The sequence below is a fragment of the Agrobacterium sp. SORGH_AS 787 genome (assembly GCF_030819035.1).
Lineage (GTDB): Bacteria > Pseudomonadota > Alphaproteobacteria > Rhizobiales > Rhizobiaceae > Agrobacterium > Agrobacterium larrymoorei_B.
In genome coordinates this window covers 461,371-576,713 of sequence record NZ_JAUTBG010000001.1, presented here as the reverse complement: position 1 = coordinate 576,713, position 115,343 = coordinate 461,371, and the positions used below count along the sequence as shown (strand labels likewise).

Sequence of the window (115,343 nt, the reverse complement as noted above, 5' to 3'; positions counted from 1 at the left end):
GCCAACAACTACGATAGCGATGCCCATGCCTGGAAGGGGCGTGGTGATCCTCGCCACAAGCAGGGGCGCAACCTCGGCGGCAATATCGAAATCATCGGCTCGCCGGAGCAGGTGGTCGAACAGCTCGTCGCCCTGAAGATGGCTGGTATCGACGGCGTTCAGATCAATTTCTATGATTTCCGTGACGATCTGGACTATTTCGGGAAGCGAATTCTGCCGCTGATGGAAGAGGCTGGCCTGAGAGTTTAGACCCCATCCAGCACTAGGACCCGGGGGGTTAGCAGAAACAACTGACGTTTCCCGCTGCCTCGACCTTCCATTTTCGAGACTTGCAGTTCGCAATCATCTGGTTGCGAAACAGAGATCCATTACCTTGAGGAAATGCCGTGACCATTGCCGTCGATCCTGTGAAAACGCCCGGTCCTATCGTTATCGACCAGATCGCAACCTACGTTCCAGAGCTTGTTTCCATTCGCCACTATCTACATCGACACCCGGAGGTCGGTTTCGAGGAGGTGAGAACGTCCGGTATCGTAGCTGAAAAACTCAGCTCCTGGGGTATCGAGGTGCATCGCGGCTACGGCAAGACCGGTGTGGTCGGCGTGCTGCGGGGGCACTATGACGGCAATCGCTCGATAGGGCTGCGGGCAGACATGGACGCCTTGCCCATGCCGGAGGAAACAGGCTTGCCCTATGCGTCAGTCTATCCCGGCAGGTTCCATGGCTGTGGGCATGATGTTCATACGACGATCCTGCTCGGTACCGCCCGTTATCTGGCAGAAACCCGTAACTTCGCTGGCACAGTGGTGTTTATTTTCCAGCCGGCCGAGGAGGGGCTAGGAGGTGCGCGCGCCATGATCGCGGACGGGTTGTTCAAGGATTTTCCTGTTGACGAGATTTACGGGTTGCACAACTCCACCCATGCCGCTCCCAATCATCTGACGGTTTCGCCCGGCACCGTTCTGGCAGGGGCCGATTTTTTCGATATTCGGTTGAGGGGCAGGGGTGCTCACGCTGCCCATCCAGATGCGGCCCTTGATCCGGTACCGGCGACAGGCGAACTTATTCAGGCCTTGCAGACGATCGTCAGCCGCAACATCTCGCCGACGGATCCCGCGGTTTTATCAATCACCCGCATCGAAGCGGGATCGGCCTATAACGTCATCCCCGAAACGGCCGCGATTGCCGGGACGGTGCGGGCCTTCTCGGACGATGTCCGCGAGACCATCCGGCAGCGAATCCGCACGATTTCGGATCACATTGCCGCCGCTCACGGTCTTACTGCCGAGGTGGATATTCGCGATATTTTCTCGGTTCTGACCAATGACGATGCATCTGTTGAGATCGTCGCCAGCGTGGCGCGGGAAGTCCTCGGAAACGAGCGGGTTTCGACAGAAGCGCGCCGCTTCATGGGAAGCGAAGATTTCGCCGATTTCCTGACACATGCGCCGGGCGCATTTTTCACCCTCGGCCATTCCGGCACGGTGCCAGCCCATAATCCCCGATTTGTCGTTGACGATGCCATCTTGCCGGTTGGCGCAACCTTGTTTGCCCGGCTGGTGGAAACCCGGCTGAAGGCCGACTGAAAACCAAAAAGATATTGGAAGGACACATTCATGGATTTGACAAGACGTACAGCATTGATTTTGAGCGCGTCTCTGGCGGCAAGCATCTCATTGGCACCCTTGCCCGGCCTGGCAACGGAGACGCCTAAAAAGGGCGGTGTCGTGACGCTGGCAGCGCCCGGTGAACCGACGACGCTGGTGCCACTTTTCGATTCCAACACGCGCACGCGGGCCATTTCCACAAAAATACTGGAGGGACTTGTCCGGTTCGACGGCGATTTCAAGCCTCATCCGGTTCTGGCTGAAAGCTGGGAAACCTCTGCTGACGGCCTTCGTTACACGTTTCGGCTACGCAAGGGCGTCAAGTGGCATGACGGCAAGGATTTCACCTCTGCGGACGTGAAGTTTTCGCTACTCGCTTTCAAGAAGGTCGGCCCACGCGGGCGCATCACCTTTGCCAACATCGCTGATGTCGAAACGCCCGATCCGCTGACGGCTGTGGTGGTGCTGTCCAAACCGGCACCCTATCTTCTGCGCGCCTTGACCGGCGGCGAAACGCCGATCCTGCCCGCCCACGCCTATCCTCCCGAGAACCTCAAGGAGAGCCCCAATGGTAACGCGCCTATCGGCACCGGGCCGTTCGTCTTCGAGGAGTGGCAACGCGGCAGCTATGTGAAGCTGAAAAGAAACCCGAATTACTGGCAGAAAGGCCTGCCTTACCTTGATGGTTTTGTGGCGCGCTTCGTGGCCGATGCGGCGTCCACCACGATTTCGGTCGAAACGGGAGAGGCAGATTATACCGCCGATGTCTCCTATAGCGATCTGGAGCGATTGAGGCAGAACCCCAAACTGGCTGTGGAGGTGTACACCGACGCTTATCTCAACAACGCCGCCGTTTTCGAGTTCAATCTCGAGAACCCGATACTGGCAAAAAAGGAGGTTCGTCACGCATTGGCCCATGCCATTGATCGTGATTTCATCAACGATGCGATTTTCTTCGGCACCGCCAAGCCGGCGGGCTCGAATATTCCCGCGGTCTTCACCGCCTATAATGATGAAAAGCCGTTTACCTATCCCTTCGATCTCGCCAAGGCGAATGAATTGCTGGACGCGGCCGGTTATCCGAAAGGCGCCGATGGCACCCGGTTTTCGCTAAGGCTCACGTTCCTGCCATCGGATGTCTTCCGCAAGGCGGCGGAATATTTGCGTTCGACCTTCGGCAAGCTCGGCGTCAAGGTGGAGATCGTTGAAGGCGATCTCGCGACCTTCATTAAGCGCGTCTATACCGAGCGCGGGTTCGACCTGAATGTGAACGGCATTAGCCGCCTTTTCGATCCGACAGCCGGCGTGCAGCGTCTCTATTGGTCCGATGGCATCAAGAACCCCGCGCCCTATGTCAACGCGGCCCATTACAACAATCCGGAGGTGGACGCTCTGTTCCGCGCGGCGGCCATCGAGGTGGATGAAACGAAGCGGGCAGAACAGTTTCGCAGAATCCAAGAGATTACCGGAGACGATCTGCCGAATTTCTCGATCGTGGCTTTGCCGACGGTCATTTTGCGTAACACCAATCTGAAGTCTCTGGTGACGACGATCGATATCGCCTATGGCGACCTCGCGACGGCGTGGAAAAGCCAATGAGGTTTTGGTGACGCGGTTTTACCGTTCACTTCGGTGTCGACAACGGGAGATTACAAGCAAAAACCGGCGGTATGGCCGGTTTTTTTGTTGCTCGAAAGGGAGATGGGGACGTTTGTGAGTGTCGCGTGACCGACGCATTTCGCGCAAAAACATTGCCCACGGGAGATGGTGCCGGGAACGGAAGTGCCGACGATCGAAATTAAGAAAAAATCAGTTTCATCAATAATTTATCAGAGAGAAATTCTTCGTATTGGAGCAAGAAATGCTTTCTGGACCAAGGTGTTGGATCACTGCACGGTGAAGTCGAAAACGCTTCTCGCAGGACTGACGCCATGGCCAAGGATACGCTGTTTTTGATCGCTCCGGGTTTTGAAGATCCAAAGCACCCCGGTGTGCGCTTCGTCTGCCCACATTGTAACCAGATCGAAGGTCTGCTGGCTGCCTTCCCGGAATTCGCGGCTGGTATAGATGTTCGTCGTGTTGCTTTCCAGCGTCCGCGTGAGGCTGTCATTGCCGTTGTCGGGGAGGAGAACCAGTCTCTGCCACTCTTTATCTTCGCAAGCGATCCGCCGGCTGACGCAAAGATCAAGGGCGATGTCCGCTTCCTTCAGGATACAAACCGGATCTTGCAAATCCTTGCCGAGCGCCACGGGTTCCCGCAGCTCCATTGAGTCGGCGTCCTAAACAGAACATTTATTGGAGACACACATGACTATTTCAAGACGCCAGTTTCATAAGATCGCACTTGCTGCCGGTGCCGTGCTGGCACTCCCCGGTGGCTCCTTCGCCGCAGCCGAAGAGCCCGTTTCGGGTGGAACGCTGAAGATCGTGTATTTTCCCGAGCCCACACAACTCGTGGCAATCAACACAAGCGCGGGCGGACCGCAATTCATCGGCTCGAAGATTTACGACGGTCTTTTGACCTATGATTACGACCTCTCACCGCGCCCAAGTCTAGCGAAGGAATGGAGCGTCTCTGCGGACGGTCTGGAGTATGTCTTCCACCTGCAGCCGAATGCAACATTTCATGACGGCAAGCCGGTAACATCGGCCGATGTGGAATTTTCAATTCTGCGGTTGAAAGAGGCTCATCCTCGCGGCCGTGCGACATTCGCCAATGTCGACAGGGTCGAGACATCGGACCCGCTCGTCGCGAAGGTCAGGCTTTCCAAGCCCGCGCCCGGTCTGATCTCCGCGCTTGCTTCTTCTGAATCGCCGATCGTACCAAAGCATATCTTCGAGACCTTCAAACCGACTGAGAATCCCAAACCTGGGCAGATTATCGGCAGCGGTCCATTCGTGCTGAAGGAATGGGTGCCGGGTAGCCACATCCTGCTGGAGAAAAACGCCAGCTACTGGGACGCGCCACGCCCTTATCTGGACCGCGTGATCATTCGTCTCATCAACGATGCGGGTGCACGCGCGGCTGCGCTGGAAACGGGGGAAGGGGATATCGGCCCCAACCCGGTGTCGCTTGCCGATCTGGAGCGGCTGAAGGCCATTCCCACATTGAAGGTGGATGACCGCATCTATGCCTATGCCGGTCAGCAGAACCAATTGGTTATCAATCTCGAGAACAACTATCTCAAGGAACTGAAGGTCAGGCAGGCCATCGCCCATGCGATCGATGTTCCGGCATTGATCGACACCGTTCTTTACGGTTACGCCGTCCCATCACCGACACCGATCAGTCCCGGCCTAGCAAAGTTTCACAATTCCGATATCGGCTTTGCAAAATTCGATCCGGTTCTGTCGGAAAAATTGCTGGATGAGGCGGGTTTTCCGCGCAAGGATGGTGGCAAACGCTTCAAGCTTCGCGTCACCAACAATCCGTTCAACCCTCAGACCTATTCGGACTTCGTGGCACAGGCGCTATCGAAGATCGGTATCGAGGCGGATATCCAGAAATTCGATTTCGGCACCTATGTGAAGGTCGTTTATACTGATCGCGCTTGGGACCTGTCGGTCGAATCCCTCTCCAATACCTTCGATCCAACGGCCGGTGTACAGCGCGTCTACTGGAGCAAGAACTTCAAGATCGGTCTGCCTTTCTCCAATGCCAGCCATTATTCCAATTCAGAGGTGGATCGGCTGTTGGAAGCGGCAGCGGTGGAGCCCGATATCGAAAAACGCGCCGCCTTTTTCAAGGAATTCCAGGTCATCGTTGCGCAGGATCTTCCCGTCATCAATCTCGTCGCGCCCATCCAGCCCGTTGTCGGCAGCGTGCGCATCAAGGATTACGCGATAGGTGCCGAGGGGCTCGGCGGCAATCTTGCCAGAGCCTGGGTGACGAAGGAGGCGTGAGCGTTGTCGGTCCTTTGGTGCGCGCCGGCAGACAAAAAGATGCATCGAATTCTTGAAGTAAGAGCGTCCTAAAAGCATGGCTCTTTGAGTGAAGAGGAAATCATTGCCATGAGCAAAAAGGCCGAGAAGCTCATCCTCAACGCCTTCATCTACCCCGGCGGACATCACGAAGCGGCGTGGCGGCATCCGGATTCGGAGCCGTTGCGGGTTGTCGATATCAAACTCTATCAGGATATCGCGCGCAAGGCAGAAGCGGCGAAGCTCGATGCGATCTTCTTCGCCGATGCGCCAGTATTGGATGCAAACATCCGTTATGCAGCCCGCCACCGTTTGGAGCCGATCACCATGCTGGCGGCACTCGCGAGCGTTACGGATAAGATCGGCTTGATCGCAACTGCCTCCACCACCTATTACGAACCCTACAATCTCGCACGATTGTTTGCTTCGGTTGATCACATCAGCGGTGGACGGGTTGGATGGAACATCGTCACGACTTCGGCGGATGCGGCAGCAAGCAACTTCAATCTGGACAAGCACCCACCGCATGCCGACCGCTATCGACAGGCGAGAGAGTTCGTTGATGTCGTGACCAAGCTTTGGGACAGTTGGGAGGACGACGCGATCGTTGCGGATAGGGAAAGCGGTGTCTTCGCCGACACCGACCGCATCCATCCCGCCAATCATGACGGCGAGTTTTATCGTGTGCGGGGTGCGCTCAACGTTCCGCGTTCCCCTCAGGGCCGTCCAGTCTACGTGCAGGCCGGATCGTCAGAGGATGGACGCAGTTTTGCGGCTGCCTACGCGGAGGCAATCTTCACTGCGCATCAGACGCTGGAGAGTGCGCGGTCATTTTATTCCGATATCAAGAAGCGCGTTGCCGCCAAGGGACGCAATCCCGCTCATGTAAAGATCCTGCCGGGCATTAGCCCGTTTATTGCGTCGACCGAAGAGGAGGCGCGCAAGCTTGAGGCTTCGTTTAACGACCTGATCCAGCCTGCTTTCTCATTGCGTCAATTGCAGCGCATCACCGGGATCGATCTGTCATCCGCCAATCTCGATCAACCCTTGCCGAGAGAGGCGGTCGAAGCCACACGCGCCCAGGCCGACAGCAGCCGCCATCAGCTCGTACTTGACGTCATAGACCGGGAAAATCCGACGATCCGGCAATTGCTGCATCGGATGGCCGGCGGACGCGGCCACAAGGTCATTTCTGGAACGCCTGATCAGGTTGCGGACTGGATAGAGACCTGGTTCCGCGAGGGTGCCGCTGATGGCTTCAATATCATGCCACCATGGTTGAACCGAGGGTTCGATGTCTTCGTGGACGAGGTGGTGCCGATTCTGACGCGACGTGGTTTGTTTCGTGAGGATTATGAGGGAAGTACACTACGCGACCATTACGGGTTGCCAAGGCCGAATAATATTCACACTTTCAAAGCGTTGGACGTTGCGCGCGCATAGATGTGAGCTTTCAGAAAGAAAGTGATCTCGGTTTTGCGCTCCCGACTACTCAATCTGGTGCAAAGTTTGTTCAGGCGGCTTCTTCGAGCGCGCCACCATCATCACGCAAGATTGCGAGGAGAGACGAGACCTCGGGTCGCCGCCGCCTGTCGAGACTGGTCAGAAGGTGATATTGGCTGGTTGTCGGTTGGGGCGTACCAAAGGGGCTGATGAGGCGACCGCTCTTGAGTTCACCTGCTATCAGCGAATGACGGACAAGCCCGATGCCGTGGCCGTGGGAGATGGCCTCTATCAGAGCAGTTTGGCGTGAGAAACGAGGACCTGTTGCAGACAGCCGCAGAGGAATGCGGCAGGCGCGTAACCAATGGGTCCATTCGAAGGCCGGATCCGGACCATTTCCACGCAGCATAGCAGAACCGATACTCCGCAATTGACCGGGATCGCCGTTCAGTCCGTGGCGGGCAGCAAAGTCGGGTGTGCAAACCGCGCTTACGGTGTCAGGGAAAAGCGGTTCATGAACCAGACCCGGCATCTGTGCGTCTATAGCCATAATCGCGCAATCGGCGTCGAAATGACTAAGGTCCATTGTTCCGCTTTCGAAGGATTCGAACGAGAGTTCGACATTGTCCAATACCGGAAGAATTGTACCCAATCGTGGCGCTAGCCAACGTGCCGCGAAGCAACCTTCGACGAGAACACTCAACTGCGGCCTGGCCTTCGAGACCATCAAGTCGGACAGGCTGCCGATCATGGTGTCGAAAGCATCTGCAAGGCCGGGATAGAGCGCCGTGCCGGCATCGGTCAGACGCAACTCGCCACGCTGGCGGCTAAAAAGTGACTGCCCAAGATGCGTTTCAAGAATGCGAACCTGTTGGCCGATGGCGGCAGTCGAGACGTGGAGTTCCTCCGCCGCCCGCGAAAAGCTGGCATGCCGGGCAGCAACGACAAAGGCGCGCAGGGCTGTCAGTGGCGGTAGTCTTGACAGCGTTGGAAGGCGAAAGGCTGCGCCGCTGCCGGTTAAGGTGGCAAACTCAGTTCTCATGGCTGTTTCTCCATTACGGCCCCACGATCCGGGATGGTCAGAATACCCGGCCTTCCTTTAGGTGGGTCGCCGTGCCGTTGAGGACATAATCCCCGACCACCCGCGCCTTGTGGGCGAGCGGATTGTGATTGTAGACGGTACGGATGTTGCGCCAGTGCCGATCGAAATTGCGATCGCTCGATGTTGCCGATCCACCACCCAATTCGTAGAGATTGGTGGCGACCGTCAGAGACAGCTGCGAAGCGACGATCTGCGTGCGGGCGGTGGCAAGCGCCCCTTCAATAAGTGCTGCTTCGATGGACTCTTCATCGCCGCTGGCGAAGGCGGCGGCAGTGCGGTCCAGCGTTCTCGCGGCTTCGCGGATGAGGGTTTTCACTGCAAAGGCGCCGGCACTGATGTCACCCAGCGTCTTTTGCACGAAAGGATCTTGATTGGCAGTTTCGGCGCTGCTGTGAAGCGTGGTGCGCGCTTGGCGCAATACATAGTCCACCCCATCATTCAGCGCCCCCTGAACGGCGCCAGCGGCCGACGCGGCCAGATGCAGTTGCCGCAGGGCCGAGCTGTGCCGGCCGATCTGGCTGCCGAGTCTGCGGGTCGTCAGCTCGTGGGACAGAACTTCCACATTGTCCAGAAGCACGCCGCCACTCGCTGTCATGCGCTGGCCCATGCTGTCCCAATCATCGAGAATGGTGATGCCTGCGCGATCGAGCGGAATGAGCACGCCGATAGGCTGGTCGTCGTCATCGATGGCGCTAAAGGTGCCGAAGTCAGCGAAGGCGGTGCCGGTCGCATACCACTTGCGACCGTTCAAACGGTAGCGGTCGCCTTCAGCACTCAGGCGCGTGGCGATCTCGCCGGGGCGTTTCGTCCCCTGTTCGGTACTGGCGCCGGCGAAGAGCTTGCCGGCAAGCACGTGCTCGAGATGCCGTCTGTCTTCCAGCTCAAGCGGAGCGAGTGCGAGATTCTCGGTGAAGTTGAAGTGGCTGCGAAGCGCATGCGGAATATTGCTGTCGGCTTCCCCTAGGATCATCAGGACTTCGATGTAGTCGGTGATCGAGCCACCCGGACCGCCTTTGGCTTCTGGAACGCGCAACGTGCCGATCTTCGCTTGCTTGATCAGAGCGAATATGTCGAAGGGCAGTTCCCGTTGACGTTCGCGCCGGGCTGCATCCTTTGCCGCGATGGCCGCGATCTCCTTTGCTCGGACGAGGATCTCATCCCGGCTCGGAACGCCGGCATCGTTGGTCGTGATTGTCTGCTGTTTGAGATTGGACATTGCGGGTGTTCCTGAGCGGATGTGGGAGCCTGCCGCGCTGTCGCGCAACAGGCATTTCTGCGGGACGATCAGGCAACTGCGCGCGGCTTGATCGTCGGTCGGGGCGCAGGCTCGAGATTGCGCGGCAGGCGACCTTCCACGGGATGACTCGGGTCGTTGAAGCCGGGGGTCGAGGGATGGCCGGTTGTCACAAGGCTATCGACCAGCGCTTCGTCTTCCGCATCGATTTTCACATCCAGCGCACGGATATATCCGTCCCAATGGTCTTCGGTGCGGGGGCCGGTAATTGCGGCCGTGACGAGCTTGTTATTCAGTACCCAGGCGAGCGCGAAATCTGCGGCTGAAACACCCTTCGATGCGGCGTGGGCGGCGATCTTCTGGGCAATCTCGACCGATTCAGGACGCCATTCCGTTTCTAGCACACGTTTGTCGCCACGGCCGACGCGGGTATCCGCGCCCGGTTGTTCGCCCGGCTGATACTTGCCAGTCAAGACTCCGCGCGCAAGCGGCGAGTAGGACACGACGCCCAGACCGTAATGGTGGGCCGCCGGAAGCTGTTCGGCTTCTGCAGTGCGATTGACGATGTTGTAGAGCGGCTGGCTGGCGACGGGTCGGTCGATCCCGAGCTGGTCGGCCAGGTGCGAGATTTCGGCGATACGCCAACCGCGGAAATTCGATACGCCGAAATAGCGCAGCTTACCGGCGCGGATGAGATCGGCAATCGCGCGCACCGGCTCTTCCAGAGGCGCGTCGAAGACAGCGCGGTGGAAATAGAGAATGTCGATATAGTCGGTATTGAGCCGGCGCAGCGAGTTTTCCACAGTCTCGATCACCCACTTGCGCGAATGGCCGCCAAGATTTGGGCCTTTCGTATGCGAGTTGACGAATTTGGTCGCTAGCACCCAATGATCGCGGCTCGCTTTGATGCCGCGGCCAACGACCTCTTCCGACTTTCCGTCGTGATAGACATCGGCCGTGTCGATGAAATTGATCCCCTGTTCGCGCGCCTTATCGATGATGCGGAAGGCAACCTCATCCGGTGTGGGTCCTCCAAACATCATCGTGCCGAGACTGAGCGGCGAAACCTTGAGCGCGCTGCGTCCTAAATAGCGATAGTCGACCATTATTGTTGCTCCTTCATATTACCGGGTATGGTGTTACTGGGCATGATGGCAGGCCACCGCGTGGTTCTTGCCAAAAAGGGTGTAATCCGGTGCTTTCTCCCGACAGAGATCGGTGGCGAGCGGGCAGCGGGTGTGAAACCGGCAGCCGGAGGGCGGGTCGTGCGGGCTTGGCAGATCGCCTGAAATGGGTGCTGCCTGTTTGCGCCGCGCGGGATCGGGAACAGCGGCCAGAAGAGCGCGGGTGTAGGGATGTTTGGGGGAAGCCCAGAGTTCCGCCGTCGGGGCGCTTTCCACGATCTTACCCAGATACATGACCAGCACGCGGTCGGAAAAATAGCGCACCACGGATAGATCATGGGACACGAAGAGATAGGACAGAGAGAGCCGCTTCTTCATCTCTACCAGAAGATTGAGGATTTGCGCCTGGATCGAAAGGTCGAGAGCCGAGACCGGCTCGTCGCAGACCACCAGTTCGGGTTCGAGGACCAGAGCGCGGGCTATGCCGATGCGCTGGCGCTGGCCACCGGAAAACTCATGAGGGTAACGATCGAGCGAGTCCGCCGGCAAGCCAACCTGCGCAACGATCGCTTCCACGATGTCTCTCTGGTGCTTCCTGTCGCCGATGCCGTGTACCTTCAGCGGTCCCGTCAGAATGGTGCGAACGGTGTGGCGGGGATTGAGCGAAGCGAAGGGGTCCTGGAAGATCATCTGAATGCGGCGACGGATGCCGCGCAATTCGGATGACGTCATGGCCGTGACATCGGCGCCCTTGAAGGTGATCCTGCCGGAAGACGGTTCTACGAGCCGCATGAGCGATTTCCCGAGGGAGGATTTGCCGCAGCCGGATTCCCCCACCAGCGCAACGGTCTCGCCCGCTTCTATATCGAGTGAAACGTCATCCACGGCCCGAACCGTGCCACGCCCGCCGCTGTAATGGGTGGAAAGACTATACACCGACAAGAGTGCCATCGGATACCTCCTGAGATGTGGGGTCGACGAAGGGGCAAGCAGCATAGCGCCCGTTCGATACCTGCCTGAGCGGCGGTACATATTGCCCGCAAAACCCGCGGGCGCTCGGACAGCGCGGGCGGAATGCACAGCCACGTTCTCCGGTTGCGGAAACGATGGACCCCGGAATTTCGATAAGCGGACCATCGCGATAATGCTGGCCGTCTTCTGCGCGGGGCGAAGCCGCAAGCAGGCCTCGCGTATAAGGATGATAAGGATTGGAAAACACAGGCTCCGGCAATCCCTCCTCCACCTTTCGTCCGGCATACATGACCATCACCCGGTCCGCCCATTGCGCCACGATGCCAAGATCGTGGGTGATGAGGATGACGGCCATATCGAGATCGCGGCGCAGATTGTCGAGCAGTTGCAGGATCTGTGCCTGTATCGTGACATCCAGCGCGGTGGTCGCCTCGTCGGCGATCAGAAGTTTGGGATTGCAGGCGACCCCGATGGCGATCATCACACGCTGGCGCATGCCGCCGGAGAGCTGGTGCGGATAATCATCCACACGGCGGTGTGCATCGGGAATATTGACGAGATCAAGAAGCTCGATGGCGCGATTGCGCGCCTGATGCCGGTCGATCCTTTCATGGATGCGCAGCACCTCGATGATCTGCTCACCCACGGTGAGGACGGGGTTGAGGGAGGTCATCGGTTCCTGAAAGATCATACCGATATCCCGGCCGCGAATGCCGCGCCATTGCCTCTCTGACAGCGACAAAAGATCGCGGCCTTCGAACACAATCCGCCCGCCGGTTTTGGCGTGGCTGGGCAACAGACGGATGAGGCCGAGTGCCGTCAGCGATTTTCCGGAGCCGCTTTCTCCGACAATCGCCAGCATCTCGCCAGCGCTGACGTCGAAACTGACACCTTTGACTGGCTGCGCCGAACCGAAGCTGACGGAAAAATCGTGAACTTCAATCAGTTTGCTCATCGGCGTTCCTCCGAAAAGCGCGGGTTGAGTGCATCATTGAGACCATCGCTGATGAGGTTCAGGGAGACGACGGTAAAGACGATGGCGAGCCCCGGCAGGGCGGTCAGGTACCATGCCGTCCTGATGACATCCCGGCCGGAGCCGATCATCGAACCCCAGGAAACGCGATTAGGATCGCCGAGCCCCATGAAGGAAAGCGCTGCTTCCATGAGAATAGCGCCAGCCACCATGACGGAGGAGGTCACAATGATCGGCGGCAGCGCATTGGGCAGGATTTCCTGAAACACGATGCGCGCATGGCCGTAACCCAGGCTTCGGGCGGCGAGTACATAGTCCTTCTCACGGATGCCGCGAAACTCGGCCCGGGTAAGACGCGCCACCAGCGGCCATGTGATGATGCCGATGGCTGTGGTGACGGTTGTGACCGATGGCTGGGCGATGGCGACGAGCACCACGAGCAGAACGAAATTAGGCAGTGTCTGAAAGATTTCGATCAGCTTGACCAGGATATCATCGACAAGACCGCCGAAATAACCAGCGAAGGCGCCAATAGCGATCCCGATCGTGAGGCCGATCAGCGTTGCCACCACACCAACAGTCAGCGAAATGCGTGCGCCATGGACGATACCCGCAAGCACGTCTCTACCCATGGAATCGGTGCCGAGCGGATAAGCCGCATTTTGTCCGGGCCAGAGGAAGGGGCGGGCCACCATTTCCAAGGGATCCCCGGGGTAGATCAAGGGGGCAGTCAGCGCCGTCACGATAACGGTCGCGAGGAAAAGCAGGCCGACGATCGCATTGGGGTTGGTGAGGAATATTTTCAGTTCCCGCCGCAATCCGCGACGAGGGACGGAAACAGATCTCGCCGATAGAGCGTCTGGCGCATGGATGAAAGGCCAGACCTTTTCTTCCGGCTTTGCCGGCTTGGGCTCTACCGCTTCGCCGCTAAGTTCGGCCGTTTCGAGGATGGCTGAGTTATTGGAGGAATTCATCGGCTAGCTCCGATGCGGGGGTCGAGCCACGCCTGCAGCACGTCCACGACCGCATTGACAATGATGACGACGAGGGAAGAAAGGAGGAGGATGCCCAGCAGCACGCTGAAATCCCGCGCCATCACCGCTTCGAAGGCGAGGCGACCAAGGCCCGGCCAGCTGAAGACAGTTTCGACCACAACCGCACCTCCGAGAAGACCGCCGATATGCATTCCGGCCATGGTGGTGATCGGGATCAACGCATTTCGCAGGACATGGCGCGTGGTGAGCCGAAAGGGCGAAACACCCTTGGCCCGTGCCGTGCGCACATAATCCTGCGACTTCACCTCCAGCATCGCTGCCCGGGTCAGGCGTGCATAAATCGCTAGGAAGTAAAGCGCCAATGACAGGGCCGGGAGTACGATGTAACGCAGCCTGTCCAGCACTGCGGCAAAACCGGTCAGGCCGCTGCCGATCGTGCTGTCGCCGCCAGAGGGAAGCCAGCCGAGCTTGACGGAGAATGTCAGGATCAGCATCAGGCCGATCCAGAAGCCTGGCACCGAATAGAAGATCAGCGAGCCGATGGAGATGATCCGGTCTGGGAGCTTGCCGGAAAAAATTGCCATGATCGAGCCAAGGAAAACGCCAACGAGAATGGCAATTCCAAGGGCGGCGCCCATCAGCGCCAGCGTTCCAGGCAGACGCTGGCCGATCAGATCCGCTACGGGCATGCCGTAACGGGGCGAGAAGCCGAGACTGAAATTGGCGAGGTTGCCGAGATAGTTCATAAGCTGATGAAAGACCGGAAGATCCAGGCCGAAACGGCTGCGTATTTCGGCCATGGTCTCGACCGTTGCCGAGCCGGCCTCGGCGGCCAGCACATCGGCGGCGTCGCCCGGCGCCAATTGCAGCAGGAAGAAGTTCAGGATGACGATACCGAGGACCGTTGGAATGGCCTGAAGCGCGACGCGCCTTGCCTGCGATAAAATCCGTTTCGAATTCGACATTGGCTCAGTCCGTATTCCCAGACGACAAAAATTAACGTTAGAGGTTGCGGCCATTAGTTGACTAATTTTATGGAATTTGTCAAAGAGTAATAGAATTATTTTCTGGAAATTGCCATCAAACTCGCAAAATAGAAAAGAAAATTCCCTAAAAAGACGTGTTTTGGTGGGTCATGCCAAACTCGCTCTTACGAGTGGAACGATCTTCTTCCTAACTGCGGCGTTTCAGTTTCGCCGGTCTCGGCCGGCTCAATCTTGGAGAGGATGATCGCATGACTGTTTTGAATCAGACGACCCGGCGCGGCTTTCTTCTGGCTTCGGTAGCGCTAGGTGTTGTGTCGCTGCCGGGAGTGAAGCTCAAGGCGGCGGAGCCCGCCTCCGGTGGCACTGCCACGCTTCTGATCTCGTCGGAACCGCCGGTGCTGACAACGATCGCACATACGGCCTATAATTCCGTCTATATATCGCCGAAGGTCACGGAAGGTTTGCTGACCTACGATTTCGACCTGAACCCCAAGCCGCTTCTTGCCCAGTCGTGGGACGTAAGCCCGGATGGTCTCCGCTATACGTTCAAACTGAGGCCGGCAGTCAAGTGGCATGATGGCAAGCCCTTAACCTCCGCGGATGTGGCATTCTCCATCAACACGATCAAGGAAGTGCATCCTCGCGGTCGCAACACATTCTTGAATCTCAAAACTGTCGAGACGCCGGACGACCTCACTGCGATTCTCGTTCTTTCCAAGCCAGCGCCATATTTGATTACGGCACTGGCTGCCGCAGAGACGCCGATTGTGCCCAAGCATCTCTATGAAGGCACGAAGGTAACGGAAAACCCGATCAATCTCGCACCCATCGGCACGGGACCGTTCAAGTTCAAGGAGTGGGTGCGGGGTAGCCATATCGTTTTCGAGCGCAATGCCGATTATTGGGACGCACCGCGCCCCTATCTCGACAAGCTGATCGTTCGCTTCATCCCGGATGCCTCCGCTCGGGCGATTGCGATTGAAACCGGCGAGATCGACCTCGCCCCCGGCACGCCGGTCGCCTATAGCGATCTCGACCGGCTGAAGGAACTTCCCGGCCTCGGTTTTGAAACCAATGGTTATCAATATAGCAATTCGGTGAGCCGCGTGGAGTTCAATCTCGAAAGGGATGTCTTCAAGGATGTTCGCGTTCGTCGCGCCTTCGCGCATGTGATCGATCGCAACGTCATCTTCAATACCGTCAATTACGGCTACGGGGCGACGATCAGCGGACCGATCAACCCGAAACTGACGAAATGGTTTGTCGGGGATCTCAAGACCTATCCGATCGATTTGAAAGCGGCCGAGGCGCTGTTGGACGAGGCGGGCTACAAGCGTGGCGCAGATGGCATTCGTTTCAAGCTCAATCTTGATTATGTTCCGAGCAACGATGCCTATCCGCGCGGAGCGGATTACATTCGTCAGGCCTTGGCGAAGGTTGGCGTGGATGTGACGGTGCGGACCCAGGATTTCGCCACCTATACCAAGCGCATCTATACCGATCGTGATTTCGATTTCGCCTATGAGGGCATGAGCAATCTTTTCGATCCGACGGTCGGCGTGCAGCGGCTTTACTGGTCTAAGAACTTCAAGAAGGGCGTACCCTTCTCCAATGGTGCTGCCTACAACAATCCGAAGGTTGATGCGCTGCTGGAGGCTGCCGCCACCGAGATCGATCCGGACAAGCGCGTCGCGCAATGGAAGGATATTCAGCAGATCCTTGTCGAGGATCTGCCGGCTATCGACATCGTCGCGGCGCCGGAGATCACCATCTTCAACAAGCGCATCTCGGATCATACCGTTGGCGCCGAAGGTGTCGCGGGTAGCCTCGCTTTCGCGCATATCGCCGCATCCTGATCGCTTCCTCTGATCCGGCCCGCTTTTGCGTGCCGGACGTTCTTTCCGTGAGGCCCACATCATGAGCACGACACTTTCCGAAATCTGGTACACGCGCTGCCCCGTCCCGACACCCGTTGGTCTGGCGGTGCAGCTTGGTTATCTCGAAGAAACATTCAAAGAAGCCGGTATTGCGCTGAAATCGATCATCGATTCGCCAGATCGTTCCATCCGCCAGAGCCATTTCAACCATACGCTTGAATGGTCGTTCCGTCATGGCGGAAACGTGCCGCCCATCCGTGCCAGGTCCGAGGGGCGCAATACGCGCCTCGTCGGGATCACCTGGACGGATGAATTCCAGGCGATCATCACCTTGCCTGAAACCGGCATCCGCTCCGTTGCAGATCTTGCAGGTCGCCGCATCGGCGTTCCGCGACGACCGGAAGGCATCGTCGATTTCATGCGCGCGACGGCGCTGAAGGGCATCGTCTCCGCGCTTTCGCTGGAAGGGCTGACGATTGAAGATATCGCTCTGGCAGATATTGCAATTGCCGACTCTGTGCTTGCCACCCAGGAGGGGCCGTCCCTGTTCGGATTGAGGCGAAGGCAATCCTTTGGTGAGGAGATCATTGCGCTGCTGCGGCGCGAGGTCGACGCAATCTTCGTCAAGGGAACTGCGGGGATCGCCGCGGCCAACCTCATCGGCGCGGTTCAGGTCATCGAGTTCGGTTTTCATCCCGACCCGAAGATACGCATCAATTCCGGCTCACCGCGCGTGCTGACTGTGGATGCGCGACTTGCCGACGAACGTCCCGATCTGGTGGAGCGGTTGGTTGGTGCAATCCACAGAGCTTCGCTCTGGGCAGAACAGCATCCGGACGAGACGCGCCGCTTTATCGCGCGCGAGGCGGGAGCCACGGAAGAGCAGGTTCTAGCGGCGAACGGGCCAGAGGTTCACCGTCATCTGGGACTTGGGCTTGATGCAGAACTTGTCGCCGCTGTCGGAGATTACAAGGATTTTCTCTATCAGCGGGGCTTTCTTGAAAACAATTTCGACCTCAACGATTGGATAGACGGCCGGTTCGTCGCGGCAGATGAAAGGGCGGTCGCATGACGGGTTCAGTTTCCGCCGCCCTAAACCCAGAGGAGGCGCGCCCCGATCCCGTCGCTCTGGCAATCTCGCTGGCGGAGCGCTTTCGTGTGACCGCTTCCCAGTACGACAGGACCGGGGAGTTCGCCACTGGCAATTTCCAGGCTTTGTTTGAATCCGGCCTACTCGGTCTTGTCACGGCTGAGAAAGATGGCGGTTGGGGAGAGGGTATCGAAACGGCTCATGCCGTCATTACCGCCATAGCCAAGGGGGATCCCTCGACCGCGCTTATTCTTGCTATGCATTACAGCGTTCACGCAGCGATCCGACGCGGAAAGTGGCCCGCAGACGTTGCTGCCAAAGTTCTGGCCGCCAACAGGAGAGGGACGGCGCTTATCAATAATGCGCAGGCGGAGCCAGGCGTGGGATCGCCAGCCCACGGTGGGCTGCCCGAAACGACGGCTCGTATCGAGGGCGACGTCTGGGTCGTCAATGGCCGAAAGAGTTTCGTCACCGGCCTGCCAGGGCTTAAATGGGCGGTCGTGCTTGCAGTAACCACGGAGGAGACGCCGCGCCTCGTCCAGCTCCTCGTGCCGCTGGATGCGCAGGGAATAGCGCAGGAGAAGGCCTGGGATGCGACGGGGATGTTTGCGACCGCCAGCCACGATCTCGTGTTGAAAGAGGTACGGGTGCCTTTCACCGATATTGTCGCCGAACAGCCGGCAAGCGAGCCGTTACGCCGTGACGAGGCGGACGGTTACAATTTCTTCATTTTGCTCGCTTCGGTCTATCACGGGGTTGCGCTCTCGGCGAGGGATGACCTCCTCCGCCATCTGAACGGACACGTGCCGGCAAGCCTCGGCGCACCTCTCTCGTCAATTCCGCGTATCCAGGAAGGCCTTGGCCAGATCGAGGTTCTTCTTGCGGTCAACCGGCGCCTGCTTCTGTCCGTGGCCCGTGATGTCGACACAGGGGAAAAGGTGGGGACAGACGCTCTCGCCGTTCGGCACGTGGTGATCGACAATGCCGTCACCGTGACCGACATGGCGCTCGATCTTGGCGGCAATCGCGGCTTGCGCAGGGACTACAACCTCGAGCGCCATCACCGGGATGCCATAACGGCAAGGGCGCATGCCCCACAGAACCATATGATCCGAACGACTCTCGGTCGACAGGCGATACACGGTGTTGGCAAGGCTCAACAGTAAGATGCGGTCGCCCGCCGTCATTAAGTCAGCGTCGGCGTGATGTGTCGGCCCATGGCACGATGCGGCGCTCGATGAAGCGGGCGAGCCACTCGGGTGTGAAGGCAACGATGGCGATCACTGCAATTCCCGGGATGACAATATCGGTGACGGTTACCAGCAATTGCGCAGCTGACTGGGTGATGAAGCCGAGAACGTGCCGAGCGCAACCTGGATGCCGGTCAGGATCGACGGCGCGAATGGCGGCAACAAAATGCGCGTGAGAACCTGGGTGCGGATGGCTCCGAGGAACTGGCGGCCTTGACGAGATCCTTTGGTACGGCTTTGACACTTGCACTCGTCAACAGGATGATTGATGGCCGCATGAAAAGGACGATCACTGTCACCTTCGGGGCTTCATCGTGTTAACCCAGATGATGATCAGCGCGAGGTAGGCCAGTGGAGGCAGTGGTCTAAAGAATTCGACAATCGGGTCGAGCACGCCACAATCGACGCGGCTGATAGCGGCTGATGGTAGCCTTGGATCAGGTGAGAGTTTCAGCGGTTCTCAACGCTGTCTCCATCCGGTCCAATCCCTCTACGAGGAGGGCACGCGGGCATGCAAAGTTCAGTCGAACGTAACTGACGTAATCTGTCCCGAATTCGGAGCCAGCGCTGAACCCAACCTTACCGTGCCTGAGGAAAAATGATTGAGGGTCTGGGCTCAGGTCAAGTTCGCTGCAATCCAGCCACGCGAGGAATGTACCTTCAGCCTTGACTATCCGGATCGAGGGAAAGCGGCGATTAATCTCGTCTTGCAGAAAGTCCCGGTTGGCTTCGAGGTACTGAAGCATTTCCGCCTTCCATTCGGAAGCTTGTTTATAGGCCGCAAGTGTCGCTTCGAGGCCGAGAATATTCACACTGTCCACCATGCCAAGACGCGAGGCTGAGAATTTCTCGCGCATTTCCTTGTTTTTTATAATGGCGAAGGCAGTTTTCAGTCCGGCAATATTATAGGTCTTGCTTGCTGCCATGAGCGTGATGGTTCGCTGGGCAGTGTCATCCGATAGAGATGCAAATGGAACGTGGCGGCGGCCATCGAAGAGAAGTTCGCAATGGATTTCGTCCGATATGACCAAGAGGTCGTGTTTCCGGCAGGCGTCGGCCATTGCCATAAGGTCTTCGCGGGTAAACACCTTGCCCGTAGGATTTTGTGGGTTGCAAAGGAGAAATGCCGTCGACTTTGCAATCTTAGTTCGAAAAGCTTCAACATCCATTTCCCATCCTCGCTTACCTGGGGTGAGAGCCGCTTCGTGACGAGTGAGACCCCAGTGGCCGGGAGCGTTGAGGATAGGGCGGTAGACAGGCGTCTGGACGGTGATCCCATCGCCAGGCTTAAGGAACGCCTTCATCGCCATGTTGAAACCAGGCTCGACGCCTGGAAGGAAAACGATCTCCTCTGGAGCGATCTCCCAGTCATATTTTGATTTAAGGTCCTCAATGACGGTATTGCGCAATTCATCCTTCGCGACGCCATATCCAAGAAAAGGGTGCGCGAGCCTTCGCGTGATTGTTTCGATGATCTCGGGTGCTACCGAAAAATCCATGTCCGCAACCCACATAGGCAAGACATCGGGTGCGTATTTACTCCATTTCGAGCTACCTGTGCCGAGGCGGTCATGCACCTGATCGAAATCCGTCATCGAAATCAAAGTCCTTTGATCATCCCGCCATCGACGCGGATGGAGGAGCCTGTAACATAGCTTGCTTTCGTGCTGGCAAGGAAAGTTGCGACTGACGCAAACTCTTCCGGCTTGCCGTAACGACCGACAGGAATATCTTTCTTTGAAGCATCCTGTACCGCTTCGATGTCCGCACCCGTGTTTTTCGCCTTGATGCCATCGAGTTCGCGAACGCGGTCTGTGTCGATACGTCCCGGTAGGATCATGTTGACCGTGACCCCGTGGTGAGCGACTTCTGCGGCAAGTGTCTTCGACCAGCCTGCCACCGCTGCGCGCACGCCGTTGGAGAGCGCAAGGTTGGGAATAGGCTGCTCGACGCCGGATGAACCAATGGTGATGATGCGACCCCATTTGCGTTCGATCATGCCGTCGAGCATTGCGTCGGTAATGGTGAAAATGGAGGTGGCCATCATCTCGAAAGCAGACATCCAGTGGTCGGCGTCCTGGCCAATTGCGGGACCGGCTTTTGGGCCGCCGCTATTATTGACCAGAATGTCGACACCGCCGGCTGCTCTGAGCGTCTCGATCAAGGCAGCAACGGACGCCTTGTCCGAGAGATCTACCGTGAGGGGCACCACGTTTTCCGAATTCTCAATTTTGTCAGCGCTTCGTGCGGCAGCATAGACCTTCACGCCTTCGGCAGCGAGGCTGGCGGCGATCGCGGCGCCCAGACCGCGGCTTGCGCCGAGAACGAGTGCCGATTTGCCCGAAATTCCAAGGTCCATTAGTTCAACAACTCCAGTTTCTTCGTCTGCCGCTCGATCAACCTTTCAACTTCAGCTGTCGCTGTCCTGCTCAGTGCAGCACCAGGGCGACGCTGCGCGGCGCTTGCTATGGCTCCACGTTTCATCAGAATGTATTTGCGCACAGCAAGGCCAAGGCCCGGCTGCTGCTCGTAGCGCATTAGCGGAAGGTAGGCGTCGAACAAATCCTGGGCGTCGTCGAACCGGCCCTCGTGGCTCAGGCGGCAGACGCCGACCATCATTTCAGGGTAGGGGAAGCCAGTCATTGCGCCGTCTGCGCCCCGCTGCATTTCTTCGGTGAGAAATACACCGGCATTGCCGCAGAGAATTGAGGTGCGTCGGCGTCCGCGGGCCTCGGCCTCGCGAAGATCGGTTATCTTTTGAAGTCCAGGCCAGTCCTCGTGCTTCACCATCACGATGCTCGGGTGCGCCTCAAGAATAACCCCGAGAGTTTTCGATGCGATTTGTACTCCGGTCGAAAGCGGGAAATCCTGCAGTACAACCGGAACATCGGTGCCGACCGTTTCCACGACATTGCGATAATAACCGATGATCTGCTCATCCGTTTTAAGCGAAGGCGGAGGCGCAACCATGACACCCGCAGCACCCAGATCCATGACCGCTTTGGTCAACTCGCCGATGGCGGCGAGACCGGGGGCCGACACGCCGACAACGACCGGTCTGTCTGCGGACCGATTTATCGTCTGTCGCGCGACCTCAATCGACTCCGCCTGCGTGAGCTTCGGCGCCTCGCCCATCATGCCGAGGATCGTCAGACCGTCCGCGCCTTTTTCATAATAGAAATCCACCATCCGATCGACGCTGGCATGATCCAGCGAACCGTCCTCGTTGAATGGCGTGACGGCAATGACGAAGACGCCTTTGGTCGAAGAATTGATAAGGGACATTTTCGATGATCCTATTCAAACCAATTGGATTGGCCGCGGCGGACATATTGGCCCGAGCCAGGTTGATTGAGGACGTCCCTACCATCCCAGGCCAGTTGGCCGGAAAGATAGGTACGGACGACCTTGGCCGAAAATTCGCGGCCGTCGAACGGGCTCCAGTTCAGCTCGTCATGAGCGTTGGATGAATTCCAGACATTTCGCTCGCGTGACAGGATTGCGAGATCTGCATCGCCGCCGACGCGGATTGAGCCCTTCTCTGGCCACAGGCCGAAGAAACGTGCGGGTCGTTCGCAAAGCTGTTCGACCGTCATTTGCGGCGCGTCCAGTCCGCGCTTCTCGGCAGCCGTATAGAAGGCAGGGAGAAGCGTTTCGAGGCCGGGAACGCCGGCGCCTGCTTCGAAGATGGACGGCGTGAACTTATTGTCGATTGGCCAGCTGGAGTGATCCGAGCTGACGAAGGCGACACGGCCAGCGACGATTTCGTCCCACAGTGCATCTATCTGGCCCGGACGGATGGGCGGGTTGACCTTCATCTTGGCGCCAAGCTCCGAACCGTCCTTATCGGGATCGAACCAGAGATAGTGCACGCATAGTTCGCCGGTGGCAGCGTAGCCATCGGCCAGATAATTATCGACGAGTTGGAAGCCACGCGCCGTGGTCAGGTGAACGATGTGCGCATGGGCGCCGGCAGCGGCTCCCAGCTCAAGAAACTGCGCCGTTGCCGCCAGTTCCGCCGCAGGCGGACGGCTCTCTGAGTGGGCTTCGATGCCATCGCGACCGGCAGCTTTCGCCGCAGCGATATGGGCGCGAACGATTTCTTGGTCCTCGTTATGCACGCCAAGGGGAATGACGGTGTCCGACAGTGCCTGAAATGTCGCAAGGATCTGCTGTGCGGCGATACGCGGAAAGCGTGTTGGACTACTTTCGAATGTCGAAATCTTGAACGCGACCACGCCCGCCTCGATCAGGGGCTTGATGTCGTCGGTTGTTTGGTCGGGAACGATCGTACCGTAAAGTGCGACATGGGCATGCGCGTGTTCGCGTATTGCCGCGACCTTGTCGTTCAACCGCTCGACAGTGTTAAGGGGAGCCGGGTTGTCATAGGGCATATCCACAATGGTGGTGATGCCGCCCGCAATTGCGGAACGCGTCGTGGAGCGAATGCCTGGAAGCCCACCATAGGAGCAGGCATGGGTCTGGCCGTCTACAACGCCGGGAATGATAAGGTTATCGCCCGCGTCGTAAAGTTCGGCAGATGGTGGGGCGTCGCCGGTCCCAATGGCTTTGATTTTGCCATCGTCGATGCCGATCCAAGCGTTTTCGAGGGGGCCTTCAGGCAGAACTGCGGTGCCGCGGACGATCAGGTCGAAGCTCATCGTCTTGTCCTTCCATATGCCAAATCAAGGTGAGTGAGGGCGAGGGCCGCCCCTGCCTGAACCGGGTCAATGACCGGGATACCAAGGTTCTGCTGAAGAGCATCCCTGTAACTGCCGAGACCGGCGCAGCCGAGAATGACGACATCAGCACCGTCCTCGTCCCGCAGCAGACGCGCGGTTTGCGAGACGATGTCGACGACGTTTGCAGCGACAAGCTGGCTGACCGCTCTGTCGATCGAGCGATCGCCCGCCAGCCGTTGATCCAGCTTGAGAGCCTTCAGGTAACGAAGGTGGCGGTCGATGGAGGATTGTCCAAGCGAGATGATCCCGAAGCTGTTGCCCAGCGCATGGGCAGCTAGATACGCGGATTCCGCGATGCCATAGACCGGGCGGTCCACATGCTTGCGGACCTCGGCTATGCCGGGATCGGAAAAGCAGGCCAGAACGAAGGCGTCAGCCTGCGATGTTGACACGACTTCAATGATGTTTGGTATCACTTGCGCGACATGATCGTCAGTCTCGATACCCACCGGAGATTTTGCCAGCTCGATGCACTGAATGTCGTGAGAGGAATTGAACCGAACCGGCTCCAAGCAGGCTTCCATAGATTGCGTGACTGTTTTTGAGCTGTTCGGATTGATGATGAGGATTTCTGGCACACCTACACCTGCGACATGGCACACCGTGATGGTGTTGCAGATTTAAAATATACCACGTAGTATATTACACATCTCATGCTGTCAAAGCGAGTTTCTCTCGGTGTGGAAAAGCGGGTCGGGATTTGAAATCCTTTGACTTGCGGCCTTTACATAGCTGACAAAGACAAAAAGCGCGCTTTGCGCATGGAGGCATTTTTGAATATTTCTGAAAAGTCTGTCCCTCAGGAAAAGCGGGCGAAATCGCTGACCGAGCAGGCTTATGTCACGCTGCGCGAACGCATCATCATCGGTGAACTTGCTCCAGGCGTAGAGGTCTCGGAGCCGGAGCTTGCAGAGCAGCTCCAGATGAGCAAGACGCCCGTGCGGGAAGCGCTGGGACGTCTGTGTGTCGAAGGCTTGATGGAGGCGTTCCCGAGACGCGGTTATCGCGTCACACCGGTAACATTGAAGGACGTGAACGATCTCTTTGCCATCCGCGGCGTGTTGGAAGGAATGGCCACAGCTCTTGCCGCGCAAAATCTGACGGATGAGGAATTGAGCGCGCTCGATCAACTGGCGCAGGCGAATTACGTTGTCGGTGAAGATGTCAGCACCAAAACCTTCGTGACGTCCAACGAGTTGTTCCACGCTGCAATTGCGAAGGGGTCGCGCAATCCGCGCTTAGCTTCGCTCGTCATCAGCCATCTCGAAGAATGCGCACGGTTCTTCTATATGGGTACGCGGGTGCGCGACCTTAATCCTGAAACGGAAGCGGACCACCTGCGCATCGTGGGCTTCTTGCGCAAGCGGGAAGGCGAAAACGCCAAGCAAGCCATGTTGGACCACAATGAAAACACACGCAAAGGCTTGCTCGATGCGCTGATATCCAATTCGCAGGTCAGGCTGTCGCTATAAAGCATCTCGCACAGAAGTGTGAAGCGGGTCCGCGATAACGACATGCTGCAAAGCAGGCACTAAACGCCTAAGATTCGATTTCGGAGATCACGATACGCTTCAAGCCCCTTAAAGCTCCGCATCATGCCGTAGGACAATCGAACGCAATTTCCATGCGGACGCGTCAGTTTTGCTTGACCAGATGTCCCGGTGCTGCCTCGCGATATAAGACCTTTGCCGGTACATAATCGACCGGGCGAACCGCGCTGCCGATCTCCATGCCAGTCCGCAGTTTGCGTTGCTGGCGTCTGTGCGGATCCGCAACCGGTACGGCGTCCAGCAACCGTTTGGTATAATCATGTTGTGGATTGCCGAAAATCTGCGCGCGAGTGCCGATCTCCACGATTTCTCCGAGATACATGACTGCGACCCTGTGGCTGACGCGCTCCACAACGGCCATGTCGTGTGAAATGAAGAGATAACCGATATTGAGCCGCTCCTGAAGCTCCAGCATCAGGTTCACGACTTGCGCTTTTATGGAGACATCGAGTGCCGAGACCGCCTCATCTGCAACAATGAGGCTAGGATTGAGGGTGAGCGCGCGAGCAATGCTGATGCGTTGGCGCTGGCCACCTGAAAATTCGTGCGGGAAACGGTCCGCCATGTCCGGCTTCAAGCCAACCTTTTCCAAAAGGTCTATCGCTCTGTCATGCGCTTCCCGCTTACGGCAGATGCCGTGGGCAATCATCGGCTCGGCAATGGCGTCACCAATGCGCATACGCGGATTGAGGCTCGAAAACGGGTCCTGAAAAATCATCTGCATTTTTCGGCGCGCGCCGGTCAGATGCTTTCTCGGCATTGCTCTCACATCTTCACCATCCACCTTGATCGTGCCGCTGACGGGCTCCACAAGGCGCAGAACCGAGCGACCCGTCGTGGATTTTCCACAGCCGGATTCACCGACCAGAGCCAGTGTCTCGCCCGCTTTCAAGTCAAACGATACGTCTTCCACCGCGTGAATGCGGGAGGTGATGCGACCGAGAATCCCAGATCTGATGGCAAAGCGCGTCACCAGATTGCGGACCTCTAAAACAGGCCTTTCGAGGGGTGGTGACGTCAACTTTTCCGGGATGATCTGGCCGGTTTCGACATCGACCAGCGGAAAGGTGGCGGGCAATGCGTGATCCGCCATCGAGCCAAGTCTTGGCACGGCGGAAAGCAATGCGCGGGTGTAGCCATGGACAGGGTGGTCGAAAATGTCTTCGGTGGGGCCAGCCTCCAATGCTCTGGAGCGGAACATGACCAACGTGCGGTCCGCAATCTCGGCGACGACGCCCATGTCGTGCGTGATGAAAAGCACGCCCATGTTCTCTTCATCCTGCAGCACCTTGATCAGCTCCAGAATTTCTGCCTGAACGGTCACGTCCAGCGCCGTCGTCGGCTCGTCAGCGATGAGCAGCTTGGGGCGGCAGGAAAGCGCCATGGCAATCATGATGCGTTGTAGCGTGCCGCCCGAAAGTTCATGTGGATACTCATCGAACCGCTTCGTCGACGAGGGAATGCGAACACGGTCGAGGAGCTTTATTGTTTCCGCTCTGGCCTCGCTCAGCCCAATGTGGCGGTGCCGCCGCATCGCTTCGGCAATCTGTCTCCCCACGGTCATCACGGGATTGAGTGAAGTCATAGGCTCCTGAAAAATCATGGCGATCTGATTGCCGCGAATATCTTGCATGTGTTTTTCGGGAAGCGTTAAAAGTTCACGGCCATCGAGTTTGACGCTGCCGCTTACGCGTGAGTTCTTCTCAGGCAGTAGTCGCATGATCGACATTGCCGTGACGCTTTTGCCCGAGCCCGATTCGCCGACAATCGCAACCGTTTCGCCAGCATCGACGGTGAAGCTCACATCATTGACGACGGGCGTCCAAGTGCCATTCTTCCGAAAAGCTGTCGTCAGATGTTCAACGGCGAGAATGGACACGTCGGCTACTCCGAACTGATAATAGATTATCGGTTCAAGCGCACCGATCTTGTGATATACTACGTAAGATATTTGCGCTTGCCAAGCTTGTTCTGGTGGCCGAGGATACAGGCATGTAGCGCGCCTCAAGGAGCTAAGGTGACATGGCAGACGACATCCGCAAATCCGTTCTTCTGACACCTCTGGAGCTGCAGGCTCTGCGAGACACGGGTCAGGACGTTACTATTTTGGCGGTTCATTCCATCAATCCCTACACCGGCGAGTCGTCTTTCAAAGGATCTCGCATCGAAGGCGCGATCGATACGCAAGCCTACACCGACTTCCAGTCTCCGGCGACGGCCGAGGGCGGCCAGCGACCCTTGCCTGATATCGAGGCATTAGTGCAAAAAGCGCGGCGCTGGGGATTGCGAAAAGAAAGCACGATCGTCGTCTATGACGGCGATCGCAGTATGACGGCCGCGCGGGCTTGGTGGGTCCTAAAATGGGCAGGATTACCAGATGTGCGGGTGCTGGATGGCGGCTTCCGTGCCTGGCAGGCGGCTGGGCTTTCCATCACTGAGGCTGAAGCTACGCGCACTCCCAGCGATATCGAACTCTCCTCCGGACATATGCCTGAGCTTGATGCCGATGGCTCTCTCAGGCTTGCGAGGGATGGTGTCCTGCTCGATGCCCGAATCCGTCCGAACTACATCGGTGGGTCGGCGTCGGAAGGGCAGCCACCCAGAGGTCATATTCCCTATGCGGTCAGTGCGCCAGCGCCCGATAACGTTACCGATTACGGCAATTTCACAGATAACGCGACACTCAAAGAAATGTACCGAGCGCTCGGCGTAGATGGCTCGAAAGAGGTGGGCGTTTATTGCGGGGCTGGAATGTCTGCTGCCCATACAGTGCTTGCGCTAGCGGCAATAGGCGTTCGTGCCTCTATGTATCCTGGATCTTGGTCAGCATGGATCTCGGATCCGTCACGGCCTGTGGTGGTTGGCGCAACTCCAGTGTGACAGGCTGCTTCGGTGAGCGGTTACGTCCACAAAACGGATAAAAGAAGAGCAGGATATTCCTTGTTTTGCTTATAAAACAGGCGAATTTTCCCTCTGTTTAAACGCCAGGCGGATTACTTTACAAGCCACATTCGCGCTGATATATCTCGTAGTATATTACGATTATGAAGCGCGATTGAACGTGTTCAAGGTGGGAACGGGGCTGGTGCCCCATGCTTGGAAAGGGCAGGCAGATGAATATCTGGAAAGGATTTACAGCCGCTGCTGTGGCTTTGCCGATTTTGGCAGGTGCAGCTGTTGCGAATGCGCAGGAACAACTGAAGACGCTGGTGGTGGCGGTACCTTCCGATCCGGTCAGTCTGGAGCCCGGCACCAATAAGGCCGAGCCGATCGGCAGTGAAATCATCCTCAATGTCTTCGACACTCTGGTCGCGTGGACGGCGCCGGATTTCACCAAAATTGAGGGGCGGCTCGCCACCAATTGGACAGTATCGCCTGATGGCAAGGAATTCAGCTTCAAGCTTCGCGAAGGCGTGAAGTTTCAGGATGGAACACCCTTCGATGCCGCTTCCGTCAAATTCTCGCTGGAGCGCACCAAGGCTTCCAACCCCTACGTTAAAGCGACATTCGATCTGATCAAGGACATCGCCGTTGTCTCGCCGACGGAAGTCAAGATCACGCTATCAGCGCCATATCCGGCGTTCCTCTCTATTCTGGCGCAGCCACAGTCTGCGATTGTCAGCCCGACGGCGGTTGAAAAATTTGGTGATAAGTTCGCGTCTAACCCTGTCGGCACTGGCCCCTTCGTCTTCAAGGCCGCCCAAGCAGATACCAATGTCGTGCTTGAGGCCAATCCTGATTATTTCCGCGGTGCGCCTAAGCTTTCGAAGATCATCTACCGCGTCATTCCGGATGCTTCCACGCGCCGGTTGGAGCTGGAGAGCGGCGGTGTTGACGTCGTCCAGCAGCAGGGGCAGCTATCGGCAATCGCAGCCGAAGATATCGAAGCCTTGAAGTCCAATAAGGACGTGAAGGTCATCGAAAGCCCGAGCCAGATCATCCGTCAGCTTGAGTTCAACAACAAGAAAACGGACGGGCCTTTCGCCAATGTGAAGGTTCGGGAAGCGATTACCCACGCCATTGACTACGACGGGCTACTGCAGGGCGTTTTCGGCGGAACGGCGGAGCGCGTTTATGGACCGCTCACGTCCAACAGCTGGGCCTTTAATCCAAAAATGAAGGAGTTGGCACCGACTTACGATCCGGACCTGGCCAAGAAGCTGCTTGCCGAGGCAAAGGTCGATCCATCGTCGATCTCTCTCAAGCTCTACAGTTTTCAAGGCCCACTCTGGGGGGCGGTTGCAACCTTCGTCCAGGCAAACCTTGCGGATATCGGCATCAACGCAACAATCGAGCAGACCGAGTTCCCGGCTCTTCGCGCGTTGCAAACCTCCGGTCAGTTCGAAGTGGCTTTGGATGGACGTCAGCCTTGGTACAACGATCCTGACGCACATATCACCATCGGCTACCTGTCATCGCTTGCGGATACGGCCATGACGTTCCGCATGCCGCAGGATAAGGCGCTGGATGACCTGATCCTCAAGGCGCAGCAGACGCCGGATATGGAAGGCCGTAAAGCCCTTTACTTCCAAGTGCAGGAGGAAATCGCCAAGCGCGTGCCGGCAGCCTATCTTTTCAGCCCCAAGCTGATCGTGTTTGCGCGTGCCAATGTCGAAGGGCTCGTCATCAACAGCGCCCCGCCTCTCAACGAATACTGGTCGGTCTACAAAAAATAACCAGAGATGGGTGGCGGGCGCTTTGGGTGTCCGCCGCATCATCATGGCCGAATGACGTCGAGCGCAGATGACTTGTTCCAATATTGAGTGAAGCAGAATATGGCGAGTTTCATCATACGCAGATTGATCGCGTTAATACCTGTGATGTGCATCGTGCTGGTCATCGTTTTTTCGCTCGTTCGCGTGATACCCGGCGATCCGGCAGTCACTCTCCTCGGGCCTGGCGCGACGCAGGAGCAGATTTCAGCGCTTCGCGCCCAGCTCGATCTCGATCAGCCCGTCATGCTTCAATTCGTCCATTATGTCCTAGGGCTCTTTCAGGGCGATTTTGGGCTCTCGCTAAAAACTGGCCAGCCGGTTGCGCATGAAATACTTTCCCGTCTGCCCGCAACTATCGAGCTTTCAGTTCTTTCGGTCGTTGTGGCCATCGTCGTCGGTATGCCGCTTGGCGTTCTGTCTGCTACACAACCCAACTCGATTTTCGATCATGTCACCCGTGTTGCATCGCTCGTCGGTGTTTCGATGCCGGCCTTTTTGCTGGCGCTTATCCTACAATTGGTCTTCGGCACCTATTTGGGGTGGCTCCCTGTATCGGGCCGGATGAGTTCCTTTATTACGGCCGAACGCGTAACCGGGTTTGCCATTCTGGACGGGGTCATTACCGGTCACCTTGATGCAGCGTGGAGCGCGGTCCAACACCTCATTCTTCCGACCGCCGTTCTCGCGGCGTTCCTCGCCGCCACGCTTGGCCGCTTCGTGCGCAACACAATGCTGGATGTGATGGGTGAAGATTTCATCCGCACCGCAAAAGCGAAGGGCTTGCGGCGCAGCGATGTCGTTCTCAAGCATGGCCTACGCAACTCGCTGTTACCTGCCGTTACCATCATAGGCCTGAAATTCGCCGAAATGCTTGGCGGCGCCATCCTGACAGAAACGATCTTTGCCTGGCCCGGTATCGGACGATACATGTTCGAGGCGATCAAGAACCGAGATTATCCTGTCATTCAAGGCACCACGCTCGTGTTCGCGCTGCTTTTCGTGCTGACCTCCATCGTGGTGGATCTTTTCTACGGCGTTTTGGATCCGCGCGTGCGGAAGAAGATGAAGTAGAGCCATGCGCGACGTTGTACTATTTCTAAAAAGCAACACGCTGGCAGTCGTCGGTCTCCTGATACTCGCGATGTTGATCCTTGCCATCGCCATCGGACCATGGATCACGCCTTACACGCCGACGAAGCTCGATATTCTACACAAGCTTGAGGGCCCAACATTCGCCCATTGGCTTGGAACCGATGCGTTCGGTCGCGACGTGCTGACGCGTATCATGTATGGCGGGCGCGCAACGCTGACCATCGGGGTTGGCGTCGTCGTCATCGCTTTCGCAATCGGCGTTTTCTTTGGCATGCTGGCGGGCTTTGCCGGAGGCTGGATCGATAGCATCATCATGCGCATCGTTGACGCCATTCTGGCATTTCCAGCCTTGGTGTTGGCCATCGCGCTCGCTGCGGCCTTTGGGCCAAGTCTGCAAAACGCCATGCTCGCTGTGGCGATAACGCTTGCCCCGCAGTTCGCTCGCGTGGCACGAAGCCAGGCTCTCAGCATCTCCGTGAAGCCCTATGTCGAAGCCGCAGTCTCGCTCGGCTTGCCAGCCCACCGCATCCTGTTACGCTACATTTTCGTCAACGGCCTCGGCCCACTTTTGGTGCAGTCCACCCTAGCACTGGGCAGCGCGATTTTGCAGACGGCGAGCCTTGGCTTTCTTGGTCTTGGCGCGCAGCCACCGATGGCGGAGTGGGGCGCCGACGTTTCCGCCAATCTTCAATATGTGCGAAGCGCTGCCTGGGTCGCTTTGGCACCCGGCATGGCAATCCTTCTTGCGGTTCTGTCCTTCAATCTGATCGGGGACAGTCTTGCAGACTGGTTCAATCCGCGTCGGCGTAGCGAGCTCGAGTAATACCAGCAATGTTGACCATAAGCCTCGAAAAAATCGACTTCCTGCCGCCGACACGGGTGACGGACGATACCAGCGTGCTGACGCTTAAGAACCTCGTATTCGAGCCTTTGCTGCGATGGGAAAGCGGTCCGGTGCGACCAGGGCTGTTTTCGCGGTGGACGCACACGGAAGACGGTTGCAACTGGGCTTTTCACATTCGGGAAGGCGCTGTCTTCCATGACGGTAAGCGATGTGTGGCCGATGATATTATTTCGTTCATTGATGGCATTCTCGATGCGGTCGATACGTTCGGAATGAAATGGTCCTATGCCCGCTACCTGCAAGATGCGCGGATATCTGCAGACGGCGATACCATCGTGCGTGTCGCCAATCCGAAGCCCATTGCCGATATCCTCGACATCTTTTCGGAGTTCTACATCTGTCGCTTCGATGCTGCAGGCCGCCCGATTCTCGGCACGGGGCGCTACCGTGTTCTGGACTATGAGCAGCAGTGTAGCGTCATTCTTCAGAGGGAAAAGGGCGCAGTCGGACCCGAACGAATTACGGCAGTAGCAGAAAAACAGGCGGCTATCCGCTACCAGCAATTGCGCTCAGGCCTTGTAGACGCGGCATCCAATCTGGAGCGCGTGGAAGGCCGTCTCGATTTTTCTGAGAGTTATCAGTGGGGCAGAGCCGTTAATACCCTGTCGGTAATGTACTATTTGAATTGCAGCAAAGGCATTTTCCAATCGCCCGCAGCAAGGCTTGCCGTCAATCATGCGGTGGATAAGCAAGCCATTGCAGACGACATCTTCCATGGCTTGGCGGTTCCATCGTCCACAATCGTCAGTCCCTTTCACATTGGTTCCGCTAGAGCCAACCTTTCGCCCATTCCGTTCGACCCGGAAAAAGCCAGACGTCTGTTGAAGGGGGTGGATACGAGTACCGAAATCGAGCTTCGCACGCCGACCTTCATGCCCGAAAAATCTCCGGAAATCAGCCAGTTTGTCGCTGACTCGCTTGAGGCGGTTGGCTTGACGGTGAGCGTCAGGACAGAGCTGGACAGGCCAGAATACGCCCGCCAAATCGGACGCAAGGACATGGGCGATATGGCGATTTTTGACTCCTCGCCACATAGCACCTACCGCATTCTGAACGACAAGATTTCCAGCGCTACCAGAGCCGTCTGGTGGCAGGGTTATGATGACGACGAGACGGAGGCGCTAATTGCTACCGCGAACGCGGCAGTGGAGAATGCTGACCGGGAAGAGGCTTATGCCCTCTGCCTTAGGCGCCTCCACCAAAATCCGCCTTGGCTCTATCTCGTCCATCCCATCGATGTGTTCGCCGCGCGAAAGGATCTGCCCGGCCTGTCAATCGATCACAAAGGCACACTCAAGATTTTCTAAAGGACGCAGTACGTGGAAAAAGACTACGCGATCACCTTCTTCTATTACGATGACATCATGTCCGTAGTGCCGTTCTATGAAGAGATTATGGGCTTCGAACTGGTGCTCGATCAGGGAATGGCGCGGATCTATCGTATCGCGGGCAAGTGCTATTTCGGCATCGTGGACGGAAATCGCGGCCACCTGAAGCATCAGGAAAAGAGCGCCGTCTTGCTGACGATCGTCTCCCAGAATGTGGAAGGTTGGCACGAACGGTTGAAGCAGGCTGGCGTCAAAGGCCAATCAGATCTGCTGCGCGGCCGCTTTTGCGAACATTTCTTCTTTGAAGACCCCGCTGGATACGCCATCGAAATCCAGCGCTTTCATAACCCGGACGTTGCAAAGCTGTTCTGATGATGACCGAGACAAAAGGCGATAACGCAGCTTCGCGCAAAAGACTGCTGTTGATGGCGAAAGCCTTCGGGGAGGAGCCGCTCTTATCGCTGCCGAACGGCGCGGTCGCGACGCTGGAGGAAGGCTATATTCCGTTACTCGTCAATTTCAGTTTTGAGGACAAGGCCGCGAAGGGCCTGCGCAAACTGAAAGACCAGGCGGAGCCTGAGCCCGCTGTCTATTTCTCGGCGCTGGAACTTGTGCGGGATAACGCGACCCTTGCGCTGATCGGCGAGACGGGAAGCGGCAAGAGCACGTTCGCCAAGCATCTTGCCTTCTCCCTTGGCCAAGGCGACATCCCGCACAATGACGTTGTGCGGAACGATCACGGCGTGGTTCACACGGAAGAATGGGGTTCAGAAAAAGTCTTCCCGGTTTTCCTCACGGTTACGAAAGGCTTGAGTTTTAACGCTCTGCTCGCTCGCCTTACGCCGGATTTGAGCGCCTTGCATGGAGCCGATGAGACGTTGCTTCTCATTCTCGATGGTGTCGAAACGGCAGGGCAGGAGGCATCGGTCCTTCTGGAAGCGGCGGTCGCTTTTCAATCGCGCCACCCAAAGATGCGTATCCTCGCGCTGATCGAAACACAGGCCGCAAAACGCCTCTCGCTCCCACCTGCGTTCGCCTGTCACGAATTTCTGCCTTTGTTGAAGGCTCAACGGCGTCGGGCCGTGATCCGCTTCACTGGACGTGCTCCGGCTGATAACGCAAGCGTGCTTTCAAAAGGGGCCTCCAACCCTGCCCAGTTCGTCATGGCACTGAAGGGTGCAGGGCAAGAGGAGACTGCGGAAGGCATCGTTGATCGCTGGGTCGAAAAGCTCGCAGAAGATGCAGAGACCGCGGATTTCCTGTGCGGTCTAGCTTATGACGCCCTGGCTGGACAATCAGAGGATGGCAACCTTTTCCCGGTTGTTCGCGCCAGCCAATTGCTTGCCGCACGACATCTCGCCAAAAAACCGCCCGAGATCGCCGCTTCGCAGTTCACCAAGAATCCTGATCTATGGACGCCGGTAATTCGGAGCCTTGCGGAACGTCTTAACGCAAAATCGACGACTGGCGGTCTTATCGAGGCCTTGATCGACAGCGGCGATCTCCGCGGCGTGCTTCTGGCGGCCGGATTGCTCAGTGAGCCAAGCCTGTTGCAGGAGAAGATCATGCCGCATCTTCTCGATATTATTGAACGGGGCCTCCTCAGTGCGGCCGAGCGGGAGATGGCAGGCCGGATCGTGTCGCGCTGGGGTGATCCCCGCGATCTGGAAGCCTTGGCCGACGTGCCGGGCGGAACATTCACCTTCGGTTCGTCGACGCATCTCAACTCCGCGCCACCGCATGGTATCGAGGTCCAAGCATTTAAGATTGGCATGTATCCTGTAACGAACCGTGCCTATGCGTCCTTCGTAATGGAGACCGGGCGCTTATGGCGAAGCGCCGATCGCTTTGTCGAGGAACGGCAATCTGCGCCGGCGACGGATTTGACTTGGCGCGATGCACGGGCCTATTGCGAGTGGCTGACTGAAAAATGGCGATCTGATGGGCGTATCGGGAAGGATGAGATCGCTCGCCTTCCAACCGAACCTGAGTGGGAACGTGCCGCGCGAGGTGACCAGCCGGACCAAGACGGGGCAATCGTCTATCCCTGGGGTGATGGCTGGGCAGAGGACGTTGCCAACTCCGAAGAAGCCGGTTTTAACGATAGCTGCACCGTCGGGCTCTTCCCAAAAGGCCGCTCGCCATACGGCTGTTACGATATGGCGGGTCAGGTTTGGGAGTGGTGCACCACATTGTGGGGCGATGGGATGGCGACGCCAAGCTTCCAATATCCTTATCGAGATGATGATGGTCGGGAAGATCTTGACGCGGCTCCATCCATCCGACGGGTGCTAAGAGGAGGGTGTTTTTCCAGCGGAAGACTGAAAGCCTGTTGCACCTATCGTGGCAGTCTGGAGCCGGATGGTTTCTGGCGGGGCAATGGCTTTCGCATCGTTGTCGCCAAAGAACGCTGGGTCGCACCTGATGACGGTATATCCTGCCATACATCGCCCGCATAACTCCAATCTCGGCTACGCGGTCGGCGGCATCCGCGGTTCTTGAGTCTCGTCGTCTTACTAAGTTGCAGGTGGTGCATCCCCGCGAGATCATCCTCGGCGATGCCGCCGGCGTCTTCGTGCGCAGCGATGCCGTCAACGCACCTAACCTGCATATCGATCAACAGATCATAGATGCCGTTGGCCATCTCGACATAACGACGCTGGCGCCACAAGAACGAGAAAGTCGAAAGCATCGGCTGAATGAAACCTTCGATCATCAACTCTTACCTTGGTCGATTGCTCGCATAGCTTTGAACTTGACCGTCGTCGATTTCGATCCGAATCAAGAGTTGCAAAAGTGCTAGCACCTGCTGTCGGTTGGACTTCTCGCGGCTGGTCACCTACTAGCCTTTGACGCCGCGAGCACTGTGCTGGCAATAACCAAGATAGAAGCGACGATGGTCGGAGGCTTCGTTTTGATCTGCGGCTGCCTTTGGCTGCTCGCTGCACTGATGCCGACAAGTTGGATAAGGCAAGGAAAATGAAACCCTTAGGAAGTAGTTGCTGGCTCCGTGGGGCTCGACGTTGGACAGGAATCTCGGACGAGCAAGCCGTGCGAGTTCAGACGCGCATTGACGATCCGCTGGTGGATGAATCTCCGACGTTTGCACACCACCTCTTCCGGCAATTGAAGAGGCGGTGAACCCATAAACGGGGTACCGGATTACTGATTGTCTCGACCGGTCAAATCCGGTGCTACATCAAAGGATGGCGCTATCGGTCTGAGGCTTTCTTCCAGGTCGACGTTGGTCATGTCGAAGGCAACGAGGGGATAAGGCGCATTTTCCCGCAAGTCGAATGCCATGGCTTCGCCGCCACCGTTGCCGCCGATCACGAACAAACCCCGGAAGAATTCTCGGAAAGTCCCGTCCCGTTCAATCTGAGCAGCTTCCTCGGCGGGATACAGTTGGAACCAAAGCGGCTGAACCGCTAGCGGTCCTTCCCCGCCATTACTGAAAGTCAGCAATGCGTAATAACTCTCAGGAAGATTGACTGGGCAAGCGATTTGAGCGCGGCGATTGCGTCTGCTGAGGCTCCACCGACTTTATGCCATTCTCGATTTTGCAGCACGCGGCCTCCACTTTCACTTTCCTGAATGATGACGGCTTCCATTACAGATCAAAAGCTGATTCAGCGCCAGCATGAGCCGATATGACCTGGCCGATTTTGAATGGCACGTGATTGAGCCACTTTTACCCAACAAGCCAAGAGGGGTGCCGCGCGTCGATGACCATCGCGTGCTGAATGGAATCTTCTGGGTGCTACGATCCGGTGCGCCGTGGCGCGAGCGGTGCGACAACGACGGCATCACGCCGCCGTTGCCTTCACGTTCGCTGAATGCTCACTTAGCCTTCTTGACCAGACGATAATAAACGAAGTCGGAATTTGCGCCGTTGATGTAACCTTCGACCTTGGGGCTCATCGCCACCTGCTTTTGAGCCTGGAACATCACGATGATGGGCGAGTTTGCCTGCACCTTCTTCTGAAGGTCGACATAAATCCCGTTGCGCTTGACCGGATCAGACTCAGCTAGCGCCACCTTTGTTTCTTTGTTCAGTTCATCCGGAACCGCCCATGCATTCCGCCAAGTGGTGGTGGACTGGTATTTGTCATCCGCATTGTCTTCGTTATAGGCGAAGGCCTTCGCGTTGGAATGCGGGTCCATGAAATCCGGGCCCCAGTAGAGCAGCATCGCCTGATGCGTACGGGCGCGGTACTTGGTGATGACCTGGCTGCCGGTGCCGGGCAGGATCGCTAAGTTGATTCCGGCTTGTGCGAACGATGCCTGCAACGACTGCGCCATGTCTGTGAAGGGGGTTGAATTGATCACATCGAGCGACACGCTGATCGGCGTCTTAACGCCTGCGTCGGCGAGGATTTTCTTGGCCTTTGCGGGATCGAAGCTGTAGGGATTGTCATCGAGTGAGCCGGGGAAGCCCTTTGGCCAAAAGGCCTGGTGCGTTTCCATCTGTCCCTTCAGGAAGGAATCCGTCATGCCCTTGTAGTCCACAAGGTAGCGTGCCGCTTCCCACACCGCCGGCGGCGTCAGCGACTCTGTCTTCTGGTTGAAGGACAGGAAATGCACTGCCGCCTGAGGGTAGGTGCCGATCTTCACATTGTCGCCAAGGCTGCCAACCTGGTCAGGCGTCAGGTTTTTCGCTATGTCCACGTCGCCCGACTTCAGCATCAGCTGCTGAGTCGCGGCTTCCGCCACATGGCGGATAATGACCTGGCGCATGGCCGGCGCACCGTGGAAATAGCCGGGATTTGCATCGAGCGCCATCAACTCGCCGGCGCGGTAGGTTTTAAGCTTGAACGGTCCCGTGCCGGCCGAATTGGCGTTGAGCCACGCATTGCCGAAGTCGCCGCCAGTCTCATGGGCCTTGATGGTTTCCGCATCGACGACCGAGCCAGGACGCGCAGCGAGAACGTTCAGCACGAAAGCCGACGAGAAGTCACCATCATACTTCACGACGACTTTATTCGCCCCATCCGCGGTGACCATCTTCTCTATATTATCAGGTGTCCAGCCGAGCTGGGTCAAGATAAAGGCAGGCGCCTTGTTGAGCGCGACCACGCGCTTGAACGAATAGATCACGTCCTCCGGGCGTAGCGGATTGCCGGAATGGAACTTGACGCCGTCACGCAGTGTGAAGGTGATGGTCTTTGCTTGGTCATCCGCCATCCAGTCCGAGGCGAGACCGCCGACGAGCTTTGTCGTATCTTCGGCATCATACTGCACGAGACGGTCATAGACCTGCGTCACATATTCGCCGGAAGAAAATTCGTAGGCCTGCGCCGGGTCGATCGCGACGATGTCATCGATATTCTGCGCGATAACGAGGACATCTGCGGGTGTCGCGGCGAGGCTGCCCGAGGCCATAGGCAAGGAGAGAGCCGTGGCGAGTAAAGCTGCCCGGAAGAAATTCATGTGCTGTTCCCTTTCTTTCTGGAGGTTTTGGTGCGTGTAGGAGGCCGCACTTCGTTGGAGCTATCGACATCCGGCAGGCGGACGATTTTGCGCGAGTGGAATATGGAGAGTGTTCCGGTACTCAGCATCTTGGCCGGTGCTCCGCTGTCGTTCCACCAGACATGTGGACTGTTGCCGCGGAAATGCAGGCTATCGCCGGTCGAGATGGTGGAGACGGTGGTGTCGACCTTCAAGGTAATCGTACCCTCAAGCATGAAGAGAATTTCTTCGCCCTCGTGGCTCACCACTTCGGACCGGTAGCCAGGCGGGATCGTCAGGATGAAGGAGGAGAGCACGCTTCCTGGGAATTCAGCACCGATACGTTCATAGATGATAGAGGAACCGCCGACGGAAAATTTCTGCCGCTCGCCGTTACGGGTAAGCGCGTCCTCAGCGCTTGGCGCGGCTATGAAGAATTCAATGCCGACATCCAGCGCCCGACTGATCTGCGCCAGCGTTCCAAGTGAAGGCGTGGAATGATCGCGCTCCACCTGGCTTAGATAACCGACCGAGATGCCGGAGGCATCGCCGAGCTGCTGCAACGTCATCTTCATCTGACGGCGGCGGGCGCGAATCAGCACGCCGACTTTCGGTGCGCCGTCCGTTTCGGATTTCGATACCGGGTCAGTCATGGAGTATGCACCTCACAAAAATTTTTTTGATATAACCAAAAAAATATGTACTATCGCAAGTGAAAAATTCACAAGAAGATTGTCAACGACGCAAGAGACAAAGGGGAACCCGGCGCGTGAGCTCGAACCTTCAGCCAATCACCGAATCCAGTGAAAAGCCGATGGCGCCCCAATTGCGAAGACAGGGTAAGATCTTGCTCCACCTGCGCGGGCTGGCAGGTTTTGGGGCTGCGCTCGCCTTCACCTTCCTTGGACTTCTCGCCATTACTTTTTTCATCGGCCGCATTGTTCCGATCGATCCGGTACTTGCGGTCGTCGGCGATCGCGCGCCGCAATCCGTCTATGAGCAGGCAAAGGTTGAGATGGGGCTGGACCGGCCGTTGCCGGTGCAGTTCATCTCCTATGTTGGCAAGGTTCTCTCTGGCGACTTGGGTCGATCGGTGTCGACCAACAATTCTGTCGTCACCGATCTGGCGCGGGTATTCCCGGCAACGCTGGAAATGGCAACGCTCGGTATTATGATCGGCGTATTACTTGGCATCCCGTTCGGCGTTCTCGCGGCAAGCCGGCAGGGCTCGCTCATCGACCAGGCTATCCGCGTCGTAGGCCTGTTGGGGTACTCCGTTCCGGCCTTCTGGCTCGGCCTGACGGGACTTGCACTGTTTTATGCGCATTACGGCTTCGTAAGCGGTCCCGGTCGCATTGATATCTATCTCGACGGCACGGTACCCACCGTTACCGGTCTGTTGCTTGTCGACAGCCTGATCGCCGGCGATATGGAGGTATTCACAAACGCGCTCTCCCATATCGTCCTGCCTGCGACGGTGCTCGGCTTTTTCAGCCTTGCCTATATCGGCCGTATGACGCGTTCCTTCATGCTCGATCAATTGAACCAGGAGTTTATCACCACCGCCCGCGTCAAGGGCGTGCCGGAGCGCACCGTGCTCTGGCGCCATGCCTTCAAGCCGATCCGGGTGCCGCTCATCACCGTCATTGGCCTTTCCTATGCCGGTCTTCTTGAAGGCTCTGTGATGATCGAGACGATTTTCTCGTGGCCGGGTATCGGCAATTATCTGACCGTGGCGCTTCTTAACGCGGACATGAATGCCGTCCTCGGCTCGACTCTGGTTATCGGCGCGGTTTTCGTCGGCATCAACAAGCTGTCAGACTTCAGCTACCGCATCCTCGATCCGCGCGCCCGATAGGAGAGCTTCGATGGCAAATGTAACAGAATGGCTCCTCGACGATTCCCCGGCATCACGAATGCAGGCACGACTTGGGCGCGGCTACCGCATCCTCCTGGCGCTTGCGAGGAGCCCGCTCGCCATGCTCGGCGCGATCATCGTCGCGCTCCTCGTCATCGCGGCACTTGCTGCGCCGCTAATTGCAACCGCCGATCCGATCGCCCAGAACCTTTCGCAGCGGCTGCTCCCACCCAGCGCACAACACTGGATGGGCACGGATGAGCTTGGTCGCGATATCTGGTCGCGTGTTGTCTTCGGGTCTCGGATCACGCTTACCATCGTGCTTCTCGTAGCGGTCATTGCCGCACCAGTCGGATTGATTGTCGGTGCCGTTGCCGGTTATTTCGGCGGCTGGACGGATCGGATACTTATGGGCGTAACCGATGTCTTCCTGTCTATGCCGAAACTCATTCTCGCGCTTGCCTTCGTCGCGGCGCTGGGCCCAGGTATCCAGAACGCCATCATCGCCATCGCCATTGCCGCCTGGCCGAGCTATGCGCGCATCGCCCGTGCCGAAACGCTGACCTTCCGCAATTCGGAGTTCATCGCTGCAATCCGACTCCAGGGTGCTTCGGCCACGCGGGTGATCTGTGGCCATGTCCTGCCACTCTGCACCTCTTCGATGATCATCCGTCTGACGCTTGACATGGCGGGCATTATCCTGACCGCAGCCGGTCTCGGCTTCATCGGCCTCGGCGCTCAACCGCCTCTTCCTGAATGGGGGGCGATGATTTCGCGCGGGCGCAACTTTATCCTCGACCAGTGGTGGGTCGCCACCATGCCGGGCTTTGCGATCATTCTCGTCAGCCTCGGCTTCTGCTTCCTGGGCGACGGGCTTCGCGACGTTCTCGATCCAAAGCAAGGAGAGAAATGATGAGCACGCTTCTCGACGTGAAGAACCTCCGCGTCACATTCCCTACGCCGAGAGGGGCGGTGGACGTCGTGCGCGGCATCTCCTTCACGCTGGGCCGCGAGCGCCTCGGCATTGTCGGCGAAAGCGGGTCGGGTAAATCTATGACCGGCCGCTCGATCCTTAAACTCATCCGCGCCCCTGGCATGGTCACGGCGGATAGGCTCACCTTCGATGGCATAGACCTGACAACACGTAGCGAACGGCAGATGCGTGCCATTCGCGGCGCGCGGATTTCCATGGTCATGCAGGATCCAAAATTCTCGCTCAACCCTGTCATGACCATCGGCGAGCAGATTGCCGAGGCTTTGCTTACCCACCGGAAGCTGCCGCGCGGAGAAAGCCGCACTCGCACGCTTGCCATGCTGGAATCGGTGCGCATCAATGATCCAGAGCGTGTAGCCAGCCTCTACCCCCACGAGGTTTCCGGCGGCATGGGCCAACGTGTCATGATCGCCATGATGCTCATCCCCGAACCGGATCTCCTGATCGCGGACGAGCCGACCTCGGCGCTCGATGTATCGGTACAGGCCCAGGTGCTCGACATCATCAACGAGCAGATCGCCGGTAAAGGCATGGGCCTCATTCTCATCAGTCATGATCTCAACCTCGTCTCCAGCTATTGCGACCGCGTTCTCGTCATGTATCGCGGCGAAGTGGTGGAGGCGTGCAGAACCTCGGAGCTGCACAATGCTAGGCACCCCTATACGCGCGGGTTGCTTGCCGCTATGCCGCGTATCGATGAAACCCGTGACGAGCTTCCCGTTCTCGACCGCCGCGCATGGAGCATTGCATGACCGCCATATCGCTGAAGAACGTCGATATTTCCTATGGCGCCACGCAGATTACCCACCGCGTAACGCTTGATATCGCCACCAGCGAGAGCTTTGCCCTCGTCGGTGAAAGTGGATCGGGAAAATCAACGGTGCTGAAAGCCATCGCCGGCCTGGCGCCGGAGTGGAAGGGAGAAATTGCGGTCGATGGGAAATTGCGCAGCCATGGCATCGATCGGGCGTTTTCAAAAACGTGTCAGATGGTTTTTCAAGACCCCTACGGCTCGTTGCACCCGCGAAAGACCGTTGACGCTACCCTCTCGGAACCTCTGCTGATCCACGGCCTCGGCAATGCCGGCGAGCGGGTCGAAGCGACCATGGCGACTGTCGGCCTCGACCGTCGCTTCCGCTTTCGCTTTCCCCATCAGCTTTCCGGTGGCCAGCGCCAGCGCGTGGCAATCGCCCGTGCCCTCGTGCTGGAGCCGCGTATCCTCCTCCTAGACGAGCCGACCTCGGCGCTCGACGTTTCCGTGCAGGCGGAAATCCTCAATCTCCTCAAGCGCCTGCGCCGCGAACAGGGGCTGACCTATCTGATGGTCACGCATAATCTTCCCGTTGTGTCCTTCCTCTGCGATCGGCTTGCGGTCATGCGCGGCGGCCGCATCATCGAAGTCGCGGACGTCGCCCATTTAAAGCAGGGAACTCTTTCCGACCCCTATTCACGGGAATTGATCGCCGCTCATATGACCCACATCGCAACTTTTCAGGAATGACCGTATGAACCCGGACCACATACTCGCGCTCGCCGACTTCGGTCAGGCAATCGCCAACGAAAATCAGGACGTATCCGCTTACGCCGCGCTTGAGAAACTCACGCAGGCCGTGGTTGGGGTGAAGCTGTTCACGGTCATGGAAGCTGACATGGAGGCTGGCATTTCGCGCCGCAGCTATTCGTCCGATCCAAAAAGCTATCCCGTTTCTGGCAGCAAGCCAATCAACCGAACGCATTGGTTCGACATTGTACATGTCGAACGCCGCCCATTCGTGGCCAATACGATTGCCGAGATCGCCACCGTGTTTCCCGACCACGATCAGATATGGTCGCTGGGCTGCGGTTCCGTCGTCAATCTGCCGATCTTCATCGCAGGAGAATTCATGGGAACCGTCAATCTCCTTCACGAAGAGCTTTTTTACAATCCCGAACGCGTGAAGCAGGTGACCGATATGTTGCAGGTGCCATCAATGCTGGCACTGATGACAGTCAGACACCTTCGTGTCGATTCAAAGACTTAGCACTGCGCCTGCTGAAGGACGCACGGTGCCGCAATCAAATTGACGTGCTCCCAGTATTTTAGGCCATTTTGAACTGGAATTCTCCTCTTCTTCCCCTCAGGGATTATAAGTGGAAAATTTCAATTCCAATGGGTCTAAGTTATTGGGGCGCGCATGGTCGGATTGCCAGGCGTTCGCTTCTGAATGCGTTTGGGATGCGCCATGCCTTGCCCTTGAAGTTGACGTAGCCTTTGGTGGAACTAGCGCTGCGGACGATCTCGCTTCTGGCGTAGACGGGCTCTGGAAGCTGGTGAGGGAGCATGCGCGGAGACGTCTGATAGCGGCCTACAGGCACGGCCATGCCGATCGCTCCATGCGGGCGATGGTGATTGTAAATCTCACGCCACCGGTCGAATGCTCTCTGAGCATGCACCTGATCGCTCAGTGGGGCGAAGATTTGTCACTTCTGCCTTGAAGCTACGATGGGTCCACGGGGATGACATTACGCGGGCGCAGGAATTTTAGCTGTCGTGGGAACAGGAGATGCGATGACGAGACGACCACGCCGGAACCATAGCCCGCGAAAATCTCCGAAGCCTTAGTAGCTAATTAAGTAGAATCTATCGGACGATGGATCGGATTAGATTGCCGAGGTGGTTCAGATCATATGGTTTGGGAACAAAGGTGATACCGTCTGATAGATCCTTTGCGATTGGCATTACTCGGCCGGACGTGACTATGATTTTGATCGGCGGCCACCTATCACGCACAAACTCAGTCAGCGTCAGACCATCCATCGAACCAGGCATGTCTATGTCCGTGAAAATCAGCTGGATATCAGGATGTTTTTCTATGACGCCAATTGCAGTCGCGGCACAGTCCGCGCCAAACACAACGAACCCATCGTCTTCGAGGGCATCAACGGTTGCAAAACGGATCAACGCCTCGTCTTCAACGACGAGGACCTTCACTTGGGCATGCTGCACGAGTTATCTCAATTTTGTTGGAGGCAATTGGCTGTGCATGAGCATGCCAATGTCAGTGAATCCGAGAAACAGGATCAGCACGAAAATAGATCTGGTCAAAGACGCAATCCCAAAGGAGAACCAGTTCAGGAGCCGTTCGATTGGACAGTATCTGGCTACGCAACATCTGTCTCATCGAAAGCCTCACGATCAAGGCGGTTGGCCTCCAAATAAGGTGTCGACGGTGGCGCGATAACAGGACCACCAGGCTCGAAGTGTTACTCCACGCAATGTGCCAGACCCGCTCCGGCTCCTTCCTCCAGGAACAACTATTGTCAAAACGATCAGCGCGCAGGACAGGAGGCCCGTCGTAACTTTCGATGATCCCTCTCTCATAGCCTTTGATCGTCAACTTGACGTGCATAGAGGAAGGTCCCATCAGATCTCCGAGGATGTCCTTCGCGCGCGTTGTGCAATGATGTAGTTGGACTTGTGGATGATCCGGACGGGTTGTCAACGGATCGATCCGGGTGAGGCGATGAAGGGCATGGTCGAGCGCTTCGCGATCGCAGGGGTGAGAGGATATCCCCAGATCCAAAAGGGAGTCTCCCGACCGCGAGACCTCATCTTTTTCGACAAGCTTCCATTGAGATTGGGTCCTCATTTCTCCACCAAATCAACAGAGAAATGCTTTTTCGAGATTTGGCGCCTGCTCGAACGGGGGGAGCTTTTAACATGCGGCTCATTGGTAGTGAGCAGGCTCGCCGGCAACTCATTGGCGGGATCGTACACGCTCGGACGGCCTAGATAATAGCCCTGCACCCATTGGGCGCCAGCGGTATGCGCAAATTTCATGTCACCCTCGTCTTCGACACCCTCCACGACGACATGGGCGGCCATACTCGCAGACAAAGCGATCAGACTTGAGAAAAACTGGTTACCGAAGATGCGGCGGCGAGCATGCTTGAGAAACTGGCGATCAATCTTGATTATATCGGGCCGCAGCGCCGCAATCCGAGCGATAGAACTGTAGCCGAACCCGAAGTCATCGACTGCCACCTGACATCCAAGAGCACGAAGACGCTGGGTGAATTCTCTTGCGCTCTCCGGATCCGCTGCCTCAGAACTTTCGGTAATTTCGATGACGAGACGGGAAGCGATCGAAGGATCAACAGCCAACAAATCGAAGGTCATCGACCAGTACGCGTCACATACTGCACTCTGCGCCGAAATGTTGCAGCCCAATCGGCCTCTAGCGCCCTGCTGCAGGAGACGAATAGCTTCGAGCACCATGGAACGATCAAGCATGCGCGACAAACCCAGTCGCTCGATCGACGGAATGAAGGACGAATGAGCAGCGAAATCCGGCTTATCCGGCGCCATCCGCATCCGCGCCAACCCTTCGTGGTAAAGCACATCACCATCTTCAATGGCGCGAATTGGCTGCCACACCACCACAAGGCGGTTTTCTTCAAGAGCCCGGAAAGCTTCGACAGCCTCCGCCATCGCCTGTCTAGAGATCTCCGGGAGTGGAAGGTGAGTGTTCGATGGCGCGACATTCGTCGATTCTCGATCGTTCTCGGACGACAGAGAAAGGGCGACGAGAATCGGGGTGCCATCGACGATATAGGGAGTGCTGCCGAGCTGCACCAGCAATGCCTCATGTTCGAGATTCTGGGAGAAAGAACGAATCTCACGAGAAAAATCGCGACGAACCAGAATCCGCCCATCACCCTGCTGCGGGATCACCGCCCGCCAGCCACAATCAATATGTTCGCTGGCCTTCAGGTGGACCTGTTCCACGACTGCTTCAGCGACGTCGCAGCCGTAGGTGAACTTGATATGAGCAAAGTTGCGGATGCAAAGCACCAAGGCGGAGCTATCATCTTCCCGGCTATGGGTGCCTGTATCAGGGAGGATCTCGGACGTCATAGCAGATGCCTCCCTTCGCCGGAACCCTGCGCCAAGCAGCGAGCTTGTACCGCGCATAGGAGGGACAGAGAAACCGTTGACGAAAGAACAAGATATCCATCGACTGCGAAGCCACCAATTGTAGCCGAAACACCGGCCGCGACGGCCATAAAGATAGCTTCGGTTCGCCACGCGTCCGGCGCGCGGAACGCCGTTTCCTTGCTCCGAAGGCTTTGGTCGTCACCACGCATAAAGAGATCCGTTCTCGGCCTGCCAACATCGAGAGCTATTGAAGCGGGATGCTTTTGCGCCAACCAAGCGAACGCGGCCCCACCGTCATGCGCATCAATCGCTGTGGTGATGGCGTTTTCCGCAGTGAACCTCAGTGAGGTTCGAATATCTGTATCGTCATCACCAACCAGAACGTTCAGCTTCAAAGTTGCTCTGCCTCTCTGAGCGATGCGGCCGTAACCGTCGATTTAAGTCGGCACTTAGCAGGCCAAACGTGCCTTCGATCGAACAGCCTCAGTGCCCTTCGGCTTGCATTGAAGGGTCCCCGACAACAGGGCTATTGGTCGGACAAAATTGCCCTGAAGATGCGCGCACGTCTTCGATATGTTGCAGCGAAACTAGGGCATTGAAACTCAATGTGTCTTTTAGAAATCCTTTTTTTTTTTGTAGAAATCAACGCATCTCAATGACTTGGTTGTAATCGTGGCCAGATACGAGGCTGACGCGCAAATCCCCCCCCCCATTTGTACAAAAAAGACAATTCCCTTCAGCCACTGATTGTGTCCTTGACATTTGCTCGCGATAAAATCCATTCTGGATCGCAAGCGTTTTTTCGGCAATTCGCTATCGCGTGCCTAAACCGCCCATTTCCATCTCAGGGAGACTGGCCTTCTTTTACGGGAAGCGCCTGTGAGGTGGACGTGTCAAAGCCAATTGCCCGAATTGGTTCGCTCGCACTGCGTCACTTATGCAGAAGCCGGAATGCGGAGGAGTAACATTGGCATATTATCGTGAACTGAAACTGGATAATCTCGATGACGTCCAGAATTTCATCCGAATTAATGACAGCATCGACAATCTATTCGAGCCTCTTGGGATGGAGCGGAAGGTTTCAGGATTTCTACGAGTTGCTGATAGCGATGCGTTCAGCCAAAGTGTATTTCGTCTGAACTCAGGATATCGTTTCACAGCCCGTAGAAGAGATACCTATGCAATCATGTCATGCTTAAGCGGAAACATTGCGTTGGAGAGCGGAATTGGCGCTCCCAATATGAGAAGTGGTCAGGTCGCATGCGTTTCTCCCGAAACACATCTTGAAAAGACGTGTTCAACGGGCGTTGAAATGGTCATGACACGAATTGACTCTCGAAGTGTCTCAAAAATCTGCTCGTCTTGGTTAGGGACAGAAGTTGACGCCTGTCCTGAGCTCGCGCTTCATCCGTTTTCGCCATCACTGCAGAGGAAATGGGAGAACGTAGTCAGATCCATTGATCTTATGCACCAGACGGAGACAGAGAACGATATTGTGTCTAAGTCACTTGAGGAATTTGCAGTTAGTCTTTTGCTCAACTGTCATCCTCACAGTCTCAGCGGCTACTTTAAAAGCGCGATGACTCTCGGTGCGGCCACCGTCGCAGACGCAGAAAACTATATTCGCGAGCACTTAGATGAAATCAAGTCGCCTTCTGACGTGTCGGCTTTCTTCGGATGCTCGCTCAACGCGTTAAGTAAGAGTTTCAAGGAGCATCTCGGAATTTCCATAGGTGAATGTATTTTTGCTGCGCGAGAAGCTCGAGCTAAAAAACTGCTTTTAGAGGGTGACCGAGAATCCTACTTCCATCTCTTGCGCAGCCATGGACACCTTAAAACGCAAATCTCTGAAATGCTCGTCCAGCCAAGCGAAGGATTCACTTCACGGCGGGTAGCGAACCCCAACGATGTGCGAGCGCCGGGCACTCTATCACCTGACAGCGTAGACCTGCTTCGGAAGCATGTTGCGGATAAATTGCCGGACCGTATCAGAATTTCTGAGCTAGCATGTCTAGTCGGTATGAGTGACACCTCTTTTCGTTTGGCCTTTAAAGAAGCCTTCGGAATGTCTCCATCTCGCTACATTATGTTGGAACGTCTGCATCGCGCCCAGTCACTTTTGAAAAACAGCAAACATAAAATAGCGGCGATCGCTGTCGCGTCAGGTTTTACCGACCAAGCCCATTTTACAAATGTTTATAAGCATGTTCACGGTGTGACCCCCAGCGAATTCAGAAGGAGCATTTACAGGCATTGAACTGACAATACACTATTTCCGGTAATCACGGGATCACTGGTGATAATCTATGTTCTTGTATTTGCTGCATTGTCCGACGCCGAAGCGATTACGCTTCGGCTGGAAATGCCCTAAGATTTTTCCGCGTCATGGAATACAGTCTGGGCCGTCTCCCACAGAACCCCTTGTTCACTGGTCCTATCGGCAAGACAGGCCATATGAACCGCAACGGTTTGGCTGAAGCATTTCGTTTGACGTGTGCGGCCATGCCTCACGTGTGCGGCATGGCGAAATACGGCTCGTCAGAATCCGTGGCTGCTGTACCTCCCTGGCTCAAAAGCCTGCGCCAGGGGTAAAACAGATCGGACGCAGCGCCATCTCGGCGAGCGGACGAACAGAACGCCTCACCTGTTTCGAAACTCAGCTCGATGATTGTCAGTTTCTCTTCGGTTGTCCATTGCCTGCGGTGGACATCACCGTCGGCAATTCAACATGTCGATATTCGTTAGACATAAGTCTGTGCCCAAGCCTTTTTTGCTTAGGCCGACCTCGCCCTTTCCAAACGGGATAGCTCACATTGGAAAGTGTCGATTTCTACAAAAAAAATGCTGATTTCTAAAAGACAGGCGCAGTCCTGATGCCGCACCTTCCCTAAGCATATCGAAGAGCCGCATACATCTTTAGCGCGAGTTTCGTCTGCCCAACAGCAATAGTGTTGGGCACCTTCTGATGCTGACCGAAGCAGAGCGGGGGTTGTTTGCGTTTTTTCAAGAGCGAGTCATCTGCAACGCGTTTTCAGCGCTTCTCCAAATTTTGGGGACGTATTTGCGACTTAGGAGAGGGAACATATGCAATCGAATTATGTTTGGTCAAAATCTTTATCCGGAGGGCCCCGGTTCATTTATTCGTGGCTTCCTTCCGGCACGGATAGCCGAACCCATCGTCGGAGACTGATGGCGGTTTTACGAATGGCATTTCGGGTGATCGGCATGGGCCGGGGCCGGCTAGGGGTCGGGTGTTTTTCTGTCTTTGGTGTTGCGATCACCGGCGCCATGGTTCTCGGTGACGCGCCAGAGGCGCTCGCGGGTACTTGTATCCAAGGAACGTCTATAAACACAACGAACACGGGTGGAAATTCCCCGGCAACGTGTGACCAATTCTCCATTGCCATCGGGGGAGGCAGCGGTGCGACGGCAACTGGCATCAGTGTTGCGATAGGTGATGCAGCGGGGGCGACGGGTGAAAATTCAACAGCGCTTGGACGTCAGACGAAAGCCTTAGGAGACTTCAGCGTTGCTATAGGACAAGGTAGCAACGCAACCGAGACAAATACCATCGCTATCGGTCGCATATCGCGCGCTACTGGAACTGGTGCGACCGCTCTCGGTGCCAACAGCAACGCGGCGAACACAAATGCCGTCGCCGTGGGTCTGAACTCGTCCGCCACAGGTTCTTCCTCGCTGGCCTTGGGAAGTTCGTCTTCGGCAAGCGGTCAGGGTGCAATAGCTCTAGGCAATGGCGCTAGTGCTGCGAATGCAGGCGCAGTCGCGCTAGGCCAGGGCTCCACTACCGCCGCCGCTATCGCGACCAGCGGCACAACGATAGCTGGACAGAATTACTCTTTTGCCGGTACGGCGCCGACAAGCACGGTGTCGATCGGTGCGGTCGGTGCTGAGCGCACACTCACGAACCTTGCCGCCGGCCGGCTGAGCTCTACATCGACAGATGCAGTAAATGGCTCCCAACTATTCGCGACCAATCAGGCTGTAAACAAGGTGGACGGCAAGGTGGACACCATGGGTAATTCCGTCGCCAGTGTATTCGGAGGTGGCACGGTTTACGATAGCGCAACCGGAAAGATCACTGGCAACTTTAATTATGCTGGAAGTTCCTATGGGAGCGTCCAAAATGTCTTTGATCAGATCAACGGATCGATCAACGGTGGTTCCGGGATAAAATACTTTCATGCGAACTCAAGCCTTGCTGACAGTGTTGCAACCGGCACGAATAGCGTGGCGATCGGCCCGCAGGCTTCGTCTGGAGGGGCCAACAGTGTTGCCCTTGGCAACAATGCTCAGGCCAATGGCACGAACTCGGTGGCGCTTGGCGCTAATTCGGTAGCGGGCAACGCTGTTGCGACCACAAGCACTGTTATTAACGGCAAGACATATGATTTTGCAGGTGGCGCGCCAGTCGGCACGATTTCGGTTGGCGACGCTGGCAGTGAGCGTACCATCACCAATGTTGCAGCAGGCCGTGTTACAGCCGATTCAACCGATGCAGTAAACGGCTCGCAGCTGCATGCGACAAATTCAGCTGTTGAAGCTCTGGCGCAGGATGTCGGGAGTATTGGCGAGATTGCCGAAAATGCGGTTGTCTACGATAAGAATGCGGATGGAAGCCGGGCAAACTCAGTTTCTCTTATTGGAGGCGACCCGAATACTCCAGTGGTCGTCCGAAACGTTGCGGCCGGTACGGCGCCCACAGACGCGGTTAATGTCGGCCAATTAACCGATGGCCTTTCCAGCACTCTCACTCAATCAAAGACTTATACGGACCAGGTCGCTGGCCGAACGCTTGATCAGGCTAACGCCTACACTGATCAGCGTTTCAATCAGCTTAGTGCCGATGTGAGCGGCGCTGTTTCAGAGGCCAGGCAGGCCGCAGCGATCGGCCTTGCAGCAGCGTCGTTGAGATACGACGACCGTCCCGGAAAACTGAGCCTTGGTGTCGGAGGTGGCTTTTGGAGAGGGGAAGGGGCGCTCGCCTTTGGTGCCGGCTATACAAGCGAGGATCAACGTTTCAGAACAAACATCTCCGCAACAACATCGGATGGAAACTGGGGTGTTGGCGCGGGTCTGACGATGACGTTGAACTGAGTAGGCTTCATTTGTCTAAACTCTACGCTTTGTTCCTCTTGGCGTTGCCCGTCCTGTTCGGTGGAGTTGCATCCGCCGAACAGGCGTCCATGACACTTAGGATCAAGGAACCGGACGTGAAGGTTCCCAAAGGATTAGACCCAGGGGAGTTCAGGCGGATAATTCAGCCATTCGAGAACTGGACATTGATTTGTGACGAGAACCTCCGGGACAAAACTCGGATTTGCAATGTGACCCAAACAATCATCGATCAAACCAACAGGGTCGTGTTTAGCTCGTCAATAGCTGCAACCCGTGGAGGTCAACCCTTCATGATCATACGAACTCTCCCGGGGCTCGACGAGAAGGCCACCATCACCTTAGACGTTCCTGATGGGAAAGGCCTTCTGCACATCAGCCTCGATGGGTGCACAGAGAGCGTATGCGTGGGGAAAGTCCCCGTGGGCCCTCGGCTTCGTCCTCAAATAGATCGGGGTAACAGTATCCGCTTTTCTTACAGCACTCCCGATAAGCATACGGTTTCAGTCTTAATTCCGCTGAAGGGTATCAATGATGCCGTCTCAGCTATTCGATAGGTTGATGAAATGATTACGCAGGAAGAACCCGCAGACTCGCAGAGACAGCTTCGCATTTATCGAAGAAGTGTCATCGCCCTCTCTCTCCTCTCCATTATACTTGTATTCTCATTTTTTTTCAGGGAGGAGGTATTCAAATTCATCAATCCAAAGGAATCAGTGAAGAGTGCCGCTGTTGGAAATACGCCATTTGACCGTCATGTCGCGGAGGCGGGAATTTCAACGTGCAAAAAAGCCTTCGCTGATATGGGGAAACTGTTAACTCAGGGATCGCAATACAAGATAATGAGTAAATGGAGTACGGATGGTCCGGATCGAAACATTGTCAATGCTTTGATCGGAATGGAGTTTAAAACGAAAGAATACACCGGGCCGGCTATAGGTCTACTCATGGCTGCACCGGTAGACAGTTCCTGCCAAGGAACGATGGTACGCGTAACGCCCTTCGAAAAAACTTGCGATGACGTCGTTAAGTCATTTCTGGGCGACGGCATTCCAGGCGAGCGTCTACAAGGCCTGCAAACATATTCGCTTCCAAATGGGGGTGATGTGGCAACGCTTCCGATCGCAGGCAACTGTGTGACCTTATCTCTAGCATACTCTGGTATATGATGAAGGTCAGGGCTGCCTATGATAAGTTTCACACTGGGTTGAGCGTTTCTGACCAATGCGTCAGCGTGGGGTGCGGAAAAATGTGATGGCCCCGTGCGATGTTGCCATTTGTTGAAATGCTCTGTTTTCTTAAAGCAGCTCACGCATTTTGAATGGCGGTGCATGGGTCGCCTCCAGCAGCGAAAATGACACTGAGGCTGGTCGTTCAAGAGAAGTCGAGCCGGTTGCTTAATGGCAAGTTTGACGTTTCTGCCACCAAGCGTTTAGAGGGAAGAGAGGTGTCTGGGTGTGTCGTAAGGTTTTAGATCAGTTACAGATGTCTAGATATGCCGTAGGCTTGTACTCGTTCCGTCATCCGGTACCCCATCGTGAAACGGAGAGCATTAACATGAGCCATTGTCGAACGGCCTGCATGCCAGGGAAAAGCTATGGGATTTGCTCTTAGACTGGCCGGGGCCGCAATCGGTCATCACTCACCCGTTCACGCAGAGAGGCGGGTTTACTTTTGAAGCCGATCATTCTCGTTGTCGATGACGATCCGGATATCCGGACTGTCATCAGAATTGCCGCCGAAAACGCGAATATGACCGTGATTGATGCGCCTGACGGGCGCATCGCGCTTGACGTGTTAGAGCAAAAGAATCCCGATTTAGTAATTCTCGATGTTGGGATGCCAACAATGGACGGCTTTGAGTGCTTTAAAGCAATCCGTGGGAGATCAAGCGTCCCAGTTCTATTTTTGACTGCTCAGGATGATGAAGTAAATCGAGTTTTAGCGTTCGAACTGGGTGCCGATGATTATGTCAGCAAGCCTTTTTCACCGCGGGAGCTGGTGCTGCGGATCAAGGCTATTCTCGCTCGATGTAAGGCGGTCCCTGAAACAGATCTTAGGCACGGAGATCTGGCGATTGATTTCCAGCGGCGCACATGTACGCTGGGTGGTAAGATCATGAATTTGACAGTAACTGAATTCGCGCTCCTCCGCGCACTGCTGTCCCAGCCCGGATTTGTGATAAACAGGGACGCACTGATAGACGTCGTTTATGCTGGCAATACGTGGCTATCGGGGCGTACCATCGACAGCCACGTTCGCAATATACGCTCCAAAGCGGCACTGCTGGGATATCACGATATCGTGGAAACGGTTCGAGGCGTAGGTCTCAAACTCGGGGCATGCACTGGCGAATCGAGAACGGATTGACCGAGATCGCGCACAAATGGCGGCCCCCTCTGGCGCTGATCGTGACGGGGGTTTGTGCCAGTCTGCTTGCATTGCCGCTCGTTGCAATTATTGCTTTGCAGATTGGCACGAATTGGTTTGTCCAAGAAACAGAATCCTCGCTCATAAAACAAGCGGCTATCTACGCAAGCGCCTATTCACTGGCGTTCGAATCCGAAGCGAAACACACGCCGGTTTCCGGATACTACTTGCCACCGGACAAGCGCGTGTTCTGGAACGCCAGGGTACGAACGTTCCGCTCAATTCTCGATCTTCGTAGCAGTCAGGTAGAGCCAGCACTACCAGACCCACTACAAAGCGATGAACCTCTTGATGCAAAATACAAAAATATTGCCCGCACTCTCGGACCTCTGGAAGACACGGCTAGTCGTGTAACCCTTTCGAAGGCAATCTTCCTCGATTTCCAAGGCCTCAATGTATTGAGTGAGACCCCGACGAGTTATGCCAATGTGCCAGAGGTACAGAAGGCGCTGCGGGGTGAGGTAGGAGCCGCTTTACACTGGCGCAGTCTTGCTGAAATGCAGGCGCCATTTTTGTCATTCGTTCGCGGCGCAGGCTTTCGAGTCGTCGTGGGCTATCCGGTCATAAGTTATAACCGTGTGGTCGGCGCGATCTTTATTACGCGAACACCTATGCAGCTCGACAGTTATCTTTCGAGAGAAAGCCTCAGTTTTCTCATCCTTATTTTAGTGACATTGTTGGGAGCATTGATAGTTGCTGGGCTTCTCGTTCGAATTGTGCTGAAGCCGATACGGGCATTGCGAGATCAGTCCCGGCACGTTGCCGAAGGCGCGCATGATGACTTAGCCGCACTGAACCACTACGGCATCCGCGAAGTCGCCGAACTTGGCAATGCCGTGATGAAGATGGCCGATAGTTTGTCACAGCGCACACGTGAAATTCAAATCTACACGGACCACGTGACCCATGAACTGAAATCGCCGGTCACAGCCATCGTTGGCGCGGTCGAGTTGCTGGAGGATGGCAACTTACCACAGCCTGCAACGCAAGAGCTGTTGGTTACGATAAGGTCACAGAGTATTCGCATGAGTAGGTTGCTTAGCCATCTGCGCGAAGTGAACCGGCGTCGTCGGAATATGCCTGGCGAGCCGGGTTCACTACGGAGCATGTTACCCGACATACCTGGGCTCACAATTAAATCAGCCGACGGAGATGCAAAGCTTCCCCTGTCATCTGAACACGGCAAAGTTATTTTGGAGCACATGGCTCAAAATGCGGTCAATCACGGCGCCGACCTGTTGGAGCTCGAGTGGAGTGGTCGAGTACTCCGCATTAGTGATAATGGGCAAGGGTTTGAAACGGTCAACCTTGATCGTTTAGGCGAGCCGTTCTTCACGACCCGGCGGTCTGAAGGTGGCACGGGCCTTGGTCTCGCTATCGTTATAGCCATTCTCGACCTTTATAACGCCAAGCTCACACCTATTCGAGGCGCCACCGGTGCCGTTTTTGATATTAGCTTCCGCTGAAAAATCTGCACCCAACTTGCACAATGTCTGCACCACACCGCAGGCGAACGCCTTGGTTATTATATGTATATGATTGCCATAACGCGGTTGTTTGCCTGATTAAATCAAAAACAAGACCTGTCCGCGAGCCGAAGTCCATCGCGTGAGAAGCTCGCGGGCGCGTAATCCGCATTCACATTAGAACCATAGATCGGTGTAGATTGTGCGGCTTTTTTCGAGAATCGTTTCATTTCCAAACACAATCCCATTGTCGCTCACGCTTCAGGCAGCGACAGCAGGAATTGTTGGGGCAACCTCAATACTCATTTTAGCAATTCAGTTGTCGACAAATTCTCTGGCGACACGAACATTGGTTTCCAGCAATGCACATTGGTTGATGGCTTCGGTCGAGAATAACGTAACTAATCTGTTTTCACCCGTCGAACGCCAAATCGGCTTCTTGGTGAAAGGTGTGAGCAAGGACGAGGTCGATCCAAAGAAAGAAGAACAACTCACTTCAATCATGACGGGAGCGCTTGCCTCTGTGCCTCAGATACGCGTGCTGTCCTTTATCGGCGCAGACGGCAGCATTTTGGGTGTCGCACAAGGTCCTGACGGCGTGTTCCCGTTTTCCGATGTGGTGAGAACTGACGATGAGCGTAAGGAGATTGATCAAGCTCGTACTCATCGCGATGCTCGGTGGGGCACCCCATACTTCGTCGGTGCAGACACAATAAAAACAACCGTCGTCAATCTTCGCCAGTCGGCGTTTCAGGGGGAAGAGTTTAAGGGCTTTTTCAGCGCGACTATCACAATCGATACATTATCTGAACAACTGAAAGCACTCCGTCCCATGATGCAGGGTATCACTCCTTTCATCCTCTACGGTGAAGATCGAGTGCTGGCTCACCCCAACATTGCGCGCGCTAAGTTCGAACTCTCAACGGAAAAAACTCTCCCGCGCAGCGCTGAAATCGGGGATCCTTTTCTCCAAGGCTTTTTGGGAAAAAGAGAAGCAATCCATCTGGGGGATTTGCAGGCGGAAATCGTTGACCATGATGGAGATCGCCGTGTGATCATCAGTCGTGATCTTGGTCATTATTCGCCAGCCCCTCTGACGATTGGCTTGGAGCTACCGCCGGTCCTCCTAAAGCCCCTAAGCTGGCTGTGGTGGGCACTCATTGCCTCAATCGTGTCGCTCGTATTGGGTGTTACGATCGCGGTGAAGGTTAGCCAGATGCTAGCCCGGCCTATAAAAATGATGGGAAAGCAGGCGAGCGGCGATGCGGCCCCCGGATTAAATGTTCGTCCACCGCTGTCACCAAGTATATTTTCCGAGTTAAACACACATATTCAAGCGTATAACAACATGCTGGCTGGCTTGAAAAGGCTGGAGGTCTACGTGCCGAATCTCTGGGCGCGACGAATTACCGAAAATGCGAGTATTCACAAAGCAGAGCCTGAGGAATGTATAGCGACTGTGATGTTTGTCGACATTGCTGGCTTTACCGCTGCGAGCGAGTCTTTACGGCCAAGCGAGGTTGCACAATTTCTTAACAAGTACTTCGCGCTGGTTGGCGATTGCGTCGAAAAGCAGAACGGCACCATAGACAAGTTTATCGGGGATGGCCTCATGGCTTTTTGGGGAGCCCTCGAGAAACGGCCCGACCATGCCGATCGTGCGGTCAATGCAGCTGAACTTATTGCAGTTGCTGTCGAGGAGGAAAACCAAAAAAGGCGTCATATGGGGCTGTCTGAATGGCGAATACGAATCGGTATTCATAGCGGCATGATTAGGGTGGGTAATATCGGGATACCCAATCGTCTCGCATTCACCATTGTCGGTGATACGGTGAATATCGCGAGCCGCCTCGAACAATTGGGTAAGACAGTAGACAACCCCGGGCCGGTAACGGTAATCGTCAGCGCTTCAACGCACAAACTCCTTGCTTCTCATCCATTGGTTTTCGAGCCACTGGGGTTTCATGAACTCTCCGGCCGCAAGGAGGAGGTAGAAGTCTATCGCGGTTTCTTAAAAACGGATTGAGAGCTTAGAGCGTCTTTAAGTTGCGGCGAGCGTGGCTGATCTTTCATTTGATCGATGTAATGCTTGGAGGGCGGAATGCTCGGCATCACCCGGTCGGACCTCACATTGCACCGCGAGCAAATATAGCTTTCAAGGCAACAACATTGTTCAGCAAATCGGTACCGTCCACAATGGCCGCCGTAGAGCGCCGTCGGCGCCACTAACGCGAAGATAGAGAGTGGCCTAGTCGCTGCCTGCTTTGAACCCGAAGTGGTGATCTCTGAGAGACCTACGAAGCCGGCATGGGGGAACATTCGTTACAGCAAACTGCACGGAGTCTGCACCAAATGTGCACTACTCCACACGGGACGCTCTATGGCGCAGACGCTATGAATGAACGTGATGGAGCAGTCCGAAACTGCTCCGTATGCGAGGTAAATCTCAGTCCAGCGGCCTCTCTGCCCTCCGAACGATGTGGGCTACCAAACCTTTAGCGGACTGGATTGATGTGTCGATTTGCAAAGGAGACTCTTAAACTTGCGCCAGATCACACTTATTATGTTTTCACTGCTAGTAAGCTTCCCTGCCAATGCGGCAATCGTGCTGAAAAACGAGCAATGGGCGGTCGCTCTTGAGCCTGGGACGCTCGCTATTGATGCCAAGCCAGCGAAAGGTGGATCGGTTAACCTGTCTTCCGGCGTATCCTCTCATCTCGTGGGAAACCTCCAGACAGGTTCCGATAACGCGGAATGGAATTGGGACAACGGCTCATATACAATTTCGGCCCGTCTTGACGGTGCCGACCTCTCCCTTTCCATCTCTGCCAATGCAGAAGGAAGCCTGGAAGTATTAAGGCAACCATCAACTGCGTGGGGAAGGGGGATGGTCTTTCCACTCGCCGAGGGTGCCTACATACCTGCAGATGATGACGTGTGGCGGAACTTTTTGCTCGAACGCATGGCGGAGTTCAACACGACGCAGGACATCAGCCTTCCGCTGTGGGGTCTAGACCATGAAAATTTCTCGCTTTCGTGGCTGTTCACCAACCCGTTTAATAACAACGTCCGTCTGACGCGTGACGATGGCGGGATAGCTATCGCGTTCACACATGACTTCACCAGCCTTGATTTCAAAACGCCGATGACAATGCTCCTCCATCTTGGCGATGCAGATCCTTTGGCAGGCAGTAAACGCTACCGCGAATGGCTTATTTCAGAGGGAAGATTCGAAACACTCAAGTCTAAGATAGCGGCGACGCCGGAAGCTGAGAAATTATTGGGCGCAACCCACACTTATCTCTGGGGAAGCGGCCTTATTTCTGCTGATGACGTTCAAGACTGGAATAGGTTCTTGGCGGTGCTGAGAGGCGAAAGCAAATTGTCTTCCGACATCCGCCATCGCTTTGAAAGCGAAGCTCTGTCAGTGCTGAAGGAGACAAAAGGAAAACCTTATCGCTACCAGCAACGCGTTCTCGTCAGGGCTTTCAACGCGGCGTTGGATGCACTTGCGAGAGAAAGCTGGCAGGTCGCTAACCCGGATATGAATGTTTTGACGCAGCGTTATGGCATCTTGCGGAAAGAAGTCGCCTCGACATTCACTGATGCCCTCAGGCCAGACCCGTCCCAATGGGGCGACGGTATCTCGGTCGCAACCATAAAGAAGCTGCGTCAAGCGGGATTGGAGCGTCTATGGATAGGTCTCGGACAGGGTTGGGAAGGTGGCTTATGGCATCCTGAGGCTATTAAGGCCGGTGTAGATGCGGGCTATCTTCTCGGTCCGTATGATTCCTATGAGACCGCACTGCAAAAAGGGGATAACCCAAGCTGGGCAACTGCGCATTTGGGCGATACTGCCTATCGCGATTGCGCTATCAGGCAAAAGGACGGCTCATTAAAAGCGGGCTTCCAACAAAGTGGGCACTATACGCAGCCCGATTGCGTCCGTCCCCTGATGCAAAAGCGAATACAGGCGCTCTTATCAGCAGTTCCTTTCAACAGCTGGTTTCTTGACGCCTATGCAACAGGCATGGTGTTCGACAGCTACCCGCCGGCAAAGAAAATTACTCAGCAGCAGTACGCGGCCGGTAATGAAGAGAATATGCGCTGGGTTGGTGAAAAGCTTGGGCTTCCAATCGGTTCGGAAGATGGCAATGCGACGACCGCGCGGGGCGTTCTATTCGCTCACGGGATGCAAACACCCGTGATCGGTTGGGGTGATCGGGACATGCAGCACGACAAGACGTCACCCTACTTTCTAGGACGTTGGTATCCGGAGGAAAGGCCCGAAACCTTCTTTAAAGAAGTACCCGTGAAGCAAGTATATGAATCAATTCATTTTGATCCACGGACCAGATTACCGCTTTATCAAGCTGTATTTCATGGTTCAGTCGTGACCACGCATCACTGGCTCTTTGACAATCTGAAGCTTAAAAATGTTCGTTCAGAGAACGAGCTCACCCAGCTTCTTTACAATGTACCGCCGCTCTACCATCTAAGCGCGGATACGCTTACGGAGCGCCTTCCAATCATCACACGCCATGACTCTTTCTTCCGCCCTTTACATCAGAGACTGGCAACCCAGATGATGATTGATTTCAAATGGCTGACGCCGGACCGTTTGGTTCAGCAAACGACCTTTGAGGACGGCACCAAGCTCGTCGCAAATTTTGGTCAAGAACCGTATCGGTATGGAAACATGGTTGTAAAAGGCCATTCAATAATCGCGAATGTGCCAGGACAAACGCAACCCACGAGCTATAACATCAGTGATCGCAAGTCACCTCGTGACTGAACCGCCCCGCCTTTGCCGGAGACACCAACTCGTGAGAAGTGGGGTCTCCGGCAAGCACGACGACAACATCGATGCAAATGCTCGCACGCCTAGCAAATGGACAGGCTAGCAGCAAAATCCATACCCCTATCTCGTGGGTTAAGGCTTGAAGGGCTCATATGGTCGCTTGCAGACATGCAAAGCTCGCGGATCTGCAATGCCGACGCACACCCCCAAAGATCGTATGGCGTTGGCTTGCCGCTTACACCTGCTCCTGGATAACGTCGAGATAATGCCTTTGTTCAAGACCGTATCGACGGTTTCAAGGCCGGCATAACGGCTCACCGCCTATATGCAAAGATTGCATACCTATGAAATGCTGCCATGCATTTTGTACGAAACGTTAAAACTTCGCCGGTATCGGGGTACTATCACGACTTGGACTCGATGAGGAGAAGAGGCCATTCCTAGTCGGCAACCACCGGTCTGTTACCGGTTGATTTGCCGCTCTCTCAACGAATGAGCGAGCCTCGTGAATGCTGATTTTCGTTGTGATTCGCTTTCTTCATGGGGAAGTCGAGCCGCTTTTTAAAGAAAGACGCATTATGTCTATTCTCAACGATACAAAAATTCGTACGAAGATTCTCTCAGTCCTATTGCCAGTATGTCTAATCGGTGTAGCTGGCACTGCTTTTATTTCTTATCAGTTTAAAGTAGCCGGTGGCATTTATTCTGACTTCATATCAAAAGATAATATGTCGGCAGTCGTGATCACCCGTATGCCGTCACAAATGATTACGGCGGGTTATTCCGCATATCAGGTCGTTACGGCGCCATCAGGTTCGTTGAGCGAGCGTGAATCCAAAGCGGCCTATGACGCTGCCAAAGCAAATTTCACGAAACAGGCTGAACTGGCACTTACGCTCGTGCCGCAAAAATCTGACTTAATCAGGGCGTCGCAAGACGGGGCTAAGGCCATATTTGCAAAAATCGATGGCGCACTCTCTTTGCATTTCGAAGGCAAGCAAGATGCGTCGCTTTCGACGCTTGATGGAGTGCGCAGCGATATCGTTGCCTGGCGCAAGACCATCGGTGGCTGGAACGACGCAGGGCTGCAATCAATTGTCGAAGAGACGGATCGGCTTGCCGCGAACACGAACAGCATGATCTTGAACTCACTCATTTCTATTGCGGTGCTTTTTTTCGCAGCGATCGTAGCGTCTCTCTTCATCGTCTCTCGTGGCATAACAGGCCCGATAGACCAACTTCGCGCGCGCATGTTGACGCTCGCTAAAGGTGAGACCGCCCACCAGATTCCCGGGCTCTCCCGAAATGACGAAGTGGGTCAAATGGCAGCCGCTGTTGAGGTGTTCCGTAACAATGCCATCGAACGGATCCGGTTGGAGCAGGAGACGGAGGCGAACCGGTCTCTTTCGGAGAAAGAGCGGATCGCACGTGAGAAGGAGAAGACACAGGAGGCCGCCGAGGTGCAATATGCAGTCGACAATCTGGCCACTGGCCTTTCAAAGTTGTCTGATGGCGACGTGTCCTATCGCATCAATAAGCCATTCGCTGTTAAGCTTGACACGGTACGCGGCGACTTCAACCGATCCGCAGAAAAGCTCGAGCTTGCTCTGACTAGCGTGGCGCAGAATGCCCGCGGTATCGATGCCGGCGCCAACGAGATTAAGTCCGCAGCCGACGATCTGGCCAAGCGTACCGAGCAGCAGGCTGCTGCCGTCGAGGAAACGGCCGCAGCCTTGGAGCAGATCACAACGACGGTGAAGACATCGACCCAGCGCGCCCTGGATGCCGGCCAACTGGTATCGCGCGCCAAAGCGGGCGCTGAACAGTCTGGTCAGGTGGTGCGCCGCGCAGTTGCCGCGATGGAGCAGATTGAAAAGTCATCCGGTGAAATCTCGAATATCATTGGCGTGATTGATGAAATTGCATTCCAGACGAACCTTTTGGCGTTGAATGCCGGTGTCGAGGCAGCCCGCGCTGGAGACGCCGGCAAGGGCTTTGCCGTCGTTGCCCAAGAGGTTCGCGAACTCGCTCAACGTTCTGCCAGCGCCGCCAAGGATATAAAAGGGCTCATTACCACCTCGAATAATCAGGTTCGCGAGGGTGTTCAACTGGTTGGAGATACGGGTAAAGCGCTGACAACGATTGTGGCCGAAGTGCAGGAGATCAACCGACACGTCTCGGCGATTGTTGAATCGGCGCAGGAGCAGGCATCTGGTCTCCATCAAATCAACACCGCGGTCAACCAAATGGACCAGGACACGCAGAAGAACGCAGCGATGGTCGAGGAGAGCACGGCAGCCAGCCACAGCCTCGCTAGAGAGGTGAGCGCGCTCAACCGGCTTCTATCTCAGTTCCGCTTCTCGCAAGATGCTCAACAGCGCAGCGGTTCCGACCAGATCCGCGAGGCGCAAGGTCGCGACCTTCCTGTTCGCTCGCCGGCACTCTCACTTAACCGCAGGCTCGCATCGGCCTTTTCCGGCAATGCAGCGGTTGAAGCCAGCACAGATGGATGGGAGAATTTCTGATGAACACGAGATTCTCCAGCAGTCGCGACGGGCTTAAGATTATCGCCTTCGTCTTGCATAAGCGCTGGAGCGTTTCCCCTTCAAGCTGGATCATATCCACATGAGTTGAAATAGTTCCGGGCCTCTTGTGGCTGGACCTGACGAATCAGCGTGCCGAGGCGATCCCATAGGCCGGTTACGGTTCCTCGGCAGCTTTTCGCAGGCGTGCCCTCAGCTTGGAGAAGGCCTTTTCTATGGGATTGAAGTCAGGGCTAGATGGCGGAAGGGCCATCATGGTCGCACTTGCCGCTTCGATCATTTCTCGCGCTGCAGGTTGTTTGTGGCTGGATAGATTACCGAAAATGAAGGGCTGACTTGCTCGCGATGATCCCCTGAGCTGCAAGAGCGTCACGAAGCTCAAACAACGTCCCATCCCGGTGCTCTGCAAGCCAGGCCATGATGAGAGGGCATGAGCTTCGATCTTGTGGGAGCTGCGGTCGCCACCAAGCAGACTGGAACGAACGTTCCCCTACCGGATTTGCAGCCTATGCCAACGGCTTGCGCTGGCCGCACTGACGCCGAAACCCTCGGCAGCCTCCCTATGCGAAGCGCCGCCGTCAACTGCGGCAAGCACGCGCATGCGAAGACCAACGGAAAGGGCTTTCGCCATATCTGCCGACCTCCATCGGCAGATAGTTTGAATCAGAATGAAAGTGAGTTGAGAATCAATTTGATTCAATCCGTCAGCGAAACGCTCTAGGCGCGACGTTAGTGCGATGCTCCGGAGATGAAGCTCGGCACGTAATCCCCCTCACCGGTGCCTTCGGCACCATCCACTCCGCGTTTGCTGATTTCCTCAACCAGCGAACCTAAAGCCAAATCGAGGCAGTAGGTCGGAAACTCAAGCTCGAGTTCCTTGGCACTGTTGCGCGCATAAGTGACAAGCCGAGCAATCGAAACCAGCTCGTGTGCGATATCGCCGTTTTCGCCAGTATTTTTTTCAAGAGTGTCGAGCGCCATCATTAATCCTTCATTCCAAACCGAAATTCTACGACAAAGGATAAATTAGAACTTCTGCGATTGCGCGTGACATAGGCGTGACACAGCTTGGAGTGCCGTACAGGATCGGATTACAACCGGCCACGCTACAGGATCTTCCGCCACTGCATTGTCGAGGCGAAGGTCCAGTCCGCGGGAACTTGCACGCACTTGTCGTCAGCCGCCGCTATGGCGTCCAGCAATTTTAATCCATCGAGCCTTTTCTGGTTGATAGCGTTAGTCCGCAACAACACTTCTAGGCGTTCTCGCGATGAATGTTCCGGCAGGTTGGCATTGGCGACGATCGCCCGGTAAGTTCGCTCCTTAAAGAACATGAGTTCAGCGCTTGTCCTGAGGCTCGCATATTCCGCGTGGTCAAGTTCACGCCGCAACGACAGGTCATCGAGTGTTGCGAAGACATTCACCAAGGGCTCGGACAGCGACACATAGTTCATCTCCCGTGGACCATGGATTTGGGCGACATCGGAATCGTCAACCAGTTCGCCACTGGCATAACGGCTATAAATTTTACCAATCCCGATCATCCCGAATGCTGCACATTCCGCAGCCCTCAGAGCGCCCATACTGCTTGAGCCATAGACGCGAGCGCCCTGCGAGAGAGCAAATAGGATTTCCTTATGCCAGATCGGAGCTACATCCTCAAAATTACCGTCGATCAGGCCGATCACAGTCGCGCCGTCATTAACCGCGGCCAGGATATCTCTGTGCTTGGCCGGCCCGCGGACTTCGACGTCCGCCGGGACCAAATTCACTGCATCCGGAAGCGTGGGGCCGACAAAGACAAGCTTCATAGTGAAAATAGCGCCTTCGATATGCCCCTAGCCCCAAACCGTCTTTTTCGCTCTCCCGGCGGATTCTCGAGGTCGGGCACCAAGACTTTGGCGACTGAGAATGGAAAGTCCGTTGGTGTCAGAGGCACGACGATAACAGAATCAATAGATGCAGCTTTAAGATGCTTGAGCACGGTATCGAACATGTCTTCCAGCGGTCCAAGGCCAATCGTCTTGCGGGAAGGGAGAGGCTTCGGCTCAGCTTTCATGTAGCTCAAAATCTCCCGTGGGAGGGGGCGCTCGAAAGTGTCCGGATAGATGTCATCCCTCGCGCCGCTGATATATGTGAGGCGGGATTGAATCGCTTCCGTGATTGCCCGGATCGCGGCCCGCGCAGGATCCAGATGCGCACCACTTCCCTTGGTTACGTCGATAAAGCGCGAAGTGCTTCTTGATGTGGTTGAGGTCGGCCCCAAAAACGCTACAAAACATGCGATGCCGATGTCGCTGGTAATGTCGAATAAACGGAGTTTCAGATCCGCGGTTTCAATCTTGGTGATGAGCCCATCTATAATTGGATCCAGAAGGCTGCGGGGGTCGAGGCAGGTCTTAAGGCGCTGTTCCGCGTTCGCTATGTTCCACAAAGTTTCCGCATCGCGTTCGATGCGTTCCAGCACTCCATGGAGGCTTGCCTCCAGGAGCGTATTTCCAGATGCAAGGCCATCAGAAGACTGCCAGAACCGAGGTGTCTCGGGGGTGCGATCCAGGATGACAGCTTCATAGGGAACCCAGGTTTCAGCTTTGGATAGAACATTTCGTCCCTGAACCCATGTTAGCATCTCGTCGTTAGCTACGTCGTTCTGACCTTGGGCGATGAGACCCGCGAGGTTATCGACAACCCGCCCTTCCAGTTCGAGGCTTGCTTGTGTTGCAGTGACCGTGTCGATCGATGGACTGCCGGCGATGGCGCGCTCAAGCGCCTCCATCGTCGCAGACACTTTAGCATCAGCATCAGTGATGCCCTTGCCGTGATGGATGACGATCGAACGAGCGTTTGGAGCGACCGCGCTCCAGACAGGAACCCCGATGTTATCGAGACCGGTCAATCGAGATACGCGAGTGATCCCGTAGCGTGGCAGGAAGGATGCGACCCGACCCAGCGTCTCTTCGGGGGTGCAGAGACGGGCCGAGTAAGTGGAGGAGCGGGCCTCAGGAAGTTCCGGCATTTGATCGTTTAACAACACTGTCTTCCCGAGGCCGCGTCATTGGCTCAATTATCCGTCGAGATGACCGGAGAACGCGTCGTCTGCTGATTTCACGGCGACAGCGAAATCCACGCCTTTGATGATCGCGGCTCCACCAGCGCGCAGTTTAGTCGCCGCCTCCAGCGCGCTTCCTGCCGGGGGCTGAAACGGTTTGACAGTTCCCGCATCAAGATCTGCAACCCATAGGCCAGACTCCCCTGGCGCTCCGATAACGAAGATTCTTGCCATGCTAAAAATCCTTCTTTTGGCACATTTGCTTCAAAACCCTGCTTTACGCAGGCCATCACGGTAGTGATCTTTTTGCCATTGCTCCTTAAAAGGCACGGCGGTCAGCCAGGTATCCACATCGAAGTCGGGATTGGTTTCCCGAGCTTTGCGCACGAAGCTCTTCGCCCGTTTCTGGTCGCCAATCATCGCCCAGCTTGCAGCGGACAGGCGGTTAGCAAGCCCACTGTCGGCCATTCGTTTGATATAGGATAAGGCTTGCTCGTACTCTTCCAAGCAGTAGCTCGCGCCGGCTGCTGTCCAAAGGTAGACATCGGGGCTCAAGGGGTTGAGCTCGATAGCTTTTTCGATTTTCTCAAGTGCCAGGCCGGGCTTGGACGCATGGACAAGCGTGTCAGCGTAGTCGGCGGTGACGTCGGCATAATGGGGGCTCAGCGTCTCGGCCAGCTCCAAGGCCTCGACGCTTTCATCGATGGCGCCTAAGAGCATCTTGGCAACACCCAGTTCTCTGTAGCCCCCGACCATGTCTTGGCCGGCCGCGATCGCCTTGTTGGCATGTTTCTCGGCTTCTTTGAGGAGTTCAGTGTCTCCGCGCGCCGTGATCAGCCATTCCCTTGAATATGTTCGAGCAATACCGCTCAATGCTGGCGCGAAATAGGGAGCGTGATTAAGCGCTGTTCGGAATTCTTTGCGTGCACGGCGAATCTCTGGAAGACCAAGGTTCTTGAGATGTCGCTGTCCGAGCAGGTAGTGGTGGTATGCGGCCGGGATTTGCTCAAAATATTCTCGTGCCAGCTCGTTGCGTTCTATCTCTCCGGTGATCGCCATGGAAATTCGGCGGGCTATCTGCCGACGCTGGACCGCCAGACTATCTTTGTCCATGTCGTAACGGTCCGCCCAGATGACCTCATCGTTTGCGAAGTAAACCAGCTGTACGAAGAGGCTGCGTTGGGCGCCGCGGCCTGAAAGCCTGGTATCCAGCACGTATGAGATGGAATGCTGCGCGATTGTGTTGGCCTTGTCCGAATGCCGCCCGATCTGGGCGGCTGTGTAGGGAGCGACCACAGACACTGAGGTCAAGGAACACAGCGCGATGGTGACGTCCTCGATAAGGGCATCAGCGAAAGGGAGAAACGGCAGGTTACGGGTAATGCTCTCCACCGGCGGCAGGAGCACAAGTCTCGGGATGGGCCGCTTAAGACCTGCGTCTGCTTTAGCGCCCGACCGGTCCTCAATCCCTTGCTGCGGAATGGAAATAAGACTGCGCTGCTTCTCAAAGACTTTTTTGACGACATTCAAGGCATGAACATCAGGACCAAGCGTCAGGTCGCCCCACAGCTTCTGTTTCTGGCCGTCATAGATGTTTCGGAAGGCCTCTACCTTTCCCTCGGTGGAGTAGGTCTCCGCGAGCAAGCTGACGATCATTTCATCGTCCGGGTCGTGCTGAAATATCCGTAGCGCCGCATCCTTGACGAGCGCGATATCTTGCGTGGATTTCACGACCGGTATCGCCGTGATCAAGGCTTCCCGTAACCGGGACAGGTGTTGTGCCCTTTGCTGCCCAATCCAGGCTGAAAGTGCGGCTCCTGTGCTGTCAACGTTTTCGAGAAACACGTGACTGAAGAGGCCAATCAACGCGCGCAGATCAATCAGAGGGTCCGAAGAAGTCGGGGCTTGCAATCCCGCGATGTCGCAATCGATCGCCTCGGCATTGAGCTTTACATCGGAAGTAGTAATTTCAACGAATTGCTGACCCAACTCCTGTTGGCGGCTGTCTATCCTCGATAGTGACTTGCGCATATTGGTATATGCCTGCGCCGGCTCGACCGCATCCCATAGCAGCTTCGACAAAGCCGCCCGCGATTGAGCGGGTTGCAGGTGAGCAAACAGATAGGCAAGGATGATCAAGCCCTTTTCGGGGAAGGAAACAGCGTTCCCCGAAGGATCGAGGAGTCTCAACTCTCCTAATGTCAGCAACCTGAACGCCATTGCTCCCCACTACAGTTCGGTGATGGTTGTCCGAAAGCCCAGCTCTGCGATCTAGCTGTTCAACCTGACTTCCACCGATGAACGCCCTTCAGGGGCAATCGTTACAAGCTCGTCCATCTCGGCCATAGCCTTTACGAGCGCCACAATCTTTTGGCGGACGTTTGCATCGGGAATTTTTAGAAACGACTGGTTTAGGGCCATACCCTCGCGGGATTGAAGAAATTGCGAGACGTAGCTCATCGCCGTAAAGTCGCCGATCCCTGCCATAGTGACCGGTTCTTCACTCTCCTGATTGAAGAAGAAGCTTGGTGGAACGCCGAGCACATTTGCGATCTTTTGCAGGCGGCTTGCGCCAACACGGTTCGTGCCCTTCTCGTATTTCTGGACCTGTTGAAACGTCACGCCGAGCTCGTTCGCCAACTGCGTCTGGCTCAACTTCAGCATTATGCGACGCATCCGGATGCGTCCGCCGACGAAGACATCGATCGCATCGGGACTTCTTTTTGGGGCCATGGATGAACTCCTAACACGACACGGTTTTTATGTTGCAGAGAAACGCCGTCGGCGTAGCTCGGGAAACACGAATTTAATACACAGCTTGTATTGAAAGGTAGTAAAATTTCAATCTTTAGTATATGCACATTTGGGAATTCAACAAAAATTACTTAAGTCTAGCAAGCGCTGCTCTGACGCTTCTGGATGAGAACGGAGGCGATGGGCTGCTGGTCTCGGCCGCAGAGAGGCTAAATTTCTGGAATGAAGGCCCAGGGTGACGGAGGCCGTTGTGGCACCACCCTCAAGTGGCAACCCAGCTTGGGAATTAGGTTCGAGTGCCATCACTTAACGGGGGTAGGGGTTGGTGCATGTTCAAGGCGCTCTCGTCCAGCGCCACATCCAATCAGGATGCTCCCGTCGCCACTACCCGCAACTGATGATGCAGGGGATCGGCTGAAGGGTGCAGCAGCAACTCGTTCGGCGGTGCGGTCTCAACGCGATTCCGCCCAAGGGTTTTTGCCCGGTACAGCGCGCCATCGGCGCTTGCAAGCATCTCGGCGAGGTCGTGGCAGTCCGGTGCCGCAAGGCCGATACTGACGGTGGCCCGGGTTTTCAAGCCCTCTGCCTGAGCGGCTGCTTTTGCGAACCGGCTTGCGATCGCCGAGGCGCGACTGAGAGCTTGGGAATTGTCGCACCCTGGCAGAAGCGCAGCGAATTCCTCACCGCCCAGCCGGACAATAAGCGCTTCGGGCCCCGCTTCTTCGCGGGCGGTTTCGGCGAACAGCTGCAAAACCTTATCTCCGGTTGGATGTCCATGACGGTCGTTGATCGCCTTGAAGTGGTCGAGGTCGAAGGCGAGCAAGGAGACGGGGTCACCATGCCGCTCGCGGAGGATCCGAGATGCCTGCTCAAAAAAGGCGTGACGGTTTGCAAGCCCTGTCAACTGATCGGTTTGTGACATGCGGAGCAGGTGGAGCTTTTCCTCCTCTCGAATAATCATCAGAAAGGACATCGGCATCGCTACCGAGTACAAGGCAGCCTCGTACATCGTCGCCTTTCCGATGATGGAGATAATATCTTGCCCGTACCGCTCAAGGAGGACAGGGGCAATGAACGCCCGGCCAAGGTAGAACAGGGCGTGGAAAGCCGAGATCGATACGGCGATCGGACGTGAGCGCAATCGCTGGACCGTGCGGCTACGCAGAAGTATCCATGCTGTCAGGCCGCAGGTCAGGGCGATGGGGATAGACGAGACATGGTTCCAGAAGGCGGCAGGGAAGTGCGTGCCAACGATCGCCCAGGCGATGGCCAGGAAGCTTAGCGCTGCGGCGGACGACCAGAAATACCGGTGACCGTCAAGGCCAGCGAAGGCATTAAGGACCAGAAGGTAGCCCAACATCATTAGGATGTTGATCGTCCCCATGCCGAGCGCGACCGGAAAGTGGCTGCGATTCATTGCAAACATGCAGCCGAGAACAAACACGAAGAGTGCCGCGACCAGAACATCGAGCACGCGTGCGCGACCTGGATGAGCCTGCCTTTCCCAAAGGAGAAGCGACGCTGACACCAGGAGCGTTCCGACAGTTAAGTACCAAAGGGTTTGTAAATCGATCTGCATTGCTCTGCCTGCCTTACGTCAAAGCCTACAGGGTGATCTTTATAAGATTCCTTACATCGCTTCTCATATTGCCGACATGGTTGGCGTAACGTTAAGCGTGTTGTTGAGTGCCGGCATTAAATCTAAGGGTGCGTTTCGCAAAAGGGCTTACCGGCTGATCGAATGCGACGGTACACGCGGGCCTGTCTCGCGAGAGTCGTATCGGTGCTTGGACTATCGCCAGATGCGGGGAAGCCCCTTGCATTCGCTTGCCGAGTCAGTCCGCGCATTTGGCGCTGCCTCCACAATCGGCAGGGAATGCGCAGGTTTCGCGAAGACTATGGTGATAAGCAGGACAGTCACATAACCGCGATACAGTGCGCCCGATGTTGCTCCATGCGTCTCGGAGTTGGGAAACAAAAATCCCGTATTCTGTTGAAGCATGGATCACATCGATCCCGAGAAGGGTTCCGCAATTCCCCGCGAGTGAAGCAGCGGCATTAGAGCCAAATTTCAGGAGCCTGATGAGCGAAGAGATTGTGATGAAGGAGCAGTTTCAGTCCACAATAAATCGTCCTTAAAGTGCTCCTGTGGAGTGACGGGCTTTCATCCTCTGATCAACGAACTGGAAGAATTGTTGGTTTCGCTAGAGGCACTCGCCAAGCCAACCGACGGCGCCAGCATCCTGTGAGCTCGTGAAGTCGATGGGTGTGTGCAGTCTGAAGCTTCACATGTTTTTTGGGGGGGACGTCTTTATCCTCGCAATAAGCAGCGCCGCGAAAGGCTGTGATGAAATGTGCCTGTGCCCACTCGTGAGGGGCCGGACAAAATATGATTATAAAAATCTACTTTATTGGCAATGTCGAAAAACTGCCTTAAGAAGCCTCGAATGTTTTTGTCGAGTACGCTTCATGACGACCTCCGATGACACGATAATTAAGCTGTTTTTGAATGCTCAAGTCCGTATTAAACGCTATTTTTTCAACAAGACTCAGTCGCTACAGGACGCTGAGGATTTGGCGCAGGAGGCCTGGATCAAGTTTGCCAGAAACGAGGCCGTCTCGGCTCTTTACTTGGATGGATATCTTGGTGCCATCGTCCGCTCTCTCGCCATCGATCATGCGCGCAAGAAAAACCGACGATTGTCTCAGATTCAGATCGACGAGATACTGGACATACGGGACCAGCAACCTGATGTTGAGCGCGAGTTGATTGATCGGGAGCAATTGAACCGGTTGCTGGAGATCATCGGACAACTCCCCGAACGTCAACGAGAGGCGTTCCGACGATCGAGGGTGGATGGCCAACGACACTCCGAGATCGCCGCCGCGCTTGGTGTATCAGTCAGAACCGTCGAGATGGATATTCGCAAGGCTCATGATTTCTGCCGCGAGACTTTGGCGCGCTTCAACCGGAAATAATTGCGGGCTTATGGTTCACCAGCGTTAAAAGGGATAAAAAGCGTCGGTTCGAAGCAGCAAAGCCGTTGGAGAACAATGTGGACGAGCGGTCGGAGGCACTGAGGCAGCAGGCTTTGACGTGGATTACCCGTCTGAGCTCGGGAGAGGCAACACAGGAAGATGCGAAGGCCTTGGCTTCGTGGCGGCAGCGCAGTGCAGAGCACGAAGCCGCGTTCCGCGATCAAGCCAGGCTTTGGCGCGACATGGGACACGCGCTGGAGATCGAGCGGGCGTCAAAGCCGGTATTCTCTCGCCGTGCCGTTATGACAGGCGCGGGCGTCGCAGCAAGTCTTGCGGGTGTTGGTTTCGCAGCATCCTCATTCGGTCTCCTACCGTCGATCTGGTCGCGTAGTCCGGACTATCTCACCTCGACCGGAGAGCAATTGACGGTGACATTGCCAGACAACTCGCGTGCTTTTCTGGATGGGGGCACCAGCATGTCCTTAGATTTCGGCGGGGAGAAGAGGGGCGTCGAACTGATGTCTGGCGCAGCGGTTTTTGAGGTCGCCTCAGAGACTATGCGACCGTTCACCGTCACCGCCGGACCCGGAAGGCTGGAGGCTGCCGAAGGATCATTTTCCGTCTCTCTCGATACAGATGACGTTTCGGTGCAGTGTCTGTCGAAAAGGGTTACGGTCCACTGTCTTGGAAGCCAGCTTCTGGCGGAGAGTCATGGCTTAACATATTCGCAGGATGGTCTTGGCTCCGTCTCCGACATCGATGTCGCGACAGCGGCAGCATGGCGTCGGGGGCTACTGGTGTTTGAGAATCGCGCATTGGAAGACATCGTTCTGGACATCAATCGCCATCGCCCAGGAAAAGTGGTTATCGCGCGCCCCAGATTGAAAACGCTTCGCATGTCCGGTGTTTTTCATCTCAACCGACCGGACGAGATTCTGGCGCAACTGACGCAGACGCTGCATGTCGAAAGCTTTCATCTCATGGGCGGCGTCGTAATCCTGATATAAAAAATCAACAAATTTTTCGGGTTTTTACGCCGGCATCGTTTTCCCCATTGAGGGGTACATAAGTCTGTACCCATTCTTCAATGGGGATTGGAATGCATCATCTTTCAAGGGACGCAAAAGCCGGACGGTCTGTCGGGAGAGCAGGGTTCGGTGCTCTTTTTCTAATGGCGAGCGTATCTTGGACTGCCCTTTTACTGCAGCCTGAAAGACTGGAGGCGCAGCAAGCTGTCATAGCATACGATATTCCGGCTGGACCGCTGGATAGGGCGTTGACGCGCTTTGGCTCGATCAGCGGGCTTCAGCTCCTTTATCAAAGTAATGTCACGACCGGCAGAAGGACTGGCGGCGTCAAAGGCAGTCTCGATGCCAGAGCAGCACTCGCGCGCATCATGGCAGATACAGGCGTCGCCTATCGCTTCACTGCGGCGAACCGAGTTGAGATAGGCAGCGGGCAATCGGACGCTTCCGATACCAGCGTCGCAGGAGCTACCGTTCTCAGACCGATTGTCATCAGCGGAAAGTCAGACCGATTGTGGGGTAGGGAGGCCCCTTACTACACCGATGCGCCGACAAGCTATATCGGTCAGGACGATATCGAACATTTCCGTGGATCGAGCCCCGCCGACATCTTCAGAGGAACGCCAGGCGTCTCTTCGGGCGAGGCACGAAATGGCGCAGGCTCTGTCGATGTGAATATCCGCGGGATGCAGGGAATGGGTCGCGTCGCCGTTACCGTTGATGGCGCTGAAAACAGCCTGCAGATTTATCAGGGGTATCAGGGCATATCGAACCGGACCTATGTCGATCCAGACCTGCTTGCCGGCGTAGACATCACGAAAGGCTCAGATGTGTCGTCTGGTGGCATCGCTGGTACCGTTGCTATGCGGACCCTGAGCGTGGAGGACGTGATAGAGGATGGAGAACGCTTCGGCGTCAGACTGAAAGGAGGTTTCGGTACCAATACGACCAGCCCTCAGGACGGAGCGTTGGGAGGATATAGCATTCTCAATCGTGCTGGTGGAACAGCTCTGGTTACGGCCTCTCCAGACGGCTTAGATCGCTCGCCGTTTCTGCAGCCTACCGATGGTTCGGGCAGCGTCGTCGCGGCAATACGCGATGAAACTTTCGATTTCCTCGCAGGGTATGCCTATCGTAAACGTGGAAACTATTACGCGGGCTCGCATGGAGATAGCGCCAATCCAGAAAGTATTGGGCCGCAACCATTTTGTTACTCTTCAGGGCTTTGCATTCCGTCTCTGGATTACAAGGACTATGTTATCAACACGGGTTTGAGTAGTTATCGCGCAGGCGAAGAGGTTCTCAACTCGCAATTGGAAACGAAATCCTTTCTTGCCAAGGCGACCATACGCTTTGGCGAAGGGCAAAGTTTGCAAGCTGGATATACCGGGTTCAGGAGCGAAGCAGGGGACCGTCTTGCGTCCCGGTTCGCCGGCACTACCGCTCAGGCACAGCAACAAGCCCTCACATCGGGCGCGAAGGTTGATACCGGCACTCTGAAGTATCGGTTAAATCCCGAAGATAATGATCTGATCGACCTCCAGGCCAGCCTGTATCTCACGCGGCTTGAACAACGCAATCCCATACGGACTGCGTTTGGTACTCCTCCTTCCGACCGTAGTGGGTCAGATACGACAATGTGGGGCGCAGCAGTTGATAATAGCTCAACTTTTGCGACGGATGCGGGTTCTCTGGATGCGACGTATGGCCTTTCCTACAAAAGCGAGGACACCGTTCCTGGTCCCATGACAAAGGAGCTTGAAACTTGGCTGGATTATCGTGACGGCGAACGTGAGGAAGCGGCGGCTTATGCCAAGGCTGATTGGAAACCATCGGACTGGCTCAGTTTGAATGGCGGGCTTCGTTATACCCATTTCTGGTCCAAGGATCGCAACAAGCCTTTGTGGGAAAGGGGATACAATTACACCAACGAGCGAAACGAAGGTGGCTTTAGCCCGACCGTGGGCGCAACCTTGGAGCCTTGGGACGGCACACAGTTCTACGTCAAATATTCGAATGCGCTGCGCATGCCGAGCCTGTTCGAGTCCGTGTCCGCTTTCACGATGGAGGTCAATCCTAATCTAAAGCCGGAGCGTTCGAGCAACTGGGAATTGGGGACGAACTTTGTTCAGGAAGGGATCTTCGCTCATGACGACACGGCAATGCTGAAGTTGGGATTCTTTGACTGGAACGTAAAGAATTACATTTCCCGAGAGTGGTATACGGCCCCTGACAACGTCAGCACCATGCGCATTCACAATATAGACAGCGCGCACTTTCAAGGACTGGAACTTTCCAGTCGGTACGAACGCGGCGGCTTTGCTGCCAACCTCACGGCCAATTACTACCTTGATGTCGAGTTTTGCCGAACAGCGTCGACTTGCTCGAATAAGTCACTCTATGCAGATTATGCAACCAACCAGGTGCCGCCGGAATATTCTCTAGGCCTGACGCTGACACAACAGCTTTTTGAGGAGCGCTTGACCCTGGGTACCCGAGTTTCTCATGTGGGGCCACGGGCTATTGGACATGGCGATGTGACGGCCCAAGGGGCGTCGCAGTTTATCTCGCTCGTAAACTGGAAGCCTTATACGTTAGTGGATGTATTCGCCGATTACAAAATCAACGATAACTTCACTGCGACGTTCCGTATAGAAAATCTAACGGACCGCTACTATGTCGATCCGTTGAGTCTGGTTACAATGCCTGGGCCGGGGCGGACATTCTACGCCTCGCTGACGGCAAAATTCTAAACAGTGACATTGTGATTTTAGGGGTGGTCTTTGCGGAAAGCGATGCGCGTTTGTAACAAGCAGCGTCGGTGTGTGGCTTGCAATTAGAGCGCTCCCCTTGAGGGCAGGGGCTGCGCTTCACAAGTCCATTCGCCAGTTGAAAACCGACTCTCCGACAGGAACTTTCTCGGATGTGCCGCCCGAAGTGTCTCAACGACGATATAGGTCTTTGTCGCTGCTCCATTCTATGATGCAATCCACCTGCCGTATGCTAGTCTACGTGTGCGGTTTGACGTTGCCCCCAAGTTTTATCCAGTTTTGAGTTCGCTCCAGCGGTTTTGGGTTGCTGTATTCGGGGCGGTAGCGGCGGGTTGCGGTGCGGAGCCATTCCGGCTGCGCAGCACCGCATCACGTCGCGGGTTGATTGTCTAAGCGAACTCGGCAGGTGTCATCCAGCCGAGGCCGGAATGCGGTCGGTGATCGTTGTAATCGCTGCGCCAGTTTAAGAGCGCTGATCGAGCTTGGGTCAGTGACGAGAATAGAGTTTCATTCAAGAACTCGTCTCGCAGCCGCCCATTGAAGTTTTCGATGAAGGGATTCTGGATCGGTTTGCCCAGTGCGATGTAGTGCCATTCCACCTTGGTCCGATCTGTCCATTGCAGGATCGTGTTGCTGGTGAACTTGCTGCCATTGTCGCTGACGATCATCTTCGGCTTGCCTCGTCCCTCGATGATCCGGTCCAGCTCACGGGCAACCCGCAGACCGGAAAGCGACGTATCGGCGACGAGGCCCAGGCATTCCCTGGTGCAATCGTCGACGACCGTAAGCACCCGGAACCTGCGACCATCGGTGAACTGATCCGATACGAAGTCCAGCGACCAGCGATCATTGACGGCAAGCGGGATCAGCATCGGTTCTCTTGTGTCGATCGCTCGTTTCCGACCGCCGCGCTTGCGCACCGTCAGCTTCTCTTCCCGATAGAGCCGGAAGAGCCGCTTGTGGTTCACAAGGTGACCCTCACGCCTGAGCAGCACATGAAGGCGTCGATATCCAAAGCGGCGGCGTTCATGCGCCAGCGCCATCATCCGCTCGCGAAGGTCATAGTCATCGCTGCGTCTGGTTTCGTAACGGATCGTTATCCGGCAAAAGCCGATGGCTTTACACGCCCGCCGTTCGCTCATCTGGTGGTGGTCCATTAGATGCGCGACAGCTTTTCGCCTTGCTGCGGGCGTCACCACTTCTTTCCCAAAAGGTCTTTCAAAGCCGCATTGTCCAGCATCGCATCTGCCAGGAGCCGCTTCAGCTTCGTGTTCTCGTCTTCCAGCGTCTTCAAGCGCTTGGCTTTGGATACGTCCATGCCGCCGAACTAGGCCTTCCATTTATAGATGCTGGCATCGCTGACGCCGTGCTTGCGGCAAAGCTCCGAAACCGGCGTGCCAGCCTCGTGCTCCTTCAGAATGCCGATGATCCGTTCGTCTGGAAAACGATTGCACTTCATTCCCTGGTCCTCTCAATGGGCCAGACCTTACTTCAAAATGGATTATTTCAACGGGGCAAGGTCAGTCTTCGCAGACCACGCTCGCTGCGCTGTAGATCGCGCGGCCCGACGCCGCCGAAGCGTCGTCGTTTGCGGCGATGTAAGCGCCACAGGGACCGCTCTGACGACGGTGCTGCCATTGGCCGCGCAGGTTTGTGGATGATCCCTCTTACGCCAAATCGATGACGATCTTGCCGAAGGCGCCCAGGTCGAGATGATCGAGGGCTGCGGGAAGCTCGGAGAGCGGATAGCGTTGGTCAATCACTGGCTTGATGCCGGTGCGGTCGACCGCTGCAACCAGATCTTCCAGAGCCCGACGGTGGCCGACGCCAATGCCCTGAATCGTGAGGTTCTTCAGCATCAGGGTGCCGGCGGGTGCCGCGAGTTCGAACCCTTCCAGCACACCGATCTGGTGAATGTGGCCACCGATTGCCGCCGCCTGCACGGCTTTTGCGAGATGCGCCCCACCGACGATTTCCAGGATATGATCGGCACCATGGTCGTTGGTGAGCTGATAGACGGTCTCCACCCAATCTTCCTCCGACCGATCTATGCCATGATCAGCGCCGAGGATCTTGGCACGCTCCAGCTTCTCTGCATTACCTGAAATTACGATGGTTTTTGCACCGTGGACCTTGGCGATTTGCAGGCCGAACAGGGCGACGCCGCCGGTGCCCTCGACCAGCACGATCTCGCCTTGGCGGAGGCGGCCTTTTTCGATCAGCGCGAACCAGGCTGTCAGGCCCGCACAGGGCAAGGTGCTGGCTTCGGCGTCATCCAGCGTCGACGGCGCGCGCACGAACCAGTCCTCCGGAAAGACCACATATTCGGCGAGCACGCCCGGATAAACTCCGCCCAGCGACTTGTAGGGGGGCACCCTGCCGTTGCCGTTTGGCCTGCCGTCGATCCAGCCCGGCGCGAAGGTGGAAATCACCCGGTCACCCTCGGCAAACCGCGTCACGCCGGAGCCGACCGCCTGAACCGTCCCCGCCAGGTCGGAGCCCGGCGTGAAAGGAAAGTCGAGCGGCAAGCCCATGCCATTGTCGATCATCAGCTTGTCACGATAATTGAGTGACACTGCCGCCACCTTCACCAGCACCTCGCCATCAGCGGGTTTGGGAATGGTGACCCTCTTCAGAGCCAGCCTGTTGCGCCCGATCCCATCCATTTCCCAACGCTGCATCGTGTCCGTCATACTCTGTTCCTTCTCGGTGGATTTACACTCAGCGCAACATATCGTTGAATTCAGGGAGCCAGTGTTGATATGTTGTCCGCATATAGGTTCCGATTGGACGACAATCATGAGCGAAATGCTGAGCGGGTTGGATGCTTTTGTGGCAGCGGTGGAAACAGGGAGTTTTGCTGCGGCGGCTGAGCGCCTCCATCTGACACGATCGGCTGTCGCCAAGACCATTGGTCGGATCGAGGCACGGCTCGATGTGCGCCTGTTCCATCGTACCACCCGCACCCTGGCGCTGACCGAAGACGGACAAGGCTATTACGAACGTTGCGTTCGGGCTCTGGAAGAATTGCGTGCTGGTGAAGCGGCTCTTGACTCAGGTCGAAAGGAAGTCGTGGGGCGTCTGCGTGTCTCTATGCCGGTGTTGTTCGGACGCCGCTGCATTGCGCCCGTGCTGGCGAGGCTGGCGGCAGAACATCCGAGGCTTGAACTAGACCTGTCGTTCAGCGATCGTCCCGTGGACCTGGTCGAGGATGGTTTCGATTTGGCGATCCGCAATGGCGCGGTGGGTGATGGCATTGGGTTGATGACACGCACGATCAGTCTGCAACGCATGACCGTCTGCGCTGCACCGTCCTACCTTGACGCTCACGGCCGGCCGAAAAGCCTTGACGAGTTCGCGAACCATAGCGCGATCACCTATGGCCGGTCGGGCCGGATCAGGGCATGGCAATTTCCGATCGGTAACGGAAACCGAGTGGAGGCAACGCCCCCAAGCCGTCTGCGCTTCGATGATCTCGAAGCCATCGCAGACGCTGCAGAAGCGGGTTTCGGTCTCGCCTGGCTACCCTGCTGGCTGATCCGCGAACGGGTGCGAGCCGGCATGCTCGTACCGCTGCTCGAAGATGTCCCACGCCTCGTGTTCTCTACCCATGCGTTGTGGCCAGAGACGCCGCATTTGCCACTGCGCGTCCGGTACGCCATAGATGCGCTTGCGACAGCATTGCCGGGAAGCGCGGAACTGTGAGGCAAGTTGGGCAACGGGGATAAGGAAGGCGTCGCACGCCCTCGTTTAGCACTCGGACCGGTGATCTTTCCTGAAAGCCACCATCAAGGTTTCATATGGCAGTGTAACGTCGCTGCGGCCCGCAAGCTCCGGCGTTTCGGCAATGAGATCTCGTAGACGCCGCTCGACGTCGGCACGCTCTTCTGCCGGCAGCGCGGCAATGAAACTCGTGGACAGGGCGCGGTCGATAATCACCCGATCCGGGCTTCCCGTGTGGGCATTGGTAGCGTGCCGCTCGGGTAAGGGCGTTAAGCCTTCTGCCGGAAACACGGTTCGCCACCGTCCCGTCTGAAACCGAGGTGTGTCTCCCTCATATCGGTCCAAATTGCTCCCATCGAAGCCACCCATGGAACTCCCACGTCCCGGCCGTTCCAGATCAAACCCAGCACACCGCCGGGCCTCAGCACGCGTCGTATCTCCGTAACGGCCTCGGCCGTGGCAAACCAGTGAAAGGCCTGGGCGCAAACGACAGCGTCGACAGAGGCGTCAGGCAAGCCAATCTGGTCGGCAGAACCGCCCAATGTCCTGACATCGAATGCGCTGTCGATCTTGGCCCTCATGGCGTCCACCGGCTCAAGCGCGATAATCTCTGCACCGGTTTCTTGGAGAAGCGGCAGGAACTTGCCGGTGCCTGCTCCTACCTCAAGAACGGTTCGTCCAAGGCGAAGTCCAAGCGTCTTTCGCAACCAATCGACAGCCTCTGGTGGATAACTTGGCCGTCCGCGGACATAAACGTCAGCAGCTGTGGAATAACCGTCCGAAGCGGCGCGATGAACCAAAGCCTTGTCTCCTTGAGAGTACGGTGACTGCCAATATTCGTAGCTGAGGCTCGCCCACACTGTCAAAGCCTCGATCAACAGAAGAGATGTCTTCGAAGCATCCAGTGCATCAACGTTGAGCAGGTGATGGTTCGAGTCCCATCAAGATCTCTGATATTTTAGATACCGTCGTACTGCATTCGGAAGAGCTGCGTCGAACGCTGAATGGCCGAGAGAACTCTCTGGTTATCAAGGAGGGTGCCGACAGGTCAGAGCAATTATCGCTGATCGGTCTCAAGCGCGGCTGCTTTTTCAAGCCAGTAGAATAATGCCTGGCAACCTAACGCCTTTGGATGATGCGGAGACTGGCTTGAGTAGCTAGCCAGGCGGTGATCTCCCAAATTTCGCTCGCCGACAAACAAGGCTGCTCTCCGGTGGTAGTTCTAAGGATTTGCTCAAATCGGCGTGTGTCGTCTTCAAGCCGATGGTCTTGGTCTGGGGGCGTTGCTGAAACGGCGCGCTGTTTGACACTGTTCCAACTGCTTCAGTGAATTGCGCAACAGGGCTAATGCACAAGAATGAATTCCTCAAACTGCGCTCAGTTTGGAATACACACCTTTGATAATCTATCAAAACAATAGAAATTGAAGGCAATGAATGTGAGGCGAGAGATGAACATACTCGGCATAAGCGGCAGCGTAAAACAACCGTCACGCACGGCGCGTGTTGTCTCGGATATTTTAGCGTCGATCGAAAGACGAGTAAGCGCTTCCGTGAACACGATCGATCTGGCCGTGGCAGCACCGATCCTGTTCAGAGCCCTGCGCGCCGATCAACTGGATGAGGCAGGTCGCAGGATAATCGATGCCGTGGAGGCTGCCGATGTGCTTGTTGTCGGTTCGCCGGTGTACCGCGCATCCTACACTGGGGCGTTGAAGCATCTCTTCGATCTGGTCGACTTCCGTGCGCTCCAAGGCAAGCGGGTCATCCTTGCGGCAACGGGCGGTACGCCATTGCATGGTCTGATGCTGGAGCACCAGTTCCGGCCGCTATTCGGTTTCTTCGGCGCCGTTACCGTGCCGACGACGATCTATGCCGTTGAAGCGGACTTCACCGAATACACGCTTGCGAACCCAGCGGTCGAAGCGCGCATCGAGCGTGCTGTCGCCGAGTTGGTCGACCTTCTACCAGCAGCGAGCCCTGTGGCCCGCGATCACCATCCGACCCTTCATGTCGTTTCGCGCGAAACGGCCGCCAACTAACATCAGGAAAGAGGACCTGCCATGACTGATTACCGCGCCGAGCCCGTGAAATTCGCCTATTGGGTGCCGAATGTTTCCGGTGGCCTCGTCATCTCGAACATCGAACAGCGCACCAGCTGGACCATCGAGTATAACCGCAAGCTGGCGCAGATCGCCGAAGCCAGCGGCTTCGAATACGCGCTCAGCCAGATCCGCTTTACCGCCGGTTATGGCGCCGAGTTCCAACATGAATCCGTGTCCTTCAGTCACGCTCTTCTCGAATCCACGACGACTCTGAAGGTCATCGCCGCCATCCTGCCCGGCCCGTGGAACCCGGCGCTTGCCGCAAAACAGATCGCCACGATCAATCACCTGACCAACGGTCGCGTCGCCGTTAACATCGTGAGCGGCTGGTTCCGTGGAGAGTTCCACGCCATCGGCGAGCCGTGGCTCGACCACGACGAGCGCTACCGTCGCTCGGAAGAGTTTATCCGGGCGCTGCGTGGTATCTGGACGGAAGACAATTTCACCTTCCGGGGTGATTTCTACCGCTTCACCAATTATTCGCTGAAACCGAAGCCGATCGATCCGCAGCCGGAAATATTCCAGGGCGGTTCCTCACGCGCGGCCCGCGACATGGCGTCCCGCGTGTCCGACTGGTACTTCACCAACGGCAATACACCCGAGGAAATCGCCAAGCAGGTCAATGACATCCGGGTTAAGGCCAAGGAAAACAACCACTCGGTCAAGGTTGGCGTAAATGCTTTCGCGATCGTGCGCGAGACTGAGGAAGAGGCTAAGGCCGTGCTCGCCGAGATCATCGAGAAGGCCAATCCGGAAGCGGTCAACGCCTTCGGCCATGAAGTGAAAAATGCCGGAAAGTCTTCCCCCGAAGGTGAGGGCAACTGGGCAAAGTCCAGTTTCGAGGACCTCGTCCAGTATAATGATGGCTTCCGCTCCAATCTCATCGGTACGCCGCGGCAGGTGGCCGAGCGCATCGTGAACCTGAAGCGCTCCGGTGCCGACCTCATTCTCTTGGGCTTCCTGCATTTCCAGGAGGAGGTGGAATATTTCGGCAAGCACGTCATACCGCTCGTGCGCGAACTGGAAGAGGTGGAAGCAGGCGCGGCAATCGCCGCCGAGTAAGTCTCGCAAAGCTGAAGGGGCAGCGGCTTCGGCTACTGTCCGCAACGCGGGCGTGATGGCGTCCGTGATCGAAAACCTGTGTCCGTTTGGGCGAAGCATGGATTGAACGATGTCGGCATCGAATTTTCTGCCTGTAAGTCTCGGCGGCGAGGTGGCGGTGTCGCCGGATATCCGTGAACACACCGCCCTTCATCGCGAGCGCGTCGAGCACGACCGCAGCGCGTCGCTTCCTGCTCAAGGGCTTGCGCTGGAGCTGCGCGGTATCGACCTTTCCTTCGGAGGCGTCGTCGCTCTGCAGGATGTCGATCTTGCCGTGCGGCATGGCGAAATCCGGGCCATCATCGGGCCGAACGGTGCGGGCAAGAGTTCGCTGATCAACGTCATCTCCGGCGTCTATCGCCCGGATCGCGGCCATGTTGCGATCAATGGGACAGCCTATCGAACCGTACCGACGCAAAAGCTCGCTCGCCTCGGTGTGGCGCGGACGTTCCAGAATCTCGCCCTGTTCAAGGGTCTCAGTGTTCTCGACAACGTCGCTACCGGGCGGGCCTATGTCGGGCGGGCGAATTTTCTCAGCCAGATCGCAGGTTTGCCGCGTGCGGTTCGGGAGCAGGCCGATGCCCGCGAGCGGGCGCAACGCATCATCGATTTCCTGCACCTGACGGCTTATGTCGACCGGCTTGCCGGCACGCTGCCCTATGGCCTGCAGAAGCGGGTCGAGCTCGCCCGCGCCCTTGCCGCCGAGCCGCGCATCCTGCTGCTCGACGAGCCGATGGCCGGCATGACGGCAGCAGAAAAAAACGAACTTGCTGATTACGTGCGGCTTGCGCGCGACGAATATGCCATCACCGTCGTCCTGATCGAGCATGACATCGGCGTAGTGATGGGGCTTTCCGACCGGATCGCGGTTCTCGACTACGGGCGCAAGATTGCAGATGGCACGCCTGGGGAGATTGCCAGCGATCAGCGCGTCATCGATGCCTATCTCGGTGTTGCGCCGGAAAATGAAGGCGGGGAGGGTATATGATGGCCGAGTTCGATTGGCTGTTCTTTACCGAGGTGCTGGTCGGAGGTTTGCTCTCCGGGGTCATGTATTCGCTTGTCGCGATCGGTTTCGTGCTGATCTACAAGACATCGGGTGTCCTGAACTTTTCGCAGGGCGCGCTTCTCCTGTTTGCGGCGCTGACATTCGTGAGCCTTGTTGAGCGTGGCGTGCCTTTCGCGGCAGCCTTTGTCATCACCTTTGCCATCATGGTGGTCCTCGGCATCACGATTGAGCGCGCGGTGCTTCGTCCACTCACGAACAGGCCGCCGATCACCCTGTTCATGGCGACGCTCGGCCTGTCCTATGTTATCGAAGGAGCGGCCCAGCTTCTCTGGGGCACGCAGGTTCATGGGCTCGATCTCGGTATTGAGGACATTCCCTTCGATGTCGGCGGCGTCTTCATCAGCCAGTTCGATATTTTTGCCGCTCTCGTGGCGGCCGGCATGGTGGCAATCCTTTCGGCCTTCTTCCGGTACACCCGCATTGGCCTCGGCTTCCGTGCTGTCGCCGATGACCAGTTCGCGGCCCTGGCCGTCGGTCTCAAGCTGCCCTGGATATGGGCGAGTGTCTGGGCGGCAGCAGGTCTCGTTGCTCTGGTTGCCGGGCTGCTCTGGGGCGCGCGGCTCGGGGTGCAATTTTCGCTGTCTCTGGTGGTGCTTAAAGCGCTGCCTGTGCTGGTTCTCGGCGGCTTCGATTCCATTCTCGGAGCGATCATCGGGGGCTTGCTCATCGGCGCATCTGAAAAGCTCGCCGAGGTCTATATCGGCGAGTATTTCGGCGGCGGTATCGAGGGCTGGTTTGCCTATGTTGTGGCGCTTGCTTTCCTGCTGATCCGCCCATCCGGCCTGTTCGGTCAAAAGCTCGTGGAAAGGGTCTGATATGTCCGCTGTTACAGCCGATCTTTCGCCAGCGTTTTCCCTGCCGCGCCATGCCGGCGTGGCCGCGGTGCTCGCCATCGCCTATCTCGTCATGCCGTTCATTGGCACCAGTTACCTCTTCGAGGCAATCCTGCTGCCGTTTCTCGCGCTCAGCCTCGCCGGGGTCGGTCTAAACCTTTTGACTGGCTATGCGGGGCAGGTGTCGCTTGGGTCGGCCGCATTCATGGCCGTCGGTGCCTTCGCGGCCTATAATTTCAATCTGCGGGTCGAGGCGCTGCCGCTTATCGTTTCGATTGCGCTCGCCGGTCTTTCCGCAGCAGCCGTTGGCATCGTCTTCGGCCTGCCGAGCCTGCGACTGCGTGGCTTTTACCTCGCGGTTTCCACTCTCGCGGCGCAGTTCTTCGTGCAATGGGCGTTGACGAAATTCAGCTGGTTCTCCAACGAATCCGCCTCCGGCGTGATCGATGCACCGGCGCTCTCACTGGCCGGGATTTCCTTCGAAGGGCCGGTCGGGCGTTATCTCTTCGCGCTGACCATCGTTGCCGTCCTCACGTTCCTCGCCTATCGCCTTGTGTCGTCGCAGACAGGTCGCAACTTCATCGCCGTGCGCGACAACGAGACCGCCGCACGCATCATCGGCATTCCGGTGCTTCGCACCAAGCTGCTCGCCTTTGCGATTTCATCCTTCATCATCGGCGTTGCCGGAGTAATCTGGGCCTTTGCATACCTGCGGACTGTGGAGCCGGCTGGCTTCAATCTCGACCGGTCGTTCCAGATACTCTTCATCGTCATCATCGGCGGGCTTGCCTCGATACGGGGCGCCTTCTTCGGCGCGGCTTTGATCGTCGTCTTTCCGCTCGTCCTGTCACGGCTTGGCTCTTGGTTGTTGGGCGATGTCTTTAATTCCGGCGTGCTCGATATGACGCAGAGAATCGTTCTCGGCACCTTGATCATTCTCTTTCTGATCCTGGAACCTGATGGCCTCGTGTCATTGTGGGATCGCTTGAGGTCACGCATTGCAGCCGCCGTCAGGCGGGCGTGAGGGACTCGAAGCCCCAGCCGCGAAGGCCGAAGGGCTTCCAACAAGAAAAACCCAAACAAGAAACGCGCATGAATCCCTGAAATCAGACCGGATGGCAGAGCGCCAGCCGACAGACGGAGTGTGTCCAGATATGACCTTTTATACGAAAATCAAAGCCGCGGCCTTCGCTGCCGGAATCAGCCTCGCGTCCATCGCCGTCCCGGCCTTGGCCGATGAACAGTACTTTCCCCTCCAGAGTTACCGCGTCGGCCCCTATGCCGCGGGTGGCACGGGCTTTTTCGGTGGGTTCATCGATTATCTCAACCTCATCAATATCAGGGACGGCGGTGTCAACGGCGTCAAGTTGACCTGGTCCGAGGCCGAAACGCAGTACGAGGTCGAACGAGGTGTCGAGGCATATGAACGACTGAAGAGCAATCCCGGTGTTGCTGCCTGGAACCCGCTGTCGGTCGGCATCGCCTATGCCATGATCGATCGCATCACCCAGGACAAGGTGCCGCTCATCACCATCAATCACGGTCGCACGGATTCGACGGATGGCCGCGTTTTTCCCTATGTCTTCCCGTTGCTGCTCAACCCCTACAGCGAAACCTCCGGCATCGTGAATTACATCGCCTCCAAGGAAGGCGGGCTTGAGGGACTGAAGGGCAAGAAGATCGTCGTGCTCTATCACGGCTCGCCCTATGGCAAGGAAACGATCCCGATCTACGAGCTTCTGTCCAAGAAGTATGGCTTCGACCTCCAGCAGATCGAAGTCCCGCATCCGGGCAACGAGCAGCAGTCTCAGTGGCTGACGATACGCCGTGCCAAGCCGGATTACGTCGTGCTGCGCGGTTGGGGCGTGATGAACCCGGTGGCGTTGAAGACGGCGGCAAAGACCGGTTTCCCGGTCGATCATATCATCGGCAATGTCTGGTCCAACTCGGAAGAGGACGTCATTCCAGCTGGAGATGCGGCCAAGGGCTACACCGCCATCACGACCCAGGCATCCGGCGCCGAATATCCGGTGGTCAAGGAAATCGTGAAGACCGTCTACGACGCCGGCAAGGGCAACCTTGATGACAAGAGCCGTATCGGCTCCGTCTACCACAATCTCGGTATCGTCAACGGTATCCTGAATGTCGAGGCCGTGCGCATCGCCCAGGAGAAATTCGGCAAGCGGACATTGACCGGGGACGAGGTTCGCTGGGGCTTCGAGCATCTGCAGCTCGACCCGGCCCGTGTGGAGGCATTGGGTGCTAAGGATCTCTTCCACTCGATCAACGTCACCTGGGACAACCATGAGGGCAACGGCTACGTGACGTTCCAGCAGTGGGACGGCAAGAAGTGGAATGTGGTTTCCGATTGGATTGCGCCGGACTGGGCTCTGCTACGCCCGATCATCGAGAAGTCCTCCGAGGCCTATGCAGCGGAAAAGGGCATCAAGCTTCGGACCTCGGAAGATGCGAATTCCGTGACGAACTGATGTTCGCGTGGCCGGGCCAGCTTCCTCACGGTCCGGCCACAACGTTCGAAACGCACCAAGGAGATCGTGATGACCAACGCGAACAGGCTGCTCACTGTGGAGGGTCTCCATGCAACCTACAATCATGCCATCACCGCATTGCAAGGCGTCACGCTTTCGCTGGGGCGAGGGGAAATTCTTGCCCTCCTCGGTGCGAACGGTGCTGGCAAGTCGACGACGCTGAAGGCGGTTTCCAACCTCCTTCCGGCTGAACGCGGGCAGGTGCTTGCTGGCCATATCCTGTTTGACGGGCGTGATGTCACGCGCGAAACTCCGGCAAGCCTCGTCCGTCTCGGTCTTGTACAGGTGCTCGAAGGTCGCCATTGTTTCAAGACGCTGACGGTCGAGGAAAATCTGGTCTCCGGCGGTCTTGGCCGGTCCGCCACGCGCACCGAAATTGCGACCGATCTCGAGAAAATTTACGCGCATTTTCCAAGGTTTAAGGAAAAGCGCCGGGTGCTTTCCGGCCTTACTTCGGGCGGCGAGCAGCAGATGACCGCCATCGGTCGGGCGCTGATGTCGCGGCCGCGACTGCTGGTGCTCGACGAACCGTCGATGGGGCTGGCGCCCCTTATCGTGCAGGACATTTTCCGCACGCTGAGGCGTCTCAATCGCGAAGAAGGTCTTTCGATTCTGGTTGCCGAACAAAACTCAGCAGTCGCGCTGACCTATGCCGACCGTGCCATTGTTTTGGAGAACGGGGTGAGCGTGCTGTCCGGCACGGCTGCCGAACTCAAGGCGCGGGATGACGTGAAAGCTTTTTACCTAGGCCAGAAGCCGGCCGCGCCTGTCGCACACATTCACTGAAAATCAAAGGAAAAAGGAGACGTGGCATGACCATTTCTAACATCAAGACGAAAGATGCGGCTCAAGGCGTTCCGGCCGTGTCGCGGCCGAGCGAGCCGGCACACATCATCAAGAGCGACGCCGAGGCGATCGACGTCGCGAAGAAACTGGCCGCCGAAATAGCCCCGGGTGCAGCCCTTCGCGACCGCGATCGTATCTGGCCGGTGAAGGAACTCGATGCCTTCTCGCAGAGCGGTCTCTGGTCGATCAACGTGCCGAAGGCATTCGGCGGCCCGGAGGTCTCCTATGTGACGCTCGCCAAGGTGATCGAGATCGTCTCTGCGGCGGATTCTTCGATCGGTCAGATCGCGCAGAACCATCTCGGCGTCGTCGCGGCGATCCGCACGGTTTCCGACGAAGCGCAGCAGAAACTGCTGTTCGCTGAGGTATTGAAAGGAACGCGCTTCGGCAATGCCTTCTCTGAATTCGGCTCCAAACGGGCGGCGGATTTCGAAACGAAGTTTGTCGATGCTGGCGACCATGTGATCGTCAACGGCCAGAAATTTTACTCCTCCGGTGCGCTTCTCGCCCATCTCGTACCGATCGTTGCGCTCGATGATGAAGGCCGGGCCTGGTATGCGATTGCCGAGCGCGACGCACCCGGATTGACCGTGATCGATGACTGGTCGTCCTTCGGGCAGCGGACCACGCTGTCCGGCACTGTGATCCTGAACAATGTCAAAGTGCCCAAGACCCATCTGGTCCCCGGCTACAAGGGCTATGCGGAGCCGACCGCCGATGGTGCGATTTTCCAGATTATCCAGGTCGCGGTCGATACCGGGATTGCGCAGGCGGCGATCGATGAGACCGTCTCCTTCGTGCGCACCAAGAGCCGCGCCTGGGTAGACAGCGGCGTAGACAACGCCTGGGACGATCCCTACACGATCCAGGCGGTCGGCGATTTGACGCTGCGCCTGCATGCCGCGCAGGCTCTGCTGGAAAAGGCCGGTTACGCCATTGACCGAGCGATCCAGAACCCAAATGCTGAAACGGTTGCTGAGGCCCAGATCGTCACAGCCGAAGCGAAGATCCTCTCGACGGAAATTGCCATTGCAGCGACCAACAAGCTCTTCGAGCTGGCGGGCACGCGGTCTACGCTCGCTGAGCATCACCTTGATCGTCATTGGCGCAATGCCCGCACCCACACGCTGCACGATCCGGTACGATGGAAATATTCAATTCTCGGCAAGTATTTTCTGAACGGTGAGAAGCCGCCGCTCCATGCCTGGAGTTGAGATTTTGAGAAATGCGGGGCGCCGTCAGGCGTCCCGTTTTCGCGATCATTTTTGATCGGGTCTGATGAGCGGAACGATGGCTGGAGCGGTCGTTATCAAAACTGACGATGTTCATAGGAGATACTCGCGCCGCAGGCTGTGCCCGGTTAGCGATTTATCGCTGGCGCCTGGGAGGCTAGCCTTGCCGACCGGCGCATGTCCGTCGGACGCATTCCGTAGCGCTTGCGAAACGCTCGGCTGAAATAAGCGGGGTCATCGAAGCCGCAATCGAAGGCGATCTGCATAATCGCCTCGCCCGGGCCGCGCAGCAGAAGCGCCTGCCGAGCCGCCTCCAGTCGCCGCTCCAGAAGGTAGCGGGAGAAGGTCGTACCCTCTCGATGGAACAGTTTCTGCACCGCTCGCGCCGAAATCCGCTCGCTGTGGGCGACGTCGGCCAGCGAAAATCCGCTGTCGGAGAGATGCGCGCCGACCGACTGCTTGATGGCGGATAACCGATCCGGCCGCCCGCCGCGTGCGACTCCAGCGGCAAGTTCGGCGATCAGCACCGGTAGAAGCTGGTAGAAATGCCTGACCATCATGTCCGCATGGCCATCTGTCTGGTGCGGCTGCTGCAGCATATAGCCAGCATAGCAGATCAACAGTTGCAGAGGCAGGCAGTCGTTCGAAATCGGCCGCAGCATCAAGACCGACATCTGGCTTGCCGCGGGCCCGAGGACATGGTCGGCCAAGTGCGCACAATCCAGCCGCCCGCCTTCGGAAAGCTCGATTGACAGCGGCTGGTCGGCGGCGGCAAACACGACTTCCGACCGAGCAGCCAGAACGATGCGCGGCCCCTGCGCGACGCGAAGTGGCCCTTCCATGGCGCGCAGGATGACGATGCCCGGTCCTGTCAGACCCGAGGACGCGATGCGAACCGGCGCGGGACGAGGATAGAGCGTCGTCAGCGACAGGCCGAGCCGTCCCCAGAACAGACCGGGAATGTCGTCCTCTGGCGCTGGACCATCGTGGTCGACCTCGCCAAGCATCTCCGAGAGAATCATCCGCCACATCGGTTGTGTGGCGTCCCTCGCTACCGGGCGGTCGGCGGCCGCGCCGAAGCGCAGGGGAGTGAGGTTGGCAGCATGCTTCACTGTGCAAAAATCCCGTTCGGTTCGTTCTCGTCCAAGTTCGGTTCGCCTCAATCTGCGCTTTCCAAGGACGGCTTGTATAAAGATGACTGCGAAAGTCTTGTTTTGCAACGGCCTGTTTCGGAAAGCGGGACCGTCAATTTTGGGGGTTATTCATGCGTGGGACATTGGCGCTTGGTGTTTCGATTATTACCATCGCCCTGGTGGCCGAGGCGCGTGGGCAGGACGCGGGCGAGGCACAACAGGATGGCAGTGCAACAGTGTTGCAGACCATCACCATAACAGCGGGCCGCGCGCCGCAGCAGATTTCGCAGACGGCCAAGACTGTGCATGTGGTCGAGGCGGATGAGATCCAGTCACGGGCCCGCTCCGGCGAAAGCCTGCAACAGATCCTCGCCGCTGAGATTCCGAGCTTCGACGCCGCCAGCTACGGTGCGCGCAGCTCTTACGGCCAGAACCTGCGCGGGCGCACTGCCCTGGTCCTGATCGACGGCGTTTCGCTGAACTCGGCGCGCGGTGTCAGCCGCCAATTCGACTCCATCGACCCGTTCAACATCGAGCGTGTGGAAGTGCTGTCTGGCGCCACCGCAATCTATGGCGGCAACGCCACCGGCGGCATCATCAATATTATCACCAAGAAGGGAAAGGACGCGCAAGACGGGCTGCATGCCGAGATCACCACAGGCGTCGAAAGCGGCTTTCGCGGCTCAGGGGATTTCGACCGATCGGGCTCGGCCGCGGTGACCTATAACAAGGACGACTGGGATGCGCGCTTTTCCGTCTCGACCAGCCGCACCGGCAATTATTATGACGGCAGCGGCACATTGCTGGTTCCCGACATCACCCAGACCTCGACCGCATCGACGCAGCGCATAGACGTAATGGGCTCGATCGGCTACCAGATCGATGCCAGCCGACGTTTTGAAATCGGCGGGCAATATTATGACAGCGAGCAAAGCTCCGATTACGGCATCTATTTCGGCCAGAATCTCGCAGCGATCCGAAATCCGCGGCTGTTCGAGACCCGAGACGGCTACAGCTCCGATTTCGACCCAGCCACCCGCCGAGCCATGGTCAACGCGACCTACACCGACGACGATTTTCTCGGCCAGAACCTGTTGCTGCAGGGTTTCTATCGCTCCGAGCGCGTGCAGTTCCATCCGTTCCCTTCCTCGACCTATTTCTTCGGCAGTTCGCAGGACACCGACTATTACGGTTTCAAGGCTGCGATGGTTTCCGAGCCGGCTGACCGGTTGAAGCTCACCTACGGCATCGACGCCGACCGTGATTCTTTTTCGTCCAGCCAGAACATTTTCGATATGTTGACCGCGATGCGCTCCGGCGCCTTGGATTTCGACACGATCGGCGTGACTGGCCTTTATCCGAAGATCGACGTGTCCACGATCGCTGGCTTCGTCGACGTGTCCTATGAATTGACCGACGCGCTGACGCTGAGTGGCGGCGCCCGTTACCAGCATGTCTATACGAATGTCGGCGATTTCGTCGGTGCGGTGCAACAGGTGGCGATCCTGCAAGGGACGGCGCAGTCGGCGGATGCCATTGCCGGTGGTTCTGTCAACTACGACGCTTTCCTGTTCAATGCCGGGGCGACATACAGCCTGTCGGACACCCAGCAGGTCTACACCAACTTCGCGCAAGGCTTCGAACTGCCCGATCCCGCAAAATATTACGGTGTCGGCACTTACACCCTATCCGGCGGGCACTACAGCCTGCTCAGAAGCGTCAATGTCGCGCAATCGGCGCTGGAAGCCATCAAGCCAAATTCCTTCGAACTTGGCTACCGTTTCGACGACGGCACCTACAATGCCGCCGCCGCCGCCTTCTATTCGCTGTCCGACCGCTCGATTTCTCTGAACCGCACGACGCTGGCGATCGAGATGCAGGACCAGGAGCGCCGGGTCTATGGCTTCGAGGGCAAGGTGGGCGCCAAACTGTCTCACGGCTTGGACGTCGGCATGCTCGGCCAGTGGGTCAAGACCGAGGTCAAGGACCCCAGCGGTTGGAGCCGCTACACGGTCGGCTCGGCCAGCGTCCCTAAACTCGGAGGCCATGTCGGGTGGGCGGGCGATGCGCTCAGCCTGCGCCTGCAGGGCGAACATATCTTCGACCTGGCGGACGATGCCGGCTACAGTATCAAGGGCTATACGCTGTTCAATCTGACCGGCGCGTATAAATTCGAAGCCGCCAACGCGACCGTCAATTTCGGCGTGCACAACCTGTTCGACAAGGATTACACAACGATATGGGGCTCGCGCGCCAAGGCGCTCTATGGCGGGCTCGCCGACGAATCGATCTTCGACTACAAGGGACGCGGTCGCACCTTTGCCGTCTCCCTGACAAAGACCTTCTGATGAGTGCGTTTACCCGTAAAGATGGCCGGCTCTACGCGGTGCTGGCCGGCCTCTATCTCGCGCAGGGCATCCCGACCTATCTGCTGCTCGTCGCTCTGCCGCCGCTGATGCGTGAAAGCGGCGCCTCGCGCACCGCCATCGGCCTGTTCTCGCTACTGATGCTGCCGCTGATCCTGAAATTCGCGGTTGCGCCGTTGGTCGACAGGTTTTCGCCGCTGCCGCGGCTTGGGCACCGGCGTGGTTGGGTGATCCCAACCCAGCTTCTCGTCAGTGCCCTGATTGCCGCTATGGCCTTGTTCGATCCCGGTCAGCCGGGAACGCTGTTTGCGCTCTGCCTTGCCATCACCATTTTGTCGTCGTTGCAGGACATCGCCACCGACGGCTATGCCGTCCGGCATTTAAGTGAGCGCACCCGCGCTACTGGCAATGCCATCCAGGCCGGCGCTGTAGCGCTTGGTGTCCTCATTGGCGGCACGCTGGCGCTGGTGCTGTTCCATCGCCTCGGCTGGGCGCCCACCATTCTTTTGGTTGCGGCGCTGTCACTGCTGCCGCTACTCGGGGCGCTGTGGATGCGTGAGACCCCAGACGGCGGGGAGAAGACGAATGACGCGACACCAAGGCCGCGCGCCAGCCTGCGCCGCTTCTTCCGTAACCCCAATGCCTGGGCGATCCTCGGCTTTGCCTTAACCTACCGGGCGAGCGAGGGGCTGGTGCGCGGCATGGAAGGCACCTTCCTTGTCGATATGGGCCTGCCGGTTGCCTGGATCGGCTATCTGAGTGGAGGCGCCGCGGCGACAGCGGGACTGATCGGCACAGGGATCGCCGCCGTGGTGATCGCCCGCATGGGTTTGACCGCGACGCTGGTGCTGCTCGGAACGCTGCGCACGCTCTGCTTCCTCGGCTTCACCCTCAGCGCCGCGCATATCCTCCCGGGCATCGAGACCGCAATCAGCGCCTCTGCCTTCCAGACGCTGATCCGTTACATGGAGCTGGTCGCGATTTATTCTCTGTTTATGAAGGCCGCCGCAGGCGATCAGCCGGGTACCGATTTCACCATCCTCGCCTGCGCCGAACTGATCGTTTATCTGATCGGTGCCTCGGTTGCCGGCTATCTCGCCGACACGCTCGGCTATCCCGTGCTGTTCGGCACCGCGACCCTGATATCCGCCGTCGGCATTGCGCTTGCACTGAAGCAGCTTCGCCGGTTCACCCGGCGGCAGGCGCTTCAACCGGCGGCGTTATGATGGCGCCGTTCACCGCCCGCGCCCGCGTCACCCTTGCCGACGCGGAGCGCTTCACCGATGCGCTTCTGTCCCATCTCAAAAGCCACGCCAAGGTCATCCATGTGCCGGGCGGGGCGCGCATCCTCAGCACCTACGGCACGGTGCTGCTGACGCGCGAACAGGGTGGTCTCACCATTGAGGCCGCATGTCCGACCCCGACGGCGCTCGCCACCGTCCGCACGTTCCTGGCTGATCACATCTTCGAATTCTCCTCAGATGCGCGGATCGTCTGGTCGGGGGCAGGTGCCGGCGAGCGGCGGCCGCAACAGTTTCAGATGCTGGAGGTGATCGACGCCTTCACGCTAACACCGCGCATCCGCCGCATCCGGTTTTCCTGTGAAAACGCTGCCGCCCTGGCGAGTGACGCACACCATCACATCCGGCTTCTCATTCCTCCGTCGGGGCGCACACCGGTCTGGCCCGCGCTCAAGGACGACGGCCGCCTCGATTGGCCTGATGGTGACGACATGCTGGCCAGCCGCGTCTACACCTTACGTGCGGTCGATTGCGAGGCATCGACGATCACCGTCGATATCGTACTGCATCCCAGCGACACCGGTGCACCGGGAACGCATTTCGCCGGGAATGCCAGGGCCGGCGACCTGGCAGGATTGCTCGGCCCTGGCGGCAGCGGCATGCCCACCATCGACAAGCCGCTGCTGTTGCTCGGCGACGAAACCGCCATGCCGGCAATCGCCCGAATTATCGAGGGGGCAGCACCTAGCCAAGCTATCGAGGCTATTATCGCCGTTGAGTGCAGTGCCGAAACAGCCTATCTCACGGCGCGCGCAGGATCGACGCTGACATGGCTCTGTCGAAACGAGCAGCAGCACTGTCCTACAGCACTCGCCCATATGCTGGAGGCAAAGCTTGCAAGCATGGGCAGCAAATCCGCTTTCGTATGGGCTGGATGCGAACAGAGAGTAGCCAGACAGCTCCGCCAACGTTTGACAGGGCGCTCCAACATCGAGAGCTTGATCGCGGCCTACTGGCAAAGACAGCGCACGTAATGGTCGATGATAGTGATGTCTTCAAAATGCGTCACTGCCGGGGTATTGGACAGAATGACGACGATCTAAAGGACCAGAGACTAAGGCAAAGTGGGCTCTCAAACCACACATTGAAGCTGCCTAACAGAACGGTATGACGCATCACAACCGCGCTATGCAGTGCTGCCAAGCTTTTCAATCGACCAGCGTCTGTGAGGCACGGATCTGAGGTTCGACTCTTCGAGCACTTCGGCGCGCAATGGCCCGGGTAAAAGCCTTTTCGAGGCAGCACAAAACGCCAGAAGCTCAGCAATCGTCCTGAGGTGAGAACATGGATTGACAGGAAGCCGCGATCTGTAGCCTCGTCTGATCATAGATATCTGCCCGGCAAATCATTGGAAGATTGCTGAATCTCGAGGGCAAGCCACCTTTTCGAAATGCTTCGTGTATTGCGCGCACGAAGACGACCAGCGACGGCCCGCAAGCTGGCGTAGGAACTCGGTGTCCCGGACAGAAGCCTTTACCGGGAAATTGAGACGCTGCGCCTCGGAGCGCCTCTCGACGGCCAGGCGCAAAGGCGTCAGTCTGGCATTCTAGTCAATGCTCAGTCGGTGTGATCCCGACAGCCTCAGGTGTGGTAACTCCGGTGTCCTAAATCCGTTCCGAAAGGACACCCTCCTGAAAGCTCACATTTAAGGGCCTTCCGGTTCTGTCCCGAAAGTTGTCACCCCAGCCGTGGCCCAAGCCCTATCTGCATCAAACCGTCATCGGTGCTTTTCGCAATCTTCTTGCTCTAAGGTGAAGTGTCGTTGGCCCGCCTCGTGAAAACATTAGCCACCGAAAGCGCGACCTGATATGCACGGTTTGTTCTCTCCAAACGTAAAGTTCCCCATGACAGATTTCGAAGATCAGCGAGCAACGCCTGCCAATATTGCCGATCTTCCGCATCTCGCCGAAGCGCTTGATGATGACCGGTTCCGGCAGTTTCTGGATCATGTGCCATTTGCCGTCGCCGTGTCAGAGTTGGGGCAAGACGAACGACTTGTCTATGGAAACATCGAGTTTGAACGGCTGACCGGCCTTCGTGCTGAGGATTTGCAGGGACAAAGTTGGAAGGTGCTACCGACCTCTCCATCGCTGGCGGACGGCACAGAGCTCGCCGACGCATTGCTCGAACTTGAAGAGTATCTTGGCGCTTTCGCCATTGAGGCAGGAGACGCGGTGCGGACCGTCGATGCGTGGTCGAACACGATCGTCAACGATGCCGGCACACCCTTGTTTCGGCTGCTTGCAATCTCTGAGAGGGAACGATCGGAGATCGAAACATCGTTGACGCAGTCGCTGGCCGAGAAGGACATACTCCTCAAGGAGCTTCAGCACAGGGTCAAAAACAATCTGCAAATGATTACTGCGCTAATCCGGATCGAGGCGCGTAATACGCAGCGGCAGGAGGAAAGTGAGCGCTTTGGCCAACTCGCTGGTCGTATCGAGGCTCTGTCCATCCTTTACCGCTCGCTCTATGGCAGCAACGAAACGGAAACCGTAGATCTTGGGATCTATGTCAGCCAGATAGCCTCCTCCGTCATGGCGGCCCATGCCGTTGAGGGAATCCGTCTCGACATGAAGGTCGATACATGGCCAGTTTCCGTCAACGTTGCCATGCCCGTCGGCCTTGTTGTCAACGAGCTGATGACGAACGCTCTAAAATATGCCTTCGCTGGTCGGGATGGTGGGGAAATCAAGGTTCGTTGTACCGTTGACGACCAAGGCTGCAAGGTCCTCGTGGCGGACGATGGCATCGGGCTGACTGACAAGACCGATTGGCCACGCCGCGGAAAACTCAGCGCAATGATCGTGCAGTCCGTGCGGCACAACGCAAAGGCGGATATCGACGTGGCATCCGAGCCGGGTTCGGGGATGGCCGTGACAATCACCTTCAAGCGCAAGAACGGGGTCTAAACGTATGGTAGGCCAAAGCTCAGGCCTTCCACAGTGATTGATCACGCAGTGAACAAATCTCGCATCACCTGCAGAAAACAATTTCCTATAGCGAGGTCGACTATACCCTTTTGTGATGTTGAATTTCAAATTCTTTCAGATGGCTTTCGCCCTGAAGGGATGGCGATGTAGATCGTTGAAAAGATAGGCGCTTCTCCGAAAAAGCATATCGAACTCATGGTCCGGACGCTGGTTGCGGAGTTGCAGCAACGGACCCGTGATGCGCGGTGGTAGGCCGGTTTGCGCCGCGGTTGCTTTGTCATAGTGATCGATAGCTCGTGACGCTGATATTTCGACCAACCGGACGGCAAACGCGGTCGATTGACGCCCTATAGCGTTTATTACGCCCGGATTTTTCGACATTCCCTGTCGGACATTGCTTGCTAACAATCTTAGAAGTACCGAGAGCGAGTATTAGCTGAGGGGCGTTCAAGTGCGATAGTTGCTTGACGCCACGCATGAAGAGCATGTCATTTTCGTTTTTCCGTATTTTATTAACTTCGATTATTTAGCGGTCCGTAAAATCTATGCGGTAAAAGTATAGATAAACCAACGACCTCTCGGACCTGCTAAGGCCTAGTCATGCGATCTCCCTCATCGAGTCTGAATGCCTCCACCGAGCGTGCTCGACTGGCGGAGGTTCGCACCTATAATTTTCTCAGAGCAGAGAAAGATGACACTTTCGACGAGATCGTCGGAATTGCTGCAAGGATATTCAACACGCCGACCTCATTGGTTTCCCTGGTCGAAGAAGATGTACAATGGTTTGCAGCACAAAAAGGGTTTGATCCGTGCCAGACTTCTCGCGATGTGTCGTTTTGCGCACATGCGCTGGAGAGCACCAACGTCCTGGTAGTGCCGGATGCCAAGTCCGATCCGCGGTTTTGTGACAATGGATTGGTGACAGGTGAGCCCTTCATAAGGTTCTATGCTGGTGCGCCTCTAATAACGTCAAACGGCAACATCCTTGGTACGCTATGTATCATCGACATCGTGCCGAGAGCGGTCTTCTCAGATGAGGATAAGAGGATCCTCGCATCGCTGGCGAAGCTGGCAGTCGATCAACTGGAGCTCAAGCGTCTATCGCAAATGCAACGCGCCGCCCTCTGTCTGAACCGTACGTCGCAGGATGCTATCATTCATTTCGATCTTGAGGGGACGGTGAATTATGCGAATCTGAGCGCTCACCGCATTTTCGAATATGCGGATGGCGATTTGGTCAATGGTTCGATCAACTGCTTGATATCTCCGGCGTTCCACCGAAAATTGCGAGCAGCTCTACGTAAATTCGCAGTCTCAGAAACAGACCAGCTGTCGCTTCCTCCATATGAAGGCACGGGACGAACACGAACTGGGAAACAGATCTCGATTGAGGTTTCCGCTGGGGCTTGGAAGAGCGCGGAAAACATGTCGGTGGGGCTTATTGTTCGCGACATCACTGAGCGTAAGATGAGGCAGGCCTCATTCGAAATGCTATTTGATCGCAACCCGATCGCGATGTGGATTTTTGATGCCAAGACCCTTAATTTCGTGGCGATTAACGATGCGGCATGCGCACTTTACGGCTATTCTCGGGCGGAAGCTCTCACGAAAACGGCGCTGGATGTACGACCGGAAGCAGAGCGCGCGGCTATTCGTTCCACCATATGCTCTTTTGGGGAATCTTATGAGTCCTCGTCGCCGGGAACGCATATCACAGCTTCGGGAACGGCCCTGAAGATCCTAACCTTCGCACGCCGTCTTCGCCACAATGGTAAGGATTGTGTTGTCGTTGCGAACATAGATGTGACGGAGCGCGACAAGGCGGAGAGCGAACTCGCAAGCACCCAGATTTTTTTGAACGCTGTCATTGAGAGCATCCCCTCGATGATTTTCGTGAAGGAGGCATCCAGCGGAAAGTTCGTATTGCTGAACAAGGCTGGTGAGAAGTTACTCGGGACAACCAGAGATAAATTTGTCGGTAAGACCGACTTTGATCTGTTCGACAGCGCCGATGCCGAGCGCTTTAGCGATGCGGACCGGACAGCGATTCATGCCGGTAAAAAGATCACGACGATCAATGAAACCATTTCCACACCTGCAGGACTGCGCCTGTTGCGGACGCAGAAAGTTGGCGTACCCGATGCAGATGGGGAAGCTCGCTATCTCCTGGGCATATCCGAGGACATAACCGAGGCGGCAGAAGCTGAAAAACGAACTCAATACCTCGCGCACCACGATATTTTAACGGACCTCCCTAACCGCAGGTCGTTCCAGATCGAGATGCAAAACCATATCTCGAAGCCGCAGCCGTTCGCAGTGTTACTTTTCGATCTTGATCGGTTCAAAGTCGTGAATGACACAATAGGTCATCACGGCGGCGATGAACTTTTGCGTCAACTCGCAGCGCGGTTGATGTCTATCGCAGGGAAAGCAGATGTTCTCGCCAGGTTGGGTGGGGACGAGTTTGCATTGATCCACCGAATGCAGACAGGGACCGATCAAAGTGCGCTCAAGCTGGGAGAGCGCATTGTTGCGGCTCTTTCGCAACCCTTCACCATCGACGGGCGAAAGGTGAGCATTGGATGCAGTGTCGGCATTGCCACTTACCCAAAGGATGGAGCAAGTACCGATCTACTGCTCAAGCGTGCGGATCTGGCTCTTTACGCTGCGAAATCCTCCGGTCAGGGAGGGGTTCGGCTGTTTCATATTGTCCTGGAAGAGCGAGCTAACAGGAACCGAATGTTGCGGGACGAACTCCGAAGCGCTTTTGTAACTGGGCAGCTGGATCTGAACTTTCAACCGATCTACGATGCCGTCACAAGGAAAGTCGTTTGTTGTGAAGCGCTCTTGCGCTGGACCCATCCACAATACGGGCCGATCTCGCCATCTGAATTTATTCCCGCTGCAGAGAATTCAGGTCTCATAAACGACATCGGCAACTGGGTGCTCGAAAGAGCATGCATGGAGGCTGCAAAGTGGCCGAGCTCGATCACGGTTGCCGTGAACTTGTCGCCCAAGCAATTCTCCGGGTTCGGTCTTCCTGCGTCAGTTGCGAGAGCGCTTTCCAAGTCCGGTCTCGCTCCAGACAGACTGGAACTTGAGATTACGGAATCGGTGTTTCTCGCCGATACCGACGAAAACATCGCGTTGCTGCGTGACCTGAAAAATCTGGGTGTGAGAATTGCGCTCGATGATTTTGGCACTGGTTATTCCAGTCTCGCCTATTTGCGACAATTCTCTTTCGACAAGCTGAAAATCGATCGGGCATTTGTGAGCGAAGTTGCACACTGTAAAGACAGCCTGGCGATCGTGCGCGCTGTGATTGGGCTGGGAAGGAGCTTTTCAGCCGTCGTCACCGCTGAAGGTGTTGAGAACGCAGAGCAATGCGCCCAGCTCCAGGCCGAAGGTTGCGACCAGTTCCAGGGCTACTTCTTTAGTAAGCCTATCGGCTTGGAGTCTCTCCAAGCACTCTTTAGCGAGGAGGATCACTCCGCCGCTAGCTCTCCAATATATGAAGAACGCTCGGCTCAAAGATAAGATCATCCGAACAAACAAAAGCCCAACGCGGCTCTCATAGAACGGGAGGGGTATTCTGTGGGGGAAGCAGCGTCATCGAAGCCGTCGGTCGGAAATTCAGGCTTGAGACCTTCAGTGCTGTTGCATGGACAGGTGATAAGCGTGGGGCTCCCGCGATCGCCTTATGGGGGTTTTCTTGGATTCTCTGAAAGTTGAGTGTTTCCGCGCAAGGTGATTAGCCATCTCTTGGAATAGGCTCGGGCAATACAACTCAATGCTGGTGAGAAATATGGAACGCCTTGGAGCGGCGTCCGGAATGCCTTGCATGCACGGCGGATGTCGGTAGGACCGAAGTTTCTTTGGGTGTTGTTTTTAAAGATAGGATGTAGCCCGCAGGGCTACGCTGGAAACACACCTGTGCCAGTTCGTTGCGCTGGGTCTGATTATTCAACAAAGCGGCATCTCATTGAAAAATATGCGCTTTCTCGCGCTGATATCAAGCGCTGTAACAGCGCTTGATATCAAAGGTAGGATCGGACTTAGAATTCCTCCCAGCTATCCTTAAGAGCGGCGTTTCCCGAAAACGCTTTGGCGACCTTCCGAACGAGCTTCGTTGCCGGAGAAGCGACTGCGCGGTGTTCAGCTGTTGCAACACCAGCCGCCGAGGAGTTGTGGCGGGCGCCACCAAGCTGAAACTTCGAGATTAGGTGGTGAAGTCTCTCGGCCTCACTTACCAGACCAGCGCTGGCTGCGTTGCTTTCCTCGACCATTGCAGCGTTTTGCTGCGTTACTTGGTCCATCTGATTGACGGCCGTGTTGACTTCGGCGAGGCCCACCGCTTGCTCACGAGACGACGTGGCGATCGCATCCATGTGCTGGTTGATGGTGATGATATAGCTTTCGATCGTCTTTAACGCATGACCGGTTTCACTGACCAGCTTCACGCCGCTTTGGACTTCATCGCTGGAATTGCGGATGAGCTCCTTGATTTCTTTAGCGGCCTTGGCCGAGCGCTGGGCGAGCTCGCGCACCTCCTGGGCAACGACAGCAAAGCCTTTGCCTGCCTCGCCGGCGCGCGCCGCTTCAACGCCGGCATTGAGGGCCAGCAAATTGGTCTGGAAGGCGATTTCGTCGATGACGCCGATGATGCTGGCAATCTCGTTCGACGACTTCTCGATCTTATGCATGGCATCAACAGCTTTGTTGACGACATCACCAGACTGCGTTGCGCTGGCGCTTGCCTGGACTGCAACGGAGCGTGCTTCATCCGTCCGCTTCGAAGAGTTGGCAATGTTGGCGGTAATCTCATCGAGCGCAGCGGCGGTTTCTTCCAATGATGCAGCCTGCTGTTCAGTCCGCTTGGAGAGATCGTCCGAGCCAGTGCGGATTTCGGTCGAGCCGGCGAAAATTCTGGACGCAGCCTCAGTGACCGCTTCCAGCGTCTCGCGTAGCTTGCTCGTCGTATCATTGAAATCGGAGCGCAGAACAGCTGTTTTGGCAGTCAGTTCGGCAGTGATCTGATGCGTCAGATTGCCTTGCGCGAGTTGTGCTAGTGCGTCGGCTAGGGCGAGTACCGCTGCTTGATCGTTTGCGGCTTCGCGCTCCATTTGCTCTTTCAGCACGATTTGATCATTGATGTTCGTAAGGGAGCCACACGCCCTGATGGTTTTCCCGTCGGGCTGGTAAGCACAACCGCCTGTCGCTCTGAACCACTGATAAGAACCGTCGCGCATTTTGAGCCGATAGTTGACATTGTATCTGGACGTGCCGGTCTTATCCTCAAGATGCTTGGCGAAAGCTGCGAAAGTGGGAGCAACGTCATCAGGGTGAAGCCTGTCCGACCAGGATTGAACGACGTTCGGAAAGGACTGAATATCGCTGAAGCCGATCAGGCGGCGGAACTCCTGCGACCAAGTCCAGATGCTTTGGGCATGCATAGCATCCCCATTGTGAAGCACGGCTTCCCAAAGTCCAATACCGCAAGCTTCATCAAGAAGGTCTGACCGTTCCTTAATATCATTCAGTCGAGCTTCCAACTCGGCAATCGACCGCTTTTTGTTCAGTGAAAACATTATCACCCCAGAGAATTGTTGATGTCAGAAGTGATATCACTCTATAACTTAATTAGTGATTAAGTCGTTGAAAACAGGCGTTTTTATCTTTACGTTACGTCAGTTTGAGGCTGTTCCCTGGTTGCGCGAAGCTCGGCTTACGCCGAAACAAGTATACAGCACCGAGAGCCTTGACGCGTAACAGACTGATAGGATTCCAAAGACACTTCGATGGTGTGACACAGTTCCCAATCGTAACGATGAATTTGCGCGATCCGCTTGGCGATCCGTCGAAGAAACGATGAAGCGCGACTTGAGTAAGGCGTCCATCAATCCATTTGTATTCACGACATGCCACCCTACCAATGACACCTTCGTCAAGGAACATACCGTGAGAATCTGCTACAGGAAGACCGACGGAGATATGCGTCAGGCACTGGAAGCTGGCGCGTGTCCAAGCAGAGTTCTTCAAGCATCGAACCGACTTGCGAGCAGATGCGGAAGGATGGAGCCATTGGCGAAGATACGATGATAGATTTGGCTCGCTGAATTTGACGCCGCCAGAGGCGCTAGCTGGAACCAGCGCCTCGGGTGACGGACATTTCTGCGCCTCAACCTCTTCACGGAAGAGTTGCCCATCCGTGCTGTCAGGAAAGGGGGCGCTCTAAATCAATCGGCTACTTGCGCTCTAGCAGGGACGTCGGTCGCCTCGAAACCGCGCTTCCAGCCTCCTATCAACTGCTCTTCGGTTTGAAATCTATCAGGAGTGATTTGAGCTCGACTTCCCGGACGCGCCGCGCCGCTTCGCTTGAAGACACCCACGCCAGTTGTCGTTGGCCACGCTCTTTGTATTCGGATACGACGTCTTTGACCTCTATTTCGAAGACTTCGACAACGCAGGGCGCGACATCGCTGTTATCCAGCCATTTAAGGTAAGTGTAACGGCCAACCGGTTTTTTCCTGACCCGACCACGAATGCCAGCTTCTTCCCAGGCTTCGATCTCCGCCGCTTCGTGGGGCTTCTTCTTCTTCATCGGCCAGCCCTTCGGGATCACCCACCGCCCGGTTCCTCTGGAGGTGATGAGAAGCACCTGGAAGTCATCTGCTGCAATCCATCGGTAGCATAAGGCACCATATTGCAATCGGAACCCGCCGTTGAACAGTTTGTCTGGCATTAAGGCAAGTTGCTGTAGCAACGAGCGAGGTTTGCGAGACGGCTCCGGTCGGTCCTTTCGTGAACGCTTCATTCGGATAGGAATCGCTGATTTTTAACGTCTCCGCAATGGCCTTTCGAAGTCTATGACGGCTTCATGACGCTTTCCACAACATCCTACGCAGCCTTTGGAATGCCGTGCGGGCCATCTCTCAAGAGATCGGCTTTCTCAGCCGCTTACCTTCCCCAAGAAGAAATAAGGGGCGTTGTTGTGCTGAATCGGTGCACGCGGGAGATCAAAGGCTTGTTGGAAAGCCTCAAGCCCGGGCAGGCTGCCGGAGCTGCGGTGACCGCGCCAAAGTCGTACTCGAACTTGATAAGTCCGTTTCAGTGTCCCACTTGCCGAATTATCGGGGGTTGCGCAAAGCTCGTGGCGAGCAACCAAAATAACTTTTAAACAGGCGATTAAAGCTGCTGACGTTTCTGAAGCCGTGATTGTAAGCGATGTCACTGATTTTCTGCTGAGCTTGAGACGCATCTTCTATGTCCGATCGGCATCGCTCGAGCCGCCGTAAGCGGATCCAGCGAGCTAAGGACGTTCCTTCGCGCTCGAACAATTTGTTGAGGTAGCGAACGCTCACGTAATGGGCTTGGGCTATGACGTCTGGTGTCAAAGTCTCGTCGTCGAGATGAGTGTCGATGAAGCCCTGAACCCGCCGAAGGGTGGAGGATACGTAGCGACTTTGGCTTGGTGGAGGTGGGGCCCGTCCGGGCGAGGCAAGGGCCAAGCTAAGCAGATCCAGCAGGTGATTGGCAATGCGGCTTGCCTCTGCCGGGAGAAGTTGGGGGGCCTCTTCCAACGCTGCACGCAACATGTTGCTCGCGACATGACCAACACCGGCCTCACCGTCGATGCGCTGGGCGAGAACTTCGGTCGCCGCAGTCAGCCTGCCTTCAAGGCGGTGTCTAGGGACGCCTATCCACAGAGCATCAAATCCCCGCGAAACCTCAATAGCGTACTCACGAGTGCTGTCGAAGATGGCCATATCTCCGGGTCTGAGAACCGCCTGGCCAGAGCCTTGGGTGAGGGTCATACTGCCGCTGATCAGGAATCCGATGACGAAGTCATTTTTCGTCGAAGCCTGAATTAATCGCCGTGACCGCACGGCGCGGTGAGCACCTCCGCGCGTAATAGCCCGGATAAACGTCATCTCTCCGAAGGGGTAGCGGTACATACGCCCGGTAGGCGCTTTCGTCTCAAGTTGCTCCACGTCGAGTTCGACGAAGATGGCGCCGAGCGAGGCTGCCCAGGCATCGGAATTACCGCTGACCTGGATCATTTCGTCTGACCGTTTTGGCGCGCGCAACTTCACTGACAGCTCCCAATTCAACTCCTTCGGAAAATTGTGAAGGGGTTGGGGGTTCGTGTCAATTTGACGGCCCTTCAGGAAAGACGAAAGATCTTTAAGCATCAGAAAAATATGTACTTTTCACAAAGTAGGAGTCGCCGCTCATCGCAGGCTGGTGGCCGTTAGTTCCCAAAAAGCAAATTTAATGGGCCGCCAGTGCAAAGACACGACTTCGGCGAGTGGGCATGCTTGCAGGCAGAGAAGCAAATCGCATCGTGTCCGGGTCGACGAGGAAGTCGGTGTCGTCCGGCATATCTGGCACGAGAGCTTCAGGGAGAGGAAAAGAAAATGGAAAAAGGACAACGGACTCGCAACTCGAAAGCGAGGGCGCGCTCGGGCAACCGAGCTGGATGATCTCTTAATCCGTCGACAGACCATTCGGATGCTACGCCCGCAGCAGACAGCTTGGGCACTGCATCGTCAATTCTAGGAGGAAATTCATTATGTCATTGGCAGAGCCAACGGGGACTTACGAGCGGACCGACATTGCCTTCCGCACAGACGACGGGATCACTCTGCGCGGCTGGCACTTTCTGCCTGCATCCGCGGAATTGGCGCCGCAGCCGCTTATCATCATGCACCACGGTTTCAGTGCGGTTAAGGAAGGTTACCCGGAGCACTTCTTCGAGGAATACTTCGCCGCAGCGGGCTTCGGTGTGTTGACCTACGATCCGCGAAGCCTGGGAGAGAGCGGCGGACGTATCCGGCAGGAAATCGATCCCTTCCTGCAAGTCTCTGACTTCAGGGATGCCATTTCCTTTGCGCTGACTCTGCCGGGCGTCGACCCTCAACGCGTCGGCGTATGGAGCGCCAGCTATGGTGGCGGAACGGCCATACAGGCTTTGGCCATGGACAGGAGGGTGCACTGCCTGATCAGCACCGTGCCTTTCCTGAGCGGAGGCGCGATTTGGAACATGCTGCCAGCCGAGATACGCCAGAACATGTTGCGACTGTTCGAAACGGACCGCGCACAACGTGCGGCCGGCCAAGCGCCGCAAACTGTAGCGATTGCATCCGAAGATCCTGCTCGAACGCCGTGCATCCTTCCGACGAAAAAGTCCTGGGAATGGTGCATGCGAGTTGCGGCAGTCGCACCGAACTGGAAAAACGAAGTGACAGTCCGCAGTCTGGAATCCCAGTTCGGATTCGAGCCGATGGCCTATGTCAGCAGGATCACGCCCAAGTCGCTCCTTCTGATTGGTGCCGAAAACGATGACCTGATCCCGATCGCTCTGACGCGAGAAGCCTTCGAACGTGCGCCCTGCCCGGAGAAGGACCTCGTCGTTTTCCCCTGCGGTCATTACTCCTGCTACGACGATTACTTTTTCCAGACCGCTGAGGCTTCACTTGGCTGGTTCGACAAGCACCTTCGGCTCGCCGTCTAGGAATGAAGCGGAAACGTCTCTCTCTTTTCTCAATACAAGTTCGCACGACGGAGGAAGCAAGCATGCGCGCATCGCTGGATGGAAAAGTTGCAGTCGTCACCGGGGCGACGACCGGGATCGGGCGCGGCATAGCGGTTGCGCTTGCCCGGGCCGGCGCCAAGGTTGTTGTCGGCGACATTATTCGTGTTCCCAAGGAAGGCAGCTATGACGAGCGCCCCGACCTTTCGACAGCGGAACTCATCACCGAAATCGGCGGAGACGCAATCTTCGTAGAATGTGATGTAACCCAATCTGCGGCGGTATCGGGCGCAGTAGAGGCTGCGGCGTCTACGTTTGGCCGCCTCGATATCATGGTGAACAATGCCGGCATCTTTACCCGGCTGGAGACTGTGATCGAGCAGTCTGAGGAGGACTACGAACTGACCATGGCGGTCAACGCCAAAAGTGTGTGGTTGGGCTGCAAATTCGCCTTGCGTCAAATGATGCAGCAGGAGCCGCTGCCAGGCCGTTCCCGCGGTCGCGTGATCAACATCGCCTCCGCTGCCGGAGTTTCCGGGTTGCCGCTGGAGCCAGCTTACTGCGCGTCCAAGGGTGCTGTGCTTGCGTTGACTCGGCAGCTGGCCGTCGACTTCGGTCCCCATGGAATCGGCGTCAATGCGATCATGCCCGGTCCGATTCAAACAGCGATGACCCGCTCCGCGCTGGACGATCCTGAGACTGCCGCACGGTTCCGACAGGCAACGCCGTTCTCGCGCTTAGGTACAGCCCACGACGTTGCTTCGGCAACGGCGTTCCTGGCCGGGGACGAGGCGGAGTTCATCAATGGCGCCGCTCTTGCGATCGACGGGGGCGCCACGGCGCTTTGAGAAGGGCAAGGCAGCGCTCCATGTCTCGCTGAAACCAAAATCACAAAACAAAGGGACGAAGAATGAACGTTTCGCTGGATGGAAAGGTGGCAATCGTAACTGGAGCCGCGACGGGAATCGGCCGCGGCATCGCGGTGGCCTTTGCGCGGGCAGGCGCCAATGTTGTCGTCGGCGATATCATCACGACGCCTAGGCCAGGGAGTTTCGACGAGCGCCCCGACCTATCGACCGCCGACCTTATTGCTGAGATCGGAGGCCGCGCGATTTTTGTCGATTACGATGTGACAAGGCGTGAAGCAGCACAAGGCGCAATTGAGGCTGCTCTGTCGACGTTTGGCCGTCTGGACATCATGGTCAACAATGCGGGGATCGGAATAGTAGGCAAGCGCTTCCACGAATTTTCCGACGCCGATTTCGATAGAACCTTTGACGTGAATGTCAAAGGCACGTGGTTCGGCACACAGGAGGCTGCCAAGCATTTTATCTCCGCAGGCGGAGGATCAATCATCAACATGCTTTCGACTGCCGCGATCAGGCAACCTCCCATGCAAGCGATATATAACATGTCGAAGGCCGCCACCGCACAGATGACCCGGTCCGCTGCCCTCGAATACGGCAGGTACAACATTCGCGTGAACGGTATTTGCCCGACAATGGTGAAGACGTCGCTCACCCGTGAGCTCACCGATAACGAACCGCTGATGAACTACATCGTTGGCACCATCGCCCTGGGCCGTTTTGCCGAAGTTTCCGACGTCGCAAATGTTGCAACCTTTCTGGCGAGCGATGAGGCAGCCTTTATCTCAGGTGTTTTGCTTCCCGTCGATGGGGCCGAAAACCCGCCGCTTTACATGGCGGGCGATGCGCCGTGATGACAAATCAGAATGCTTCGCCGTACCCGGCAGGAGGTGTTGGCAGGGTGACGTGATGTCGTTTCGTTGAAGCGAGATGAGGCGTTTGTCTGCAAGGCCAAGCGACCGCCATTTGGCGGAATTCAATGAGCACGAATATCAGGGCGGAGCCTCTGTCAGCTTCGGCACACGTGATTTTGCACCGCTCACAATCCCATTGACCAAGTTAGAGAAAGACCGGGAGGAAATATGCGTACACAGGTTGTCATCATCGGCTCCGGGCCAGCGGGATTGCTATTAGGCCAGAGTCTTTCCAATGCCGGTATCGACAACGTCATCCTTGATCGTGTCGGAAAAGACTACATCCTTGGGCGGGTACGCGCCGGGGTGCTGGAGGAGGGCACAGTCCAGCTGTTGGAAAAAGCCGGTTTGGCCGAACGTCTTCATGCAGAAGGTCTTCCTCATAGTGGTTTCTCACTCGCCTTCGACGGCGGCGACCACAGGATCGACCTGCAGGATCTGACGGCAGGAAAACGCGTCGTGGTCTACGGCCAGACAGAGGTAACACATGACGCGATGGACGCGCGCGAGCGCGGCGGTTATCTCACGGTTTACGACGCGCTCAATGTTAAACCTCATGCATTTGATGGTGACCAGCCATATGTGACCTATGAGAAGAATGGTGCACCATTTCGTATCGATTGCGACTTCATCGCGGGTTGTGATGGTTTCCACGGCGCTGCCCGCAAAGCCGTTCCTCGTCGTGCGATCCAGGAGTTCGAGAAGGTCTATCCATTTGGATGGCTTGGAATTCTCGCTGATGTCGAGCCTGTTCATGACGAGTTGATTTACGCGAACCATCCGCGTGGATTTGCACTTTGCTCCATGCGATCACACACGCGTAGTCGCTACTACATCCAATGTCCGTTGGATGAGAAAGTTGAGAAATGGAGCGACGATCGATTCTGGGACGAAATCAGAACCCGTCTTCCAGTTCACCACGCTGAGGCTATGAGAACGGCTCCGTCCTTCGAAAAGTCCATCGCCCCACTACGCTCTTTCGTGTGCGAACCAATAAGATTCGGGCGTCTTTTCCTTGCGGGAGACGCAGCGCACATCGTTCCTCCCACGGGGGCAAAAGGCCTCAACCTCGCGGCGAGTGATGTCCATTATTTGAGTGACGCGATAATCGAACATTACAAGGAGCGTTCGGACGAAGGGCTTGATGCCTATTCCCGGCGCGCATTGTCGCGGGTCTGGAAAGCCGTGCGCTTCTCATGGTGGATGACAACCATGATGCACCGCTTCCCAGACGCTGGCGATTTCGGACAGAAATTACAAGAGGCCGAACTCGGCTATCTCGTCCAGTCACGCGCGGCCGCCACCGCACTTGCAGAGAACTATGTCGGTCTACCCCACTGACAACTCGCTGAGCGTACCATAGGACACGTCGAGACGACTGTGGGAAATGAAAATAAAGCGATAGCCCGTCGGTCCGGCAGGCACAGTAAAGCTGGCCTCGAAAAGAGTTGGCTCTCCGTCGCTGGACCCAGATCCTGCGAACAACATCCCCGGCTGCCTGCGCGGCCGGGAAAGGAAAAATCACGCGTTCAGGCTTTTGGTGAAGGGCATGACGCGAATGCGTTTCCCCAGCGCCTTGTAGACAGCGTTGGCGACGGCTGGACCCACCGGTGGCACACCCGGCTCGCCCATGCCCGAGGGCGGATTGGAGGACGCGAGAATATGCACGTCCACGTCGGGCATCGCATCGATGCGAAGCGGCGTATACATATCGAAGTTGCCCTGATCGACCTTGCCGTCCGTTAGGGTGATTTCCTCAGCCATGATGGCGCCCAAACCGAACCCTACGCTCCCCTCGACCTGGGCGCGAACCTGGTCCGGGTTGACAGCAAGACCGCAATCCACCGCAGCGACGACCCGCTCGACCTTGAAGCCGCCGTCGTCGTCTGTCGAGATTTCGGCAATCTGTGCCACGACCGAGCCAAAGCTTTCGGCAACAGCAACACCGCGGAAGCGTCCCTTCGGCAGCGGTTTCGTCCACCCCGCCTTCTCCGCTGCAAGTCTAAGGACGACAGCATGTCGCGACTGCGGTTCGAGCATCGAAAGACGGAACTCGATGGGATCGCGCCCGGCCGCCTCTGCGAGTTCGTCGATGAACGCTTCCGCAGCAAACGCCGTATGCGTCGAACCCACTGCACGCCACCACAGAACCGGCACCCCTACTTCCGTCGTGGTCAGGCCAACCATCTGATTGGGAATGGAATAGGGCAGGTTGTTGGCTCCTTCGACGGATGTCGGATCGACGCCGTTCTTGACGACGCTTTCAAACAGCGTCTTTGCAACGATCGACTGTCCGACGATGTGATCGCTCCAGGCGATGAGTTTTCCGTTGGCGTCTAGTCCGGCTTTGAGATTATGCACGTAGGAAGGGCGATATCGCCCGGCGCGCATATCATCCTCGCGAGTCCACTGCACCTTTACGGGCGCCCGAAATCCGATGGCCTTGGCGACATAGACGGACTCAACAATCACGTCGCCGTCGAACACTGAACGGCGGCCGAAGCTGCCGCCACTTTTCAGCACGTGCAGTCGCACCTTGTCGGGCGTAACTCCCACGATCTCGCTTGCAAGTGCTTGATACACATCTGGGAATTGATGTCCGCCCCAGATTTCAAGAGTGCCATCATCGTTCCTGCGCGCGACCGCGTTGAGAGGCTCCAGCGCCGAATGGGCGAGATAAGGGAATTCGAAGCTCGCCTCAACGACCTTGGCCGCCGCCGCAAACCCAGCTTCTATGTCGCCGTCGTTGCGTGCTATGGCGGAGGGCGCCTTGCGCGCAAGATCCTTGTACATTGTCATCAGCTCGGGCGTGCCGCGCTTTTCGGCCGTCGCTTCATCCCACTCGACCTTGGTGGCTTCGCGTCCCTGGATAGCAGCCCACATGTGCTCCGCCACGACGGCCACGCCGCGGGGTGTCTCGACGACGTCGATGACACCCTTGATTGAACGCGCCGCTGCGGCATCGAAGGACTTGACCTTGGCGCCGAACAGTGGCGGATGGATCATGACGGCGGTCAGCATGCCAGGCAGTTTGACGTCGATCGTATAATGCTCAGTTCCGTTGGTTTTCCGGGCACTGTCGAACCGCTTCAGCTTCCCGTTGCCGATCAGTTTCCACTCACCAGGCTCCTTGAGCTTTACCTCTGTTGGTACAGGCATCGTTGCAGCCTTGGCAGCAAATTCACCGAAGCCAGCTTTCTGACCTGAGGGGTGAGACAGGATACCATCCGCAACCTTTATCTCAGAAGGCTGGACTTTCCATTCGGAGGCGGCAGCGGCGACCAGCATAGCTCGAACCGCGGCGCCCGCTTTGCGGTAGCGTTCCCACGAGGTCATCATCGACGTCGATCCGCCTGTTCCCTGCATGGCACCGCCAAAGGCGAGATTGCCGTAGGCCTTGACGTTCCCGGCGGCGCCCAGCACTTCAATAGAAGCCCAGTCGGCATCGAGTTCTTCCGCCACCAGGGTGGCCAACCCGTTATACGAACCTTGGCCCATCTCGAACTGCGACGAAAGAACCGTCACCTTGCCCTGGCCGTCAATCGTCAGATAGGGTGTGAAGGCGAGCGCGCCATCCGCGTCTGTCGTGGCCTCAGCGGCGATGGCAGGCAGGGCGGATAACGTTTGGAAGCCGACGGCGACACCGCCGCCCACTGCCAACGCACCCAGCATGAATTGCCGGCGGGATGCCTGCACCTTCTCCACAGGAAGAGCGAAAGATTGCATCAGTTTCGGGATCATTGTTCAGGCCTCCAAACGCTTTGCAGCTTCATGAATCCCGGCTCGGATCCGGTGGTAAGTGGCACAACGACAGAGATTGCCCGTCATTGCGGCATCGATATCGGCGTCGGTGGGTTTGGCGTTGTTCGTCAGCAGGTCGGTCGCCGAAATGATTTGTCCTGACTGACAATAGCCGCATTGAGGAACGTCAAGATCGGCCCAGACGGTCTGGACCGTTTCTGCGACCTTGCCCTTTAGCCCTTCGATGGTCGTCACTTTCGCCTGACCGATATCGCCGATAAATGTTTGGCAGGAACGGACCGGGGTGCCGTCCAGCAGCACCGTGCAGGCACCGCACTGGGCCATGCCGCAGCCGAACTTCGTTCCTGTCAGTCCGACGAGGTCACGGATCGCCCACAGAAGCGGCATGTCCGCATTGGCGTCGATCTCATGTGCCGTCCCATTGATCTCTAATGTTACCATGGTTCTCTCCTTGCATCGGGGCGCGCGCAGAGTTCGATCTGGACTGGCCTTGTCGAACCCGTTGACGTTCGTCGTCCACCAGGAACTCTATAAGAGGACGCTGATGTGTCATAGGTTCGATCCTGCCGGATTATTGCCCATTTCTGTCGGACGGCGCTGAAAACAACCGTTCTTCTTGCGCTGCCCGTCAGCACATTTTCTTTTCAGCCGGCCGGCTGCCGGATTAACCGACAGCGTTGCGCGTGGTGGAGCCGGCCGATTGGAGGATCGCCTTAACATCGCGAAGGGGAGGGTGGCCGAACATGCGGCGATACTCGCGGTTGAACTGGGTTGGGCTCTCGTAGCCGACTGCCAGCGCCGCGGTGGTGGCGTCGAACGATCCGGAAAGCATCAATTCGCGTGCGTGATGCAGCCGCAAGTGCTTCTGGAATTGCAGCGGGCTCATGGCCGTCATGGCGCGAAAGTGGTGGTGCAGTGTTGAGGCACCCATATTAGCCATGTCGGCGAGATCTTCGATGCGAAGTGGGCGAGTGTAATTCTCTTTCAGCCAGGCGACCGCTTTGGCGACCCGATTGCTGTTGGTGCCGGACAGTGCGAAGCGCCGAAGCCGTGCACCCTGATCGCCGGTGAGCAGGCGGTAGAGAATTTCGTTCTGGATATGGTTTGCCAGGAAGGGGATATCGTTCGGCGAGTTTTGGAGCGAAATCATTCGGAGGAACGCGTCGAATAACTCGGGCGTGGCCGCTCCAACGGCTGCCCCGCGGTCGCGATCCGCCATATTTACCGGGCGCAGATCATGGTCGACGATCAGGCGCCTTATCGCCTCGAGGTTCAAGCGCAACATCGCAGCGACGTAGGGTTCCGCCAAACTCGACGCGCTGATTTCGCCTCTCATTGGCAGTCCGATAGCCGTCAGCAAAAACGACGATTCATCGTAGACGATTGTCTCGTCGCCGACACTGACGCGTTTGCTGCCCTTGATGATCAACGACAGGCTCGGTTCGTATACGGTGTAGAATGGGCCGACGGGCTCCGTGATACGGTAGATGGAAAGGCCTGGAATCCCGTGCATAAAGCTGACGCCATCCAGGGGCAGCGCTGACAGCGTTTCGAGAATCCGTTCGCGAACGCCTGCAGTTTGCCTGCGAAGATGGTCTCGGTCGAACGGCGTTTCAGTCATTGGCGTCTCCTGTTGCCAGGCAGTTCTATGTCCAGAACGATGACGATGTCTATCACGAATTCTTGATGCCGAGAGGATCAGGCAAGAATAATATCCGATCGAGCTAACCCGTTAGAGGAAACGCTGCTATCGAATCGAGGCCGATACAAGCACTCGAGACCTGACACCTCGTCTTGGATGCGCATCAAGGCGAGACCTTCGAAGTCGAAAGGATAACGCGCATATGACCAAGCTCCAGACCGGGATGTTGATCCTTTTTGCCGGGTTGGCGCTCTGTCCCTCCGGCGCCACTGCGGAAGGCGACGTAAACAGCGGCGAAAAGCTCTTCGCCCGCTGCAGCACGTGTCACTCAGTCAACGGCGAGAAAAAGATGGGGCCATCGCTGTCCGGTGTGGTCGGTCGCAAGGCCGGTTCGGTCGCAGGCGCGCGCTACTCGAAGGCTCTTGCCCAGTCCAACCTCGTCTGGACCGACGAGACTCTCGACGCTTATCTCGCTGCTCCCGCCACCCTTGTTCCCGGAACGACAATGACCGTGCGGATTCCCAAGGAACAGGATCGGCTTGATCTCATTTCGTACCTCAAGTCGCTCAAATAACGAGTGTGTATCGTGGACCGGGAAAGCGTGCGATCGTCAACCCTCGAGGAATGACACAATCCGCTTTGTGCTTTCACATCTTGCGTAACGAGCGTCGGGGGAGAGAGAGGATGATAAGCTTGGATCCATTGCTGATTGCGGAAACTTGGAGGAAGAATGGCCGTGAGGTGGCGATTGCCACCGTCATTGAGACATGGGGTTCGGCGCCGCGGCCAGCAGGGAGCCACCTAGTGATCGATAGCGATGCCAATTTCGAGGGCTCTGTTTCCGGGGGATGCGTGGAGGGTGCCGTCATCACCGAGGCACTGGAGGTTATCGAGACCGGTGAGGCAAAGATGCTGGAGTTCGGCGTCGCCGATGAGACGGCCTGGCAAGTCGGCCTTTCCTGCGGTGGACGGATCCGCGTCTATGTGGAAAGGCTTGGCTGATGGACCTCACGACGCTCGAGCGGCTGAACGCCTATAGGCGGGCGCGGGTTGCGGCTGCATTGATCACCGATCTCAGCACCGGCAATGTGAGCGTCATTTCAGAAGGTGATGAGCTTGATGGTGGCCTCGGCGAAGCGGTGGCTTCTGCGTTCCGTTCCGGGCGTTCAAGCATTGTTGAGCTGGACGGTGGCCGTTTCTTCCTCAACATTTATCTGCCACCACCCGATGTCGTCATTATCGGAGCCGTTCATATCAGTCAGGTCTTGGCAAAAATGGCGGCGCTCGCTGGCTTCAGTGTGCGTATCATTGACCCGCGGACGGCATTTGCGGCGCCCGACCGTTTTGCCGGGATCAACCTGGTGGCTGACTGGCCCTCAGACGCACTGAAGGACAAGCCACTCGACGCATACACTGCGCTCGTAGCGGTGACGCATGATCCGAAAATAGACGATTTCCCGATTGCGGAGGCCCTGCGTGGAGGGTGTTTCTATATTGGGGCACTCGGCAGCAGGAGAACCCATGCATCGCGTCTGGATCGGCTGAGGGCTCAGGGATTTGCCGATGAGGCGCTCACTCGCATCCACGGGCCGGTCGGGCTGCCTATCGGCGCTTCCAGTCCGGCTGAGATCGCGGTCGCCATCCTCGCACAGATCATCGAGGCGTTGCGAACGCGTGAGACCGTATCGCGAAAGGGCGATATTCAATGAAATTCGGTGAATTTCCAACCGCCTTTGCGGAGGGGCTTATGCTGGCGCATGCGGTCCGATTGCCGGAGCAGACCTTGCGGAAAGGGCGGCGCGTTTCTTCAGCGGATGTCGAAGCACTCAAGCAGGCCGGTATCGCCAGTGTTATCGCAGCGCAGATCGAGGACGGCGACCTCGACGAAGACGAGGCAGCCCGCCGACTTGCCGCAGCGATCGCGCTGCAGCACCTGCGTTTCTCCGAGGCTGCGACTGGCCGCGTAAATGTCTACGCCGCCAGTGATGGGCTCTTCGTTGCAGATCGTCATGTCGTTGATCGCGTCAATCGGATCGATCCGGCGATCACGTTGGCTTGTCTCGCCGATCATGTGCGTGTCAGGGCAGGAGATATGGTGGCAACGTTCAAGATCATTCCGCTTGCTCTGCCGAGCAATATGGTGGATGCCGCCTGTGACGCCTTGAGAACGACCGCGGCCTTCCACGTCAAACCGTTCACAGAATACGCAGTGTCGCTTGTCGCCACCGAATTGCCATCGCTTAAGCCTGCCGTCATGGATAAGACAACACGGATCCTCGAGCGGCGGCTGGCTATATACGGCAACCGATTGGCGCGAGAGCAGCGGGTGGCTCACAGATGTGACACAGTCGCCCCCGCCATCA

General features: G+C 56.7%; 92 protein-coding genes and 8 pseudogenes (2 of these 100 only partly in view). 58 read left to right on the top strand and 42 right to left on the bottom strand.

Annotated elements, in window-relative coordinates:
- From QE435_RS02470 to QE435_RS02445, 6 genes are all read left to right on the top strand, one after another.
- Positions 1–249: the final stretch of an LLM class flavin-dependent oxidoreductase gene (locus QE435_RS02470; RefSeq protein ID WP_349040123.1), read on the top strand. It extends 921 nt beyond the left edge of the window; 249 of the gene's 1,170 nt are visible here — the last part of the coding sequence; its start codon lies off the left edge, out of view; it ends in the stop codon at positions 247–249.
- Positions 250–386: 137 nt separating this feature from the next.
- Positions 387–1,586: a M20 aminoacylase family protein gene (locus QE435_RS02465; protein ID WP_349040122.1), complete on the top strand. Its 1,200-nt coding sequence runs from the start codon at positions 387–389 to the stop codon at positions 1,584–1,586.
- A gap of 30 nt (positions 1,587–1,616) precedes the next feature.
- Positions 1,617–3,206 (top strand): ABC transporter substrate-binding protein, encoded by a 1,590-nt coding sequence (locus QE435_RS02460; RefSeq protein WP_349040121.1) that lies wholly within the window; start codon positions 1,617–1,619, stop codon positions 3,204–3,206.
- 332 nt (positions 3,207–3,538) lie between these two features.
- Positions 3,539–3,877: a DUF3088 domain-containing protein gene (locus tag QE435_RS02455; RefSeq protein ID WP_349040120.1), complete on the top strand. Its 339-nt coding sequence runs from the start codon at positions 3,539–3,541 to the stop codon at positions 3,875–3,877.
- A 37-nt stretch (positions 3,878–3,914) separates the two neighbouring features.
- Positions 3,915–5,510, top strand: coding sequence for an ABC transporter substrate-binding protein (locus QE435_RS02450; RefSeq protein ID WP_349040119.1), 1,596 nt, complete (start codon positions 3,915–3,917; stop codon positions 5,508–5,510).
- 108 nt (positions 5,511–5,618) lie between these two features.
- Positions 5,619–6,971, top strand: coding sequence for an LLM class flavin-dependent oxidoreductase (locus QE435_RS02445; RefSeq protein ID WP_349040118.1), 1,353 nt, complete (start codon positions 5,619–5,621; stop codon positions 6,969–6,971).
- Between the two features lie 70 nt (positions 6,972–7,041).
- On the opposite strand, the gene QE435_RS02440 is transcribed toward QE435_RS02445, so the two are convergent.
- The 7 genes from QE435_RS02440 to QE435_RS02410 all read right to left on the bottom strand — a co-directional run bounded on the left by QE435_RS02440 (position 7,042) and on the right by QE435_RS02410 (position 14,336).
- Entirely contained in the window at positions 7,042–8,013 is a 972-nt protein-coding gene (locus tag QE435_RS02440) for a LysR substrate-binding domain-containing protein (protein WP_349040117.1), read from the bottom strand.
- A gap of 37 nt (positions 8,014–8,050) precedes the next feature.
- Positions 8,051–9,289 carry an acyl-CoA dehydrogenase family protein gene (locus tag QE435_RS02435; protein ID WP_349040116.1) on the bottom strand — a complete coding sequence of 413 codons (1,239 nt, stop codon included), beginning with the start codon at positions 9,287–9,289 and terminating at the stop codon, positions 8,051–8,053.
- A 68-nt stretch (positions 9,290–9,357) separates the two neighbouring features.
- The gene (locus tag QE435_RS02430; protein WP_349040115.1) at positions 9,358–10,413 is read right to left on the bottom strand and encodes an aldo/keto reductase; all 1,056 of its coding nucleotides are present in this window, start codon (positions 10,411–10,413) and stop codon (positions 9,358–9,360) included.
- 33 nt (positions 10,414–10,446) lie between these two features.
- Positions 10,447–11,382: an oligopeptide/dipeptide ABC transporter ATP-binding protein gene (locus QE435_RS02425; protein WP_349040114.1), complete on the bottom strand. Its 936-nt coding sequence runs from the start codon at positions 11,380–11,382 to the stop codon at positions 10,447–10,449.
- Positions 11,360–12,358: an ABC transporter ATP-binding protein gene (locus QE435_RS02420; protein WP_349040113.1), complete on the bottom strand. Its 999-nt coding sequence runs from the start codon at positions 12,356–12,358 to the stop codon at positions 11,360–11,362. The genes QE435_RS02425 and QE435_RS02420 overlap by 23 nt, the downstream gene beginning before the upstream one ends.
- Positions 12,355–13,350 (bottom strand): ABC transporter permease, encoded by a 996-nt coding sequence (locus QE435_RS02415; protein WP_349040112.1) that lies wholly within the window; start codon positions 13,348–13,350, stop codon positions 12,355–12,357. Before QE435_RS02415 ends, QE435_RS02420 begins: the two co-directional genes overlap by 4 nt.
- The gene (locus QE435_RS02410; RefSeq protein ID WP_349040111.1) at positions 13,347–14,336 is read right to left on the bottom strand and encodes an ABC transporter permease; all 990 of its coding nucleotides are present in this window, start codon (positions 14,334–14,336) and stop codon (positions 13,347–13,349) included. Before QE435_RS02410 ends, QE435_RS02415 begins: the two co-directional genes overlap by 4 nt.
- A 269-nt stretch (positions 14,337–14,605) precedes the next feature.
- On the opposite strand from QE435_RS02410, the gene QE435_RS02405 reads away from it, so the two are divergent.
- The 3 genes from QE435_RS02405 (at position 14,606) to QE435_RS02395 (ending at position 18,490) form a co-directional block, all read left to right on the top strand.
- On the top strand, positions 14,606–16,213 hold the full coding sequence (locus QE435_RS02405) for an ABC transporter substrate-binding protein (RefSeq protein ID WP_349040110.1): 1,608 nt from the start codon (positions 14,606–14,608) through the stop codon (positions 16,211–16,213).
- A 61-nt stretch (positions 16,214–16,274) separates the two neighbouring features.
- On the top strand, positions 16,275–17,306 hold the full coding sequence (locus tag QE435_RS02400) for an ABC transporter substrate-binding protein (RefSeq protein ID WP_349040109.1): 1,032 nt from the start codon (positions 16,275–16,277) through the stop codon (positions 17,304–17,306).
- Positions 17,303–18,490, top strand: coding sequence for an acyl-CoA dehydrogenase family protein (locus tag QE435_RS02395; RefSeq protein WP_349040108.1), 1,188 nt, complete (start codon positions 17,303–17,305; stop codon positions 18,488–18,490). The genes QE435_RS02400 and QE435_RS02395 overlap by 4 nt, the downstream gene beginning before the upstream one ends.
- 25 nt (positions 18,491–18,515) lie before the next feature.
- On the opposite strand, the gene QE435_RS02390 is transcribed toward QE435_RS02395, so the two are convergent.
- The 7 genes and pseudogenes from QE435_RS02390 to QE435_RS02360 all read right to left on the bottom strand — a co-directional run bounded on the left by QE435_RS02390 (position 18,516) and on the right by QE435_RS02360 (position 23,894).
- A complete protein-coding gene (locus QE435_RS02390) occupies positions 18,516–18,818 on the bottom strand; it encodes a hypothetical protein (protein ID WP_309769348.1) in 303 nt (100 codons plus the stop codon).
- Positions 18,819–18,855: 37 nt separating this feature from the next.
- A pseudogene (locus QE435_RS02385) lies at positions 18,856–18,989 on the bottom strand (taurine ABC transporter permease); the annotation flags it as partial.
- A 22-nt stretch (positions 18,990–19,011) separates the two neighbouring features.
- Positions 19,012–20,169 carry a MalY/PatB family protein gene (locus QE435_RS02380; protein WP_349040107.1) on the bottom strand — a complete coding sequence of 386 codons (1,158 nt, stop codon included), beginning with the start codon at positions 20,167–20,169 and terminating at the stop codon, positions 19,012–19,014.
- A gap of 5 nt (positions 20,170–20,174) precedes the next feature.
- On the bottom strand, positions 20,175–20,933 hold the full coding sequence (locus QE435_RS02375) for an SDR family oxidoreductase (protein WP_349040106.1): 759 nt from the start codon (positions 20,931–20,933) through the stop codon (positions 20,175–20,177).
- The gene (locus QE435_RS02370) at positions 20,933–21,859 is read right to left on the bottom strand and encodes a dihydrodipicolinate synthase family protein (protein WP_349040105.1); all 927 of its coding nucleotides are present in this window, start codon (positions 21,857–21,859) and stop codon (positions 20,933–20,935) included. The genes QE435_RS02375 and QE435_RS02370 overlap by 1 nt, the downstream gene beginning before the upstream one ends.
- A gap of 11 nt (positions 21,860–21,870) precedes the next feature.
- Positions 21,871–23,235 (bottom strand): amidohydrolase family protein, encoded by a 1,365-nt coding sequence (locus QE435_RS02365; protein ID WP_349040104.1) that lies wholly within the window; start codon positions 23,233–23,235, stop codon positions 21,871–21,873.
- Positions 23,232–23,894, bottom strand: coding sequence for an aspartate/glutamate racemase family protein (locus QE435_RS02360; RefSeq protein WP_349040103.1), 663 nt, complete (start codon positions 23,892–23,894; stop codon positions 23,232–23,234). The genes QE435_RS02365 and QE435_RS02360 overlap by 4 nt, the downstream gene beginning before the upstream one ends.
- Positions 23,895–24,089: 195 nt before the next feature.
- Here QE435_RS02360 and QE435_RS02355 point away from each other — a divergent pair, with 195 nt between their 5' ends.
- On the top strand, positions 24,090–24,788 hold the full coding sequence (locus QE435_RS02355) for a GntR family transcriptional regulator (RefSeq protein WP_349040102.1): 699 nt from the start codon (positions 24,090–24,092) through the stop codon (positions 24,786–24,788).
- 163 nt (positions 24,789–24,951) lie between these two features.
- Here QE435_RS02355 and QE435_RS02350 read toward each other — a convergent pair whose 3' ends face one another.
- On the bottom strand, positions 24,952–26,745 hold the full coding sequence (locus QE435_RS02350) for an ABC transporter ATP-binding protein (protein ID WP_349040101.1): 1,794 nt from the start codon (positions 26,743–26,745) through the stop codon (positions 24,952–24,954).
- A gap of 143 nt (positions 26,746–26,888) precedes the next feature.
- On the opposite strand from QE435_RS02350, the gene QE435_RS02345 reads away from it, so the two are divergent.
- The 8 genes and pseudogenes from QE435_RS02345 to QE435_RS02310 form a co-directional block, all read left to right on the top strand.
- Positions 26,889–27,746: a sulfurtransferase gene (locus QE435_RS02345; RefSeq protein WP_349040100.1), complete on the top strand. Its 858-nt coding sequence runs from the start codon at positions 26,889–26,891 to the stop codon at positions 27,744–27,746.
- 233 nt (positions 27,747–27,979) lie between these two features.
- Positions 27,980–29,542: an ABC transporter substrate-binding protein gene (locus QE435_RS02340; protein WP_349040099.1), complete on the top strand. Its 1,563-nt coding sequence runs from the start codon at positions 27,980–27,982 to the stop codon at positions 29,540–29,542.
- A 99-nt stretch (positions 29,543–29,641) separates the two neighbouring features.
- The gene (locus QE435_RS02335) at positions 29,642–30,652 is read left to right on the top strand and encodes an ABC transporter permease (protein ID WP_349040098.1); all 1,011 of its coding nucleotides are present in this window, start codon (positions 29,642–29,644) and stop codon (positions 30,650–30,652) included.
- Between the two features lie 4 nt (positions 30,653–30,656).
- Entirely contained in the window at positions 30,657–31,496 is an 840-nt protein-coding gene (locus tag QE435_RS02330; RefSeq protein ID WP_309769337.1) for an ABC transporter permease, read from the top strand.
- A gap of 8 nt (positions 31,497–31,504) precedes the next feature.
- The gene (locus tag QE435_RS02325) at positions 31,505–32,884 is read left to right on the top strand and encodes an ABC transporter substrate-binding protein (RefSeq protein WP_349040097.1); all 1,380 of its coding nucleotides are present in this window, start codon (positions 31,505–31,507) and stop codon (positions 32,882–32,884) included.
- Between the two features lie 12 nt (positions 32,885–32,896).
- Positions 32,897–33,277 (top strand): VOC family protein, encoded by a 381-nt coding sequence (locus QE435_RS02320; RefSeq protein WP_349040096.1) that lies wholly within the window; start codon positions 32,897–32,899, stop codon positions 33,275–33,277.
- 2 nt (positions 33,278–33,279) lie between these two features.
- The gene (locus QE435_RS02315; RefSeq protein WP_349040095.1) at positions 33,280–35,364 is read left to right on the top strand and encodes an SUMF1/EgtB/PvdO family nonheme iron enzyme; all 2,085 of its coding nucleotides are present in this window, start codon (positions 33,280–33,282) and stop codon (positions 35,362–35,364) included.
- Positions 35,365–35,387: 23 nt separating this feature from the next.
- A pseudogene (locus QE435_RS02310) lies at positions 35,388–35,708 on the top strand (hypothetical protein); the annotation flags it as partial.
- A 359-nt stretch (positions 35,709–36,067) separates the two neighbouring features.
- Here QE435_RS02310 and QE435_RS02305 read toward each other — a convergent pair.
- On the bottom strand, positions 36,068–36,409 hold the full coding sequence (locus QE435_RS02305; RefSeq protein WP_349041114.1) for an SMI1/KNR4 family protein: 342 nt from the start codon (positions 36,407–36,409) through the stop codon (positions 36,068–36,070).
- 136 nt (positions 36,410–36,545) lie between these two features.
- Between QE435_RS02305 and QE435_RS02300 the strand changes: the two are divergent.
- Positions 36,546–36,692: pseudogene (locus tag QE435_RS02300) on the top strand (transposase); the annotation flags it as partial.
- A gap of 53 nt (positions 36,693–36,745) precedes the next feature.
- Here QE435_RS02300 and QE435_RS02295 read toward each other — a convergent pair.
- Positions 36,746–38,335, bottom strand: coding sequence for an ABC transporter substrate-binding protein (locus QE435_RS02295; protein ID WP_349040094.1), 1,590 nt, complete (start codon positions 38,333–38,335; stop codon positions 36,746–36,748).
- Entirely contained in the window at positions 38,332–39,006 is a 675-nt protein-coding gene (locus QE435_RS02290; RefSeq protein ID WP_349040093.1) for an XRE family transcriptional regulator, read from the bottom strand. The genes QE435_RS02295 and QE435_RS02290 overlap by 4 nt, the downstream gene beginning before the upstream one ends.
- 161 nt (positions 39,007–39,167) lie before the next feature.
- On the opposite strand from QE435_RS02290, the gene QE435_RS02285 reads away from it, so the two are divergent.
- From QE435_RS02285 to QE435_RS02265, 5 genes are read left to right on the top strand one after another with little or no spacing between them, the layout of a single operon-like run.
- Positions 39,168–40,211: an ABC transporter permease gene (locus tag QE435_RS02285; protein ID WP_349041113.1), complete on the top strand. Its 1,044-nt coding sequence runs from the start codon at positions 39,168–39,170 to the stop codon at positions 40,209–40,211.
- 10 nt (positions 40,212–40,221) lie between these two features.
- Entirely contained in the window at positions 40,222–41,124 is a 903-nt protein-coding gene (locus tag QE435_RS02280) for an ABC transporter permease (protein WP_349040092.1), read from the top strand.
- Positions 41,121–41,957: an ABC transporter ATP-binding protein gene (locus QE435_RS02275; protein WP_349040091.1), complete on the top strand. Its 837-nt coding sequence runs from the start codon at positions 41,121–41,123 to the stop codon at positions 41,955–41,957. The genes QE435_RS02280 and QE435_RS02275 overlap by 4 nt, the downstream gene beginning before the upstream one ends.
- Positions 41,954–42,706 (top strand): ABC transporter ATP-binding protein, encoded by a 753-nt coding sequence (locus QE435_RS02270; protein WP_309769328.1) that lies wholly within the window; start codon positions 41,954–41,956, stop codon positions 42,704–42,706. Before QE435_RS02275 ends, QE435_RS02270 begins: the two co-directional genes overlap by 4 nt.
- A gap of 4 nt (positions 42,707–42,710) precedes the next feature.
- Positions 42,711–43,226 (top strand): GAF domain-containing protein, encoded by a 516-nt coding sequence (locus tag QE435_RS02265; RefSeq protein WP_349040090.1) that lies wholly within the window; start codon positions 42,711–42,713, stop codon positions 43,224–43,226.
- Between the two features lie 301 nt (positions 43,227–43,527).
- Here the strand turns inward: QE435_RS02265 and QE435_RS02260 are convergent.
- The 4 genes and pseudogenes from QE435_RS02260 to QE435_RS02245 form a co-directional block, all read right to left on the bottom strand.
- A pseudogene (locus tag QE435_RS02260) lies at positions 43,528–43,632 on the bottom strand (integrase core domain-containing protein); the annotation flags it as partial.
- 193 nt (positions 43,633–43,825) lie between these two features.
- Positions 43,826–44,191 carry a response regulator gene (locus QE435_RS02255; protein ID WP_349040089.1) on the bottom strand — a complete coding sequence of 122 codons (366 nt, stop codon included), beginning with the start codon at positions 44,189–44,191 and terminating at the stop codon, positions 43,826–43,828.
- Positions 44,192–44,830: 639 nt separating this feature from the next.
- The gene (locus tag QE435_RS02250) at positions 44,831–46,102 is read right to left on the bottom strand and encodes an EAL domain-containing protein (protein WP_349040088.1); all 1,272 of its coding nucleotides are present in this window, start codon (positions 46,100–46,102) and stop codon (positions 44,831–44,833) included.
- A complete protein-coding gene (locus tag QE435_RS02245; RefSeq protein ID WP_349040087.1) occupies positions 46,099–46,518 on the bottom strand; it encodes a hypothetical protein in 420 nt (139 codons plus the stop codon). Before QE435_RS02245 ends, QE435_RS02250 begins: the two co-directional genes overlap by 4 nt.
- 572 nt (positions 46,519–47,090) lie before the next feature.
- On the opposite strand from QE435_RS02245, the gene QE435_RS02240 reads away from it, so the two are divergent.
- Complete coding sequence (locus QE435_RS02240; RefSeq protein WP_349040086.1) at positions 47,091–48,380, top strand: AraC family transcriptional regulator; 1,290 nt, start codon at positions 47,091–47,093, stop codon at positions 48,378–48,380.
- 274 nt (positions 48,381–48,654) lie between these two features.
- On the opposite strand, the pseudogene QE435_RS02235 reads toward QE435_RS02240, so the two are convergent.
- Positions 48,655–48,872: pseudogene (locus QE435_RS02235) on the bottom strand (transposase); the annotation flags it as partial.
- A 440-nt stretch (positions 48,873–49,312) separates the two neighbouring features.
- On the opposite strand from QE435_RS02235, the gene QE435_RS02230 reads away from it, so the two are divergent.
- The 7 genes from QE435_RS02230 (at position 49,313) to QE435_RS02200 (ending at position 62,478) form a co-directional block, all read left to right on the top strand.
- On the top strand, positions 49,313–51,238 hold the full coding sequence (locus QE435_RS02230; RefSeq protein WP_349040085.1) for a YadA-like family protein: 1,926 nt from the start codon (positions 49,313–49,315) through the stop codon (positions 51,236–51,238).
- A 584-nt stretch (positions 51,239–51,822) separates the two neighbouring features.
- Positions 51,823–52,425: a hypothetical protein gene (locus tag QE435_RS02225; protein ID WP_349040084.1), complete on the top strand. Its 603-nt coding sequence runs from the start codon at positions 51,823–51,825 to the stop codon at positions 52,423–52,425.
- Positions 52,426–52,930: 505 nt separating this feature from the next.
- Positions 52,931–53,626 carry a response regulator transcription factor gene (locus tag QE435_RS02220; protein WP_349040083.1) on the top strand — a complete coding sequence of 232 codons (696 nt, stop codon included), beginning with the start codon at positions 52,931–52,933 and terminating at the stop codon, positions 53,624–53,626.
- Positions 53,623–55,152: a histidine kinase dimerization/phospho-acceptor domain-containing protein gene (locus QE435_RS02215; protein ID WP_349040082.1), complete on the top strand. Its 1,530-nt coding sequence runs from the start codon at positions 53,623–53,625 to the stop codon at positions 55,150–55,152. The genes QE435_RS02220 and QE435_RS02215 overlap by 4 nt, the downstream gene beginning before the upstream one ends.
- Before the next feature lie 202 nt (positions 55,153–55,354).
- Positions 55,355–57,178, top strand: a complete 1,824-nt coding sequence (locus QE435_RS02210) for an adenylate/guanylate cyclase domain-containing protein (protein ID WP_349040081.1) — start codon at positions 55,355–55,357, stop codon at positions 57,176–57,178.
- 516 nt (positions 57,179–57,694) lie between these two features.
- The gene (locus QE435_RS02205; protein WP_349040080.1) at positions 57,695–59,947 is read left to right on the top strand and encodes a glycoside hydrolase; all 2,253 of its coding nucleotides are present in this window, start codon (positions 57,695–57,697) and stop codon (positions 59,945–59,947) included.
- A gap of 584 nt (positions 59,948–60,531) precedes the next feature.
- On the top strand, positions 60,532–62,478 hold the full coding sequence (locus tag QE435_RS02200) for a HAMP domain-containing methyl-accepting chemotaxis protein (RefSeq protein ID WP_349041112.1): 1,947 nt from the start codon (positions 60,532–60,534) through the stop codon (positions 62,476–62,478).
- A gap of 80 nt (positions 62,479–62,558) precedes the next feature.
- Here the strand turns inward: QE435_RS02200 and QE435_RS02195 are convergent.
- Positions 62,559–62,812, bottom strand: a pseudogene (locus QE435_RS02195) (transposase); the annotation flags it as partial.
- A 114-nt stretch (positions 62,813–62,926) separates the two neighbouring features.
- Here QE435_RS02195 and QE435_RS02190 point away from each other — a divergent pair.
- On the top strand, positions 62,927–63,217 hold the full coding sequence (locus tag QE435_RS02190; RefSeq protein WP_349040079.1) for a hypothetical protein: 291 nt from the start codon (positions 62,927–62,929) through the stop codon (positions 63,215–63,217).
- A gap of 8 nt (positions 63,218–63,225) precedes the next feature.
- Here the strand turns inward: QE435_RS02190 and QE435_RS02185 are convergent, their stop codons facing one another.
- The 7 genes from QE435_RS02185 to QE435_RS02155 form a co-directional block, all read right to left on the bottom strand.
- The gene (locus QE435_RS02185; protein ID WP_349040078.1) at positions 63,226–63,477 is read right to left on the bottom strand and encodes a hypothetical protein; all 252 of its coding nucleotides are present in this window, start codon (positions 63,475–63,477) and stop codon (positions 63,226–63,228) included.
- 125 nt (positions 63,478–63,602) lie between these two features.
- Entirely contained in the window at positions 63,603–64,307 is a 705-nt protein-coding gene (locus QE435_RS02180; protein WP_349040077.1) for a TfuA-like protein, read from the bottom strand.
- Entirely contained in the window at positions 64,304–65,512 is a 1,209-nt protein-coding gene (locus QE435_RS02175; RefSeq protein ID WP_349041111.1) for a YcaO-like family protein, read from the bottom strand. Before QE435_RS02175 ends, QE435_RS02180 begins: the two co-directional genes overlap by 4 nt.
- A gap of 48 nt (positions 65,513–65,560) precedes the next feature.
- A complete protein-coding gene (locus QE435_RS02170; RefSeq protein ID WP_306929313.1) occupies positions 65,561–65,779 on the bottom strand; it encodes a hypothetical protein in 219 nt (72 codons plus the stop codon).
- Positions 65,780–65,809: 30 nt separating this feature from the next.
- On the bottom strand, positions 65,810–67,765 hold the full coding sequence (locus QE435_RS02165; RefSeq protein WP_349040076.1) for a hypothetical protein: 1,956 nt from the start codon (positions 67,763–67,765) through the stop codon (positions 65,810–65,812).
- Between the two features lie 51 nt (positions 67,766–67,816).
- Positions 67,817–68,278: a helix-turn-helix transcriptional regulator gene (locus QE435_RS02160; RefSeq protein ID WP_306929317.1), complete on the bottom strand. Its 462-nt coding sequence runs from the start codon at positions 68,276–68,278 to the stop codon at positions 67,817–67,819.
- 385 nt (positions 68,279–68,663) lie between these two features.
- Positions 68,664–69,827 carry a GGDEF domain-containing protein gene (locus tag QE435_RS02155; RefSeq protein WP_349040075.1) on the bottom strand — a complete coding sequence of 388 codons (1,164 nt, stop codon included), beginning with the start codon at positions 69,825–69,827 and terminating at the stop codon, positions 68,664–68,666.
- Between the two features lie 941 nt (positions 69,828–70,768).
- Here QE435_RS02155 and QE435_RS02150 point away from each other — a divergent pair.
- The 3 genes from QE435_RS02150 (at position 70,769) to QE435_RS02140 (ending at position 75,056) form a co-directional block, all read left to right on the top strand.
- Entirely contained in the window at positions 70,769–71,278 is a 510-nt protein-coding gene (locus QE435_RS02150) for an RNA polymerase sigma factor (protein ID WP_306929320.1), read from the top strand.
- Positions 71,279–71,355: 77 nt separating this feature from the next.
- Positions 71,356–72,285, top strand: coding sequence for a FecR family protein (locus tag QE435_RS02145; protein WP_349040074.1), 930 nt, complete (start codon positions 71,356–71,358; stop codon positions 72,283–72,285).
- 92 nt (positions 72,286–72,377) lie between these two features.
- On the top strand, positions 72,378–75,056 hold the full coding sequence (locus QE435_RS02140) for a TonB-dependent receptor (RefSeq protein ID WP_349040073.1): 2,679 nt from the start codon (positions 72,378–72,380) through the stop codon (positions 75,054–75,056).
- A gap of 287 nt (positions 75,057–75,343) precedes the next feature.
- On the opposite strand, the pseudogene QE435_RS02135 reads toward QE435_RS02140, so the two are convergent.
- Both QE435_RS02135 and QE435_RS02130 read right to left on the bottom strand, forming a co-directional pair.
- Positions 75,344–76,533: pseudogene (locus QE435_RS02135) on the bottom strand (IS3 family transposase).
- 208 nt (positions 76,534–76,741) lie between these two features.
- On the bottom strand, positions 76,742–77,767 hold the full coding sequence (locus QE435_RS02130; RefSeq protein WP_349040072.1) for an NAD(P)-dependent alcohol dehydrogenase: 1,026 nt from the start codon (positions 77,765–77,767) through the stop codon (positions 76,742–76,744).
- Between the two features lie 106 nt (positions 77,768–77,873).
- Here QE435_RS02130 and QE435_RS02125 point away from each other — a divergent pair, with 106 nt between their 5' ends.
- Positions 77,874–78,779, top strand: a complete 906-nt coding sequence (locus QE435_RS02125; protein WP_349040071.1) for a LysR family transcriptional regulator — start codon at positions 77,874–77,876, stop codon at positions 78,777–78,779.
- 45 nt (positions 78,780–78,824) lie between these two features.
- Here the strand turns inward: QE435_RS02125 and QE435_RS02120 are convergent, their stop codons facing one another.
- Together QE435_RS02120 and QE435_RS02115 are read right to left on the bottom strand one after the other, a co-directional pair.
- A complete protein-coding gene (locus QE435_RS02120; RefSeq protein WP_349040070.1) occupies positions 78,825–79,088 on the bottom strand; it encodes a hypothetical protein in 264 nt (87 codons plus the stop codon).
- On the bottom strand, positions 79,067–79,597 hold the full coding sequence (locus tag QE435_RS02115; protein ID WP_349040069.1) for a class I SAM-dependent methyltransferase: 531 nt from the start codon (positions 79,595–79,597) through the stop codon (positions 79,067–79,069). Before QE435_RS02115 ends, QE435_RS02120 begins: the two co-directional genes overlap by 22 nt.
- Positions 79,598–80,247: 650 nt before the next feature.
- Between QE435_RS02115 and msuE the strand changes: the two genes are divergently transcribed.
- The 8 genes from msuE (at position 80,248) to QE435_RS02075 (ending at position 88,513) form a co-directional block, all read left to right on the top strand.
- The gene (gene msuE / locus QE435_RS02110) at positions 80,248–80,838 is read left to right on the top strand and encodes an FMN reductase (RefSeq protein ID WP_349040068.1); all 591 of its coding nucleotides are present in this window, start codon (positions 80,248–80,250) and stop codon (positions 80,836–80,838) included.
- 21 nt (positions 80,839–80,859) lie between these two features.
- Positions 80,860–81,963: a dimethylsulfone monooxygenase SfnG gene (gene sfnG / locus QE435_RS02105; protein ID WP_349040067.1), complete on the top strand. Its 1,104-nt coding sequence runs from the start codon at positions 80,860–80,862 to the stop codon at positions 81,961–81,963.
- A 109-nt stretch (positions 81,964–82,072) separates the two neighbouring features.
- Complete coding sequence (locus tag QE435_RS02100; protein WP_349040066.1) at positions 82,073–82,990, top strand: ABC transporter ATP-binding protein; 918 nt, start codon at positions 82,073–82,075, stop codon at positions 82,988–82,990.
- Positions 82,990–83,886, top strand: coding sequence for a branched-chain amino acid ABC transporter permease (locus QE435_RS02095; RefSeq protein WP_349040065.1), 897 nt, complete (start codon positions 82,990–82,992; stop codon positions 83,884–83,886). Before QE435_RS02100 ends, QE435_RS02095 begins: the two co-directional genes overlap by 1 nt.
- Before the next feature lies 1 nt (position 83,887).
- On the top strand, positions 83,888–84,928 hold the full coding sequence (locus QE435_RS02090) for a branched-chain amino acid ABC transporter permease (protein ID WP_349040064.1): 1,041 nt from the start codon (positions 83,888–83,890) through the stop codon (positions 84,926–84,928).
- A 130-nt stretch (positions 84,929–85,058) separates the two neighbouring features.
- On the top strand, positions 85,059–86,393 hold the full coding sequence (locus QE435_RS02085) for an ABC transporter substrate-binding protein (RefSeq protein ID WP_349040063.1): 1,335 nt from the start codon (positions 85,059–85,061) through the stop codon (positions 86,391–86,393).
- Between the two features lie 69 nt (positions 86,394–86,462).
- A complete protein-coding gene (locus QE435_RS02080; protein ID WP_349040062.1) occupies positions 86,463–87,239 on the top strand; it encodes an ABC transporter ATP-binding protein in 777 nt (258 codons plus the stop codon).
- 26 nt (positions 87,240–87,265) lie between these two features.
- Positions 87,266–88,513, top strand: coding sequence for an SfnB family sulfur acquisition oxidoreductase (locus QE435_RS02075; protein ID WP_349040061.1), 1,248 nt, complete (start codon positions 87,266–87,268; stop codon positions 88,511–88,513).
- Between the two features lie 146 nt (positions 88,514–88,659).
- On the opposite strand, the gene QE435_RS02070 is transcribed toward QE435_RS02075, so the two are convergent.
- Complete coding sequence (locus tag QE435_RS02070) at positions 88,660–89,643, bottom strand: helix-turn-helix transcriptional regulator (RefSeq protein WP_349040060.1); 984 nt, start codon at positions 89,641–89,643, stop codon at positions 88,660–88,662.
- A 152-nt stretch (positions 89,644–89,795) separates the two neighbouring features.
- Here QE435_RS02070 and QE435_RS02065 point away from each other — a divergent pair, with 152 nt between their 5' ends.
- From QE435_RS02065 to QE435_RS02045, 5 genes are all read left to right on the top strand, one after another.
- Positions 89,796–92,012 (top strand): TonB-dependent receptor, encoded by a 2,217-nt coding sequence (locus QE435_RS02065; protein ID WP_349040059.1) that lies wholly within the window; start codon positions 89,796–89,798, stop codon positions 92,010–92,012.
- The gene (locus QE435_RS02060) at positions 92,012–93,256 is read left to right on the top strand and encodes a RhtX/FptX family siderophore transporter (protein ID WP_349040058.1); all 1,245 of its coding nucleotides are present in this window, start codon (positions 92,012–92,014) and stop codon (positions 93,254–93,256) included. The genes QE435_RS02065 and QE435_RS02060 overlap by 1 nt, the downstream gene beginning before the upstream one ends.
- The gene (locus QE435_RS02055; RefSeq protein WP_349040057.1) at positions 93,256–94,305 is read left to right on the top strand and encodes a siderophore-interacting protein; all 1,050 of its coding nucleotides are present in this window, start codon (positions 93,256–93,258) and stop codon (positions 94,303–94,305) included. Before QE435_RS02060 ends, QE435_RS02055 begins: the two co-directional genes overlap by 1 nt.
- An 870-nt stretch (positions 94,306–95,175) precedes the next feature.
- Positions 95,176–96,243 carry a histidine kinase dimerization/phosphoacceptor domain -containing protein gene (locus QE435_RS02050; RefSeq protein WP_349040056.1) on the top strand — a complete coding sequence of 356 codons (1,068 nt, stop codon included), beginning with the start codon at positions 95,176–95,178 and terminating at the stop codon, positions 96,241–96,243.
- Positions 96,244–96,864: 621 nt separating this feature from the next.
- The gene (locus QE435_RS02045) at positions 96,865–99,801 is read left to right on the top strand and encodes an EAL domain-containing protein (protein WP_349040055.1); all 2,937 of its coding nucleotides are present in this window, start codon (positions 96,865–96,867) and stop codon (positions 99,799–99,801) included.
- A gap of 518 nt (positions 99,802–100,319) precedes the next feature.
- Here QE435_RS02045 and QE435_RS02040 read toward each other — a convergent pair.
- From QE435_RS02040 to QE435_RS02030, 3 genes are all read right to left on the bottom strand, one after another.
- Positions 100,320–101,852 (bottom strand): PAS domain-containing methyl-accepting chemotaxis protein, encoded by a 1,533-nt coding sequence (locus tag QE435_RS02040; RefSeq protein WP_349040054.1) that lies wholly within the window; start codon positions 101,850–101,852, stop codon positions 100,320–100,322.
- Between the two features lie 713 nt (positions 101,853–102,565).
- Positions 102,566–103,078, bottom strand: a complete 513-nt coding sequence (locus QE435_RS02035) for an NUDIX hydrolase (RefSeq protein WP_309769291.1) — start codon at positions 103,076–103,078, stop codon at positions 102,566–102,568.
- Between the two features lie 313 nt (positions 103,079–103,391).
- Positions 103,392–104,456, bottom strand: coding sequence for a helix-turn-helix domain-containing protein (locus QE435_RS02030; RefSeq protein ID WP_349040053.1), 1,065 nt, complete (start codon positions 104,454–104,456; stop codon positions 103,392–103,394).
- Between the two features lie 380 nt (positions 104,457–104,836).
- On the opposite strand from QE435_RS02030, the gene QE435_RS02025 reads away from it, so the two are divergent.
- The 4 genes from QE435_RS02025 (at position 104,837) to pobA (ending at position 108,917) form a co-directional block, all read left to right on the top strand.
- On the top strand, positions 104,837–105,778 hold the full coding sequence (locus QE435_RS02025; protein WP_349040052.1) for an alpha/beta hydrolase: 942 nt from the start codon (positions 104,837–104,839) through the stop codon (positions 105,776–105,778).
- A gap of 62 nt (positions 105,779–105,840) precedes the next feature.
- The gene (locus QE435_RS02020) at positions 105,841–106,644 is read left to right on the top strand and encodes an SDR family oxidoreductase (protein WP_349040051.1); all 804 of its coding nucleotides are present in this window, start codon (positions 105,841–105,843) and stop codon (positions 106,642–106,644) included.
- Between the two features lie 62 nt (positions 106,645–106,706).
- The gene (locus QE435_RS02015) at positions 106,707–107,516 is read left to right on the top strand and encodes an SDR family oxidoreductase (protein WP_349040050.1); all 810 of its coding nucleotides are present in this window, start codon (positions 106,707–106,709) and stop codon (positions 107,514–107,516) included.
- 228 nt (positions 107,517–107,744) lie between these two features.
- Entirely contained in the window at positions 107,745–108,917 is a 1,173-nt protein-coding gene (gene pobA, locus QE435_RS02010; protein WP_349040049.1) for a 4-hydroxybenzoate 3-monooxygenase, read from the top strand.
- A 180-nt stretch (positions 108,918–109,097) separates the two neighbouring features.
- Here the strand turns inward: pobA and QE435_RS02005 are convergent, their stop codons facing one another.
- The 3 genes from QE435_RS02005 to QE435_RS01995 form a co-directional block, all read right to left on the bottom strand.
- A complete protein-coding gene (locus tag QE435_RS02005; RefSeq protein ID WP_349040048.1) occupies positions 109,098–111,317 on the bottom strand; it encodes a xanthine dehydrogenase family protein molybdopterin-binding subunit in 2,220 nt (739 codons plus the stop codon).
- A gap of 3 nt (positions 111,318–111,320) precedes the next feature.
- Positions 111,321–111,779 carry a 2Fe-2S iron-sulfur cluster-binding protein gene (locus QE435_RS02000; RefSeq protein WP_309769285.1) on the bottom strand — a complete coding sequence of 153 codons (459 nt, stop codon included), beginning with the start codon at positions 111,777–111,779 and terminating at the stop codon, positions 111,321–111,323.
- 223 nt (positions 111,780–112,002) lie between these two features.
- Positions 112,003–112,959: an AraC family transcriptional regulator gene (locus QE435_RS01995; RefSeq protein ID WP_349040047.1), complete on the bottom strand. Its 957-nt coding sequence runs from the start codon at positions 112,957–112,959 to the stop codon at positions 112,003–112,005.
- 223 nt (positions 112,960–113,182) lie between these two features.
- On the opposite strand from QE435_RS01995, the gene QE435_RS01990 reads away from it, so the two are divergent.
- The 4 genes and pseudogenes from QE435_RS01990 to QE435_RS01975 all read left to right on the top strand — a co-directional run.
- A complete protein-coding gene (locus QE435_RS01990; RefSeq protein WP_349040046.1) occupies positions 113,183–113,554 on the top strand; it encodes a cytochrome c family protein in 372 nt (123 codons plus the stop codon).
- A gap of 110 nt (positions 113,555–113,664) precedes the next feature.
- A complete protein-coding gene (locus tag QE435_RS01985; protein WP_349040045.1) occupies positions 113,665–113,982 on the top strand; it encodes an XdhC family protein in 318 nt (105 codons plus the stop codon).
- On the top strand, positions 113,982–114,689 hold the full coding sequence (locus QE435_RS01980) for an XdhC family protein (RefSeq protein ID WP_349040044.1): 708 nt from the start codon (positions 113,982–113,984) through the stop codon (positions 114,687–114,689). Before QE435_RS01985 ends, QE435_RS01980 begins: the two co-directional genes overlap by 1 nt.
- Positions 114,686–115,343 (top strand): annotated as a pseudogene (locus QE435_RS01975) (molybdopterin-binding protein) (its annotated part continues 350 nt past the right edge of the window); the annotation flags it as partial. The gene QE435_RS01980 and the pseudogene QE435_RS01975, both read left to right, overlap by 4 nt.

What these genes read in the sequence shown, in the direction of transcription:
- QE435_RS02460 (WP_349040121.1), top strand. Translation starts at nt 1,617, where the DNA reads ATGGATTTGACAAGACGTACAGCATTGATTTTGAGCGCGTCTCTGGCG.
- QE435_RS02455 (WP_349040120.1), top strand. Translation starts at nt 3,539, where the DNA reads ATGGCCAAGGATACGCTGTTTTTGATCGCTCCGGGTTTTGAAGATCCA.
- QE435_RS02450 (WP_349040119.1), top strand. Translation starts at nt 3,915, where the DNA reads ATGACTATTTCAAGACGCCAGTTTCATAAGATCGCACTTGCTGCCGGT.
- QE435_RS02445 (WP_349040118.1), top strand. Translation starts at nt 5,619, where the DNA reads ATGAGCAAAAAGGCCGAGAAGCTCATCCTCAACGCCTTCATCTACCCC.
- QE435_RS02440 (WP_349040117.1), bottom strand. Translation starts at nt 8,013, where the DNA reads ATGAGAACTGAGTTTGCCACCTTAACCGGCAGCGGCGCAGCCTTTCGC.
- QE435_RS02435 (WP_349040116.1), bottom strand. Translation starts at nt 9,289, where the DNA reads ATGTCCAATCTCAAACAGCAGACAATCACGACCAACGATGCCGGCGTT.
- QE435_RS02430 (WP_349040115.1), bottom strand. Translation starts at nt 10,413, where the DNA reads ATGGTCGACTATCGCTATTTAGGACGCAGCGCGCTCAAGGTTTCGCCG.
- QE435_RS02425 (WP_349040114.1), bottom strand. Translation starts at nt 11,382, where the DNA reads ATGGCACTCTTGTCGGTGTATAGTCTTTCCACCCATTACAGCGGCGGG.
- QE435_RS02420 (WP_349040113.1), bottom strand. Translation starts at nt 12,358, where the DNA reads ATGAGCAAACTGATTGAAGTTCACGATTTTTCCGTCAGCTTCGGTTCG.
- QE435_RS02415 (WP_349040112.1), bottom strand. Translation starts at nt 13,350, where the DNA reads ATGAATTCCTCCAATAACTCAGCCATCCTCGAAACGGCCGAACTTAGC.
- QE435_RS02410 (WP_349040111.1), bottom strand. Translation starts at nt 14,336, where the DNA reads ATGTCGAATTCGAAACGGATTTTATCGCAGGCAAGGCGCGTCGCGCTT.
- QE435_RS02405 (WP_349040110.1), top strand. Translation starts at nt 14,606, where the DNA reads ATGACTGTTTTGAATCAGACGACCCGGCGCGGCTTTCTTCTGGCTTCG.
- QE435_RS02400 (WP_349040109.1), top strand. Translation starts at nt 16,275, where the DNA reads ATGAGCACGACACTTTCCGAAATCTGGTACACGCGCTGCCCCGTCCCG.
- QE435_RS02395 (WP_349040108.1), top strand. Translation starts at nt 17,303, where the DNA reads ATGACGGGTTCAGTTTCCGCCGCCCTAAACCCAGAGGAGGCGCGCCCC.
- QE435_RS02380 (WP_349040107.1), bottom strand. Translation starts at nt 20,169, where the DNA reads ATGACGGATTTCGATCAGGTGCATGACCGCCTCGGCACAGGTAGCTCG.
- QE435_RS02375 (WP_349040106.1), bottom strand. Translation starts at nt 20,933, where the DNA reads ATGGACCTTGGAATTTCGGGCAAATCGGCACTCGTTCTCGGCGCAAGC.
- QE435_RS02370 (WP_349040105.1), bottom strand. Translation starts at nt 21,859, where the DNA reads ATGTCCCTTATCAATTCTTCGACCAAAGGCGTCTTCGTCATTGCCGTC.
- QE435_RS02365 (WP_349040104.1), bottom strand. Translation starts at nt 23,235, where the DNA reads ATGAGCTTCGACCTGATCGTCCGCGGCACCGCAGTTCTGCCTGAAGGC.
- QE435_RS02345 (WP_349040100.1), top strand. Translation starts at nt 26,889, where the DNA reads ATGGCAGACGACATCCGCAAATCCGTTCTTCTGACACCTCTGGAGCTG.
- QE435_RS02340 (WP_349040099.1), top strand. Translation starts at nt 27,980, where the DNA reads ATGAATATCTGGAAAGGATTTACAGCCGCTGCTGTGGCTTTGCCGATT.
- QE435_RS02335 (WP_349040098.1), top strand. Translation starts at nt 29,642, where the DNA reads ATGGCGAGTTTCATCATACGCAGATTGATCGCGTTAATACCTGTGATG.
- QE435_RS02330 (WP_309769337.1), top strand. Translation starts at nt 30,657, where the DNA reads ATGCGCGACGTTGTACTATTTCTAAAAAGCAACACGCTGGCAGTCGTC.
- QE435_RS02325 (WP_349040097.1), top strand. Translation starts at nt 31,505, where the DNA reads ATGTTGACCATAAGCCTCGAAAAAATCGACTTCCTGCCGCCGACACGG.
- QE435_RS02315 (WP_349040095.1), top strand. Translation starts at nt 33,280, where the DNA reads ATGACCGAGACAAAAGGCGATAACGCAGCTTCGCGCAAAAGACTGCTG.
- QE435_RS02295 (WP_349040094.1), bottom strand. Translation starts at nt 38,335, where the DNA reads ATGAATTTCTTCCGGGCAGCTTTACTCGCCACGGCTCTCTCCTTGCCT.
- QE435_RS02290 (WP_349040093.1), bottom strand. Translation starts at nt 39,006, where the DNA reads ATGACTGACCCGGTATCGAAATCCGAAACGGACGGCGCACCGAAAGTC.
- QE435_RS02285 (WP_349041113.1), top strand. Translation starts at nt 39,168, where the DNA reads ATGGCGCCCCAATTGCGAAGACAGGGTAAGATCTTGCTCCACCTGCGC.
- QE435_RS02280 (WP_349040092.1), top strand. Translation starts at nt 40,222, where the DNA reads ATGGCAAATGTAACAGAATGGCTCCTCGACGATTCCCCGGCATCACGA.
- QE435_RS02275 (WP_349040091.1), top strand. Translation starts at nt 41,121, where the DNA reads ATGATGAGCACGCTTCTCGACGTGAAGAACCTCCGCGTCACATTCCCT.
- QE435_RS02270 (WP_309769328.1), top strand. Translation starts at nt 41,954, where the DNA reads ATGACCGCCATATCGCTGAAGAACGTCGATATTTCCTATGGCGCCACG.
- QE435_RS02265 (WP_349040090.1), top strand. Translation starts at nt 42,711, where the DNA reads ATGAACCCGGACCACATACTCGCGCTCGCCGACTTCGGTCAGGCAATC.
- QE435_RS02250 (WP_349040088.1), bottom strand. Translation starts at nt 46,102, where the DNA reads ATGACGTCCGAGATCCTCCCTGATACAGGCACCCATAGCCGGGAAGAT.
- QE435_RS02230 (WP_349040085.1), top strand. Translation starts at nt 49,313, where the DNA reads ATGGCGGTTTTACGAATGGCATTTCGGGTGATCGGCATGGGCCGGGGC.
- QE435_RS02225 (WP_349040084.1), top strand. Translation starts at nt 51,823, where the DNA reads ATGATTACGCAGGAAGAACCCGCAGACTCGCAGAGACAGCTTCGCATT.
- QE435_RS02200 (WP_349041112.1), top strand. Translation starts at nt 60,532, where the DNA reads ATGTCTATTCTCAACGATACAAAAATTCGTACGAAGATTCTCTCAGTC.
- QE435_RS02190 (WP_349040079.1), top strand. Translation starts at nt 62,927, where the DNA reads ATGAGCTTCGATCTTGTGGGAGCTGCGGTCGCCACCAAGCAGACTGGA.
- QE435_RS02185 (WP_349040078.1), bottom strand. Translation starts at nt 63,477, where the DNA reads ATGGCGCTCGACACTCTTGAAAAAAATACTGGCGAAAACGGCGATATC.
- QE435_RS02180 (WP_349040077.1), bottom strand. Translation starts at nt 64,307, where the DNA reads ATGAAGCTTGTCTTTGTCGGCCCCACGCTTCCGGATGCAGTGAATTTG.
- QE435_RS02175 (WP_349041111.1), bottom strand. Translation starts at nt 65,512, where the DNA reads ATGCCGGAACTTCCTGAGGCCCGCTCCTCCACTTACTCGGCCCGTCTC.
- QE435_RS02170 (WP_306929313.1), bottom strand. Translation starts at nt 65,779, where the DNA reads ATGGCAAGAATCTTCGTTATCGGAGCGCCAGGGGAGTCTGGCCTATGG.
- QE435_RS02165 (WP_349040076.1), bottom strand. Translation starts at nt 67,765, where the DNA reads ATGGCGTTCAGGTTGCTGACATTAGGAGAGTTGAGACTCCTCGATCCT.
- QE435_RS02160 (WP_306929317.1), bottom strand. Translation starts at nt 68,278, where the DNA reads ATGGCCCCAAAAAGAAGTCCCGATGCGATCGATGTCTTCGTCGGCGGA.
- QE435_RS02150 (WP_306929320.1), top strand. Translation starts at nt 70,769, where the DNA reads ATGACGACCTCCGATGACACGATAATTAAGCTGTTTTTGAATGCTCAA.
- QE435_RS02140 (WP_349040073.1), top strand. Translation starts at nt 72,378, where the DNA reads ATGCATCATCTTTCAAGGGACGCAAAAGCCGGACGGTCTGTCGGGAGA.
- QE435_RS02130 (WP_349040072.1), bottom strand. Translation starts at nt 77,767, where the DNA reads ATGACGGACACGATGCAGCGTTGGGAAATGGATGGGATCGGGCGCAAC.
- QE435_RS02125 (WP_349040071.1), top strand. Translation starts at nt 77,874, where the DNA reads ATGAGCGAAATGCTGAGCGGGTTGGATGCTTTTGTGGCAGCGGTGGAA.
- msuE (WP_349040068.1), top strand. Translation starts at nt 80,248, where the DNA reads ATGAACATACTCGGCATAAGCGGCAGCGTAAAACAACCGTCACGCACG.
- sfnG (WP_349040067.1), top strand. Translation starts at nt 80,860, where the DNA reads ATGACTGATTACCGCGCCGAGCCCGTGAAATTCGCCTATTGGGTGCCG.
- QE435_RS02100 (WP_349040066.1), top strand. Translation starts at nt 82,073, where the DNA reads ATGTCGGCATCGAATTTTCTGCCTGTAAGTCTCGGCGGCGAGGTGGCG.
- QE435_RS02095 (WP_349040065.1), top strand. Translation starts at nt 82,990, where the DNA reads ATGGCCGAGTTCGATTGGCTGTTCTTTACCGAGGTGCTGGTCGGAGGT.
- QE435_RS02090 (WP_349040064.1), top strand. Translation starts at nt 83,888, where the DNA reads ATGTCCGCTGTTACAGCCGATCTTTCGCCAGCGTTTTCCCTGCCGCGC.
- QE435_RS02085 (WP_349040063.1), top strand. Translation starts at nt 85,059, where the DNA reads ATGACCTTTTATACGAAAATCAAAGCCGCGGCCTTCGCTGCCGGAATC.
- QE435_RS02080 (WP_349040062.1), top strand. Translation starts at nt 86,463, where the DNA reads ATGACCAACGCGAACAGGCTGCTCACTGTGGAGGGTCTCCATGCAACC.
- QE435_RS02075 (WP_349040061.1), top strand. Translation starts at nt 87,266, where the DNA reads ATGACCATTTCTAACATCAAGACGAAAGATGCGGCTCAAGGCGTTCCG.
- QE435_RS02065 (WP_349040059.1), top strand. Translation starts at nt 89,796, where the DNA reads ATGCGTGGGACATTGGCGCTTGGTGTTTCGATTATTACCATCGCCCTG.
- QE435_RS02060 (WP_349040058.1), top strand. Translation starts at nt 92,012, where the DNA reads ATGAGTGCGTTTACCCGTAAAGATGGCCGGCTCTACGCGGTGCTGGCC.
- QE435_RS02055 (WP_349040057.1), top strand. Translation starts at nt 93,256, where the DNA reads ATGGCGCCGTTCACCGCCCGCGCCCGCGTCACCCTTGCCGACGCGGAG.
- QE435_RS02050 (WP_349040056.1), top strand. Translation starts at nt 95,176, where the DNA reads ATGACAGATTTCGAAGATCAGCGAGCAACGCCTGCCAATATTGCCGAT.
- QE435_RS02045 (WP_349040055.1), top strand. Translation starts at nt 96,865, where the DNA reads ATGCGATCTCCCTCATCGAGTCTGAATGCCTCCACCGAGCGTGCTCGA.
- QE435_RS02040 (WP_349040054.1), bottom strand. Translation starts at nt 101,852, where the DNA reads ATGTTTTCACTGAACAAAAAGCGGTCGATTGCCGAGTTGGAAGCTCGA.
- QE435_RS02035 (WP_309769291.1), bottom strand. Translation starts at nt 103,078, where the DNA reads ATGAAGCGTTCACGAAAGGACCGACCGGAGCCGTCTCGCAAACCTCGC.
- QE435_RS02030 (WP_349040053.1), bottom strand. Translation starts at nt 104,456, where the DNA reads ATGCTTAAAGATCTTTCGTCTTTCCTGAAGGGCCGTCAAATTGACACG.
- QE435_RS02025 (WP_349040052.1), top strand. Translation starts at nt 104,837, where the DNA reads ATGTCATTGGCAGAGCCAACGGGGACTTACGAGCGGACCGACATTGCC.
- QE435_RS02020 (WP_349040051.1), top strand. Translation starts at nt 105,841, where the DNA reads ATGCGCGCATCGCTGGATGGAAAAGTTGCAGTCGTCACCGGGGCGACG.
- QE435_RS02015 (WP_349040050.1), top strand. Translation starts at nt 106,707, where the DNA reads ATGAACGTTTCGCTGGATGGAAAGGTGGCAATCGTAACTGGAGCCGCG.
- pobA (WP_349040049.1), top strand. Translation starts at nt 107,745, where the DNA reads ATGCGTACACAGGTTGTCATCATCGGCTCCGGGCCAGCGGGATTGCTA.
- QE435_RS02005 (WP_349040048.1), bottom strand. Translation starts at nt 111,317, where the DNA reads ATGATCCCGAAACTGATGCAATCTTTCGCTCTTCCTGTGGAGAAGGTG.
- QE435_RS02000 (WP_309769285.1), bottom strand. Translation starts at nt 111,779, where the DNA reads ATGGTAACATTAGAGATCAATGGGACGGCACATGAGATCGACGCCAAT.
- QE435_RS01995 (WP_349040047.1), bottom strand. Translation starts at nt 112,959, where the DNA reads ATGACTGAAACGCCGTTCGACCGAGACCATCTTCGCAGGCAAACTGCA.
- QE435_RS01990 (WP_349040046.1), top strand. Translation starts at nt 113,183, where the DNA reads ATGACCAAGCTCCAGACCGGGATGTTGATCCTTTTTGCCGGGTTGGCG.
- QE435_RS01985 (WP_349040045.1), top strand. Translation starts at nt 113,665, where the DNA reads ATGATAAGCTTGGATCCATTGCTGATTGCGGAAACTTGGAGGAAGAAT.
- QE435_RS01980 (WP_349040044.1), top strand. Translation starts at nt 113,982, where the DNA reads ATGGACCTCACGACGCTCGAGCGGCTGAACGCCTATAGGCGGGCGCGG.